Source organism: Pseudoduganella ginsengisoli, assembly GCF_009720865.1.
Lineage (GTDB): Bacteria > Pseudomonadota > Gammaproteobacteria > Burkholderiales > Burkholderiaceae_D > Rugamonas > Rugamonas ginsengisoli.
Window position 1 is genome coordinate 173014 of the sequence record NZ_WNLA01000003.1, and the last position, 115343, is coordinate 288356.

General features: G+C 60.4%; 107 protein-coding genes, 1 other RNA gene, 1 pseudogene and 1 riboswitch (1 of these 110 running past the window's edge). Of the genes and pseudogenes, 51 read left to right on the forward strand and 58 right to left on the reverse strand.

Annotation, left to right across the window (positions count from 1 at the left end):
- Positions 1-69: 69 nt before the first annotated feature.
- From GM668_RS07265 to rnpB, 4 genes are all read right to left on the reverse strand, one after another.
- Entirely contained in the window at positions 70-2364 is a 2295-nt protein-coding gene (locus tag GM668_RS07265; protein WP_155438283.1) for a M9 family metallopeptidase, read from the reverse strand.
- 317 nt (positions 2365-2681) lie between these two features.
- The gene (locus GM668_RS07270) at positions 2682-3470 is read right to left on the reverse strand and encodes an AraC family transcriptional regulator (protein WP_371868655.1); all 789 of its coding nucleotides are present in this window, start codon (positions 3468-3470) and stop codon (positions 2682-2684) included.
- 121 nt (positions 3471-3591) lie between these two features.
- The gene (gene glpK, locus GM668_RS07275; protein ID WP_155438284.1) at positions 3592-5097 is read right to left on the reverse strand and encodes a glycerol kinase GlpK; all 1506 of its coding nucleotides are present in this window, start codon (positions 5095-5097) and stop codon (positions 3592-3594) included.
- Between the two features lie 11 nt (positions 5098-5108).
- An RNA gene (gene rnpB / locus GM668_RS07280) (RNase P RNA component class A) lies at positions 5109-5448 on the reverse strand.
- Between the two features lie 139 nt (positions 5449-5587).
- On the opposite strand from rnpB, the gene GM668_RS07285 reads away from it, so the two are divergent.
- Complete coding sequence (locus tag GM668_RS07285; RefSeq protein WP_155438285.1) at positions 5588-7291, forward strand: thiamine pyrophosphate-binding protein; 1704 nt, start codon at positions 5588-5590, stop codon at positions 7289-7291.
- Between the two features lie 50 nt (positions 7292-7341).
- Here the strand turns inward: GM668_RS07285 and GM668_RS07290 are convergent, their stop codons facing one another.
- Both GM668_RS07290 and GM668_RS07295 read right to left on the reverse strand, forming a co-directional pair.
- On the reverse strand, positions 7342-7899 hold the full coding sequence (locus GM668_RS07290) for a hypothetical protein (protein WP_211923360.1): 558 nt from the start codon (positions 7897-7899) through the stop codon (positions 7342-7344).
- A gap of 120 nt (positions 7900-8019) precedes the next feature.
- A complete protein-coding gene (locus tag GM668_RS07295) occupies positions 8020-9084 on the reverse strand; it encodes a porin (protein WP_155438286.1) in 1065 nt (354 codons plus the stop codon).
- An 837-nt stretch (positions 9085-9921) separates the two neighbouring features.
- On the opposite strand from GM668_RS07295, the gene GM668_RS07300 reads away from it, so the two are divergent.
- The 7 genes from GM668_RS07300 to ggt all read left to right on the forward strand — a co-directional run bounded on the left by GM668_RS07300 (position 9922) and on the right by ggt (position 17373).
- Complete coding sequence (locus tag GM668_RS07300; RefSeq protein ID WP_155438287.1) at positions 9922-10872, forward strand: MerR family transcriptional regulator; 951 nt, start codon at positions 9922-9924, stop codon at positions 10870-10872.
- Positions 10873-10987: 115 nt separating this feature from the next.
- Positions 10988-12079 (forward strand): signal recognition particle-docking protein FtsY, encoded by a 1092-nt coding sequence (gene ftsY, locus GM668_RS07305; protein WP_155438288.1) that lies wholly within the window; start codon positions 10988-10990, stop codon positions 12077-12079.
- Positions 12080-12084: 5 nt separating this feature from the next.
- On the forward strand, positions 12085-12732 hold the full coding sequence (locus GM668_RS07310; protein WP_155438480.1) for a cell division ATP-binding protein FtsE: 648 nt from the start codon (positions 12085-12087) through the stop codon (positions 12730-12732).
- The gene (gene ftsX / locus GM668_RS07315; protein WP_155438289.1) at positions 12729-13643 is read left to right on the forward strand and encodes a permease-like cell division protein FtsX; all 915 of its coding nucleotides are present in this window, start codon (positions 12729-12731) and stop codon (positions 13641-13643) included. The genes GM668_RS07310 and ftsX overlap by 4 nt, the downstream gene beginning before the upstream one ends.
- Positions 13644-13972: 329 nt before the next feature.
- Positions 13973-14872 (forward strand): RNA polymerase sigma factor RpoH, encoded by a 900-nt coding sequence (gene rpoH / locus GM668_RS07320; RefSeq protein WP_155438290.1) that lies wholly within the window; start codon positions 13973-13975, stop codon positions 14870-14872.
- 168 nt (positions 14873-15040) lie between these two features.
- Positions 15041-15469, forward strand: coding sequence for a hypothetical protein (locus GM668_RS07325; protein WP_155438291.1), 429 nt, complete (start codon positions 15041-15043; stop codon positions 15467-15469).
- Positions 15470-15618: 149 nt separating this feature from the next.
- Positions 15619-17373, forward strand: coding sequence for a gamma-glutamyltransferase (ggt, locus tag GM668_RS07330; RefSeq protein WP_155438292.1), 1755 nt, complete (start codon positions 15619-15621; stop codon positions 17371-17373).
- 35 nt (positions 17374-17408) lie between these two features.
- Here ggt and GM668_RS07335 read toward each other — a convergent pair whose 3' ends face one another.
- The gene (locus GM668_RS07335; RefSeq protein WP_155438293.1) at positions 17409-17762 is read right to left on the reverse strand and encodes an antibiotic biosynthesis monooxygenase family protein; all 354 of its coding nucleotides are present in this window, start codon (positions 17760-17762) and stop codon (positions 17409-17411) included.
- Positions 17762-18877, reverse strand: coding sequence for a cytochrome P450 family protein (locus GM668_RS07340; protein ID WP_155438294.1), 1116 nt, complete (start codon positions 18875-18877; stop codon positions 17762-17764). Before GM668_RS07340 ends, GM668_RS07335 begins: the two co-directional genes overlap by 1 nt.
- Positions 18878-18953: 76 nt before the next feature.
- On the opposite strand from GM668_RS07340, the gene GM668_RS07345 reads away from it, so the two are divergent.
- From GM668_RS07345 to GM668_RS07360, 4 genes are all read left to right on the forward strand, one after another.
- Positions 18954-19643 carry an ArsR/SmtB family transcription factor gene (locus tag GM668_RS07345; protein ID WP_155438295.1) on the forward strand — a complete coding sequence of 230 codons (690 nt, stop codon included), beginning with the start codon at positions 18954-18956 and terminating at the stop codon, positions 19641-19643.
- Between the two features lie 82 nt (positions 19644-19725).
- Entirely contained in the window at positions 19726-20400 is a 675-nt protein-coding gene (lepB, locus tag GM668_RS07350; RefSeq protein WP_155438296.1) for a signal peptidase I, read from the forward strand.
- Positions 20401-20456: 56 nt separating this feature from the next.
- On the forward strand, positions 20457-21194 hold the full coding sequence (locus GM668_RS07355) for an ABC transporter ATP-binding protein (RefSeq protein ID WP_155438297.1): 738 nt from the start codon (positions 20457-20459) through the stop codon (positions 21192-21194).
- A complete protein-coding gene (locus GM668_RS07360; RefSeq protein WP_155438298.1) occupies positions 21191-23569 on the forward strand; it encodes a CPBP family intramembrane glutamic endopeptidase in 2379 nt (792 codons plus the stop codon). The genes GM668_RS07355 and GM668_RS07360 overlap by 4 nt, the downstream gene beginning before the upstream one ends.
- A 166-nt stretch (positions 23570-23735) precedes the next feature.
- Here GM668_RS07360 and GM668_RS07365 read toward each other — a convergent pair whose 3' ends face one another.
- From GM668_RS07365 to GM668_RS07375, 3 genes and pseudogenes are all read right to left on the reverse strand, one after another.
- Positions 23736-25313, reverse strand: a complete 1578-nt coding sequence (locus tag GM668_RS07365; RefSeq protein WP_155438299.1) for an aldehyde dehydrogenase (NADP(+)) — start codon at positions 25311-25313, stop codon at positions 23736-23738.
- A 37-nt stretch (positions 25314-25350) separates the two neighbouring features.
- Positions 25351-25605, reverse strand: a pseudogene (locus tag GM668_RS07370) (5-dehydro-4-deoxyglucarate dehydratase); the annotation flags it as partial.
- A 137-nt stretch (positions 25606-25742) separates the two neighbouring features.
- Positions 25743-26471, reverse strand: coding sequence for a FadR/GntR family transcriptional regulator (locus GM668_RS07375; protein WP_155438300.1), 729 nt, complete (start codon positions 26469-26471; stop codon positions 25743-25745).
- Between the two features lie 191 nt (positions 26472-26662).
- On the opposite strand from GM668_RS07375, the gene GM668_RS07380 reads away from it, so the two are divergent.
- Genes GM668_RS07380 through GM668_RS07390 form a run of 3 tightly spaced genes read left to right on the forward strand, consistent with a single transcriptional unit; the run spans position 26663 to position 33999 of the window.
- Positions 26663-29662 (forward strand): sensor histidine kinase, YfiR-like protein-associated, encoded by a 3000-nt coding sequence (locus tag GM668_RS07380; RefSeq protein ID WP_155438301.1) that lies wholly within the window; start codon positions 26663-26665, stop codon positions 29660-29662.
- Positions 29663-29665: 3 nt separating this feature from the next.
- Entirely contained in the window at positions 29666-32269 is a 2604-nt protein-coding gene (locus GM668_RS07385; protein ID WP_155438302.1) for an EAL domain-containing protein, read from the forward strand.
- A 56-nt stretch (positions 32270-32325) separates the two neighbouring features.
- The gene (locus tag GM668_RS07390; protein ID WP_155438303.1) at positions 32326-33999 is read left to right on the forward strand and encodes an alkaline phosphatase family protein; all 1674 of its coding nucleotides are present in this window, start codon (positions 32326-32328) and stop codon (positions 33997-33999) included.
- Between the two features lie 88 nt (positions 34000-34087).
- Here the strand turns inward: GM668_RS07390 and GM668_RS07395 are convergent, their stop codons facing one another.
- The 4 genes from GM668_RS07395 to GM668_RS07410 all read right to left on the reverse strand — a co-directional run bounded on the left by GM668_RS07395 (position 34088) and on the right by GM668_RS07410 (position 37164).
- Positions 34088-34672 (reverse strand): TerD family protein, encoded by a 585-nt coding sequence (locus GM668_RS07395; RefSeq protein WP_155438304.1) that lies wholly within the window; start codon positions 34670-34672, stop codon positions 34088-34090.
- An 11-nt stretch (positions 34673-34683) separates the two neighbouring features.
- Entirely contained in the window at positions 34684-35382 is a 699-nt protein-coding gene (locus GM668_RS07400; protein WP_155438305.1) for a TIGR00266 family protein, read from the reverse strand.
- 52 nt (positions 35383-35434) lie between these two features.
- Complete coding sequence (locus GM668_RS07405; protein WP_155438306.1) at positions 35435-36010, reverse strand: TerD family protein; 576 nt, start codon at positions 36008-36010, stop codon at positions 35435-35437.
- 113 nt (positions 36011-36123) lie between these two features.
- Positions 36124-37164, reverse strand: coding sequence for a DUF475 domain-containing protein (locus GM668_RS07410; RefSeq protein WP_170305537.1), 1041 nt, complete (start codon positions 37162-37164; stop codon positions 36124-36126).
- Positions 37165-37265: 101 nt separating this feature from the next.
- Here GM668_RS07410 and nhaR point away from each other — a divergent pair, with 101 nt between their 5' ends.
- The gene (gene nhaR, locus GM668_RS07415; protein ID WP_155438307.1) at positions 37266-38162 is read left to right on the forward strand and encodes a transcriptional activator NhaR; all 897 of its coding nucleotides are present in this window, start codon (positions 37266-37268) and stop codon (positions 38160-38162) included.
- Position 38163: 1 nt separating this feature from the next.
- On the opposite strand, the gene GM668_RS07420 is transcribed toward nhaR, so the two are convergent.
- On the reverse strand, positions 38164-38841 hold the full coding sequence (locus GM668_RS07420) for a TetR/AcrR family transcriptional regulator (RefSeq protein ID WP_155438308.1): 678 nt from the start codon (positions 38839-38841) through the stop codon (positions 38164-38166).
- A 100-nt stretch (positions 38842-38941) separates the two neighbouring features.
- Between GM668_RS07420 and GM668_RS07425 the strand changes: the two genes are divergently transcribed.
- From GM668_RS07425 to GM668_RS07485, 13 genes are all read left to right on the forward strand, one after another.
- On the forward strand, positions 38942-40030 hold the full coding sequence (locus GM668_RS07425; RefSeq protein WP_155438309.1) for an HlyD family secretion protein: 1089 nt from the start codon (positions 38942-38944) through the stop codon (positions 40028-40030).
- Positions 40031-40050: 20 nt separating this feature from the next.
- Positions 40051-42021, forward strand: coding sequence for an ATP-binding cassette domain-containing protein (locus GM668_RS07430; protein WP_155438310.1), 1971 nt, complete (start codon positions 40051-40053; stop codon positions 42019-42021).
- Positions 42018-43145 (forward strand): ABC transporter permease, encoded by a 1128-nt coding sequence (locus tag GM668_RS07435; RefSeq protein ID WP_229499023.1) that lies wholly within the window; start codon positions 42018-42020, stop codon positions 43143-43145. The genes GM668_RS07430 and GM668_RS07435 overlap by 4 nt, the downstream gene beginning before the upstream one ends.
- Positions 43146-43164: 19 nt before the next feature.
- On the forward strand, positions 43165-44289 hold the full coding sequence (locus GM668_RS07440) for an ABC transporter permease (protein ID WP_170305552.1): 1125 nt from the start codon (positions 43165-43167) through the stop codon (positions 44287-44289).
- Between the two features lie 102 nt (positions 44290-44391).
- Positions 44392-45735, forward strand: coding sequence for a hemolysin family protein (locus GM668_RS07445; RefSeq protein ID WP_155438312.1), 1344 nt, complete (start codon positions 44392-44394; stop codon positions 45733-45735).
- A gap of 12 nt (positions 45736-45747) precedes the next feature.
- Complete coding sequence (locus tag GM668_RS07450) at positions 45748-46125, forward strand: hypothetical protein (RefSeq protein WP_155438313.1); 378 nt, start codon at positions 45748-45750, stop codon at positions 46123-46125.
- Positions 46126-46127: 2 nt separating this feature from the next.
- Positions 46128-46610, forward strand: a complete 483-nt coding sequence (locus tag GM668_RS07455) for a GNAT family N-acetyltransferase (protein ID WP_155438314.1) — start codon at positions 46128-46130, stop codon at positions 46608-46610.
- Positions 46611-46627: 17 nt separating this feature from the next.
- Entirely contained in the window at positions 46628-46999 is a 372-nt protein-coding gene (locus GM668_RS07460) for a VOC family protein (RefSeq protein ID WP_155438315.1), read from the forward strand.
- A 14-nt stretch (positions 47000-47013) separates the two neighbouring features.
- Positions 47014-47403: a GFA family protein gene (locus GM668_RS07465; RefSeq protein ID WP_155438316.1), complete on the forward strand. Its 390-nt coding sequence runs from the start codon at positions 47014-47016 to the stop codon at positions 47401-47403.
- Positions 47404-47462: 59 nt separating this feature from the next.
- Positions 47463-48185, forward strand: a complete 723-nt coding sequence (locus GM668_RS07470; RefSeq protein WP_155438317.1) for a hypothetical protein — start codon at positions 47463-47465, stop codon at positions 48183-48185.
- 61 nt (positions 48186-48246) lie between these two features.
- Positions 48247-48567, forward strand: a complete 321-nt coding sequence (locus GM668_RS07475; RefSeq protein ID WP_155438318.1) for a DUF4256 domain-containing protein — start codon at positions 48247-48249, stop codon at positions 48565-48567.
- Positions 48470-48838: a DUF5329 family protein gene (locus GM668_RS07480; protein ID WP_155438319.1), complete on the forward strand. Its 369-nt coding sequence runs from the start codon at positions 48470-48472 to the stop codon at positions 48836-48838. Before GM668_RS07475 ends, GM668_RS07480 begins: the two co-directional genes overlap by 98 nt.
- Entirely contained in the window at positions 48828-49445 is a 618-nt protein-coding gene (locus tag GM668_RS07485) for a hypothetical protein (protein ID WP_155438320.1), read from the forward strand. Before GM668_RS07480 ends, GM668_RS07485 begins: the two co-directional genes overlap by 11 nt.
- Before the next feature lie 11 nt (positions 49446-49456).
- Here the strand turns inward: GM668_RS07485 and GM668_RS07490 are convergent, their stop codons facing one another.
- From GM668_RS07490 to GM668_RS07525, 8 genes are read right to left on the reverse strand one after another with little or no spacing between them, the layout of a single operon-like run.
- Positions 49457-51367: a putative bifunctional diguanylate cyclase/phosphodiesterase gene (locus tag GM668_RS07490; RefSeq protein WP_155438321.1), complete on the reverse strand. Its 1911-nt coding sequence runs from the start codon at positions 51365-51367 to the stop codon at positions 49457-49459.
- Positions 51364-51915 carry a heme NO-binding domain-containing protein gene (locus GM668_RS07495; protein ID WP_155438322.1) on the reverse strand — a complete coding sequence of 184 codons (552 nt, stop codon included), beginning with the start codon at positions 51913-51915 and terminating at the stop codon, positions 51364-51366. Before GM668_RS07495 ends, GM668_RS07490 begins: the two co-directional genes overlap by 4 nt.
- Before the next feature lie 55 nt (positions 51916-51970).
- Positions 51971-53029: an AI-2E family transporter gene (locus GM668_RS07500; protein ID WP_155438323.1), complete on the reverse strand. Its 1059-nt coding sequence runs from the start codon at positions 53027-53029 to the stop codon at positions 51971-51973.
- Between the two features lie 36 nt (positions 53030-53065).
- Complete coding sequence (locus GM668_RS07505; protein WP_155438324.1) at positions 53066-53659, reverse strand: SCO family protein; 594 nt, start codon at positions 53657-53659, stop codon at positions 53066-53068.
- Between the two features lie 3 nt (positions 53660-53662).
- Positions 53663-54565, reverse strand: coding sequence for a heme o synthase (gene cyoE, locus GM668_RS07510; protein ID WP_155438325.1), 903 nt, complete (start codon positions 54563-54565; stop codon positions 53663-53665).
- Positions 54562-55734, reverse strand: coding sequence for a COX15/CtaA family protein (locus GM668_RS07515; protein ID WP_170305538.1), 1173 nt, complete (start codon positions 55732-55734; stop codon positions 54562-54564). Before GM668_RS07515 ends, cyoE begins: the two co-directional genes overlap by 4 nt.
- Positions 55735-55754: 20 nt before the next feature.
- A complete protein-coding gene (locus GM668_RS07520) occupies positions 55755-56360 on the reverse strand; it encodes an SCO family protein (protein ID WP_371868656.1) in 606 nt (201 codons plus the stop codon).
- The gene (locus GM668_RS07525; protein WP_155438326.1) at positions 56341-57069 is read right to left on the reverse strand and encodes an SURF1 family protein; all 729 of its coding nucleotides are present in this window, start codon (positions 57067-57069) and stop codon (positions 56341-56343) included. The genes GM668_RS07520 and GM668_RS07525 overlap by 20 nt, the downstream gene beginning before the upstream one ends.
- Before the next feature lie 75 nt (positions 57070-57144).
- Between GM668_RS07525 and GM668_RS07530 the strand changes: the two genes are divergently transcribed.
- Complete coding sequence (locus tag GM668_RS07530) at positions 57145-57348, forward strand: twin transmembrane helix small protein (RefSeq protein ID WP_155438327.1); 204 nt, start codon at positions 57145-57147, stop codon at positions 57346-57348.
- 49 nt (positions 57349-57397) lie between these two features.
- Here the strand turns inward: GM668_RS07530 and GM668_RS07535 are convergent, their stop codons facing one another.
- The 7 genes from GM668_RS07535 to GM668_RS07560 form a co-directional block, all read right to left on the reverse strand.
- Positions 57398-58252: a cytochrome c oxidase subunit 3 gene (locus GM668_RS07535; RefSeq protein WP_155438328.1), complete on the reverse strand. Its 855-nt coding sequence runs from the start codon at positions 58250-58252 to the stop codon at positions 57398-57400.
- Between the two features lie 19 nt (positions 58253-58271).
- The gene (locus GM668_RS07540) at positions 58272-58475 is read right to left on the reverse strand and encodes a DUF2970 domain-containing protein (RefSeq protein ID WP_155438329.1); all 204 of its coding nucleotides are present in this window, start codon (positions 58473-58475) and stop codon (positions 58272-58274) included.
- Positions 58472-59011: a cytochrome c oxidase assembly protein gene (locus tag GM668_RS07545; protein WP_371868657.1), complete on the reverse strand. Its 540-nt coding sequence runs from the start codon at positions 59009-59011 to the stop codon at positions 58472-58474. Before GM668_RS07545 ends, GM668_RS07540 begins: the two co-directional genes overlap by 4 nt.
- A gap of 4 nt (positions 59012-59015) precedes the next feature.
- Positions 59016-59126, reverse strand: a complete 111-nt coding sequence (locus GM668_RS30890) for a cytochrome oxidase small assembly protein (protein WP_211923361.1) — start codon at positions 59124-59126, stop codon at positions 59016-59018.
- A 44-nt stretch (positions 59127-59170) separates the two neighbouring features.
- Complete coding sequence (gene ctaD, locus GM668_RS07550) at positions 59171-60769, reverse strand: cytochrome c oxidase subunit I (RefSeq protein WP_170305553.1); 1599 nt, start codon at positions 60767-60769, stop codon at positions 59171-59173.
- Positions 60770-60782: 13 nt separating this feature from the next.
- Complete coding sequence (gene coxB / locus GM668_RS07555; protein ID WP_155438331.1) at positions 60783-62006, reverse strand: cytochrome c oxidase subunit II; 1224 nt, start codon at positions 62004-62006, stop codon at positions 60783-60785.
- Positions 62007-62275: 269 nt separating this feature from the next.
- On the reverse strand, positions 62276-63196 hold the full coding sequence (locus GM668_RS07560; protein ID WP_155438332.1) for a methyltransferase domain-containing protein: 921 nt from the start codon (positions 63194-63196) through the stop codon (positions 62276-62278).
- Positions 63197-63255: 59 nt separating this feature from the next.
- Here GM668_RS07560 and GM668_RS07565 point away from each other — a divergent pair, with 59 nt between their 5' ends.
- From GM668_RS07565 to GM668_RS07575, 3 genes are all read left to right on the forward strand, one after another.
- A complete protein-coding gene (locus GM668_RS07565; RefSeq protein ID WP_155438333.1) occupies positions 63256-64068 on the forward strand; it encodes a ComF family protein in 813 nt (270 codons plus the stop codon).
- Between the two features lie 32 nt (positions 64069-64100).
- Complete coding sequence (gene trmL / locus GM668_RS07570; RefSeq protein WP_170305539.1) at positions 64101-64571, forward strand: tRNA (uridine(34)/cytosine(34)/5-carboxymethylaminomethyluridine(34)-2'-O)-methyltransferase TrmL; 471 nt, start codon at positions 64101-64103, stop codon at positions 64569-64571.
- A gap of 69 nt (positions 64572-64640) precedes the next feature.
- Positions 64641-65102 carry a DUF421 domain-containing protein gene (locus GM668_RS07575; protein ID WP_155438334.1) on the forward strand — a complete coding sequence of 154 codons (462 nt, stop codon included), beginning with the start codon at positions 64641-64643 and terminating at the stop codon, positions 65100-65102.
- Here GM668_RS07575 and GM668_RS07580 read toward each other — a convergent pair.
- Together GM668_RS07580 and GM668_RS07585 are read right to left on the reverse strand one after the other, a co-directional pair.
- Entirely contained in the window at positions 65099-65581 is a 483-nt protein-coding gene (locus tag GM668_RS07580) for an adenylyltransferase/cytidyltransferase family protein (RefSeq protein ID WP_155438335.1), read from the reverse strand. The two genes, GM668_RS07575 and GM668_RS07580, sit on opposite strands and share 4 nt — an antisense overlap.
- 5 nt (positions 65582-65586) lie before the next feature.
- Positions 65587-66786 (reverse strand): PilT/PilU family type 4a pilus ATPase, encoded by a 1200-nt coding sequence (locus GM668_RS07585; protein WP_155438336.1) that lies wholly within the window; start codon positions 66784-66786, stop codon positions 65587-65589.
- A 148-nt stretch (positions 66787-66934) separates the two neighbouring features.
- Here GM668_RS07585 and GM668_RS07590 point away from each other — a divergent pair, with 148 nt between their 5' ends.
- The 3 genes from GM668_RS07590 to GM668_RS07600 are packed head-to-tail and all read left to right on the forward strand — an operon-like array spanning position 66935 to position 69137.
- A complete protein-coding gene (locus GM668_RS07590) occupies positions 66935-67873 on the forward strand; it encodes a hydrogen peroxide-inducible genes activator (RefSeq protein WP_155438337.1) in 939 nt (312 codons plus the stop codon).
- A 55-nt stretch (positions 67874-67928) separates the two neighbouring features.
- Entirely contained in the window at positions 67929-68783 is an 855-nt protein-coding gene (gene ubiA / locus GM668_RS07595) for a 4-hydroxybenzoate octaprenyltransferase (protein ID WP_155438338.1), read from the forward strand.
- An 18-nt stretch (positions 68784-68801) separates the two neighbouring features.
- Positions 68802-69137 (forward strand): glycine zipper domain-containing protein, encoded by a 336-nt coding sequence (locus tag GM668_RS07600; RefSeq protein ID WP_155438339.1) that lies wholly within the window; start codon positions 68802-68804, stop codon positions 69135-69137.
- 9 nt (positions 69138-69146) lie between these two features.
- On the opposite strand, the gene GM668_RS07605 is transcribed toward GM668_RS07600, so the two are convergent.
- The gene (locus GM668_RS07605) at positions 69147-69914 is read right to left on the reverse strand and encodes a substrate-binding periplasmic protein (protein WP_170305540.1); all 768 of its coding nucleotides are present in this window, start codon (positions 69912-69914) and stop codon (positions 69147-69149) included.
- 160 nt (positions 69915-70074) lie between these two features.
- Here GM668_RS07605 and GM668_RS07610 point away from each other — a divergent pair, with 160 nt between their 5' ends.
- A complete protein-coding gene (locus GM668_RS07610; RefSeq protein WP_170305541.1) occupies positions 70075-71052 on the forward strand; it encodes a porin in 978 nt (325 codons plus the stop codon).
- An 11-nt stretch (positions 71053-71063) separates the two neighbouring features.
- Positions 71064-71810, forward strand: coding sequence for a substrate-binding periplasmic protein (locus GM668_RS07615; protein WP_211923362.1), 747 nt, complete (start codon positions 71064-71066; stop codon positions 71808-71810).
- A 27-nt stretch (positions 71811-71837) separates the two neighbouring features.
- On the opposite strand, the gene proC is transcribed toward GM668_RS07615, so the two are convergent.
- Together proC and GM668_RS07625 are read right to left on the reverse strand one after the other, a co-directional pair.
- Entirely contained in the window at positions 71838-72671 is an 834-nt protein-coding gene (proC, locus tag GM668_RS07620; RefSeq protein WP_155438342.1) for a pyrroline-5-carboxylate reductase, read from the reverse strand.
- Positions 72668-73390 (reverse strand): YggS family pyridoxal phosphate-dependent enzyme, encoded by a 723-nt coding sequence (locus tag GM668_RS07625; RefSeq protein WP_155438343.1) that lies wholly within the window; start codon positions 73388-73390, stop codon positions 72668-72670. The genes proC and GM668_RS07625 overlap by 4 nt, the downstream gene beginning before the upstream one ends.
- Positions 73391-73480: 90 nt before the next feature.
- Here GM668_RS07625 and GM668_RS07630 point away from each other — a divergent pair, with 90 nt between their 5' ends.
- The 5 genes from GM668_RS07630 (at position 73481) to GM668_RS07650 (ending at position 80751) form a co-directional block, all read left to right on the forward strand.
- Positions 73481-74524 carry a type IV pilus twitching motility protein PilT gene (locus tag GM668_RS07630; RefSeq protein WP_155438344.1) on the forward strand — a complete coding sequence of 348 codons (1044 nt, stop codon included), beginning with the start codon at positions 73481-73483 and terminating at the stop codon, positions 74522-74524.
- 90 nt (positions 74525-74614) lie between these two features.
- Positions 74615-75751, forward strand: coding sequence for a PilT/PilU family type 4a pilus ATPase (locus tag GM668_RS07635; protein ID WP_155438345.1), 1137 nt, complete (start codon positions 74615-74617; stop codon positions 75749-75751).
- Between the two features lie 55 nt (positions 75752-75806).
- Complete coding sequence (locus GM668_RS07640) at positions 75807-76292, forward strand: glutathione peroxidase (RefSeq protein ID WP_155438346.1); 486 nt, start codon at positions 75807-75809, stop codon at positions 76290-76292.
- A 50-nt stretch (positions 76293-76342) separates the two neighbouring features.
- Positions 76343-79768 (forward strand): MHYT domain-containing protein, encoded by a 3426-nt coding sequence (locus tag GM668_RS07645; RefSeq protein ID WP_155438347.1) that lies wholly within the window; start codon positions 76343-76345, stop codon positions 79766-79768.
- Positions 79765-80751, forward strand: a complete 987-nt coding sequence (locus GM668_RS07650; RefSeq protein WP_155438348.1) for a response regulator — start codon at positions 79765-79767, stop codon at positions 80749-80751. The genes GM668_RS07645 and GM668_RS07650 overlap by 4 nt, the downstream gene beginning before the upstream one ends.
- Position 80752: 1 nt before the next feature.
- On the opposite strand, the gene glcF is transcribed toward GM668_RS07650, so the two are convergent.
- Genes glcF through GM668_RS07665 form a run of 3 tightly spaced genes read right to left on the reverse strand, consistent with a single transcriptional unit; the run spans position 80753 to position 84554 of the window.
- Positions 80753-82000 (reverse strand): glycolate oxidase subunit GlcF, encoded by a 1248-nt coding sequence (glcF, locus tag GM668_RS07655; protein WP_155438349.1) that lies wholly within the window; start codon positions 81998-82000, stop codon positions 80753-80755.
- Positions 81990-83063, reverse strand: a complete 1074-nt coding sequence (glcE, locus tag GM668_RS07660; RefSeq protein WP_155438350.1) for a glycolate oxidase subunit GlcE — start codon at positions 83061-83063, stop codon at positions 81990-81992. Before glcE ends, glcF begins: the two co-directional genes overlap by 11 nt.
- 3 nt (positions 83064-83066) lie before the next feature.
- Positions 83067-84554 (reverse strand): FAD-linked oxidase C-terminal domain-containing protein, encoded by a 1488-nt coding sequence (locus tag GM668_RS07665; RefSeq protein ID WP_155438351.1) that lies wholly within the window; start codon positions 84552-84554, stop codon positions 83067-83069.
- 87 nt (positions 84555-84641) lie between these two features.
- Between GM668_RS07665 and GM668_RS07670 the strand changes: the two genes are divergently transcribed.
- Positions 84642-85253 (forward strand): cob(I)yrinic acid a,c-diamide adenosyltransferase, encoded by a 612-nt coding sequence (locus GM668_RS07670; RefSeq protein WP_155438352.1) that lies wholly within the window; start codon positions 84642-84644, stop codon positions 85251-85253.
- 6 nt (positions 85254-85259) lie between these two features.
- On the opposite strand, the gene GM668_RS07675 is transcribed toward GM668_RS07670, so the two are convergent.
- From GM668_RS07675 to GM668_RS07695, 5 genes are all read right to left on the reverse strand, one after another.
- Positions 85260-85820 carry a hypothetical protein gene (locus GM668_RS07675; protein WP_155438353.1) on the reverse strand — a complete coding sequence of 187 codons (561 nt, stop codon included), beginning with the start codon at positions 85818-85820 and terminating at the stop codon, positions 85260-85262.
- Positions 85820-88180, reverse strand: a complete 2361-nt coding sequence (locus GM668_RS07680) for a YHYH protein (RefSeq protein WP_155438354.1) — start codon at positions 88178-88180, stop codon at positions 85820-85822. Before GM668_RS07680 ends, GM668_RS07675 begins: the two co-directional genes overlap by 1 nt.
- A 105-nt stretch (positions 88181-88285) precedes the next feature.
- Positions 88286-90172 (reverse strand): 1-deoxy-D-xylulose-5-phosphate synthase, encoded by a 1887-nt coding sequence (dxs, locus tag GM668_RS07685; protein ID WP_155438355.1) that lies wholly within the window; start codon positions 90170-90172, stop codon positions 88286-88288.
- Positions 90173-91060 (reverse strand): polyprenyl synthetase family protein, encoded by an 888-nt coding sequence (locus GM668_RS07690; RefSeq protein ID WP_155438356.1) that lies wholly within the window; start codon positions 91058-91060, stop codon positions 90173-90175.
- A complete protein-coding gene (locus GM668_RS07695) occupies positions 91057-91317 on the reverse strand; it encodes an exodeoxyribonuclease VII small subunit (protein ID WP_155438357.1) in 261 nt (86 codons plus the stop codon). The genes GM668_RS07690 and GM668_RS07695 overlap by 4 nt, the downstream gene beginning before the upstream one ends.
- Before the next feature lie 339 nt (positions 91318-91656).
- Here GM668_RS07695 and GM668_RS07700 point away from each other — a divergent pair, with 339 nt between their 5' ends.
- From GM668_RS07700 to GM668_RS07710, 3 genes are all read left to right on the forward strand, one after another.
- The gene (locus GM668_RS07700; protein WP_155438358.1) at positions 91657-92757 is read left to right on the forward strand and encodes an aromatic ring-hydroxylating oxygenase subunit alpha; all 1101 of its coding nucleotides are present in this window, start codon (positions 91657-91659) and stop codon (positions 92755-92757) included.
- Between the two features lie 67 nt (positions 92758-92824).
- Positions 92825-93742, forward strand: a complete 918-nt coding sequence (locus GM668_RS07705) for a DMT family transporter (protein ID WP_155438359.1) — start codon at positions 92825-92827, stop codon at positions 93740-93742.
- Positions 93743-93753: 11 nt separating this feature from the next.
- Positions 93754-94608 (forward strand): sulfurtransferase, encoded by an 855-nt coding sequence (locus GM668_RS07710; RefSeq protein ID WP_155438360.1) that lies wholly within the window; start codon positions 93754-93756, stop codon positions 94606-94608.
- 29 nt (positions 94609-94637) lie between these two features.
- Here GM668_RS07710 and GM668_RS07715 read toward each other — a convergent pair whose 3' ends face one another.
- Together GM668_RS07715 and polA are read right to left on the reverse strand one after the other, a co-directional pair.
- Positions 94638-95390 (reverse strand): ZIP family metal transporter, encoded by a 753-nt coding sequence (locus tag GM668_RS07715; protein ID WP_155438361.1) that lies wholly within the window; start codon positions 95388-95390, stop codon positions 94638-94640.
- A gap of 123 nt (positions 95391-95513) precedes the next feature.
- Positions 95514-98285 (reverse strand): DNA polymerase I, encoded by a 2772-nt coding sequence (gene polA, locus GM668_RS07720; RefSeq protein ID WP_155438362.1) that lies wholly within the window; start codon positions 98283-98285, stop codon positions 95514-95516.
- A gap of 188 nt (positions 98286-98473) precedes the next feature.
- On the opposite strand from polA, the gene GM668_RS07725 reads away from it, so the two are divergent.
- Genes GM668_RS07725 through GM668_RS07735 form a run of 3 tightly spaced genes read left to right on the forward strand, consistent with a single transcriptional unit; the run spans position 98474 to position 100660 of the window.
- Positions 98474-98872, forward strand: a complete 399-nt coding sequence (locus GM668_RS07725) for a hypothetical protein (RefSeq protein WP_155438363.1) — start codon at positions 98474-98476, stop codon at positions 98870-98872.
- A 51-nt stretch (positions 98873-98923) separates the two neighbouring features.
- Positions 98924-99880: a homoserine kinase gene (locus GM668_RS07730; protein WP_155438364.1), complete on the forward strand. Its 957-nt coding sequence runs from the start codon at positions 98924-98926 to the stop codon at positions 99878-99880.
- 3 nt (positions 99881-99883) lie between these two features.
- Positions 99884-100660 carry a BPSS1780 family membrane protein gene (locus tag GM668_RS07735; protein ID WP_155438365.1) on the forward strand — a complete coding sequence of 259 codons (777 nt, stop codon included), beginning with the start codon at positions 99884-99886 and terminating at the stop codon, positions 100658-100660.
- A gap of 31 nt (positions 100661-100691) precedes the next feature.
- On the opposite strand, the gene GM668_RS07740 is transcribed toward GM668_RS07735, so the two are convergent.
- A complete protein-coding gene (locus tag GM668_RS07740) occupies positions 100692-102980 on the reverse strand; it encodes a UvrD-helicase domain-containing protein (protein WP_155438366.1) in 2289 nt (762 codons plus the stop codon).
- A gap of 172 nt (positions 102981-103152) precedes the next feature.
- On the opposite strand from GM668_RS07740, the gene GM668_RS07745 reads away from it, so the two are divergent.
- Positions 103153-103866: a PEP-CTERM sorting domain-containing protein gene (locus tag GM668_RS07745; RefSeq protein WP_229499029.1), complete on the forward strand. Its 714-nt coding sequence runs from the start codon at positions 103153-103155 to the stop codon at positions 103864-103866.
- Positions 103867-103965: 99 nt separating this feature from the next.
- Here the strand turns inward: GM668_RS07745 and GM668_RS07750 are convergent, their stop codons facing one another.
- The 11 genes from GM668_RS07750 to GM668_RS07800 all read right to left on the reverse strand — a co-directional run.
- Positions 103966-106167 (reverse strand): M56 family metallopeptidase, encoded by a 2202-nt coding sequence (locus GM668_RS07750; RefSeq protein ID WP_170305542.1) that lies wholly within the window; start codon positions 106165-106167, stop codon positions 103966-103968.
- 222 nt (positions 106168-106389) lie between these two features.
- Entirely contained in the window at positions 106390-107496 is a 1107-nt protein-coding gene (locus GM668_RS07755; RefSeq protein ID WP_155438367.1) for an S-(hydroxymethyl)glutathione dehydrogenase/class III alcohol dehydrogenase, read from the reverse strand.
- Between the two features lie 49 nt (positions 107497-107545).
- Entirely contained in the window at positions 107546-107983 is a 438-nt protein-coding gene (locus tag GM668_RS07760; protein ID WP_155438368.1) for a response regulator, read from the reverse strand.
- Positions 107980-108414 (reverse strand): response regulator, encoded by a 435-nt coding sequence (locus tag GM668_RS07765; RefSeq protein ID WP_229499031.1) that lies wholly within the window; start codon positions 108412-108414, stop codon positions 107980-107982. The genes GM668_RS07760 and GM668_RS07765 overlap by 4 nt, the downstream gene beginning before the upstream one ends.
- A 291-nt stretch (positions 108415-108705) precedes the next feature.
- Entirely contained in the window at positions 108706-109335 is a 630-nt protein-coding gene (locus tag GM668_RS07770; RefSeq protein ID WP_155438370.1) for an ANTAR domain-containing response regulator, read from the reverse strand.
- A 70-nt stretch (positions 109336-109405) separates the two neighbouring features.
- Positions 109406-110041: a thiamine phosphate synthase gene (thiE, locus tag GM668_RS07775; RefSeq protein WP_155438371.1), complete on the reverse strand. Its 636-nt coding sequence runs from the start codon at positions 110039-110041 to the stop codon at positions 109406-109408.
- Positions 110042-110053: 12 nt separating this feature from the next.
- Positions 110054-110854: a bifunctional hydroxymethylpyrimidine kinase/phosphomethylpyrimidine kinase gene (gene thiD, locus GM668_RS07780; protein ID WP_155438372.1), complete on the reverse strand. Its 801-nt coding sequence runs from the start codon at positions 110852-110854 to the stop codon at positions 110054-110056.
- On the reverse strand, positions 110851-111642 hold the full coding sequence (locus tag GM668_RS07785; protein ID WP_155438373.1) for a thiazole synthase: 792 nt from the start codon (positions 111640-111642) through the stop codon (positions 110851-110853). Before GM668_RS07785 ends, thiD begins: the two co-directional genes overlap by 4 nt.
- A gap of 51 nt (positions 111643-111693) precedes the next feature.
- Positions 111694-111897, reverse strand: a complete 204-nt coding sequence (gene thiS / locus GM668_RS07790; protein ID WP_155438374.1) for a sulfur carrier protein ThiS — start codon at positions 111895-111897, stop codon at positions 111694-111696.
- Between the two features lie 10 nt (positions 111898-111907).
- Positions 111908-113788, reverse strand: coding sequence for a phosphomethylpyrimidine synthase ThiC (gene thiC, locus GM668_RS07795; protein WP_155438375.1), 1881 nt, complete (start codon positions 113786-113788; stop codon positions 111908-111910).
- 76 nt (positions 113789-113864) lie between these two features.
- Positions 113865-113976: riboswitch (TPP riboswitch) on the reverse strand.
- 73 nt (positions 113977-114049) lie between these two features.
- Positions 114050-115343, reverse strand: the 3' portion of a protein-coding gene (locus tag GM668_RS07800; RefSeq protein ID WP_155438376.1) for a M20/M25/M40 family metallo-hydrolase. It continues 245 nt past the right edge of the window; the window shows 1294 of its 1539 coding nt (coding positions 246-1539); its start codon lies off the right edge, out of view; it ends in the stop codon at positions 114050-114052.

Here is a 115343-nt window from a genome sequence, read left to right on the forward strand (position 1 = left end):
TTCCGGACACGCTGCCGGAACAGGGGACATTTCTTAACTAATCGACATTATCGCAGGGCCAGACCGGCATTACTCGTAGGTAGCCGACAGCGACACGCCGCTATACGCTGCCTTGGCGTCGAGCGTTATGTAGTACCAGCGGTTTGCCACCGGCGCTGCGACCGACACATCTTCCGCATTACCTGCTTTGGCCGACGACACATCCGCATAGCCCGGCGCCGGCCAGTGGTCCACGGCCACATACATGTCGACGTCACCGGTACCGTTGCGGGTCGCCAGCTTCAGGTTTTTCGCGCCGGCCGGCAGCATCAAAGTGAAGTACGAACGGTAGCCATTGGCGTTGCCGATGTTGCGGATCACGCAGTTTTTACCCAATTGCGTGTTCGATGCGCAATTCGGCAAGTTCGCGCCCGGATCATCGTTAGGCAAGGTCGGCTCGCCGGCCGTCGTGGCGGCATCGGCCCAGGCGGCAAATTCCGCGTCATACGACGTGCCGATCTGGCCCATGAAGGTCTGGTAGCGGGAATAGTCGCCAATGCGGAATTTGCCCAGCACGTTGTCCACGTCCGCACGGTGTTTTTCCATCATGAAGCGGGTGGCCATGTAGCCCCAGCGGTACGCCCGGTTCACATAGTCATTCATGCTGTACGTGTTGTTGAAGATGTCCGACAGTTTATAAGTGCGGGTGCGGGCCATGTCGATGGCGGGCTGGTTATTGTTTTTCAGCGACAAGTATTCCGCAATGCCTTCGATCCACCACACGGTCGGCACCGACGTGCCCAGGGTAAAGTCGCCATACATGTCGAAGCGGCCATCCAGGTAGTGCACGTATTCATGCTCCAGGTTCCATACTTTGAACGTTGGACGCAGCCACGACGCTTCGTGCGCAATGAAGCGCGCCTGGTTGCCCGCAGCGGACGGGTCGCCTTCCAGGTACATGCCGCCATTGTCGGTGCTGATGCCATACAGGCGGCCCGCGTACTTGCTGTAGTTGGTGTAGTCATCGAACACCACCAGTTCCAGCGACGTATTGTTATCTTGCGCCACCGGCGTGCGGTTGGTCTTCAGCATCGTGTGCACATAGCCCTCTTCCGTGGCCAGCGACGAGCACACTTCCTGCATTTGTGCGTCCGTCATGTCTTGCGCGCGCAATTTCAACGTCGGGCTGCACTGTTTGCTGTATTTCAGGATGGTGTCGGCCAACGTCTTTTCATAGTTGCACGTGCCATATTCCGCGCAATTCGCATTGTCGTAATACTTGACGGCATCGGCAGCGGCCAGCCACAGGTCGCTGTCGGCGCCCGTCATGGTGCTGGTAGCCAGCGTGTTTTTCACTTGCACTTTCACGGACGGTTTCAGCGCCGTGTATTGCATGAAGCGGAAGTTTTCATTGGCGGCATCGTTCAACTGGTAGCCATAGCTGGTGCCCAGCAGCGCGGACTTGTTGTTGACGATGAACGCGTTCAGCGCGTTGGCGTAGCTGATATCGTTTTGCAGCAACTGGACTCCCGCTGCATCGCTGTGGGCGCGGAACAGGATGGTCAGCGCCCCCGTGAAGCCGCCGCTGGCGCTATAGTTTTTCAGCGCTTCCACGGCGCTTGGATAGCCGCTACGGTTGGTGAAGCGGGTCACCACGCCCTTGGCACTGGGCAGGAAGTACGCTTCATCATGCATATTCGTCACCAGGCGCAACACTTCGCCCGCCGTGGTGGAGGCCGCCGCGTTCGACTGGTACAGCGCACTGCCTTCGATCAATTGCTTGAGCGTCACGCGCAGCGCAGTCTTCGCGCTGGCGGCAGGTTCCGGAATGGTGCCGCTGGACGCGACATAGTAGGCGGCGCGCATGTACAGCACCACGTTGACCAGCGCCATATCAGTGGCGTTGTAGCGCGATGCCAACTGGTCCAGGCGGGCAACTACCGCGCTCACGTTCGCAGGGGAAAAGATCGTGGCGGCCTGGCTGCCGGTCACGGAAAACAGTGGATAGGTGCACTCGTAATCCGGCAGGCTGACCAGGTAATCGGCCAGCGCGGAGCCGCTGTACGTCGCCATCTTGTTCATGTCTTTGCAGTCCGGCGTCGCCGCCAGCGTCGATGCCTGTTTCGCATTTTGCTGGTTACGCGGCAACAGGTCGGTACGTGGCTTCTTGGTGGGCGACAGGTTATAGCGGACTTGCTCTTCCGACGGCGGCAGTGTCTGGCGCTCGTGCGGCGCTGGCGGCTGCGTCAAACGGCTAGTGTGTTCATGGGCGTCTTTCTGGGTGGGGACAGGCTGGCCACCGGCAAAAGCCGAACCGGCAGCAAAGGCGAAAGCGACAGCGAGGGCAATCGGGGAAACAGCGTGCAGCGAAGAACGTTGGTGCATGGGAAACCGCTCCTTCAGGCTATAGGTCTGGAATGGGTGCCGGGCCTTCAGGCCGGGCATCCACAGATCAGTTAGTAAGTGCCATCGGGTCGGCCGCCCCTGGCAAACGCATACTAGCGTGGCAAGCTTGCAGGAAAAGCATCCCGCCGCAGCGGGAAACGCGGTTCGTCTTATTTAGAGGGAGGGAGTGACAAGATCAGCACAGCGGCTGCGCCAAAAAAACCACATCGGTGCGGCAACGTCCGTTGCAAATCCCTTTGGTGCCTGGCACCAGCAGCGGCAGCAATGTTGCAAATTGCGTTGGTGCCTGGCACCGGCTACATCAACACAGACAGCAGTGATTCATTGTTTGCAGAGCGGATACCGCCGTTCTTGCACTGCGCCCGGTATTGCACCGGCGTCTGTCCCGTCAGCGCCTTGAACTGGCGGGAAAACGCACTGTGGTCCGTGTAGCCGCACTCGCCAGCGATCTCGGCAATGCTGCGTTCATGGTCCGATTCAATCATCGCCAGCGCACCATTGAGCCGAGACTGCAGCAACAGTTGGCGGGGACTGTAATGGAAGACCCTGCGGAACAGCCGCTCCACCCGCGCCAGCGGCAAACCTGCTTCATGCGCCAGCGCTTGCAGGCACAACGGTTCACGGTAATGTTCACGGATATGGGCGGCAATGCCCGCGATCTTGCGGTACACGGGATGGTGGTCATCGGCCAGCCCCAGGTCATGCGAAGTGCCGACCAGCCCGATGATCGCGCCCGACTCGTCACGCAGCGGTGTCTTGTGCGTCAGGCACCAGCCATGGCGCCGGTTCGGGTACAAATGCAATTCCAGGTGCTGCTTGATGGTGCAGCCCGCTTCGATGACTTGCCGGTCCTGCGCCAGGTAAGCCTGCGCCAGCGGGCGCGGATGCACTTCCAGCACCGTCTTGCCCGTCAAATCATGCTTATGGCGCAGACCGCAGCGCCGCACCAGCGTATGGTTGGCCGCAAGGTAGCGCCCTTCCCGGTCTTTGACGAAAAACGCCACGTCCGTCAGCGCGTCGAACAAGGTTTCGATGGCTGCCAGCTCGACATTGAATGGCCGTTGCGGCCCGATTGCTATCCCCACGTCTCCTCCGTGCCTGCACTACTTCTTTTTATAAGTTGAAAAGTATAGGCAGATTGGCAACGGCTCGGCAATCGTGCGCAAGGTCAGTGACTCAAAGTGTTGCAGACTGGCATCGGCGAATTCACAAAGGCGCATCCCAGTCGCGGGCCCGCTGCACGGCTTTGGCCCAGCGCGCCAGCAGCGCCTGACGCTGATCCGCCCCCATGGCCGGCTCGAAACGGCGCTCACATTGCCACTGGGCGGCAATTTCTTCGCGGCTTTCCCAAAAGCCCACAGCCAGGCCCGCCAGGTAAGCCGCCCCCAGCGCCGTGGTTTCCGTGACTTTCGGCCGCACGACGGGCACGCCCAGCAAATCCGACTGGAATTGCATCAGCATGTCGTTGCGGGCGGCGCCACCATCGGCGCGCACTTCAAGCACGGCAATTTTACGGTGCGGCAGCGCCACATCTTTTTGCATCGCCATCAGCAATTCCGCACTTTGGTAGGCAATCGATTCCACAGCCGCGCGGGCGATATGGGCGGCCGTGCTGCCGCGGGTCAGCCCCAGCAGCGAGCCGCGCGCATACGGGTCCCAGTGCGGCGCACCAAGGCCCGTAAACGCCGGCACCAGCATGACACCGCCACTGTCGGGCACGCTGGCCGCCAGCGCTTCCACGTCGGATGACTGCTTGATGATGCCCAGGCCGTCGCGCAGCCATTGCACGGTGGCGCCGCCCATGAACACGCTGCCCTCCAGCAGGTAGTCAACGTCGCCATCGACGCGCCAGCCCACTGTCGACAGCAGGCGGTTGTGCGACACAGGTGCATGGCGGCCCGCATGCATCAGCATGAAGCAGCCCGTGCCATATGTATTCTTGACCATGCCCGGCCGGTGGCACGCCTGGCCGAACGTGGCGGCCTGCTGGTCGCCGGCGATGCCGGCCACGGGTATTGCCGCGCCAAACAGTGCTTCCCTGGTATTGCCCACTTCTTCGCTGGACGACACCACTTGCGGCAGCATTTCTTCGGGAATGTCGAACAATTGCAGCAAATCCGCATCCCACCGCATCAAGTGGATATTGAACAGCATCGTGCGCGATGCATTTGACACGTCCGTCACATGCACGCCGCACAATTTCCACGCCAGCCACGTATCGATGGTGCCGAATGCCAGCGCGCCATGGCGGGCCCGCTCGCGGGCGCCGGGCACGTGATCGAGGATCCACTTGATCTTGGTGGCGGAAAAATAGGCATCGAGCTCCAGCCCGGTGCAGTCCAAGATCGCTTTGGCTTTGCCTTCGGCGCGCAATTGCTCGCACAAGGATGCCGTGCGGCGGTCTTGCCACACGATGGCGGGCGCTATCGGCTCGCCCGTCTTGCGGTCCCACACGATCGTGGTTTCCCGCTGGTTGGCAATACCGATCGCCACTACCTGGTGCGCATCAACGTGGTGGTCGTGCAAGACTTTGCGCGCCACGGTGATCTGGCTGTTCCAGATTTCATTGGGATCGTGCTCGACCCAGCCCGGCTGCGGATAATGCTGGGGAAATTCCTGCGCGGCGCTGCCGACCAGCGCTCCCTGGTGGTTGAACAGGATGGCACGCGAACTGGTGGTGCCCTGATCCAGGGCCAGGATGTATTTCTTCATCGGTAGTTATTCAGTGAAGCAAGCCGATAGGCCGGATTTTGTTACGGCACCTTCCTTACAGTCAGTGCTATGACAGCCATTCCTCTAGGCGACGGATTACTCCGCCGCTCAAGCTTTCTACCCGCACGCTCCGCGAGCAACATCATCGCGTGCCTATTTGAAATTGCACCAGGTGGAGGTTACCGCGTTTCACCGTAACTTAATACGCTCGTCTCTGTGGCCCTATTCCTCGCCTTATAGCCTTGCGGCCTTTCAGCGGACGGCCGTTAACCGTCACCCCGCTCTATGGAGTCCGGACCTTCCTCCCGCAGTGACATTGCTGCCCCTGCCAGCGACTGTCTGGCTTGCTTCCAGGCATATTGTACCAAACGTGCCGCCGTCCCGACGAAACACGTCCCATTTTGTGAAATTTGATGTCGCTCTTTCAAAAGCCGTGATGCATTACGAAGCATAGAATGCCGCATCGGATTTAGTTATAAGGAAAAAAACCATGACGCATCCTTCCCGCAGCGGCGGCCAGATCCTGGTCGATGCCCTGAAAATCCACGGCGTGGACACGGCTTTCGGCGTGCCCGGTGAAAGCTATCTGGACGTGCTGGACGCCCTGCACGATTCCGGCATCCGCTTCATCATCAACCGCCAGGAAGGCGGCGCTGCGTTCATGGCCGATGCGTACGGCAAAATGACGGGCAAACCCGGCATTTGTTTCGTTACCCGCGGCCCCGGCGCCACCAATGCATCGATCGGCGTGCACACGGCATTCCAGGACTCCACCCCGATGATTTTATTCATTGGCCAGGTGGGCAGCGATTTCATGGACCGCGAAGCATTCCAGGAAGTCGACTACCGCCGCATGTATGGCCAGATGGCGAAATGGGTCGCGCAAATCGACCGCGCCGACCGCATCCCTGAATATTTGGCGCGCGCCTTCCAGGTCGCCACCAGCGGCCGTCCAGGCCCCGTGGTGCTGGCGCTGCCGGAAGATATGCTGACCACGCAAGCTGCCGTGGCCGATACGGGCCGCTACCAGCCCGTACATGGCGCCCCTTCGGCGCAGCAAATCGCACAATTGCGCACGATGCTGGCCGAAGCCAAGCGCCCGCTTGTGATGCTGGGCGGCGGCGGCTGGACGGAACAGGCATGCGCCGACATGGCCCGCTTTGCGGAAGCCAATAAACTGCCGGTATCGTGCGCTTTCCGCTTCCAGGATTTGATGGACAATAACCACCCGCACTACGTGGGCGACGTCGGCATCGGCATCAACCCGAAACTGGCGGCCCGCGTGAAAAATGCGGACGTGCTGGTCGTAGTCGGTCCCCGCCTCGGCGAAATGACGACCAGCGGCTACGAGCTGCTGACGTCCCCTGTGCCGAAACAGCGCCTCGTGCACATCCACGCCAGCAATGAAGAATTGGGCAGCGTCTACCAAGCCGAACTGATGATCGGCAGCGGCATGCCGCAAGCAGCCGCCATGCTGGCCGCGATGGAACCCGTGGATGCGAGTGCGTGGGCTGGCCAGGTGGAAGAAGCGCGTGCGGAACTGGCAGCATGGCAGTCGCAGCCTACCATCTTCAAGGATAACTATGCGCCCCTGAACTTGTGGCAAGTCGTGCAGGAAATCGACCGCGTGACGCCGCCCGACACCATCATCACGAATGGCGCGGGCAATTACGCGACGTGGGCGCACCGCTACCACCGCTATGGTGCCATGCGCACGCAACTGGCGCCCACCAGCGGCGCCATGGGTTACAGCGTGCCGTCCGGCGTGGCCGCAAAAATCATCGACCCGGCCCGTACCGTGGTGACGTTTGCCGGTGACGGCGAATACCTGATGAATGGCCAGGAACTGGCCACGGCGGTGCAATACAAGGCTGGCGTCATCATCCTGGTATTCAATAATGGCATGTTCGGCACCATCCGCATGCACCAGGAGCGCCACTATCCAGGCCGTGTATCGGGCACGCAATTGCACAACCCGGACTTCGTGGCGCTGGCCAAGGCATTTGGCGGCCAGGGTGAGGCAGTCAATGCAACGGCGGAATTTGCACCAGCGCTGGAGCGCGCGCTGGAATATACGCGCAGCGAGAATTTGCCGTTCGTGATTGAGCTGCGTTATGACGGCAATTTGATTACGCCGGGCGCGACCCTGGAAACCATCCGCAAGCAGGCGGAAGCAGCAAAAGCCGCCAAATGACCGGCTGGGTGGATGACATTGCGCTCATCCACCTGTATTTCACCTGCCATTCACGCTGACCGGGACTCCGGGGCCGCCGGGCGCACCGGCGATTCATGGGGTACCGCAGGCTGCTCGGCGGGCTGTTCCGCAGGCGCAGCGTTTTTCGCCGGGCACGGCTTGCACGGCGGCGGATTGCGCCCGAAATCCGTGACTTTGCCTAAACGGGACGGGACGTCCGGCCGGCCGCAATGGCCGCCATCGAGCACGAACGTGCTGCCATTTTCTGCAAACGTCCCGCTCAGCGTCTTTTCTTCCCCTTCCACCTGCACGGTGAAAATCATCTTGTCGCCGTGCGGTGCGATTTGCACATCGTCGGCAATCAGCGGCCAGCTCAAGCCGCCCGCCGTATATTCATAAATCACGGTATCGACTTCGGCAAAGCGCTGCACGGTCACGCGCTGGCCGCCGAATTCGCCACTGTCCTTGTGGATGCACAAGTCGGAATACACGGCCATGCCATAGCGCGGCATGCCGGACCCAGCAGCAGGTGGCGTTTTTTTCGGCGCCGCGATGGCGACGCACGACGCCATCAAGACAATGGCGGCAAGGCGATGAAATGTTTTCATACTTTCATTGCATCAATAATGAGGATGCCCGGCCTGAAGGCCCTGCACACCTTGAATGCGAAAACGGCGGCTTGCAAAGCAAGCCGCCGTTCAAGTTCCTAAATCTCTACAGCGTAGATATTAGAAGGTGTGCTTGATGCCCAGGTTGAAGGCTTTGTCGCCGGTACCAACTTCGGAGTTGTTACCCACGGTGTAGCTGGCGCCACGCTTGTTCTTGATCTTGGCGTACGCAACGTAGGTGCTGGTGCGCTTCGACAGAGCGTAGGAGTAGCCCAGTGCCCACTGGTCAGCGTCACGGTTGGCGGCTTCGTTGTCATCCTTGTGGATGTACGAAGCAATCACGGTGCCGTTCGCGCCAACTGGTGCGGTCAGGCCAACCAGCGTGGTGTCGCTGTCTTTCGAAGAAGCAACAGCAGCGGCGGTGTACGCGGTTGGGTTAGGAATTGCCGACGACAGCGCGCCTTTGTCATCTTCGTAAGCGAAGAATGCCTTCACTTTGCCGAAGTCGTAGTTGGCAGCGAACAGGGTGTTGTGGCCGATGCCTACTGGAGCGGCGCCAACGGTGTTGTTGTTGCGGTTGTTGTAAGCCAGACGGGCTTTCAACGGGCCGTTTTCGTACGACAGGCCAGCGCCCAGCTGACGGCCAGCCTTGGCTTGCGATTGCTCGCCCAGGCCGTACTGCAGTTCAACTGCAAAGCCGTTCAGGGCTGGCGATTTGTAGTTAACAGCGTTGCTGTAACGTACGTTGCCGCCCGACGCTGCGAACAGGTTTTTAGCGGAACCAGCCAGGCCAGCGCCGAATGGGTCGGCAACTTGCGACAGGGCGTTGTACAGCGGGGAGTACTGACGGCCCAGGGTCAGGGCGCCGGCGTCTTTCGATACCAGGCCAACGAACGACTGGCGCTGGAACAGGCCAGCTGCGTCGCCCACGCCGGTGTCAGCAGCAAAGCCGCCTTCCAGCGTGAATACTGCGGACAGGCCACCGCCCAGGTCTTCCGTGCCACGGAAGCCGATGCGGGAGGCGCTACCAACACCAGAGGTTACCTTCGTTACGTTACCTGCCTTGCCGCCGCGCTCGCTTACCAGGCCCGCATCAACGATACCGTAGATGGTGACGCTGGATTGTGCGTGGGCTACACCGCTCACTGCACCCAGAACTGCGAGGGAGATCAGAGTTTTTTTCATTACGAGTTTCCTTCAGTTTGTGTTGCAAAAATGTTTAAAGCCGGCATTCACTGCTGGCCTGAATTCTGTCCTTGTCAGCGCAGATCAAGCTGCGCTACTTATGTGTGTCAGCATTCCCCGAATGCCGTGTGTTGTTGCGGATGTGCTACACAACACTCACTGTTTTTTGGCCATTTCCGCCGACTTTCCGAAGCGTCAACGCTTCGGAGGCGGCACTATACTGGCCGTTTGACATTCAATCAAGTGTCAGCCAGACAACCGTGCGCCTCGTCTGGACACGGATTCTGCTCGTTGTGCGCAGCAGCGGGAAAACGTGGCTAAAACTGCAAATTGAAATAAAACGCATCATTTATACATTAATTTTGCTAATTTTGCTTGGATTCATTTGTAATAAGTATTTACCGCAGTTGCAAAATCATGCTGCTTTGCGGCAGGCGCGGACTATGTGCAAACACGTATATGGAATACACGCCTTGACGCACCAGTGAACTGTTCTATGGTTAACTCAAGCCTCTGAAAACTCCCCTCCCGCTGCCCGGCCCGGATGAATACCAGTACTGTTGGAAACAACAATAGCGAGATTTTTTTCACATATTTTTGAAGTTTTTTGTCCAGCACAAAACTGGCACATTGTGGCGAATCTCGCCCATAGTTCAGTGTGGCAGTCCTGTGTCGTGGACAAGGGGATAACTAGCGGTTCTCAGAGGGAAAACCACATGTTTACACCCCCACTTTCTCTGGCGAAACGCGAGTAGAATGCACTCGCACGACGGGGGATGGCCCCGCAAAAAAATAACAAGCACACGGCTCCCCCAAACCCGTAGCCGATAGAGGAACATGAACACTGAGGCCCCTTTGACTGTCCCCAGTACGATCAGCGATGTAGAACGCGACACTGGCGTCGCCAAAGAAACATTGCGCGTCTGGGAACGCCGCTACGACTTCCCTCAACCCCTGAGGGATCCATTTGGCGAGCGCGTCTACCCGACTGACCAGGTAGTCAAGTTGCGCCTCGTTAAACGATTGATAGATTTAGGCTTCCGTCCCGGCAAGGTGATCGGCTACAGCCCTGAAGAATTGCAGGCGCTGGCGGAAAAAGCCGCCGACAACAGCAAATCGCGCACCCGCACGCCGCAGCATCCGGAATTGCAGGTCTACCTGGATTTATGCAAATCCCATCAAATGGATGCATTGCGCCGCAAATTGTCGCAGGCGCTGCTGGTGATGGGTTTGAAAAGCTTCGTGATCGACTTGGTGACGCCGCTGACCGTGATGGTGGGCGATGCCTGGGCTTCCGGCAGATTCGCGGTATTTGAAGAGCATTTGTTTGCAGAATCGCTGCAAATGGTAATGCGTAGCGCGATCTTTTCCGTACCGCAAGCCAATGCCAACCACAATGGCGCACCCCGCCCCCGCCTGCTGCTGACGACGTTGCCGCAAGAGCGCCACGGCCTGGGATTGCTGATGGCGGAAGCACTGTTTACTGCCGAAGGCGCCCATGCGATTTCCCTCGGGACACAAACACCGGTGCCGGATATTGCCGACGCCGCCCATGCACTGGGCGTCGACATCGTCGCGCTATCGCTGTCTGCATCGATGAATCCCCGCCAGGCGCTCGATGGTTTGAAAGAATTGCGTGCCCGCCTGCCTGCCGCCGTGGAAATCTGGGCCGGCGGCCACTGCGCCGTGCTGCGCAAGCGTCCGCCGCCCTTCCTGCGCGTGTTTGACTTGCCGGAAATTGCCGCCGGCATTAATGACTGGCGGCTGCGCGTGCGCAGCCAGGGCTGATTTTCCCAACCGGGCCCGCCGCGGCCCGGTTCGGCTCCTGGAAGCGCTCTGGTAGAATACCGGCTGATTTTCCGGCGCCCTGCCGGATCCGCTTGAAGCCCTCTACCGCACACCAATGTTCAGCTTCTTCAAGAAAAAGACCGCCCAACCCGATCCTGCAGTCACCAGCGCGCCCCAGGCGCCGGCTGCCGCTCCCTTTTTAACGCCGGCCGCTCCGGACGCAAGCACCACGCCGGCGCCGGTCATCACGGCTGCGCCGGATGCCCCGCCGCCAATCGATACCAGCGCCATGGCGATACCGGAACAGGACAAACCGTCGTGGATGGCGCGCCTGAAAGCCGGCTTGTCGAAAACTTCCGCCAACCTGTCGCTGCTGTTTGTCGGCGCGAAAATCAACGACGACTTGTACGATGAGCTGGAAGCAGCACTGCTGATGTCCGACGCGGGCATCGACGCGACGGAATTCCTGCTTGACGCGCTGAAGCGCAAAGTCAAGGAAGACAAGTTGCTCGATGCCGCCGCCGTCAAGCAAGCGCTGAAGACCCTGATGATCGACATGCTGCAGCCGCTGCAAAAGCCCTTCGAACTGGGCCGCCACCAGCCGCTCGTCATGATGATTTCCGGCGTCAATGGCGCCGGCAAAACCACCACCATCGGCAAGCTGGCGAAGCACATGCAGGTCCATGGCCAGTCGGTCTTGCTGGCTGCAGGCGATACATTCCGAGCCGCCGCCCGCGAACAATTGATGATCTGGGGCCAGCGCAACAATGTAACGGTGGTGTCGCAGGAATCCGGCGACCCGGCTGCCGTGTCGTATGATGCCGTGCAATCGGCCAAGGCCAAGAACATGGACGTGGTCATGATCGACACGGCCGGCCGCCTGCCGACGCAATTGCATTTGATGGAAGAATTGAAAAAGATTAAGCGCGTGATCGGCAAGGGCATGGAAGGCGCCCCGCACGAAACGCTGCTGGTCATTGATGGCAATACAGGGCAGAACGCCGTGGCGCAAGTCAAAGCGTTTGACGACGCGCTGCAATTGTCCGGCCTGATCATCACCAAGCTCGACGGTACGGCCAAAGGCGGCGTCATTGCCGCCATTGCCCGCGCCCGTCCTGTGCCCGTGTATTTCATCGGCATCGGCGAACGCATCGAAGACTTGCAGCCGTTTAACGCGACGGAATTCGTTGAAGCCCTGCTGGGTTGATGCCGATGATTGAATTCCAGAACGTAACCAAGCAATACGGGCCGGACGCGACTGCGCTGCGCGACGTCTCGCTGACCATTAACAAGGGCGAACTAGTGTTCCTGGCCGGCCCATCCGGCGCCGGCAAATCCACGTTGCTGAAAATGATAGCCGCCATGGAACGTCCCAGTTCCGGCAACGTCATCGTCAATGGCCAGGATATTGGCCGGCTGAAAGCTGCCGGCGTACCGTTCTTGCGCCGCAACCTGGGCTTGATTTTCCAGGAACAGCGCTTATTGAATGACCGTTCCATCCTGGCCAATGTCATGATGCCGCTAATGGTAACGGGCGCCCCGCGCGGCCAGGCAGAACAGCGGGCCCATGCCGCGCTGGATAAAGTCGGCCTGGCGGACCGCGCCCATTCGATGCCGCTGGCGCTGTCCGGCGGCGAACAGCAGCGCGTATCGATAGCCCGCGCCATCGTCAACCGCCCGCAAATCATTTTGGCGGACGAACCCACCGCCAACCTGGACCGCGCCAGCGCGGAACGGGTGTTTGATGCGCTGCGCGCCTTCCACTCGGTGGGCGTCACGTGCGTCATTTCCACCCACGATGAAGTGGTGCTGGATGCCGCCGCCCGCGTGATCCACTTGCGCCAGGGAGCTCTGGAATGACCAACTGGTTCCGCCAACATGGCTTTGCGCTCGCTGCCGCGCTGGTGCACGTGCGCCGCGCGCCGGGCAGTTTCCTGTTCAATATCCTCGTGGTGGCCATTGCACTGGCCCTGCCATTCATGGGCATGACCTTGCTGGACAATGTGCGCCCCCTGTCGGAGCAAATGTCGGTCGATCCGGAAATCAGCCTGTTCATCAAGCAAGATGTCCCCCGCGACCAGGCCGCCAGCCTGGCCACGCCGCTGCGTGAACTCGCACGCGACGCGAAAATCATTTTCGTGCCGCGCGAAAAAGCGCTGGATAACTTGAAAGACAAGAGCGGTTTGACGGATGTGCTGGCGACGTTGGGCGACAATCCATTGCCGGACAGTTATATCGTCAAGCTCGATGCATTCCGCACGGCCGCCACCGGGCTGGACGTCGATGTGCTGGCAGAGCAATTGCGCCTGCTGCCCGGCGTCGATACCGTGCAAATCGATTCCGCGTGGGTCAAGCGCCTTGCCGCGCTGATTAATATCTTGAAGCTGGCGCTGATGTTGCTGGCGGCTACCCTCGGCACGGTGGTTGTGGCTGTGGTATTCAACACGATCCGCCTGCAAGTGCTGACGCAGCGGGAAGAAATCCTCGTGTCGAAGCTGATCGGTGCGACTGACACGTTTATCCACCGCCCCTTCTATTACACGGGCGCCCTGCTGGGCCTGTGCGCGGGTGGCCTCGCGCTGGGTGGCGTAGCGCTGGCGCTGGGCCCGCTGAATACAGCCATTGCTGAATTTGCCCGGCTGTATGCGTCAGAATTCCGCCTGGCGCCCTTGTCGGCGCTGCCGGCTGCCGGCTTGCTGGCCTTGTCCGCCAGCCTGGGCTTGATTGGCGCGGTCTTGTCCGTGCAGCGCCATTTGGCCAAACTGAGTTGACCCGCCGCCGGCGCGTCCTGCGCCGGCTCCTCTCTTGGCTGCGTGCGTTCTCGCACAGTCTCCCCCCTTCCGCTACCCTATTCTTAACCTATTGATAAGCCTCAAACGTTGCAAAATAACTACGATTTAGCAAAGCTCATCACGTAGACTGCCTTGATAGGCTTAGTACTATTAACTTCATTGCCATAGCCGATTGGCACTCACCAAGGGAGAGTGCTAATATATGTCCAACTTATGTGTTTCTTGATGCTACGCAACTGTTAAGCAAGCTTTAAGAGACACGGCGCAAGATACTTCCAACAAGTTACACGCTTAGAGCGAGGAAAAGAATGACGACGATGACCGCAAATGCTGCCCTGGTTCCCGCCAGCAACAACGCACTCGGCCTCGGGTTCAGTGGCAACCTGGGGAACCTGGATGCCTATATTTCGGCAGTAAACCGCCTGCCTATGCTCAGCCACGATGATGAAGTGCGCCTCGGCCGTAATTTGAAGGAAAACAATGACCTGGGCGCTGCACAGGAGCTGGTGCTGTCGCACTTGCGCCTGGTGGTTTCCATTGCCCGCGGCTACCTTGGTTATGGCTTGCCGCACGCTGACTTGATTCAAGAAGGCAACATCGGCTTGATGAAAGCCGTCAAGCGTTTCGACCCGGACCAGGGTGTGCGCCTCGTGTCATACGCGATGCACTGGATCAAGGCGGAAATCCATGAATACATTTTGAAGAACTGGCGTCTGGTCAAAGTGGCCACCACCAAAGCCCAGCGCAAACTGTTCTTCAACCTGCGCAGCCATAAGCAAGGGCTCGATGCGATGACGCCGGCCCAGATCGATCAGCTGGCCCAGCAGCTGGACGTCAAGCGCGAAGAAGTCATTGAAATGGAAACGCGCCTGTCTGGCCGCGATATCGCGCTGGAATCGCCGACCGATGACGAAGATGACAAGTTTGCACCGATTGCTTACCTGTCGTCCGAGCAAAGCGAACCGACCCGCGTGCTGGAAGCGGAACAAGTGACGCGCTTGCATTCGGAAGGCTTGGAATCTGCGCTGGCCAAGCTGGATCCGCGTTCGCGCCGCATCGTCGAAGCCCGCTGGCTGGCCAATGACGACGGTTCGGGTGCAACCCTGCACACCTTGGCGGAAGAGTTCGGTGTATCGGCTGAGCGTATCCGCCAGATTGAAGCGGCCGCACTGAAAAAGATGAAGACTGCACTGTTGCCGTACGTTTAATCAGAAATTCTGCACTGCAGCACGCCCCTGGCGTAGAATTGCCGACTAAGCAATTCTCCCAGGGGTGTTGCTTTTATGGCGCTAGTTCTACTGTGCGCCTGTTTTGATGCAATTTGGTTAATATTTTCACCCGTCAGCCAACCCTGTTTTACGGCCAAGGAGATGAATATGCAGCCTCGTTTCATCAGTTCGCTATGTAGTGGCATTGTCTTTGCCGGCGTCATTGCCGCCTGCGGCATCAGCCCGGCAGAAAGCGGCGGCCCGGCCAAACCAGTCAGCCAGACTTATGTGTTCACACCGGGTCAAACCATCAATTTATCCCCCAACACCACGTTAAAACTCGACAAAGTCAATGACAGCCGCTGCCGTCCCGGCGCTGTTTGCGTGTGGAAGGGTTACATCAGTTTTACGTTCGTCCTCAACCATGGGGGACAGAGCAGCCAGTTTGTTTTGGCGGAAGATATGCCGAATGGCAGCAATACGGCGACGCAGCAAGGATTGAAGTTTACGCTGGGGCCGCTGGATCCGGCGGAACCCACACCGCTGCATACTGCGGCGCCAGCATATAAGGTAAGCTTACGGGTGGATATTTCCTAGCAGGTACTCCGCTAAACCTACTGCGCGTTGCACTGTCGGCTTGTCGCTGTTCGCAATATTATTCGCTGTACTCTCGTACAGCGAAGCGCTCGGCCAACATTGCCGCCGCTCGCTACGGTTTTTCGGCGTACCATTAAATTTGCGAGCCTATGACCCCGACCGCAGCCACCCGCACAGTCCTTCGTCCACTCACTCTTTCCATCCTGATCGCCGCGCTGCCGGCAGCCGCGTGGTCCAAGACGCCGGTTGCCACGGGCACCGGCGGCGCTGTCGCCACCATCAGCGAACCCGCGTCGCAAGCGGCATTGGCCATTCTGAACAAAGGGGGCAACGCCATCGATGCCGCCGTTGCAGCGGCTGCCACGTTGGGCGTGACCGATCCATTCAGTTGCGGCATTGGCGGCGGCGGTTTCATGATGATTTACCTGGCCAAGGATAAACGGGTCATTACCATCGACCACCGCGAAACAGCGCCAGCCAACTTCAAGCCGACGGTGTTCCAGAAAGATGGCAAGGAAATCCCGTTTGACGAAGCTGTGGCCAGCGGCATGTCGGTCGGCGTGCCAGGCGCGGTGCGGGGCTGGCATGAAGCGCTGGACCGCTACGGTTCCATGTCGCTGAAGCAAGTGCTGCAGCCAGCCATCGCCGTTGCGCAAAACGGCTTCAAGGTCAACGATAACTTCACGCATCTGGTGCAGGAAAACGAAGCGAAATTCGCGCTGTTCCCCGCCACGGCGCAACTATACCTGCGCAACGGCAAAGCACTGCCGAGCGGCACCTTGCTGCGCAACCCGGATTTGGCCAAGGCGTACCGCGAACTGGCGGCGGGCGGCATCAAGGTCTTCTATGAAGGCAAGATTGGCCGCGCCATTGTCGACACGGTCAACAACCCCGGCGGCAAAGTGCGTCCCGGCGCGATGACGATGGCGGATTTGGCCAACTATGAAGTACGCTTGCGCCAGCCGGTGCGCTATACCTACCGTGGCTATGAACTGGCCGGCATGCCGCTGCCATCGTCGGGCGGCGTGGCAATCGGCGAAGCGCTGAACATCCTCGAAGGCTACGACTTGAAATCCATGCCGCGCGATAAAGTCGAGCACTTGTACATGGAAGCCGCCCGCCTCGCGTTTGCCGACCGCAATGCGTATCTGGCCGATCCGGAATTCGTGGAAGCGCCGGTGGAAGGCTTGCTGAGCAAAGCGTATGCGGCGCGCCGCCGCGAATTGATCGACCCCACGCGCGCCGGCAAAGCCGCCGCGGCGGGCGACCCTTACCCCTTCCAGCAAGACCAGAGCGTGCCGCTGCGCCCGGCCACGGCCAAGCTGCTGGCCGAAGGCGCCCATACGACGCACCTGACGGTGTCCGACAAGGAAGGCAACATCGTCGCCTATACGTACACAATTGAATCCTGGGGCGGCAGCGGCATCACGGTGCCGGGCTATGGCTTCTTGCTCAACAATGAAATGACGGACTTTGATTTCACCGGTCCGCATCCGAACGTGCCGGAAGCCGGCAAGCGCCCCCGCTCAAGCATGTCGCCGACCATCGCATTCAAGGATGGCAAACCGGCGTTTTCCATCGGCAGCCCTGGCGGCGCCACCATCATTACCACGGTGCTGCAATCTATCGTCAATTACATCGACCTGGGCATGACGATGGACCAGGCCATTGATGCGCCGCGCCTGTCGGAGCGCAATGGCGAGGCCACGCATATTGAACCTGGTTATGCCGGTACGCCGGCCGCTGCGGCGCAGGAAAAATATGGCCGCCGCTGGGCGCAGGACGTGGAAGAAATCGGCGCAGCCAATGCGCTGGTGTTCAACCCCGATGGCACCGTGACGGCCGTCAGCGAAGGCAAGCGGCACGGCATCGGCAGCGCGCTGGTGCAAAAGAAAGGTCATTAGCGAGGATGCCCGGCCTGAAGGCCCGGCACCCTGGACTAAACGTTCTGCGCATGGCGCTCGCGGCTATCCGCGGGCGCCTGCTCCCGGTCCCGCAATCCATAATCACGGATCACCCCTGCAATCCGCAACCGGTACTCATCAAACACGCCGCCCCTGCCCGCTGCCTGCGCGCCGCGGTGCGCTTCAAGATTGCGCCACTGGTGGATGGCTTCTTCATCGCGGAAGAATGACAGCGACAGCATCTTCCCCGGGTCCGTCAAACTCTGGAACCGCTCCACGGAAATAAAACCGTCGATCTGTTCCAGCAATGGCCGCAGCTTCGCTGCCATATCGAGGTAATCCTGCTTGCGCCCTTCATGGGGCCACACTTCAAATATCACTGCGATCATCACGGCTCCTGGAAAAGGGGAATACGGGCATTGACGGATGGGCGGTAGCGCCACGCCAGCGGCGGCAATGGTCCCCGCGCCAGCAGCGCGCCCAGTGCCGCGCAGGCAATGCTTTGCGACAGCCCCTGCCCCGGACACACATGCGCCCCATGGCCATAAGCATACAGCGGCGCCCCGGCTCCTTGCGCTTCCGGCGCGGACACTGCAGCCGCCTTGCCCGCTGCCGCCAGCAGCACGAGTATCGCCTGCCCCGGCTGCACATCCGCGCCACCGATATGCGCCGCTTCCGCCACGAAGCGGCGCGTGTTGTGGATAGGCGGATCGTCGCGCAATACGTGCCGCACCAGCGCCGCCAGGTCGCCGTCATGCCGTGCGCCGCGCACCAGCGCAACGATGGCATTGCCGATCAAGCCCGCCGTGGCTTCATACGTTTGCGACAGCAAACCCGCCACGTTGGCAAGAATGGCGTCGGCCTTATTCCAGCCCGCCATTTCCGCTTCCGCCAGGACCAGCGCCAGCAAGCTGCCCGGGCGCGGCACAGACGTTTGCACCAGCATGCGCAAGCTGTCCAGCAACGCTTGCGCCGCGCCATGCGCGCGCTCCAGTTGCGCGGCGCTGCTGAGCGGCGACAGGCATGCGACGAATTCACTCATCCAATCCGCCACCCTGGCCGTATCGGCAAACCCCAGCAAGTGCGCCACCGTTTGCACCGGCACGGCAAATTGCCAGTCCGCCAGGCCCGCCGCCGTATGCACGGGATGGTGCTCCGCCAGCGCAACGGCTGTCTCCCATGCCGTGCGCTGCACCAGCGCGTGATCCAGCGCAGCCAGTGCGCGCTGCAGCGCCATTTTCGGCGCGGCGTGACGGACGCCGTCATTCATGCGTACCAGTTCGCCAAAAACAAAACCCGCCGCACCCGCGGCAATGGCAGCAGGCACCGGCTCCGCCACAGGCCGCACTCGGCACGCCGCATGCGTCATGACTTCCATCACGGTAGCGGGATCGGCTGCGAGCCACAGCCGCAATTGTTCGTCGTAATGCAGCCCTGGACGCGCTGCCAATTGGGCGTAATACGGATACGGTTGATCATGCGTGACTGCCGCGATGGCGTCCATTTTCTACTCCTTTGCTTGGGCGATGCATTGCAGTATGCTGCAGTTGAACCCGTGACAATTCGATGGAGACCGAAACATGGATGTAGAAGGACACGATGGCGCCGACGGCAGGCTGGCCCGCATTGCGGGCGCCATTGCAGAGCCGGCGCGGGCGCGCATGCTGTGCAGCCTGCTCGACGGCCACGCGCGCACGGCAACGGAATTGTCTGCCGTGGCCGACGTCAGTCCGTCGACTGCCAGCGCCCACCTGGCGCGCTTGAAAGACGAACACATGGTGCGCCAGCTGGCGCAAGGCCGCCACCGTTATTACCAGCTGGCCGATGCGCAAGTGGCGGCAGCGCTGGAAGCGTTGCTGGTGGTGGCCGGCTTGCCCCGCCCCCGCTTCCAGCCCTCGACGCCAGACCGCTTGCGCCGCGCCCGCACGTGCTATGACCACATGGCGGGCCAGGTCGCCGTGCAATTGCATGACCGCCTGGCGGAACAGGGATGGCTGCGCGATGAAGCGGATGGCTATGCATTGACGGCCAGTGGCGAGCAAGGCTGCGCGGCGCTAGGCATTGACGTGGCGGCACTGCGCCGCACGCGCCGCCGCTTTGCGTGCGCATGCCTGGACTGGAGCGAACGCAAGCCGCATATCGGCGGCGCGCTGGGCGCAGCGCTGCTGCAGTTGGCGTTGAAAAAGGGATGGGTGGAGCAGGATCTCGACAGCCGGGCGCTGGCCGTTGCGCCGCAGGGAGAAAAACGTATGCTGGCAGCGTTACAGTGAAGATGCACGGCCGGAGGCTAAGCACAGTTTAAGATTCGCCGACGATGATGTTTGCACCACACATCATTATTGAGGTAAATCAATGAAAACCTGGGTACGCGACAACAAAGGATTTATCGCCTTCATGTTGATGTTCGGCCTGTTCCGCACTGCCGTGGCCGATTGGAATCCCATTCCTTCCGCTTCCATGCATCCGAACTTGCTGGAAGGCGACGTGGTGTTCGTCAACCGCCTGGCCTTTGATTTGAAAGTGCCGCTGACAAATAAAGTCGTGACCCACCTGGGTGAACCACAGCGCGGCGACGTCGTCACGTTTTATTCGCCATCGGATGGCACGCGCCTGATCAAGCGCATCGTGGCTGTGCCGGGCGATACCGTGTCGATGGAAAACGACCGCCTCACCATCAATGGCCAACCCGCGTCGTACACGCTGCCATCAGGCGCCGTGGAAACGCTGGGCAATGTGGGCAAACTGCAAGCCGTGCAAATCACGGAAAAAGCCGGTGCGGCGGAACACCGCATCCAGCTGCTGCCGGAAATCATGTCGGACAAACGCAATTTCGCTCCCATGACCATTCCGCCCGGCCAGTACATGATGCTGGGCGATAACCGCAACAATAGCGCCGACTCCCGCTACATCGGCCTCGTGCCACGCGAACTGCTGATTGGCCGCGCGGAGCGTGTGCTGGTATCGGCCGACATCGAAGGCAACTGGCATCCCCGCACGGATCGTTTCTTAATGGCATTAAACCGCTAACCATCGTTGCGGTCCCGCCTTATAATTCATGCAAACTTTTGCATAGCGGGGCAGCAATGATTGAATTCCAGGGACTGACCAAATCCTACGGCGGCTTCGAAGCCGTCAAGCCGCTGACGATGCAAGTGCGGCGCGGCGAAGTATTCGGCTTCCTGGGGCCGAACGGCGCCGGCAAGACCACGACTATCCGCATGCTGATGGGCATACTCGTGCCCAGCGCGGGCCGCGTGCTCGTGGACGGCCTCGATTGCCAGCTCGATGCGGCGGAAGTCAAACGCCACGTCGGCTACCTGCCCGACATCCCCACGTATTACGATTACTTGCGCGGCCGGGAAATCCTGGAATTCGTGGCTGAGATGCATGGCTATTCCCGTTCCGAAGCACGCGGCCGCGCACACCGCTTGCTGAAGGAACTGGGGCTGGAAGAAGCCGCGGAAGAATTTGCCGTCAATTATTCGATGGGCATGAAAAAGAAACTGGGGCTGGCATGCGCACTGGTACACGACCCCAAGGTGCTGGTGCTCGATGAACCCATCAACGGCCTCGATCCGCGCGCGTCACGCGACGTGCAGGAACGCTTGCTGGCCGCCGCCGCGCAGGGCACGACAATTTTTGTGTCGACCCATTTGCTGGACATGGCGGAAAAGCTGTGCGACCGCGTGGGCATCATCCACCGCGGCGCATTGGTGGCGTGCGGGTCGCTCGATGAATTGCGGGGCGCGGCGTCCAGCGGCAGTTCGCTGGAACAAGTGTTCCTGAAGATTACCGACGAAGCAGGCGAGCAGGCGCAATGATGGCGCCCATGCCCAACAGTGCAGCCCGCTCCGTGTGGCTGCTGACGCGCGTGCGCGTACTGCGCCTGTTCAATATGCTGACGTCGATGCAGTTCGGCAAGAAGAAAGGCCAGCGCAACGCCACGCAGCGCGGCGGCACCCGGCGCAAACGCACCGTGTACTGGATCCTGTCGCCCATCATCGGCCTGCTGATGATGGTTGGCGTCATCAACATCATCAACGGTTCCATCGTCAACCTGCATTGCGCCATCGACCACTCGCGCGCGTGCATGCAGGCTGCGACGCTGAAAGACAATCCGGCCGTGCAGTCCGTCATCATGTACCAGTTGAAAGCGATGGCGTTCAGCACCAAACTGGCCGCCGCCGCCACGCTGCAAATGCTGATGCTATGGCTGGTCAGCGTCTTGATGCCGTTATCGAGCCGCGAACTGGCGCAGCCGGAATGGGATATGGAATGGCTGGTCACGTTGCCCGTCAAGCGCAACGCGCTGCTGTGGGGCCGGCTGCTGGAACGCACCTTTGCCAATCCCAGCGGCGCCGCGTCAGTGTGGCCAGCCTGCATCGTGCTGGCATGGTACGGCGGCCATGGCTGGCTCTCAGTCGTCAGCGGCCTGGCAATTGCCTCGGTGCTGCTGGTCCTGGCGGCGCTGGTGCGCACGCTGGCCGATACGGGCTTGCGCCTGTCGCTGGCGCCATCGCAATTACGCAACCTGCAGGCGGTGGCATCTGTCGCATGCCTGCCCATCATGTATATGGCGCTGTCGTATTCGATGATGGGCTATGGCTCCTTTACCTATGACTGGGCGCGCCATTTCCCGGCATGGACTTTATGGACCCCCATCGGCCTGGCCGTGCAGGCGCTGACGGCGCACACGCTGGCGCAAGCGGCAATAGCGGCGGCTATGCTGGTGGCGCAAGCCGCCATGCTGACCATGATGGGCATGGCCTTGCTCCAGTATCAGTTGCGGGCCGGTGTGGTGGGCGGCGGCTCCCGTGAAAGCATGGCGCGCAAGCCTGCCGCTGCGCTGGACGAAGATTCGCCGCGCGGCTGGCTGGCCCGCTGGGGCACGACATTGCAGCGGCGCGAATTGCGCCTGCTGAGCCGTGACCGCAACTTCCTCGTGCAAAGCTTGCTGGTGCCGGTCGTGATCGTGGGCAGCCAGCTGGTGTTCAACAACCAGCTGCAATCATTCGCGCAAATTGGCGAAAACCAGCAACTGATGGCGGCCGTGGCGTTTGGCATCGGCAGCTATGTGCTGATGCTGTCCGCGTTCCAGACCTTGAACACGGAAGGCAATGCACTGTGGATGCTGTACACCTTCCCCCGTTCGCTGGAAAGCATGTTGAAGGAAAAGGCGCGGCTGTGGGGCGTGCTGGCGCTGTCGTATCCCGTGCTGGTGTTCGCGGCAGGCTTGTATTTCAAGCCCGTGTTCAACTGGCAGCTGGCATGGCTGGTGGTGGTGGCGCTGGCGGGCGTCGTGATCTTTTCCGGCATTGCCGTGTCGCTGGGCGTGTTTGCGTGCGACCCGCTGGCGCAGGAAACCCACGCCCGCATCCGGCCCACCTATTCGTACCTGTACATGCTGCTGTGCAGCCTGTACGTGTATGGCATTTATGCGCAGGAATGGGTGCAGACCATTGCCATCATGGTGTTGACCAGCGGCTTGTCGCTGGCCTTGTGGCAAAAGGCGCGCGACGCCCTGCCCTATTTGCTGGACCCGGCCGCATCGCCGCTGCCCCGCGTGGCGCTGTCGGATGGCTTGATTGCCGCCATCACGTTCTTTGTCGCGCAATTGCTGATACTGATGCTGCTCACTTACGGCAAGCCGGCCAATGCGCGTGACCAGGCGCTGGCTTTTGCGCTGGCCGGTGCATTTGTTTATTGCGCGATGCGCGCCGTGTACTGGCGCTACAAGACAGCCGGCGTGCCCGCCGTGCTGGCGCTTGGCGTGCATGGCAGCGCGGCGGCAGCCATCCGCAATGCGCTGCAAACCGGCGCGGCCGGCGCCGTGATCGCCAGTGCATTCGGCTATGCCTACCTGCACATGCTGGATGGGACGATATGGGAAAAAAAAGCCATACCAGGGTCGCTGTGGTTTGCCGCCATGGCCGTGGCGGCAGCGCCCGTGTTTGAAGAATTTATTTTCCGCGGCTTGATTCACACAGGCTTGCAGCGCCTGGTTCCGGCACTGCCGGCAGCGCTGGGCAGCGCTGCCATTTTCGCCATCGTGCATCCGGGCGGCGCGATGCTGCCGGTATTCGTGCTGGGCCTGTGCGCAGCGTGGGCGCACGGGCGCAGCAAGTCCCTGCTGGCGCCGATGGTGGTACACGCCATCTATAACCTGACGATCGTGTACTTGCAGTTGCGCTGGTGACGCAACGACGCCAGGGCACACCGGACGTGCCGCACATCACCGTGTGGTCAACGCGCGGCGCCACCAGCGGGACGAACATGGCGCCTGCCCAGAAACGGCCCGGCCGGTCGCCGCGGCCGTCATTGAAGCGCAAACCCGGGCCCAGGCCATCCGTCCGTAAGGTCGCTTACCCGTTCCACACCAAGTCGCCATCTTCCACGCGCGGGATGGCCAGCGGGTTATTGTCCAGCAGCGCCGCAGGCAGCAGTTCTGCCGGCACTTCCTGGTAGCACACGGGACGCAGGAAGCGGTCGATGGCCGAGCCGCCGACCGACGTCGAACGCGGATCGGACGTCGATGGGAACGGACCGCCGTGCACCATGGCTTGCGCCACTTCCACGCCGGTCGGGAAGCCGTTGAACAGGATACGGCCAGCCTTGCGCTCCAAAGTTGGCAGCAGCTTGCCGGCAAAGCCGATGTCGGCGCCGGTGGCGTGCACGGTGGCGGTCAGCTGGCCTTCCAGGTGCTCTGCCACGCGCAGCACTTGCTCCTGGTCGCGGCAACGGACCAGCAGCGAGCATGGGCCAAAGATTTCGCTTTCCATTTCCGGGTTCGCCAGGAATGCATCCGCGTCCACTTCATACAGCGAAGCAATCGCGCCGCACGGCAAATCGCCGCCCAAGCCTTTGGCCAGCAGCTTGACGCCAGGGATGGACGACAGCTTGTCCACGCCGGACGTGTACGCCGAGTGGATGCCAGGGGTCAGCATGGTTTGCTGCGGCTTGCCGCCGAGGATTTCAACGGCGGCATCGACGAATTGCTGCAGCGCCGGGCTGTCGATACCGACCAGCATACCCGGGTTGGTGCAGAACTGGCCCGCGCCCAAGGTCAGCGAATCCGCGAAAGCCTGCGCGATTTTCGGTGCGTTTTCCAGCGCGCCCGGCAGCAGGAAGACCGGGTTGATCGACGCCATTTCAGCGTAGACAGGAATCGGTTCGTGACGGGCATTGGCCGTGCGCACCAGCGCCAGGCCGCCGTGGCGGGAACCCGTGAAGCCGACTGCCTTGATGGCGCGGTGCGCCACCAGGTTCTGGCCCATGGTGACGCCGGAACCAATCAGCATCGAGAACACGCCTTCCGGCATGTCGCATTCAATCGCGGCTTTCTGTACGGCTTTACCGACCAGCTCGGACGTGCCCAGGTGGGCGGAGTGCGCCTTCACGACAACCGGGCAGCCGGCCGCCAGGGCGGACGCGGTATCGCCACCGGCCACGGAAAACGCCAGCGGAAAGTTACTTGCACCGAATACGGCCACCGGCCCCACGGCGATCTTGCGCAGGCGCAGGTCTGGGCGTGGCGGAACACGCTCAGGCAGGCGGGAGTCCAGCGTGGCGGTCAGGAAACGGCCATCGCGTACGACTTTGGCGAAGTGGCGCAACTGGTTGCAGGTGCGGCCACGTTCGCCTTCCAGGCGGGCTTGCGGCAAGCCCGATTCGGCCATCGCACGCTCGATCAGCGCCGGACCCAGGTCCATGATGCGGTCGGCAATGGTTTCCAGGAAGCGCGCACGCTGTTCCAGCGAAGTTTCACGGTACTTGTCGAACGCCTGTTCCGCCAGCAGGCAAGCCTGTTGCAGCTCTTCTTCACCGCCCAGGCCGAACGCTGGTTCGATCTGTTCATTACGGGACGGATCGATGGCTTTCACAGTACCTTGCTGGCCGCGAACGGTGGTTCGGCCGATGATCATTTCACCAGAAATCTGCATGTGTGCTCCTAGAGTGTTGCGGGCTTATGGCCCTGAATTATTGCGCGCCTTGTGCGCGGATCAGTTTGTCCAGCATGTCGCATTCTGCCTCAGTCAAGTCCGTCAGTGGTGCGCGGACCGGGCCTGCGTCATGGCCTTCAGCGTGGTAAAAGTCCATGGCCAGTTTCAGCATGAAATTGAACACGGCGGAAGAATACACCGGAACGCCCATGGCTTTGTAGGCTGCAGCGTAAACTTCTGCAGTTGGCAGGCCGCCCGTGCGGCGCCGGATCTGCATCATGCGCCCGATATCCACCATGCGCATGTTGTACGACATCGCATGACTATCACTATGATGAGGCAAGCGATGACCGTGAATTATTTGAACCTTGGCTGGCGGCCTATGAATTCCCGCCAGGGCACCGAGCCCTGCGCGGAATAACAAGCCAATCACGCGGCGCTGGCGCGCTCCTGTGCCTTACGCAGCCGCTCGCGGCTGTTGGACAAGTGCGTCCGCATGGCGGCGCGGGCTGCCTCCGCGTCCTGGCGCTTGATCGCGTTGAAGATATCTTCGTGTTCGCGGTTCACGCGTTCCAGGTAGTGCGCGGGATCGTCTTGCGCCAGGTGGGCGGTATTGGCGCGGGCGCGGGGAATGATGTGGGTACCCAGGGCCGCCAGGATATCGACGAAATAGCGGTTGCCCGTCGCTTGCGCGATCAGCAGGTGGAATTGCACGTCCGCTTCCACGGAACCGCCTGCGAGGATTTTTGCCAGCGCCTCCCCCATTGCCGCCAGCTGGGTTTCGCTGCGGCGCGATGCCGCCAGCCACGCAGCTTCCGTTTCCAGGCTGATGCGCAATTCCAGGATGGCCAGCACGTCGCCGATGGTGCGCACGGTATCGGCGGAAATGCGCAGCGGCTGCGATGGCGGTTCCAGCACAAACGTGCCGATGCCGTGTTTGGTTTGCACCAGTCCGGCTGCCTGCAAATGGGAAATCGCCTCGCGCACGACGGTACGGGATACGCCATGCAAATCCATGATGACGGATTCGGTCGGCAATTTGTCGCCCGGCTTCAGTTCGCCGCCCTTGATGCTGGCCGTGATGGCTTCCACCAGCCCTTGCGCAAGGTTGCGGTGGCGCTTCTTGGGTGGCTGGAACGGAGCGGCAATGTCGTTCATGGCGAAGTTTTAACAGGAGCTTGTCATGATTATAGCAGTTGTACGACAACCGAAATCCACTAGCGGACGGCGGACGTGCCCCTGCAATTACTTTACATCGGCCAACATGCCGCGCGCCACGCCCCCGGCCTGTTCGATAGTATTTCTACACAGCCGGTGTTGACGATGGCGGAATCCGCTGGACGGTAATCATGAAACCCTTAATGCACATGCGCTCCATCAGCAAGAAATTGCTGCTGCTCGTGCTGGCGGCCAACCTCAGCACGCTGCTGCTGGCAGGCGCCGCCCTGCTCTATTACGATTTCCAGGAAGCCCGCGCGAAAACCGTTGCGGAACTCAATGCGCTGGCCAATTTGCTGGGCCAGGGCAGCATCGCGGCACTGGAATTTTCCGACGCCAAAGTCGCCGCTGAAAACCTGGCCAATTTGCGCGCTGCACAAAACGTGGCGGCCGCCGCCATCTATACCAGCAACGGTACGCTGTTTGCCAGCTACGTGCGCAACGCGGCGCAGGCCGAGCCGCTGCCGCCGCGCCCGGCCGCAGACGGCATCCACTTCAATGGCGCGGAACTGACGATATTCAAAACCATTGCCAATGCGCAGGAAACAGTGGGCGCCGTGTACGTCAGGGAACAGCATGACTTGGCCGGCTGGCTGCGCGATTACCTGTTCATCCTGGGCGCCGTGCTGCTGGCCAGCCTCGCGTTCGGCCTGGCAATTTCTTCCCGGCTGCAGCGGTGGATTTCCGGCCCTGTGCTGGCAGTCGCCGACGTTGCACATCAAGTCATGGAGCAGCGCAATTTCACCTTGCGCGCACCGAAAACCACGGAAGATGAAGTGGGCCAGCTGGCCGATGCGTTCAACGGCATGCTGCACACGCTGGAACATGAAATGGCCGAGCGCAACGCGGCCGAACTGGCCGTGCGCACGTTGAATGAAGACCTGGAACGGCGCGTGCACGAGCGCACGGCGGAACTGGAAGTGGTCAATCAAAACCTGCAGGTACGCACGGAAGAAGCGGAAAGCGCCAACCGCGCCAAGGCGGACTTCCTGGCCAATATGAGCCATGAAATCCGCACACCGATGAATGGCATCCTGGGCCTTGCCTATTTGCTGGACCGGCGCCATCTCGATAACGAATCGTCGGACATGGTGCGCAAGATCCGCAATGCGGGCCGTTCACTGCAAGCCATCATCAACGACATCCTCGACTTTTCCAAGATCGAGGCGGGCCGCCTGGAAATCGAACACACGCCGTTCCGCCTGTCCGACATTTGCGACAACCTGGCAGCCATCATGGCGGCCAATGCAGGCGACAAGGAAATCGAACTGGCCATTGCCCCCGCGCCTCATATCGGCGGGCACGTATTGGGCGATGCGCTGCGGCTGGAGCAAATCCTCATCAACCTGACCGGCAACGCGATCAAATTCACGGAACGGGGCGGCGTCAAAGTCGGCATGACCCTGCTGTCGCAAAATGAGCGCACCGTCACCGTGCGCTTTGCCGTCAGCGACACAGGCATCGGCATCCCGCTCGACAAGCAGGCGCAAATCTTTTCCGCATTTTCACAGGCCGATGCGTCGACCACGCGCCGCTTTGGCGGTACCGGCCTGGGGCTGACCATTTGCCGCCGCCTGGTGGAAAAGATGGGCGGCGAAATCGGTGTCACCAGCACGCCGGGCCAAGGCAGCGAATTCTGGTTCACTGTGCCATTCGAATGGGTGCAAGACGCGGAATTTGCGCCCCCCGAACTGGCGCAGCTCGACATTCTCGTGGCGGACGACAGCGGCATTGCACGGGAAAACCTGGTGCAGACAGCACGCTCCATCGGCTGGAACGCCACGATAGTCGACAGCGGCGAAGCGGCCCTGCAAAAAATCATGTCGCGCCATGCCCAGCATGCGCATTACGACGTGATGCTGGCGGACTGGAAAATGCCAGGCATGGATGGGCTGGAATTGGCTACGCGGCTGCGCGGCACGCTGCAAGACACCGTCACGCCCATCGTGCTGATGGTGACGGCATTTTCCCAGGAAGAGCTGCTGCGCCAGCCGAACATTGATTGCGTGGATGGCGTGTTAAGCAAGCCCGTGACCAGCTCCGCGCTATACAACAGCGTGGCCAACGCCATGCAGCGCCGCGGTGGCGCGATTCCCGCCACCGCGCCGGCAGCGGAAAACCAGCGCATCCAAGGCATGCGCGTGCTGGTAGTGGACGACAGCGACATCAACCGCGAAGTGGCGCTGCGGATTTTGCAGGCTGACGGCGCCCACGTGGAGCTGGCCAACGACGGCGCTTCCGCGCTGGGCTGGCTGTGCGCCAACCCCAGCGCGGTCGATATCGTACTGATGGACGTGCAAATGCCCGGCATGGATGGCTATGAAGCCACGCGGCGCCTGCGCGCCACGCCGGCCTGCCGCGCACTGCCCGTCATCGCCTTGACGGCAGGCGCCTTCAAGAACCAGCAAGATGCGGCGCGGGCGGCAGGCATGGATGCCTTCGTCGCGAAACCATTCAACGTCGATGAATTGATCGCCACCATCTTGCGGCTGACCAGGGGCCTGTCCGCCGCTGGGGCGCCGGGTCCCGCTGCCGCACCGCAAGCGGATGCAGACATCTGGCCAGGCATCGCGCTGCAGCAAGGGCTGGCAACATGGCGCGATGAAGCTGCGTACCGCAAATTCCTGCGCAAATTCGCGGCCGATTATGGCCGCGGCGGCGCACAGCTGGAAGCCTGGTACGCGCAGGGTGAATCCACGCATGCCCGCGCATTGGCCCACAAGCTGAAAGGCGGCGCCGCCAGCCTGTCGCTGACGGACGTGGCGCGCACGGCAGGCGAGCTGGAAGTGGCCGAACATGACGGCGGGGATATCGCGGGCGCGCTGCGGGCGCTGCAGGATGCACTGGCCGTGGCCTGCGCATCGATCGCAGCGTATGCCGGCACGGATCCGGTACCGGCAGCCGATACCGCTGCAGGCGGCGATACCGCCACCTTGCTGCGCGAACTGCTGCTGGCGCTGGACACGGATGCGCCAGACCGCGCCAACGGCATATTGACCCAGCTGGCGCCCATGATATCGCCCGCTTCCGCAGCGCAACTGCGCGGCCATATCGATGACTTTGACTTCCGGGCAGCGGAAGCGGCAGCCCTGGGCCTGATGACGGAACTGGGACTTGAACTGGAGGAATAGGCCATGTTACCGGGACCAATCTTGATTGTCGATGATGAACCGAGCAACCTTGCGGTGCTCAAGCAAATCCTGGGCGACACTTATACGCTGGTGTTTGCACGCAATGGCGCCGACGGCCTGGCTGCCGCACGCAAGCACCGTCCCACGCTGGTCCTGCTTGACGTGCAAATGCCGGGCATGGATGGCTATTCCGTTTGCCGGTCGCTGAAAAACGATCCGCTTACAGAAAACACGCCGGTGATCTTTGTGTCGTCGATGGGTGAAGTGGGCGACGAAGCAGCCGGCTTTGCCTGCGGCGCGGTCGACTACCTGACCAAGCCCGTTTCGCCCGCCATCGTGCATGCGCGGGTGCGCACCCACCTGTCGCTGGTGCGCGCCGCCGCGCTGGAACTGGAGCAGGCCAAGACGGCGCGCCTGAGCCGCATCCATGCTGTGCTGAGCGGCACCAACAGCGCCATCGTGCGCATCCGCCAGCCGCAGCCGCTGCTACAGGAAGCATGCCGCATTGCCGTCGCCCACGGCGGCTTCGGTCTTGCATGGATCGGCATGGCGGGGGCCGATGGCCAGATTTCCATCGCCGCCACGGAAGGCGCCGATGCCGGACAGGCGGACTTGCAGCAATCCGCAGCGGAAGTGATCCGCCATATCCTGAAAAGCGGCGCCACCGTCGTATGCAACGACGTGCGCAGCGGCGGCGCCTTTCCCCACAGCTGCGCAGATGCGCTGGCGCGGGGCTTCGAATCCATGGTGGGCTTGCCGCTGCATTCGCCGCGCGGCGTGATTGGCGCCATGCTGCTGTATGCGCAGGCTGCCGGCAGTTTCGACGAGGAAGAAATGAAATTGCTGGGCGAACTGGCCGGCGACATCGTGTTCGCGCAAGACGCCATTGCCAACGAACAGCGCGCCAATTACCTGTCGTACTACGATGCGCTGACGGGCTTGCCGAACATGGGACTGTTCCTGGACCGGCTGGAACAAATCGAGCAAAACGCTTTCCACAGCGGCGGCGGCGCGTTTGTCATCGTGCTGAACCTGGAACGTTTCAAGCAAGTCAATGACACGGTGGGGCGCCATGGCGGCGATGAAGTGCTGCGTGTGATTGCCGCGCGGCTGGGCGCGGACCTGGGCCGCCAGTGCACGGTGGCGCGCGTCGGCGCCGACAATTTCGCTGTCGCCGGCGAACGCGGCATCGATGAAAACGTCAATACGCTGTGCGCCACCTTGCTCAAGGTGGTGAATGAACCCATCACCGTGCATGGCACGACCGTGCAGCTGGCCGCGCGCCTTGGCGTGTCCGTCTATCCGGCCGACGCCAGCGATTCGGAATCGCTGTTTAAGAATGCCGAAGCGGCGCTCAAGCAGACCAAGGCGGTATTGGCCCGCTTCCAATACTATTCACAGGAATTGAATGAGCGGCTGGCGCAAAAGGCGGAGCTGGAACGCTTGTTGAAAGAAGCCGTCGACATGGGCCAGTTCACCATGTTTTACCAGCCCAAAGTGGATTTGCGCACCGGGCAGATCGGCGGCGCGGAAGCGCTGATCCGCTGGCAGCACCCAGTCATGGGTACCGTGTCGCCGGACCGCTTCATTCCACTGGCGGAAGAAACCGGCATGGTCGTTCCCATCGGCGACTGGGTTATTCAGGCCGTTTGCGCACAGCAGGCGCAATGGCAGCGCGAAGGCCAGCGCATTGTTCCCATCGCGGTGAATTTATCTGCCCTGCAATTCAGGGAAAGCAATGTCCTGCAAACCATTTCCGGTGCATTGGAGCAGCATGGCCTCGATCCCCGCTGGCTGGAAGTGGAATTGACGGAATCGCTGGTGATGCACGACCCCGAGGCGGCGCAGCAAACCATGCGCCAGTTCGGCGAACTGGGATTGCGCATTTCACTCGATGATTTCGGCACCGGCTATTCGTCGCTGGCTTACCTGAAGCGCTTCCCCTTCCATTACGTGAAAATCGACCGCGCGTTTGTGACGGAACTCACCAACAACCCGGACGATGCCGCCATCGCCACCGCGATTATCGCAATGGCGCACAGCCTGCGCATGAGCGTCATTGCGGAAGGCGTTGAAACGGAAGCGCAAATGCAATTTCTCCGTTCGCGCCATTGCGATTACCTGCAAGGGTTTTACTTCAGCCGCCCCGTACCGGCGGAAAAATTCAATAAAATGGTCCAGGATGGCAATCAGCTGGCCCTGTCCAGCGACTTGTCGCGGCCTCCACACACGCTGCTGGTCATCGATGACGATGAAACATTCCAGTCCGGCATGCAGCGCACCTTGCGTGGTGAAGGCTACCGTATCCTGTGCGCCACGTCCGCCGTGCAAGCCATGGAGCTGCTGGCGCTGCATCCGGTCCAGGTTATCGTATTCAACCAGTTAGGCAAAGGCTTTGACCGCAAGTCAGCCCTCAGCGCCGCCGCCCGCATGTATCCGGACACCATGCGGATTGTCCTCAGCGGCCAAGGCGAGCTGCATGCCGTGCTGGAAGCCGTCAACCGGGGCGAAATCTACCGCTTCCTGACCCAGCCCTGGGACGAAGACATCCTCAAACTCACCATCAGGGAAGCGTTCCAGCGCTACAAGCCAGTGGAAGCCAGCTGAATGTAGAATGGCCGCGTGCGCTACCGCGTGCATCCGACTAACCAACTTGCCACCGCATGCCTAACTTTATCCGCCTCGCACCCGTCGCCCTATCCGTGACCCTTGCCGCTGCTGCCCATGCAGCTGCACCACAACCACTGTCACCCCCGGCACAACCCAAGCTGGTTGTCGTGATGGTGGTCGATGGTTTACCGAATGAACAAGTCTTGCGCTACCGTAGCCAGTTCGGCGCGGGCGGTTTCCGCCGGCTGATGGAACAAGGCGCGTATTTCCAAAATGCGCACCAGGCCCATGGCGTAACGGTAACGGCAGTCGGCCACGCGACCGTGTTGACGGGCGCCTACCCGTACATGCATGGCATCGTCGGCAATAACTGGATCGCAGCGGGCACGAAGGAAAGCATGTATTGCACGGAAGACCGCGAACACACGTACCTGGGCGTGAAGACGCAGCCATCGGACGGCACATCGCCCCGCAACCTGCGCGTCAATACCATGGGCGATGAACTGCGCTACAGCAATGGCAACCAGTCGAAAGTCGTGACAGTCTCCGGCAAGGACCGTGGCGCCATCCTGCTGGCAGGCAAAACCGGCACGGCGTATATGTATGCGGACGACACGGGCCAGTTCATGACGTCGACGTATTACATGAAGTCGTATCCGCAGTGGGTCACCCGTTTCAATGAGGCGAAACCCGCCGACCAGTTTTACGGCAAGAGCTGGACGCCGCTGTTGCCGGCAGCGGCCTATGAGCACGATGCGGATGACGATCTGGTTGCGCCGCGCGCAACCGGTGAAGAACGCAACCGCTTCCCGTTCGCGATGGCCAGCGATTCCGGCCAGCTCGATTCCAAATACTACAACCGCCTGCGTTCGTCGCCCTTCCTCGACAAGCTGACCCTGGACTTTGCCCGCGCCGCGATAGCCGGTGAAAACCTGGGCAAGAATCCGGCCGGCGTGCCGGACGTGCTGGGCATCAGCCTGTCCAGCCACGATTACATCAACCACGCGTATGGCCCGGAAAGCCGCGCATCGCATGACCACTTGCAGCAGCTGGACCGCTTGCTGGCATCGTTCTTTACCGACCTGGATAAATCGGTTGGCCTGGACAATGCCATCGTCGTGCTGACAGCCGATCACGGCTTCCCGAACACGCCAGAGTTTTACCAGTCGCGCCAATTCGATGCGGGCCGCGTGGATGGCAAAAAACTGGTGGCCGATCTCAACGCGCACCTGGCCGCGACGTACAAGCTGGTCAAGCCTGTCACGGCTTACCTGCTGCCGAATATCCACCTCGACTATGAACAGATTGCGCAGGCCGGCTTGAAGCGCGAAGACGTGGAGCAGGCTGCCGTGCGCTGGCTGGCCAAGCAGCCCGGCATTGCCGACGCTTATGGCCGCACGCAACTGGAAAACGGGGCCGTGCCACGCACCCGCATCGGCACCCTGATGCAGCGCGCATGGAACCGCGACAATTCCGGCGACGTGATGCTGGTCATGAAGCCGTACTGGATCATCGGCGGCGGCAAGAGCGGCACCACGCATGGCGCGCCATATGCGTATGACACCAACGTGCCGCTGTTCATGATGGGCAAGCGCTGGATCAAGCCTGGTCCAAGCGGCGCTTACACGGAAGTGCAGGATATTGCGCCGACGCTGTCGTACCTGCTGGGCGTGCGTCCACCTGCCGGCGCGGAAGGCCGTGTATTGGCTGAATTCCTGCAGAAATAACACAGGCAAAAAAACGGCAGCCCCCTCTGACAAGGGCTGCCGCGAAAGAAGCGCGCCATGGGGAACGCGCCCCGGGAACGCTTTACAATTAATTCAGGTGCACCGCGATTTGCGGCAGCAAGTCATCGAACGTGCGGCCAGTGCCGTTTTCACCAATCGCATGCATCTTCCATTCGCCGTTATGGCGGTACAGCTTGGCCATGATTTGCGCCGAATGGTTGCCTTGCACGGAAAGGTTGAAACGGGCCACTTCCTTGCCATCGGCCGCGTTGATCAGGCGGCAGTAGGCGTTTTCCACTTGGGCGAAGCTCTGGCCCGTAAAACTGTTGACGGTGAAAACAATGCTCTTCACGTCGGCCGGCACTTGCGACAGCGCTACGCTGATTTGTTCATCATCGCCATCGCCGGCGCCGGTACGGTTGTCGCCCGAGTGATTGACGCTACCGTCGCGGCTTTTCAGCTGGCGGAACCATACGACGTCCAGCGGACGGTTATTGGTATCGAACAGCACGCACGACGCATCGAGGTCGATGTCCGCGCGGCTGCCGCCGAAGCCAAAGAAACCCTTGGACTTCACGGCATCCCAGCCCAGGCCCATCACCACGCGCGACAGCGCACTGCCCGCTTCCTTGTCCAGAGAAATCTTCTGGCCCTTTTGCAAATTGACTGACATAGCGTTACCTCTTACGAACGTTGGGGGCCGCGCACCCAGGCCAGGAAGCCATTGCGGTTGCGCGAGCACACCAGGATTTTTCCGTGGCCCGAAAAGCGCAGCACCATCCCTTCGCCACTGGTCACACTGTTGACCAGATTGCCGAAGAAACCGCTGCTGCGGTTGGTCGTCACCGACATTTCATAATGGAGGCTGCTGTCCCAGCACACCACGTGCGAATTGTCGATGATGACGTCCTTGCCCGGTTCTACTTCCAGTTGCGACATCGAACCAAAGCCCGACACCACCACCTGGCCGCTGCCCGACGTTTCCGTGATAAAGAAACCGCCGGACTGGGCGAACAGCGCGTTGCCCAGGCTCTGCGTGCGGACATTCAATTGCACGCTGGAGTTGGCTGCGACAAACGCGCCGTCGCTGATCATGTATTGACGCTGCCCCACGTCCACCACTTGCATCGCGCCGGGGAGGGTTGGCGACAGCAGGCAGTCGCCATCCCCCTTCACGGCTTCGATATGCTGCTGGAAGAACGATTCACCGTTGGCAAAGGTGCGCATCAACGCGCTGCCCAGCCCACCGCTCATGCGGCCTTTCAGCTCCAGGTTGGACTCCATCATCACCATGGCATCCGACTCGCAATAAATCTTTTCGCCGTGGCGCATCGATACGTGCAGGAAGGGATCGACATCCCCTGTAACGGTAAAGACTGGCATGATCTGTCCTCATCAGTGGATGCCCGGCCTGAAGGCCCGGCACCCAGGTTAATCAAACGTTCACGCCGAACGACGAAGCCAGGGGACCGAGGCCGCCTTTGTAGCCCTGGCCGACTGCGCGGAATTTCCAGTCGCTGCCATTGCGATACACTTCGCCAAAGACCAGCGACGTTTCCACGGAACCGTCTTCCGACAAGTCGAAGCGGGCGATTTCCTGGCCATTGGCCGCGTTCACGCAGCGTACGTAGGCTTTCTGTACCTGGCCGAAGTTCTGGCGGCGCGCTTCCGCTTCGTGGATCGTCACGCAGACGGAAATCTTGTCGATGTCAGCAGGGACTTTCGCCAGGTCCACAGTGACGGTTTCATCGTCGCCTTCGCCGGCGCCGGTGCGGTTGTCGCCCGAGTGGACGATGGAACCGTCAGCCGATTTCAAATTGTTGTAGAAGATGAAGTCATTGTCGCCGCGCACTTTGCCATCGGCTTTCAACAGGAAGGCCGAGCTGTCAATGTCAAACGCTGCGCCGTCGGTATTGCGGACATCCCAGCCCAGGCCCACGACCAGTTTCGACAGGCCGGGAGCTTCTTTGCTCAGGTTGACGTTACCGCCTTTTTGCAGACTGATTGCCATGATGTGTTACTCCTTAAGTTAAAACTCGTTAAGACTCAAATGTCTGAACACCTTGCTGCATACGCGGCGGGCCGGTGTTCAATGGGCACGCCGCGATTCTTTCTACCGGCTGCTTAAGCGGCAGCCAGCGCTTGTTTCTTGTACCGGATCGACGACCACAGCGATGCTCCGATAAAGGCCACGCCAATCAGGCCCGTGAAGATTTCCGGGATGTGGTACTTGATCGACAGCAGCATGATCACGGCCAGGATGCCGATGGCGTAGTGTGCGCCGTGCTCCAGGTACACAAACTCATCCAGCGTGCCTTTCTCCACCAGGAAGATCGTCAGCGAGCGGACAAACATTGCGCCTATCGCCAGGCCCAGCATGATGATCACGACATCGTTGGTGATGGCAAAGGCGCCAATCACACCGTCAAAACTGAACGACGCATCCAGCACTTCCAGGTACAGGAAACCACCGATACCGCCGCGCTTGACCATGTCGCCGACATTGGTGCCGCCTTCTTCTTCCGCTTCCAGCAAGCTGGACAAACCATCGACGGCCACGTAAATCAGCACGCCCCACAGGCCGGCAATCAGCACGATCAATTTCTGGCCTTCATCCACCATGCCCAGGCAAGCCAGCAGCGCGCCGATCGTGACCATGACGGAGACCGACGACATCTTGCCCAGCGAGCCCAGCTTCTTCTCGAAGTTGCCCAGCCAATGCGTTTCTTTTTCCTTATCCAGCAAGAAGTTCAAAAACACCAGCAGCAAGAACGCGCCGCCAAATGCCGCCACTTCCGCGTGGTGGTTCGTCAAGTGCATTGAATATGCTTTCGGGTCATTCAGCGCCAGGGTCCACACTTCGGCCAGGCTGATATCGGCCGCCACTGCAACGATCACCAGCGGGAATAGCAAGCGCATACCGAACACGGCGATGATGATGCCGACACCGAGGAATAACTTCTTCCAGAACGCATCCCACGTTTTCAACACGGATGCATTGACCACCGCGTTATCGAACGACAGCGACACTTCCATCACGGCGAGAATCACCGCGATACCCAGCGCAGTCAGCGCACCGCCCCAGCCTGTGTGCTGGTATCCCCACCAGCCTGCAACTGCAAGGCAGATGAAGGAGACAATGAATGAAACTCTAAAATGTTTCACCGTTCTTTCCTTTCGTGTTGATCAATGTCAGGCAGTGTAAAGAAAACCTTCAAATTGAAAAATGGAAGATAATCGAAGGATTACTTCGGAAAACCAGAACCATGAAAACAGCAGGCATCAACTTCCGGCATCTTTACTTCTTCTGGGCAGTCGCCAAGGAAGGCAGCGTGACGCGCGCTGCCGAGCGCCTGGGACTGGCTATCCAGACGGTCAGCACACAGCTGGCCCTGCTCGACCAGTCGCTGGGCAAGGCCCTGCTAACTCAGCAGGGACGCCGCCTGGTGCCGACGGAAGCAGGCCGCGTGGCGCTGGATTACGCGGACCAGATTTTCCAGCTGGAAGACCAGTTGCAGCAGGCGCTGTCGGACGTCGATGCGGGACGCATGCGCTTGACGGTGGGCATTTCCGATTCGCTGCCCAAGCTGGTGGCTTACCGCCTGCTGGCGTTAACGCAAGAGTTGGAAAAGCCCGTCAAGCTGATCTGCATGGAAGATGAATACGACGCGCTGCTGGCGGACCTGGCGCTGAATAAACTCGATGTCGTGCTGACGGACCGGGCCGTGCGCGCCACGCCCAGCTTGCGCGTGTTCAGCCATTTGTTGATGGAAAGCCAGATGCAACTGTATGGCGAAAGAAAGCTGGCAAAGCGCTACCGCCGCAACTTCCCGCACAGCTTGCATGGCGCGCCGTTGCTGATGCCAACCCGGAACAATGCTTTACGGGGGCGCATCGATGCGTGGTTCGTGCAGCATGGCGTGCGGCCGGACGTGGTGGGGGAATTTGAAGACAACGCGATGCTGAACACATTTGGCCGCAATGGCATGGGCCTGTTTTTCGCGCCTGCCGTGCTGGCGCACGACATGCATGAACAATTCCACGTGGACCTCGTGGGCCAGGCGCCGGAATTGCGCGAACAGTTTTACGCGATTTCAAATGAACGCAAGATCAAGCACCCGGCAGTGGAAGCGATCCTGGCGTCGCTGCAGGCGATGACGTGATTTATTGCTGGCGGTAGCGCCGGGCAATGGCTTCCATGCCCGCCAGTGCGTAGGCCAGCAAATCTTCCAGCAACACATCCGCATCCGACGCAATGGCCGGCAGCACACCAGTGCGCAATTCACGCGGCGCCACCAGCATGGCCAGGCACGGCGACATCATGAAAAACAGCGCCCGCTGCACACCCGGGTGCGTGGCCGGCAAGCCCAGGATGTCGCTGGCAATCCCCAGCAATATTTTTGCCTTCGGCGCAATCGCCTTGTGCACCAGCACAGGCGCATGTTCGGTCGGCGACAGCAATTCCCGCATGACGACCCTGCTGCCCCAGTGTGCGCGGGGGCCCGTCACATGGTCAACGATACGCGCCAGCACGGCCCGCAACTTGTCGCGCGGGTCGCCTGCCGCCTGGGCAATCGCCAGCATGGCTTCCGGCTGCAGCAAATGGTGGTGCGCTTCCACCAGCACTGCTTCATATAGCTCGCCTCGGCTGCCAAAGTGGTAATTTACGGAAGCCATGTTCACTTCCGCGCGGGCGCAAATTTCCTTGCTGGTGGCGTCGGCAAAACCGCGTTCGGCAAATACCTGGCCGGCAATATCGAGGATGTGCTGGCGCGTGGCGTCGCCGTCTGAACGGGCGGCACGGCGGGGAGCGGCGGTTGGCTTGGTGGGTACTGTCGTCATGGCGCCCATTGTAGGACACGGCACGGATTTCGAAGAAATTTAAATTCAAATTTAAATTTGATGTAGAATGGTTTCAGCTGCTGAACTTCGAAGGAGCATCATGAACAAGAAACCCGTCATTGCCGCGGCTGTCCTGCTGCTGGCTGCCGCCAACTGGGCCGCCTGGCACTTCACCCGTCCCGCGCCCGGCAGCGGGCCGCTGGTTTTATACGGCAATGTCGATGTGCGGCAGGTATCACTGGCCTTCAATGGCAGCGAACGCATCGCCAGCCTGGCGGTGCAGGAAGGCGACCATGTGCAGGCGGGCCAGGTGCTGGGGCAGCTCGACACGAAAACCTTGGAATTAAAACTGCAGCAAGCCCGCGCGCAATCGGAAGCCCGGTTGCAGGCGCTGCACCGCCTGCAGGCGGGCAGCCGCCCGGAAGAAATAGAGCAGGCACGGGCGCAGACAGCCGCCGTACTGGCGGAAGCGCAATTCGCGCAGCAGCAACTGAACCGCCTGACATCACTGCAACGGCAAATGGCGGGCGCCGTCAGCCAGCAGGATATCGACAATGCCGCAGCACGCCGCAAAGCCACGCTGGCGCAGGTGGAGGGTGCGCGCAAAGCGCAGGAACTGGTGCAAAGCGGCCCTCGCAAGGAAGACATCGCGCAGGCGCAGGCGCAAGTGGACGCCGCACGGGCCGACATCGCACTTTTGGAACACCAGCTGGCTGAAAGCACCTTGTTGTCGCCACAGGCAGGCGTGGTGCGGGCCCGCTTGATGGAAGCGGGCGATATGGCGTCGCCGCAGCGCCCAGTCTATACGCTGGCCATTACCGATCCCAAGTGGGTGCGCGCTTATGTCAGCGAACCGGATCTTGCGTGGGTCAAGCCCGGCGTGGCTGCCACCATTGCCATCGACAGCCAGCCAGGCAAAGCCATTGCGGGGCGGGTGGGCTATGTGTCGTCCGTGGCGGAATTCACGCCGAAGACCGTGCAAACGGAAGAATTGCGCACGTCGCTCGTGTATGAAGTGCGGGTGCTGGCGGAAGACAAGGAAGACTGGCTACGGCTGGGCATGCCCGCGACCGTGCGGCTGGCCCGCGGCGGCGCTGCCGCGCCAACGCCGCGTGTGCCTTCGGCCGTAACGCATGCCGATGCCGGCAGAAGCACGGCACAGCCATCCGCTGGCGCGGCAAGCCGCTAAACTGCGCCGCGCAACCTGCCATGGCTACCCTGCCCGCCCTGCAAGGCGACAATCTGCATAAGGCGTTCGATCCCCGGCACGGCGGTCCCATCGCGCACGCATTGCGCGGCGTCTCGCTGTCCGTTGCGCCAGGCGCGCTGACTGCCCTCGTCGGCCCGGATGGCGCGGGCAAGACCACGCTGCTGCGCATGGCGGCTGGCTTGCTGACGCCGGACCAGGGCACACTGGCCGTGCTGGGTATCGATGCCGCCAAAGACCCGCAACAGATCCAGGAACGCATCGGCTACATGCCGCAGCGTTTTGGCCTGTATGAAGATTTGAGCGTGCAGGAAAACCTGGACCTGTATGCCGACTTGCACGGCGTGCCACCCGATGCGCGGCGCGAACGCTATGCGCAATTGCTGCACATGACGGATTTGCAGCGCTTTACGGATCGTCCCGCCGGCAAGCTGTCGGGCGGCATGAAGCAAAAGCTGGGACTGGCCTGCACGCTGGTGCGGGCGCCGGAATTGCTGCTGCTCGACGAACCGACTGTCGGCGTCGATCCGCTGTCGCGGCGCGAACTGTGGGACATCGTGCAGCAATTGGTCGATACGCAGGGATTGACGGTGCTGGTCAGCACATCGTATATGGATGAAGCGGAACGCTGTGCACACGTGTGCGTGCTGCACGAAGGGCAAGTGCTGGCCAGCGGCGAACCCGGACAATTGCGCGCCAGGGCGGACGGCCTGTGCCACGTTGCCACGCCTGCAGAAGGCTGCCCTGCCCGCACGTTGCAGGCACGCCTGCTCGACGCGCGCAGTCTGGTAGCCGATGCCGTGCCGGAAGGCGGCAAGGTGCGCTACATGCTGCGGCCCGGCGTGGCGCAGGACGCGCTGGCGGCGCTGCTCGATGGCGCGCAGACAGCGCCCGTACCGGCGCGGCTGGAAGACGGGTTCATGCTGATTCTGCGGGGCATGGCGTCACATGGCGGCACGGCGGCTGCACCGCACGCTGATGGCGACCCGGCGGGATCCGTGCCTGAAACCATGCACGGGCAAGCGCAGAAGCCTGCCACGCAGCCGGCGCTGCCACCTGCCACGTTGAACGGGCCTGCCGATGCAGCTGCATCACAGCCAGCATCCGTGCCATTGACCGCACCTGCCGCCGCGCCGCACGCCAGCTGGCTTTCCCGCCTGGCGCGCCTGGCCGGGCTACGTTCCGGTTCCACGGCGACGGCAGACAGCCAGGCTCCCGCGGGCAGCAACGCCCCCATCATCGAAGTGCGCGACCTGGTCCGAAAATTCGGCAACTTCACCGCCGTTGCCAGCACCACCTTCGACGTGCGGCGAGGTGAAATCTTTGGACTGCTGGGCCCCAATGGCGCAGGCAAAACCACGACTTTCCGCATGCTGTGCGGCCTGCTGCCAGCGACCAGCGGCACATTGAAAGTCGCAGGCGTCAATTTGCGCCACGCCCGCGCCGAAGCGCGACGCAAGGTGGGCTACGTGTCGCAGAAATTTTCCCTGTATGGCAACCTGACCGTGGCGGAAAACTTGCGCTTCTTTGGCGGCGCGTATGGCTTGACAGGCAGCCAGCTGCGCGAACGCACGCAAACCATGCTGAACCATTTCCAGCTGACCGGCCACGAAGATGCACCGAGCGGCCAGCTGCCGGGCGGCTTCAAGCAGCGGCTGGCCATGGCAGTGGGCTTGCTGCATGCGCCAGACATCCTGTTCCTCGACGAACCCACCAGCGGCGCCGATCCGCTGGCGCGGCGCGATTTCTGGCGCCGCATCACGGCGCTGGCAGCCAGCGGCGTCACCATCATCATCACCACGCACTTCATGGAAGAAGCGGAGTATTGCGACCGCATCGTGATTCAGGACGCGGGCCGCCTGCTGGCACTGGGAACGCCCCGCGACGTGCGCGCACAGGCAGGCCATGCGGAAGGCATGGAACAGGCATTCATTGCCATCGTCGAGAAAAACCGGCAACGGAGCCAATCATGAGCGCCGCAGCGATGAACCGTTTAATTGCGCTGGTACGCAAAGAATTCCGCCAGTTGCTGCGTGATGCCAGCAACCTGGCCATCGGTATCGCACTGCCCATCGCGCTGATCCTGATTTTTGGTTATGGCTTGTCGCTGGACGTCAGGCATGCGCCCGTCGCCATCGTCATGGAAGACCCGTCCCCCACCGCGCACGACGCCATCGCCGGCCTGCTGCTATCCGACGCCTTCGATCCCATCGTGCTGGCATCCATGCATGATGCGGAAACCTTGATGCGCGGCCGCAAGGTCGACGCTGTCGTGCGCATCCCCGTGGACTTCTCGCGCCGCAAGGCAGCCGGCGACGCCCGCATCCAGTTGCTGCTGCATGGCGCGGACGCCAACCGCGCCGGCATCATTTCCCGCTACGTCAATGGCGCGCTGTCGCAACCCCGGCAGGCGGACCGGCTGGGCGCAAAAGTGCCGCCAAACGGCATTGGCATGGCCGTCATCGAACAGCGCATGTGGTTCAATGCGGCCAATACCAGCACGTGGTATCTGGTGCCTGGCTTGATTGTGCTGGTGATGACGCTGGTCGGCGCGTTCCTCACTGCCCTGGTGATGGCGCGCGAATGGGAACGGGGCACGCTGGAAGCGCTGTTCGTCACGCCCGTGCGGCCGGAGGAAATCCTGCTGGCGAAAATCATCCCGTATTTCATCGTGGGCATGCTGGGCCTGATCCTATGCCTGTGCGCCGCGCGCCTGCTGTTTGACGTGCCGCTGCAAGGCTCGCTGGCTATCCTGCTACTGAGCTCGATACTGTACCTGTTTGTCGCCGTGGGCATGGGCCTGGTGATTTCATCCGTCACGCGCAACCAGTTCCTGGCCAGCCAAGTGGCGCTGCTATCGAGTTTCATGCCATCGCTGATGCTGTCCGGCTTCCTGTTTGATTTGCGCAGCGTCCCCACGGTTATCCGCACAGTCGGCAACGTGCTGCCTGCCACGTATTTCATGGAGTTGATCAAAACACTGTTCCTGGCGGGGAACGTGTGGCCCGTGATTGCCCGTAATTGCGGGGTGCTGGCGTTATATGCCGTCGTGCTGCTGTGCGTTGCGCGTTTCGTCACGCGCAAGAAGCTTGATTGAAGGAGTCCATATGGGAACGTTGATTGCACTGCTGCGCCGCATCGCCAACATGTGTCACAAGGAATTCCTCGCCGTGATGAAAGACCCGGCGACCCGCGCGATTTTAATCGTGCCGGCGCTGGTGCAAAGCATGTTGTTCGGCTACGCGGCCACGTTTGATCTGGTGGATGCACCGTATGTGCTGGTCGACCAGGACCGCGGGGCTGCCGCCCGCGACTTCGTGGCCAGCCTGGAAGGGGGCGGCATGTTCCGCCGCGTGGCCACGCTGGCGGGGCCGCAAGATATCGCACGCCTGATTGAAACCCACGCAGCCATGGCCGCCATCGTCATTGCACCGGATTTTGAACGGCGGCTGCAGGCTGGCGCGGCGTCGCCTATCCAGCTGATACTGGACGGCCGCAATTCCAATACGGCCGGCGCCGCAGCGGGCCACGTGGCAGCCGTCACGGCGGCCTTCAACCGCCAGTGGCTGGAACAGCATGGCGGCCAGGCGCAGAATCTGCCGCCCGCCATCGAGACGCGTGCGTGGTACAACCCCAACCTGCAAACGCGGTGGAATATTTTGCCGGGCCTGATCGCAGGGCTGTCGATGCTGCAAACCCTGCTGCTGTCGGCGCTATCCGTGGCGCGTGAGCGGGAACAAGGCAGTTTTGACCAATTGCTGGTGACGCCGATGTCGCCGCTGGAAATCATGGCAGGCAAGGCGCTGGCGCCCGTGCTGATCGGCCTTGCGCAATCAACGATTATCTTGCTGGTGACGCTGCTGTGGTTCGGCGTACCGATGGCGGGATCCCCCCTCACACTGTATGCAGGACTGGCGCTGTTCACGGTGGCCAGCGTCGGCATCGGCCTGTCGATTTCTGCCGTGTCGCTGAACATGCAGCAGGCGATGCTGTACACCTTTGTGCTGATCATGCCCATGATGCTGCTGTCTGGCCTGACGACGCCGATCCGCAATATGCCGGAGTTGATGCAGACGCTGACCTTGGCCAATCCGCTGCGCTTTGCCATCGACCTGGTACAGCGCGTCTATCTGGAAGGCGTGGGATTACGCGTCGTGGCCGGTGATTTGCTGCCGCTGGCCATCATTGCCGCCATCACGCTGCCGCTGGCGGCATGGCTGTTCCGCAACCGGCTGGCGTGAAGAGTTGTTACGACATTTGCAACAATATTGCATTTTTGCGGCTGGATCATGGCGAGTCGGATAAGATAGCGTTTTCAACTCCGGTCGCGTAATGCGATTCATATGGTTAATCTATTGCTCGTTCTGCTCGCCCTGTTTCTGGTCGCGCTGAACGGTTTCTTTGTTGCAGCTGAATTCGGTATTGTTACTCTGCGCCGCACCCGCGTGCGCGCCATCGCAAAAACACAAGGCCTGCGCGGCCGCATCCTGGCCACGGTGCACGGCGAACTCGACGCCTACCTGTCGGCCTGCCAATTAGGTATTACGCTCGCATCGCTGGGCCTGGGCTGGGTCGGCGAACCTGCATTTGCTTCGCTGCTGGAGCCGCTGTTCCATGTACTGGGCGTGACGTCACCGCAAATTGTCCATGGCATTTCATTTGTCTTCGCCTTCGTGACCATTTCATTCCTGCACATCGTCGTGGGTGAACTGGCGCCTAAATCGCTGGCTATCCGCATGCCGGAAGCCATCGGCCTGTGGAGCGCGATTCCCCTGTACGGTTTTTACTGGGCCATGTATCCGGCCATCTGGCTATTGAACCAGAGCGCCAACATGGTGCTGAAAGTCGCGGGCCTGTCTGGCGCGGGCGGCCATGGCGACTCGCACTATTCGACCGACGAATTGAAAATGATCCTGCGCACCAGCCAGCCGGGTGAAAAATTCAACAAGGATGAACGCAATATCCTGGCGCACACGCTGGAGTTTTCTCAAATGTCCGTGTCGGACTTGATGCGCCCGATTCATGAAGTGATCGCGCTGCATGCGTCGAAGCCGCTGGAAGAAAACCTGCAAACCGTGGTGCGCAACCGTTTTTCACGCTACCCGTATTTCGACGAAGATGGCGAAACCGTGCTGGGCATGGTGCACTTGAAGGACCTGTTTTTTGCCGAGCAGTCGGGCAAGGACTTGACGTCGCTGACACCGTTCCTGCGGCCGGTGGAAACGTATTCTGCGCGCACGCCGGCGCTGGAACTGTTCCGCCGCTTGAAGGAAGGCGCGCCGCACTTTGCGCTGATTGGTGAAAAGGGCAAGCGCCCGGTGGGCTTCCTCACCTTGGATAACTTGCTGGGCGCGATGGTCGGTGAAATCCACGACGAATTCCGGCTCAATGAAAACGACTGGCTGAAGCAGGAAGACGGTGCACTGGTGGGGAAAGCCAGTTTGCCTATCGTGTCGCTGGAACGCGCACTGGGCCTCGACATTGAAAATGAAGAGATGGGCTTGCAGGACATCGAATCGGTGGGCGGCCTGGTCATGCTGAAGCTGGGCGATATCCCGAAACAGGGCCAGCGCGTGGAATTCAATGGCTTCGATATCGTCGTCAAGAAAATGAATGGCCCGCGCATCTTGCTGGTGAAAGTGATTCCCCGCCAGCCGCGGCACAGCGAGTCCGACGAACAAGATTAAACCGCGTGCGCGATGGAATTCCTCATTGAATTGCTGCTTGAATTCCTGATCCAATTCTTTGGCGAAGTGCTGTTCGAACTTGGCCTGCGTTCCATCGCCGCGCCATTCCGCAAGGATGCCAGCCCGTGGCTGGCCGCCATAGGCTATGCATTCTTTGGCCTGGTCGTGGGCGGCATCAGCCTGTGGCTGTTCCCGGACCACATGGTGGCCAACATCAAACTGCGCCTGGTTAATCTCGGCGTGACGCCCATCGCCAGCGGCTTGTGCATGTCGCTGCTGGGTTCCTGGCGCGCGAAACGGGGACAGGATTTGATCCGCATCGACCGTTTTTCTTATGGTTACCTGTTCGCACTGTGCCTGGGGCTGGTGCGGTTTTACTGGGCTGCATAACGATGCGTATCCGGCCAGCTGTTGAATCCGACCTGCCCGCAATGCGGGAGATTTTTAATGCCATTGCCGCGGCGGGTGATGCATTGCCGTTTTCTTCCGCGATGGCGCCAGAAACCTTTTACAGCCACTGGTTTGGCGCGCACCGCGCTTACGTCGCGGAGGATGGCGCGGGCATCATAGGCATGTACAAGGTGGGTGCGAATTATCCGGACCGGGGTTCCCATATCGGCAGCGCCACTTATCTGGTCGCCCCTGCGGCACAAGGCAAGGGCGTAGGCCGCGCATTAGTCACGCACAGCATTGCGCAAGCGCTTGAAGATGGTTTTCTGGCCATGCAATTCAATTACGTAGTCAGCACCAATGCTGCCGCTGTCACACTGTATGAAAAACTGGGCTTCACCATCGCCGGTACGTTGCCGCGCGCCTTCCTGCATGCTGCGTTAGGGCTGGTTGATGCTTACGTGATGTACAAACCATTGCGGTAATTCACCTGGAGGGCACCATGGAACTTGGCAATTTTTCAGTCAGTCTGGCTGTCAAAGACATCGCTGCATCACGTGCGTTTTACGAGAAGCTGGGCTTTACCGTATGGGGTGGCGACCAGTCCAAAAACTGGCTGATCCTTAAAAACGGCAGTACCGTTATTGGCTTGTTCCAGGGGATGTTTGAGCGGAATATCCTCACCTTCAATCCAGGCTGGGATGGCGATGCAAACAAACTGCCGCAGTTTTCCGATGTCCGCGTATTGCAGCACAGCCTGCGGGCACAAGGCGTGCCGTTGCTCAGTGAAGTGGACGAAACCACGTCGGGACCTGCCAGCTTTATGGTCGAAGATCCGGACGGGAATCAGATTTTGTTTGATCAGCATGTTTAATTGGGGCCCGCACGATGATTAAAGGATCTTGCCTGTGCGGTGCGGTGCACTGGACGTTTGACGGCCAGCCTGATGGCGCCACTGCCTGCAACTGCACGGCATGCCGGCGCTACGGCGTGCTGTGGGCGTACGATTACGAGAACGAAGGCATCAAGGTATCCGGCCCGACCAAGGCATACGTGCGAGGGACCGCACTGGAATTCCATTTTTGCCCCGAATGCGGCTGTGTTGCGTTCTGGCGTGGCTTGCGGCTGGAGGAACTGGGAAGGCGGCGTATTGCCGTCAATCTGAGGCTGGCGGAACCGGAAGCCGTTGCGGCCATTCCTATCGATCATTTCGACGGACTGGATACATTTGACGATTTGCCCCGGGATGGCCGGTGTGTCGCGGATTACTGGTTCTGATGGGCCCCCGGAGGCAATCGGCGAAGCTGAAGCCCCTCCATCAGCAGGCAGAAAAAAACATGCGCCATCAACTTCTCTACATCTTTCCCGTAGCGCTGACACTAGTCTTGCTGCCGATGTCCAGGCTCCATGCGCAACAAAGCCCCCCTTTGCCGGTTAAGACGCCACCTTCAATTGACGTACTGGGAAATGACGTCATGCTTCCACTTCCAGTCGCCGGGGGTTGGCTAGCCTTGCAAAGCCTGCACGGAAAATCCGCTTTGATACCTGCGGTTCCCGACGCGAATACTTTAAGCACCAACAGAACGGATACGCTCGAAATCTCACCAGGAATGTTTTACGGCAGGGGCGTCACCACTGATATAGAGAATCCTGTGATCGTGTTGCGCTCGGCGTTATTCAGTGCCGGTCCAGTGGTACAGGCCGCAATCAAAGGCGCATCGCCACGCCAGGTTCTCAAACTGCATCGGGAAACCTACGTATTCGAGAAGGCATGCAGCAGGCAACATCGAGCAGAATGCAAAGTTTTGCTCCGTCACCGCAGCCGCGTGCAATGTCTCGCGTATGCGACTCTGAGCAACGACGAATTCAGTGCCGATGTTTCATTGGTCTGGGCTGGGGATCTGGACCGGGATGGCAAGCTCGATGTGATTCTTTCCGTCGGCAGCGGGCGTGGTGAAGAGGATTTGGCAGTCTATTTGTCGTCGCTGACAAAGCCGGGCCAACTTGTATTACCGGCAGCCGGTTATTTGCCCAGTGACTGTGAACTGAATAACAGGTAACCCCATTCCCGGCCAAGCTGGACATGGAGCGGACAGGCGGGCAGCGCGATGGCAATGGCAGATGGGGATTGCTATCCTGGCCGAAGACCAATATTGCGCGTTACAACAATTGGGCCAGTTCGACCGTAAAACTTCACGCTGGATTCAAACTCCGTCAACCATCAGGAAACTCGGTGGCGCACTGTTTTGCGATCGCAGCTATGATCACGTCTTCACTTATCACAATGACGCGGAATTCTGCTATGCAGCACGGGGTTTCGCGCACAGCTCAAGGTTTGAAGCCAATGAAGACACATCGCCTGGCAATTGCAGTACTGGCCGCAGCATTCAGCGCTGCTGCCAACGCTACCCCAACCGCCGCCCCAGTGCGCGCGGAAATTGACGCACTGCTCAACAAACTGCAATCGTCCGGATGCCAATTCAACCGCAACGGTTCCTGGTACAGCGGCGCGGAAGCCAAATCGCATTTGCTGCGCAAGCTGGAATACTTTGAAGACAAAGGCTCGGTAAAAAATACTGAACAGTTCATTGAACTGGCCGCATCAAAGAGCAGTTCGTCCGGCAAGCCCTACCAAGTCAAATGCGGCAATGCCGCTGCCATGCCGAGCCAGCAATGGCTGAATGCGGAGCTTAGTGCGATCCGTGGCCGCTGACCGCTACAAGCCCATTCTCCTTATGCGCCCACTGCTTTTTGTCCTGTCGGTTCCGCTTACCTGCGCTGCCTCCTCTCAAGTATTACTATCAGCCGATACAGAATCAAAGCTCGAAGGCGGCATGACACCGCCCAATGAAGTAGTCCAGCTTATCCTTCGCGATGAGCCTGATGACGTGGCGCATGTACGCGAATGTATGGTCGAGAAGGGTTTGAGGAAGAAATATGCTGCGAAACTCTTCACCGCCACATCCCTGCACTTGAACGGCGATGGCATACCTGATTACTTTGTGCGGCCGTCCCTTGAGCCTTATTGCGCGGCATTTTATGGCGCACACTTATTCAGATACTGGTTCGTTGTTGGCCACCGTAACCACGGCAAAATTAGCTATCACATCATATTCAAGAGCGGCAGTGATGAAGCGCGTGTACTTGCCACTATGACGAACGGCTATCACGACCTGGAATTAATGGGTCATACCGCGAGTACCGCGCGCGTCAGCAGCTGGCGCTTCAATGGCAAGGAATACAAACCGTCTCGCTGCATCGACCAAGTCATGGGCGAAAATGGCTGGACCGGTAGCACGCCCTGCCCGGTCGACGAGTGATGACAACAGTGTTAGCGCAGCACACCCAAATCCATCACCACCCCACTCTTCAGCATCGCCACGATCCCCGCCTCAGGCAGCGGCCTGCTGAAGTAATAGCCCTGGATTTCATCGCAGCCCTGAGCGGCCAATAAACGCAGCTGCCCTTCCGCTTCCACGCCTTCCGCAATGGTGCGCAAGCCCAGGCTGTGTGCCAGGCGGATCACAGCGGTCACAATTGAGCGGTCTTCCGCATCATTGACGAGGCCACGCGTAAATGACTGGTCGATCTTCAGCTTATCGACCGGGAATCGCTTCAGGTAACTGAGGTTGGAATAACCGGTTCCGAAATCATCGATCGACATCGCAATACCGATGGCCTTCAAGCGGTGCATCAGGGCGATCGACGCTTCCGGATCTTCCATCGACAAGCTTTCCGTCAATTCGAATTCCACCAGCGACGGCTCCAGCTCGTATTTTGCCAGCACATCCCGCAGCATCGCTTCCAGCCCATGATGCGCAAATTGTGAAGCGGCCACGTTGACAGCGACCGGCACCACCGGTACACCTGTATCCATCCACTTGCGCAGGGTGGCGCACGCTTTTTCCAGCACCCACGTGCCGATCGCCGTGATCAAGTTGCTCTCTTCCGCCACTGGAATGAATTGCATCGGCGGCACCAGCCCAAGCTCCGGTGACTGCCAGCGCAACAGCGCCTCCAGGCCAATCACGCGGCCACTGGCCAGGTCGATTTGCGGCTGGTAGTGCAGCACGAATTCGTCGCGCTGCAATGCCCGCAGCAAGCCTTGCTCCAGCGTGACCCTGGCATCGAGCCGGTACTGCATTTCCTGCGTAAAGAACTGGAAGCCATTACGGCCCGCTTCCTTCGCGCGGTACATGGCAATGTCTGCCTGGCGCAGCAGGTTCTCCGCTTGCGAACCATCGTCCGGGAACAGTGACAAGCCCATACTGCCCGTGATCACATGCTCCTGGCCCGCCAGCATCACTGGCTTGGCCAGGCTGGTACCGATACGCTCGGCAATCATGCCTGGCGTCGTATCGCCCAACGGGTTGTCCAGCAAGATCACGAATTCGTCGCCCCCCAGACGCGCCACCGTATCGAATTCGCGCACGCAAGTGCGCAGGGTATCTGCCACCATGCGTAATAACTCGTCGCCGACCGCATGGCCCAGTGTATCGTTGACTTGCTTGAATTTATCGAGGTCGATGAAAATCACGGCCAGCCGGTCGCCACGCCGGTCGGCGCGTTTGATGGCATGCGCCAAGCGGTCCAGGAACAGTGCGCGGTTCGGCAATCCCGTCAACTGGTCATGCGTTGCCTGGTGCTCGATCGCCTTTTCATGCAGGCGCCGCTCCGTCACGTCGTGCGCCACGCTCATCACGGCATTGGCATTGTTGAACCAGATGTGGCTGGCAAAAAATTCCACTTCCACCTGTCCGCCATCGATGCGCATGACGCGCAGCGGCTTGCGGGGCACCAGCTGGGCCATCGCTATGTCGCTATACGTCCCCGCTTCGGCCTGCTCAAGACAATCGGCCGCGATGCGCTGCATGGCTTCCGTACCCAGCAACTGGTCAGGCACGTGTGCGCCGAACAAGTGCAGCGCCGCCGGGTTCATGAAGATGATTTTTCCATCCGCATGAATCCAGATCGCATCGGGTATCAGTTCCACCAGGGTGCGGTAGCGCGCTTCACTCTCCTCGATATGCGTGTTCAGCTGGCGCAGGTTCTGGTTAATGTCGTACAGTTCCCGGCTCTTTTTCTCAAGCAGGGTTTCCGCTTCCTTGCGCGCAGCCCGCTCGCGCAACAGGCTGCGCGACGCGACGGTCGGCGCCGCCGCTTGCGGCGCCATGGGAAAGCCGGGGGCCGCTCCCGCAAGCGGGGCGCCGGAGGGTGCACCGCCTGTGTCGTACTGGGTCATGCCGGCTCGATTTGCAAGTGGAAACGGGTACGGTGCAGATTGCCTTCTTTTGCAAGATCCGTGCGGGTGACCTGGATCGGTTCTTTGTAATGGGCAATGCAGCCGTCGATCAGCCCGGCAGCGAGATCGGCAAAGCCGCGCGGCGAACTGTACAGAAGTTCCAGTTCATTCGGCGATAGCCGCGAGCAAGGCAAGGACGGCAGCTCCGCATCCGGATACAGCTTGCGCACTTCAACGTGAATCACGTCATCAATGCGGCTGAGGAAGTCAAACACGCCATGCGCATCCTGGAACAGCATCGGATACGACTCGGAAAAGCGCTGGAACAAGTGCTGGCCAAACAAGTGGATCAAAGCGGGAATCGGCATGCCAGTGGCATTGGACAGCGCCATCACGAGGCGCACCAGTTCCGCATGGTCATACGTGCCGACTGACGTGTACGCGCCGTCATTCGGCAATTCCGCTTCGGTAATGATACGGTCCAACATGTCCAGGCCCATACGGGACTCGACCAATTCCATAAATTCGGTAAATACTACGCCCTTCATGGCAGCCTCTCCCCAGAGTTGGATAGTGCCAGTATAACGTTGCAGTGGACAAACGTCAGTTCGCCGCGCTAGCGTGCTCATCAGTACTGCTGGTCCAGTTGCGCAACAACCCCAACGCCACTGCCAGCAAAGTTGGCCCAATAAACAAGCCGACAAACCCGAACGCCAGCACCCCGCCCATCACACCAAGCAACACCAGCAAAAACGGCAAGCTGCTGCCCCGGCTGATCAGCATGGGTTTGACGACGTTATCCACGCCACTGATGAGGAACACGCCCCAGATCACCATGAATATTGCCCATCCCGTGCCGCCATGGTTAAACAGCCAGATCGCCGCGCCGCCCCAGATCAGCGGCGGGCCGATGGGGATCAGTGAAAACAGGAACGTGGCCACCGCCAGCAGCGCCACGCCGGGCACGCCCGCAATCATGAAGCCCACGGCAGCCACGGCCGCTTGCGCCAGCGCTGTTCCCAGCAAGCCATACATGACGCCGCGCACCGTGCGGCTGACGGTATCGGCCACGTCATCCGCATGTTCGCCCATGATCTTGACCATACCTGTACGCAACGCCGCCAACAAGGTCAAGCCATCGCGGTACAGGAAAAAACAGACAAATGCGGCCAGGCTGACTTGCGCCACGCCGCGGCCTAGCAGCATGCCGCCGCCCAGCAACACTTTGCGGGCCGGTTCGATATAACGCTTGGCCAGCGCCACCATTTCTTCGCGGCTGCCGATCAGCTTGCGCAGGTAAGCATCAGTCTGCTCGCCCACCATCGGGATTTCCTTCAGCCAGGCCGGCGGTTCCAGCGTGCCGTTAGCCAGCGCATCGCGCACGTGTTCGACCACTTCTGTCGCATGGTCCGCGATATTCCATGTCACCAGGGTCAGCGGCAGAATAATCACCAGTACCAGCGAGCATGTCATGATGGCGGCCGCTAACGTTTTACGCTGCCTGCACCGGTGCAGCAGCATCAAGAATAATGGCCAGGAAGAAATCGTGATGGCGGCGGCAAACAGGATGGCCGCCAAAAACGGGTACAGCACAGCCAGGCAGCCAATCACCAAAAAGATGACAGCAGCCAGGCGGGTGTAGGGTTGGAAACGCTTTTCCAAAGGATGGTCTCCCAGGTTATCTGAGAGACTAGCTTATCAGGAAAGCAGCAACTTCAAATCGTGCACGATGGCTGCGGGATCTTGCTTGTCGCGCACGTACAGGCGGATCTTGCCGTTTTTATCGAACACAAACGTGGCGGCCGTGTGTTCAATCGTGTAAGAGTCGGCAGTCTTGCCCGGCACTTTGTTATAGATAACCTTGAATTCCTTGGCTGCCGCTGCCGTTTGCTCCGGCGTGCCGCGCAGGCCGACAAAGCGTTTATCAAAACCCGGCACATATTGCGCCAGCAATTCCTGCGTATCGCGTTCCGGGTCCAGCGTCACGAACAGCACTTGCACCTGGTCCGCCTGCGGGCCCAGTTCTTTCATGACGTTGGCCATGTTGAACAACGTGGTCGGGCACACTTCCGGGCACTGGGTAAAGCCAAAGAACACGGCAATGACTTTGCCTTTATACGTGTCCAAGGTCACCGGCTTGCCTGTGTGATCGGTCAGCGACAGCTTTTCCGCATAGCTCAAGCCCGTCAAGTCCGTATTCTGGAATTGCAGTTTGCCCGGGCTCTTGTCACAGGCCGCCAGCGACAACGCCAGTGCAGCGGAAACACCCAGGGCGGCAAGCAGTTTTTTCATTGTTTAGAACTTGATGTAATGGTCCACCAGCAGCGCGGCGAACAGCAGGGACAAATAAATAATCGACCACGCGAAGGCTCTACGCGCCACGATATCGCTGTAATGGCGGTGGATGCGCCAGCCGTGCCACAGGAAGACGGCATTGAGCACCACGGCGCTGGCCAGGTAAATCAAGCCGCTCATCTTGACGGCAAAGGGCAGCAACGTGGTGGCGGCCAGCGCAATCGAATACAGCCAGACATTCAAGCCCGTGAATTGCATGCCGTGCGTGACCGGCAGCATCGGCAAGCCGGATTTCGCGTAATCGTCGCGGCGGTACATGGCCAGCGCCCAGAAATGCGGCGGCGTCCACACAAAGATAATCATCACCAGCAGCCACGCCTGCATCGGCACTTCATTGGCCACTGCCGCCCAGCCCAGTGCCGGCGGCATGGCGCCGGACAAGCCGCCAATGACGATATTTTGCGGCGTCGCCGGTTTCAAAATCATCGTGTAAATCACGGCATAGCCAACGAAAGTGACGAACGTCAGCCACATGGTCAGCGGATTGACCAGCGCATACAAAATCCACATGCCGGCGCCGCCAATCACGGCAGAGAACACCATGGTTTCCATCGGCGAAATTTCACCTTGCGCCATCGGACGGCGGGCGGTACGGGCCATGCGCGCATCGATTTCACGCTCGACCAGGCAATTGACGGCGAACGCCGCACCGGCCAGCAGCCAGATGCCGACCGTGGCGGCGATCACCACATACCAGTCCGGCAGCGATTCGCTGGCCAGGAACATGCCGATCACCGCGCAAAAGACCGCCAGTTGCGTGACGCGGGGTTTGGTTAGCGCCAGATACTGGGAAATGCGGGACATGCGTTGGCTCGGTTTTTGCAAAATAGTCTGGGTCGTCATTGCTGGTGCCTGGAAGGCGCCGCTGCGCGCAACGTGCTGCTTTCGCTGTGCAGGGCTGTATCGGATTGATGCTTAGCCCGGTAGTTTAACATGGTCAGCATTAACACCAGCAGCGCCGCCCCCAGGTTATGCAGTACAGCGATGGCCAGCGGGAAATTCAGATAGATGGTGGCAATGCCCGTTGCCGCCTGCGCACCCAGCACCATGGCGATGCCGCGCGCCAGTTTTGTCATGCCAACAATGTTCCATGCGCGATAAGCGGTATAACCGGCCAATGCCACGACGACCAGCGCGAAATTGCGGTGTACCCAGTGCACGGCGGTCAATGCTTCAAACGGCAAGTAGTGGCCGGCCGCCGTCTTGCCCAGCTCGCGCCACAGGTGGAAACCGTGTTCGAAATCCATTAAAGGCACCCACTGGCCGCCACATTTCGGAAATTCCGTACAGGCCAAGGTAGCGTAGTTAGTACTTACCCACGCACCCAGCGCCAACTGGACCGCGACGACCACACCGGACGCGACCGCCAACCAGCGGATCGCGCGCAGCACGGGCGGTGGCGCGGCGGGACGAATTTTCTTGCCCGTCAACGTGTCGTGCACAATATTTTGGCGGCTGCCAAACCACGTCAGCAACGCCAGCAAGGTCATCCCCAGCAACAGATGGGTGGAAACGATGACGGGCTGCAATTTCAACGTGACCGTCCAGGCGCCGAACGCACCCTGCAGCGCAAACGCAAAGAACAGCACGGTCGGCATGCCCGGCTCGAAACCTGGACGCTTATGTTTGCGCCACTGCACCCATGCAGTCGCCATCATGGCCATCACCAGCATGCCTATGCCCATGGCCAGGTAGCGGTGGATCATTTCCACCCACGCCTTGAAGACCGTTACCGGCCCCGTCGGCTGCAACGCTTCCGCTGCCGCGATTTCCGCATGGGCGAGGAATGGGTTCGCCAAGCCATAGCAGCCGGGCCAGTCCGGGCAACCCAGGCCGGAATCCGTCAACCGCGTAAATGCGCCAAACACGATCAAATCAAACGTCAAAAATACGCAAGTCCACGCCAGTTTGCGGTATTTGTTTTCGTCCGACGACATCCACACCATGGCGGCAGGCAGCAACGCCACCAGCAAACCTGTGATGAGCATTTCCGCAAAAGAAGTCACATGCATGGTAGTTCCTCAACCTGTCCTTAGCCGATGGCCGACGCTTTCAACACCTTGGCCAAGTCTTTTTTTACCTTGGACGGATCCGCGTCTTTCGGGAAACGCATCATCAAATTGCCCAGCGGGTCGATCAGGTAAATGTGGTCCGATGCCTGGCCGCCCTGCTCCACCGGCAGCCACTTTGCTACCGCGTCTTGCGGCGCACGCAGCATGCGGGTGCCGTCATTCACGCGCAGCAGCACGGTTTCCAGCGGATTGTTATCCGTGATCAGCCACACCCGTTCGATGCGGTCCGCTTCCTTGCCCTGCATGGTGCGCAACTGGCGCATGGCAAACAACTGGTCCTGGCACGCCTGCGGGCAATCGGACGGGCCGACTTTCAGCATAATCCACTTGCCTTTGTAATCTTCCAGCCTGGCGGCTTTGCCATCAAGCAAGGTACTGGCCATGGCAGGAATCGGGTAAGTGCGGGGATCGATCAGCGCGCCATAATTGGTGCGCCCTTCCGGCTTGATCACGTAATACGTGAAATACGATGCAATCATCGGGGCCGCACATACGGCCAGCACCGCCAGTAATTTCCAGCGGCCTGTTGAGCGCTGGACGTCGGTATTAACTTGTTGCTTTTCCACGTTTGAATCCTGTTACGACAAAAAAAAGTACCGCCATCAAAGCCAGGCCATACCACTGAAACGCATAGCCCTTGTGTTTATCCACGCCCATAGCCGGCGCTGGCCAGTCATGCACGATGCCCGAATCGTCCGGCCCGGCAGGCGCCGATTGCTCGACAATAAACGGTTGCATGCGCAAGCCGCTGGCTGCCGCCATTTCCTGCACGGTGGCATTTTGCACGATAGCCTGGCGCTGCAGCGGCGGTGGCGTACCCAGCTGCATGACCTGCCCCGGTCCCAGCCGCGCCACGCCTTCCACGGTCACCGTGCCGGATGGCGTACGGTAATCCGGCAACTGGTTGCGGTCCGCCGAGTTACGGGGCAGCCAGCCGCGCGCCACCAGCACGTGCATGTCCGTGCCTGCAATTTTAAACGGCATCAGCAAATAAAAACCTGCCCGGCCCTGATACGGGCGATTATCGAGATAAATCGGCCAGCCCGGGATAAATTCCCCCGTCATGCGCACGCGGCGGAATTCCACCAGCGATGCCGATATCGGTTGCGCGCCGATTTCCAGCGGCGCGCCCGTGCGGCCTGCCTGCAAGCGCAATTCCTGCGCCATTTTGTATTCGGCACGGCGGTCTTGCCACTGGCCCAGGGCAATACCCAGCGCCGCCACCAATACTGTGGCAATAAAGGGAACCAGCTTAAAGCGGAAGGCCAATCGCATTACAATGCAACCTTACTTTTTACTGATATGTGGATGCCCGGCCCAAAGGCCCTGCACCCATCTTTTCTGATCTTTATGAAAATCCTTGTCGCCATTGCGTTCATCCTGATCCTGGCCAGCCTGGGCTCCGCCTTTTATCACATGATGCGCCAGAAAAATAAAGCCGATCCGCGCATGGCCCGTTCGTTGGCAATGCGCGTGGGCTTTTCCATCCTGCTGTTCCTGTGCATCCTGGCCGCGAATTACCTCGGCTATATTCATCCAACCGGTATCCGCTAAAAAAACAAGGCCAGGTCATTGACCTGGCCTTGTTAATTAATCGGTACTGTTACAGCCAGTACACAACAACGTACAGGCCCAGCCACACAACGTCAACAAAGTGCCAGTACCAGGCAGCGCCTTCGAATGCGAAGTGGTGCTCTGGCGTGAAGTGGCCCTTCATCAAACGGAACAGCACCACAGCCAGCATGATCGCGCCCATGGTCACGTGGAAGCCGTGGAAGCCGGTCAGCATGAAGAACGTGGAACCATAGATACCGGACGTCAGCTTCAGGTTCAGTTCGTGGTAAGCGTGGATGTACTCATAAGCCTGGAAGCCCATGAACACGGCGCCCAGCAAGATGGTGGCAGCCAGCCATACGATGGTCTTGGCGCGCTGGCCGGCAACCAGTGCATGGTGGGCGATGGTCAGCGTCAGGCCCGACGTCAGCAGCAGCGCGGTATTGATGGTCGGGATCGGGAATGGGCCCATCGGCGTGTACGGCTCAATCGTGCCGGCCGGGCTGTTGCCCCAGTGCGCGATAAAGTCAGGCCAGATGAATTTGTGGTCCAGGTCGCCCAGCCATGGCAACGTGATGGTGCGCGCATAGAACAGTGCGCCGAAGAACGCGCCAAAGAACATTACTTCCGAGAAGATGAACCAGCCCATCGACCAGCGGTACGAGTGGTCAATCCGCTTGCTATATAAGCCGCCTTCGGATTCCTTGATGGCGTCGCCAAACCAGAAATACAGCACCAGCAGCGTGCACGCGATACCAATGAAGTTGACCGCCTGGCCCCACGAAGCGTCGTTGACCCACGCGGAAGCGCCGATCATCGTGATGAGCAGCGAAAGGCCGCCCAGCATTGGCCACCTGGAAGGACCAGGCACAAAGTAGTACGGTGCCGCGTTATGAGAACTCATCTCGTTATCTCCTCAATGTTTACTTAGCTACAGCAAATTTCACTATTGTTATCAGCAGCGCGATAAATCCGGCAACTCCCAGCAGTGCAGCGATCACCACATACGCCAGGTTCAGTTTCACTTCATCCTGGTCGAAATCGCTTTTCCTGCGCAGGCCGAAAAACGACCACAGCACCGCTTTCAGCGAATACAAAAACGATGCCTGCTTAGGTTTGTCCGTCATCGCGAAGCCGTCTTGTCTTTCAATCCGTCGATTTCAAAGAAGGTGTACGACAGCGTGATGGTTTTCACATCTTTCGGCAGTGCGGGGTCGATATAAAACACCACCGGCATTTGCCGCGCTTCATTCGCCTTCAAGGTCTGCTGTTTAAAGCAGAAGCAATCGACTTTCTTAAAATACGGCGCCACCTGGTTGGGCGCATAGCTAGGAATCGCTTGCGCATTGACCGTATGTGGCTGGACATTCACTACTTCATACACCACCGTCGCCAGCTCGCCCGGATGCACTTGCAGCGAGCGCTGCGTGGAGCGGAAGCGCCACGGGCCATGCGCATTGCTGTCCAGTTCCACCGTGATGGTGCGGCTGGTATCGACTTGCGTATTGCCCGGCAATGCAACGGTGCCGTCTTTTTGCGTGATGTTGTTAATGCCCAGTACTTCGCAAATATGCTTGTAGACCGGAATCAGCAGGTATCCAAAGCCGAACATCATCACAGCGATGACGACCAGCTTGCCCAGCATGCGGCGGTTATCGTTCACGGGCTTATCCCAGCCAGGTGCGCTTGACAAACACGGAGATGAAAAACACCAGGGCAATCGAACCCAGCGTCAATGCCAGTTTCAAATTGCTGTTTTGCTTCTTTGGATCGGACATGCTGCTTCTCCCTCTACGCCGGCGGGGTCTCCGCCGGCAACGTATTACTTAACGACTGGCGGTTCTTCGAAGGTGTGGAACGGCGCCGGCGATGGCACGGTCCACTCCAGCCCTTCAGCGCCTTCCCATGGCTTGTCAGCCGCAGGCTTGCCGCCACGGATGCTTGGCAGCACCACGAACAGCAGGAAGTACACCTGGCACAGGCCGAAACCGAAGGCGCCAATGGTGGCAATCGAGTTGAAGTCCGTGAACTGCGCTGGGTAGTCAGCGTAGCGGCGCGGCATACCCGCCAGGCCCAGGAAGTGCATCGGGAAGAAGGTCACGTTGAAGGTGATCAGCGAAGCCCAGAAGTGGAACTTGCCGCGGCCTTCGTTGTACATGAAGCCAGTCCACTTCGGACCCCAGTAGTAGAAGCCCGCGAACAGCGCGAACAGCGAACCTGCCACCAGCACGTAGTGGAAGTGCGCCACCACGTAGTACGTATCTTGCAGCTGGATGTCGATCGGAGTCACAGCCAGGATCAGGCCGGTGAAGCCGCCCATCGTGAACACGAAGATGAAGCCCACGGCGAACAGCATCGGGGTTTCAAAGGTCATCGAACCTTTCCACATCGTGGCGATCCAGTTGAACACTTTCACGCCGGTCGGGATAGCGATCAGCATGGTGGCGTACATGAAGAACAGCTGCGACGTCACTGGCATACCGGTGGTGAACATGTGGTGCGCCCACACGATGAACGACAGGATCGCGATCGACGCCGTTGCGTATACCATCGAAGCGTAGCCGAACAGTGGCTTGCGTGCGAAGGCTGGGATGATCTGCGACACGATACCGAATGCCGGCAGAATCATGATGTACACCTCTGGGTGGCCGAAGAACCAGAAGATGTGCTGGTACATCACCGGATCGCCGCCACCGGCAGCGTTAAAGAACGACGTGCCGAAGTGGCGGTCGGTCAGGGTCATGGTGATCGCGCCGGCCAGAACTGGCATCACGGCGATCAGCAGGTAAGCGGTAATCAGCCAGGTCCAGCAGAACATCGGCATCTTCATCAGGGTCATGCCAGGGGCGCGCATGTTCAGGATGGTGACGATGATGTTGATGGAACCCATGATCGACGATGCACCCATGATGTGCATGGCGAAAATACCCATGTCCATGCCAGGGCCCATCTGGGTCGACAGCGGTGCGTACAGCGTCCAGCCGGCCGCAGTCGCGCCGCCAGGAACGAAGAACGAACCGGCCAGCAGCAGCGCCGCAGGCGGCAGCAGCCAGAACGAGAAGTTGTTCATACGGGCAAACGCCATATCGGACGCGCCCACTTGCAGCGGGATCATCCAGTTAGCGAAGCCAACGAATGCTGGCATGATCGCGCCGAACACCATGACGAGGCCGTGCATGGTGGTCAGCTGGTTGAAGAATTCAGGCTGGAAGAATTGCAGGCCAGGCTGGAACAGTTCGGTACGGATCATCAGCGCCAGCACGCCGCCGGACAGCAGCATGATGAACGAGAACCACAGGTACAGGGTACCGATGTCCTTGTGGTTGGTGGCAAACAGCCAGCGCTGCAAGCCGTGTGGATGGTCGTGCGCATGGTCGTGGCCGTGCGCGTGATCGTGTGCGTGATCGACAGTGCTCATAATGTGCAACTCCTAATTACTTACGTGCAGCCAGGACTTCGGCTGGTTGAACGATGTTTTCAGCAGCCTTGTTCGACCAGCTGTTGCGGGTGTACGTAATGACCGCAGCGATATCGGTATCCGACAGGGCATTCCATGGTGGCATGGCGCTTGGGAACTTGCCGCTCTTCTGGCCATGCAGCAGCACGTTGATCTGGTCAGCTTTCGGGCCGTTCACGACTGGCGAGCCATCCAGCGATGCGAATGCGCCTGGTACGCCTTTACCGGTAGCCTGGTGGCAAGCCACGCAGTTGGTGGTGTAGACTTTTTCGCCTTTGGTTTTCAGTTCGTCCAGGGTCCAGACCTTGTTCGGATCATCAGCCAGCGCAGCCATTTCTTTTTTCTTCTTGTCGACCCACGCGGTGTACTCTTCCGCCGTCACGACGCGCACGACGATCGGCATGAATGCGTGCTCTTTACCGCACAGTTCCACGCAGTTGCCGCGATAGACGCCGGTATGTTCGGCCTTGAACCATGCATCGCGCACGAAGCCCGGGATCGCATCCTGTTTGACGGCAAAGGCCGGGATGGTCCACGAGTGGATCACATCGTTAGCGGTGGTCACGACACGGATCTTGCGGTTCACCGGCACGACCACTTCGTTATCCACTTCGATCAGGTAGGTATCGGAACGCTTTTCCGTTGGCGCAACGCCTGGCGAACCCACTTGCGAACGCGGCGTGGCGATATTCGAGATGAAGTTGATGCCTTCGCCTTCGCCCTTCAGGTAGTCGTAACCCCATTTCCACTGCATGCCGGTGGCTTTAATTGTGATGTCGGCATTCGACGTGTCTTTCATGGCGACCACGGTACGGGTTGCCGGCAGCGCCATGCCGATCACGATCAGGAATGGCACCACGGTCCAGGCGATCTCAACTGCGGTGGATTCGTGGAAGGTGGCTGGCTTGTGGCCCAGCGATTTACGGTGTTTGAAGATGGAGTAGAACATCACGCCGAACACAGCGATAAAGATCGCCAGGCAGATGTACATCATCAAGTTGTGCAGGTCGTAGACCTCATGCGCGATCTTCGTTGCCGGCGGCTGCAAGTTCAGCTGGTGAACGACCGGACCACCCGTACCACCGGTGGCTTTCGAGTATTCAGTTACTGCCGCCGCCGTGTCCGCCGCCCATGCAGGGACAGAAGCGGCCGCAACCGACAGCGCGAGCATCAACGATTGAAATCGCTTTGCATATATCATATTTTCCCCAACCACCCAAGAAATAAAAATATTTTTAAAGGCAGCCGTTCGATGTTCTGAATAGCCGCCGAGCGCTACAACACCTAAAACCTTTTTACCGTGCCCGAAAACGGGGCAAAAAGATGGCAAAATTAGTCAAGGATTATAGTCAACATCCTCTGAGCGCATCAAGAAGATTATCCATTACGCAAGAGCAAAGCCGACAGCTTTGGCGATATTTGCCACATATGGATAACCATATTCTGCGTATGTCTTGAGTGGTATCGGCGTTATTTGCTGGGTTTTCTCGGCAGATCGAAACGGACAATGGATTCGCCCGTGCTGGTGGTGCGCGGCGCCGGACGGAAAGCATGTCCATACAACACTTCAAACGTCAGGCCCAGCTTGCCATCGGCGCGGCGCTGGCGTTCCAGGGCTGCAAGCAAGCGCTGGTGCGCCGCGCGGCTCAATACGCCCTGGCGGCGCGTAGCCAACGGATTGCCGCCCCATGCGCGCACGTCAGCCAATAACGCTTGCGGCGTATCGTACGTGACCGTGATTTTTTCCATATCCAGCACCGGCGTGGAAAAGCCCGCCTCCACCAATTGGTCACCAAAATCATGCATGTCAACAAAAGGTAATGCATGTTGCGCTAAATCCACTTCAGCAAACGCATTGCGCACTTCCGAGAACGTATCCGGGCCAAAGCACGAAAACATTAATAAACCTTCAATCCGCAACACGCGGCGCCATTCAGCAAACACGCGGTCCGGTTGCGGGTGCCAGTGCAGCGCCAGGTTCGACCACACCAGGTCAATGCTGTGCAATGGCAGCGGCAATTCCGCGAAATCGCCGCACAGCAAGTCCACGCCGGTTTTGCCTGGCAACAGTTTGCTGAGCAACTGGTTCAAGCCTTTGGCTGCCGGGCCCTTGGCGGCGCGCGCCATGGCTTCGGCCGCGTCGATGCCGACAATATGCGCGGCGCCGTACATTTTTTGCAATATTGCCAAATCCGCGCCCGGGCCGCAGCCCGCGTCGAGCACGCGGCGGGGGATCATTTTCACCAGCGCCAGCCGGTCTTGCATGCGGGATGCGATTTCCCGGCGCAGGAAATCCGATGGCGCGATACGCTCAGGGTGGGCAAATAGCGTCCGGACGCGCTCGATATCGATGGGTGCGCTGAGTTTTGGCGGCTTGGAGGGTGCTTGCATGGTCTTGACTGCTTGGGATGAGATAATGGCGGCAGTTTACATGGTTGGCGGGGTTTGCGATGCAGACCGGTTCACCTGACGGTACCGGCCATGGCGCCGGATGGGGCTGGACAGGCAAACTGGGTCGGGCTGCGCTGCCGCTGCGCCGGGTGCTGGCGCGCGCTGGAACGTGGCTGTTGCCGGGCGAATGTGCGCTGTGTGGAGGCATCGCCGGCGGCGCCGTGGTCTGCGCGGCTTGCCACCACCACTATATAGAAGGGTGGCTGGCCCGGTGCCTGCGCTGCCGCCAATGCGCGAACCCGCTGCCGCCCGGCGCCACCGGGCTATGCGGCTATTGTTTGCGGACGATGCCCGCGTTTGATGCGACGGTCGCAGCGGCCGCTTATGCATTGCCGCTGGACCGGCTCGTGCTGCAACTGAAATTTGGCGGCAGGCTGGCGCTGGCGCGGCTGTTTGGCGATGCACTTGCCGGCGCGGCGCTGGATGCCCCCGGCTTTATCCAGCCCGACGTGTTGTGCCCCGTGCCGTTGGGCCCGCGCAGGCTGGTGGAACGCGGTTATAACCAGGCGCTGGAAATGGCCCGGCCGCTGGCGCGCCGCCTGGCGATACCGCTGCAAGCGCAACTGGTCATCCGCGTGAAGGAAACCGCGGCACTGAGCCGGACTGCCACGCCGGCGGAACGGCGCGCCTATATCAAAGGCGCATTTGCCGCGCCGCAGCGCGCCTGGATAGATGGCCGCCATATCGGACTGGTGGACGATGTGATGACCAGCGGCGCGACCATGAACGAATTGGCGGCGCTATTGAAGCGGTACGGGGCAACACGCGTTACTTGCCTCGTGTTTGCGCGGACACCGCCGCACGATGAATAAAGTTTTAAATAATCGGTTAAAGGAGAAGTAAAGTGTTTCATGTAGTCCTGGTCAAGCCGGAAATCCCTCCCAATACGGGCAACGTGATCCGCCTGTGCGCCAACACGGGGGCACAGCTGCATTTGATCGAGCCGCTGGGGTTCGAGCTCGATGACAGCAAATTAAAGCGCGCCGGCCTGGATTACCACGAATATGCAGCCATGAAGGTGCACAAGGACTGGGCGGCATTCATGGCCGCCGTGCAGCCCGATCCCGCCCGCCTGTTTGCCATGACGACGCACGGCTCATCGCCATTCGCCAACCAGCAGTTCCGTCCCGGCGACGTCTTTGTATTTGGATCGGAAACCAAAGGCCTGGATCCGGAATTCCGCAACAGCTTCCCCCCGTCGCAGCGCATCCGCCTGCCAATGCGCCCGGACAACCGCAGCCTGAACTTGTCCAATACGGTGGCGGTCGTGGTGTTTGAAGCGTGGCGCCAAAACGGCTATCAGGGCGGCGCCTGACGGTTTCCCAACCGTGTGGACGCGCTCCCGTTTGCTGTCGTATAACGGTGAAAACCGACGGGAGGCGCCATGTTTGATATGGAATTACCCTGGTGGGAATATATACTGCGGGCCGCCATCATTTATGGCGCGCTGCTGGTCATGGTGCGCGTGGCCGGCAAGCGGACGGTCGGCCAGTTTACGCCGTTTGATTTACTGGTGGTCATGCTGCTCAGCGAAGCCGTGTCCAATTCACTGTCCGGCGGCGATAAATCCGTGCCGGGCGGCTTGCTGTTGGCGGGCACGCTGATCGCACTGAATATCGCCATTGCGCACCTGACTGCTTATAACCGCAAGGCAGCCAGCCTGATCGAAGGCACCGCTGTGCTGATCGGACGAAACGGCACGGTTTTTACTGACATTGCCCGCAAAAACCGCGTATCGGACGCCGATGTCGAACAGGCGCTGCGGGAAGAAGATTGCGATTTACAGGAAATGCAATGCATGTTCCTGGAATCGGACGGCAAAATCACCGTCCTCAGAAAGTCTTAATTGCCGTACATGCGTACTTTTGCCAGCAGCTTCGTGGTGGAACGGTCATGTTCGAAATCGATGGCTACGGCCTTGCCGCCATAGGCCAGCACGGCCTGGCCTTCTGGAATCGCCGTCATATCGTAATCGCCGCCCTTCGCGTAAATCTCCGGCTGGCATTCCAGCACGGTTTCCAGCGCCGTATCTTCATCAAACGCCACCACCAGGCTGGCCGACTCCAGCGCGGCAATGACGGCCATGCGGTCTTCACAGTGATTCAGTGGCCGGTCGTCGCCCTTGCCGAGGCGTTTGACGGATGCATCCGTGTTGACAGCTACTACCAGCGACGCGCCCAGTGCGCGCGCCTGCGCCAGGTACGTCACGTGGCCGCGGTGCAGGATGTCGAATACGCCATTGGTCAAGACAACAGGCTTGGGCAACGCCGCGACCCGCTCCTTCAACGTGGCGCGGCTGCAGATTTTTTCTTCAAATTCAGGCATGGGTATTATGTTTTAGGGCCGGATGCATCATCTTCCTCCTCTTCTTCCTCCTCGATCTGCATGCTCAAGCCGCCGGCGGCGCTGGAACCGCCACTGTCGCCAGGTTCCTTGCGGTCGCCCCGCAGCTTGATTTGCAGACGCAGGCCGTTGGCGGAATCGGCATTGCGCAGCGCTTCTTCGTAAGAAATGAAGCCCTTATTATAGAGTTCGTACAACGCCTGGTCGAACGTGCACATGCCCAGTTCGCGGGACTTGTGCATGATTTCTTTAATTTGCTGGAAATTCCCCTTCAAGATCATTTCTGAAATCGTCGGCGAATTCAGCAGGATTTCAATGGCGGCCTTGCGCCCTTTGCCATCTTCCGTGCGGATCAGCCGCTGCGACACAATCGCTCGCAAATTCGACGATAAGTCCATCAACAGTTGATTACGCCGCTCTTCCGGGAAGAAGTTGATGATACGGTCCATAGTCTGGTTGGCGTTATTCGCATGCAAAGTCCCCAGGCACAGGTGGCCCGTCTCCGCAAACGCAATCGCGTGTTCCATGGTTTCCGTATCGCGGATTTCGCCGATCAGGATCACGTCCGGCGCCTGGCGCAGCGTGTTTTTCAGCGCGTTATGCCACGACAGCGTATCGACGCCCACTTCCCGGTGCGTAATCAGGCAGCCCTTATTCTTGTGCACATATTCGACGGGGTCTTCCACCGTGATGATGTGGCCCGCCGAATTCGCATTGCGGTAGTCAATCATGGCTGCCAACGTAGTCGACTTGCCGGAGCCTGTGCCGCCCACCACGAGCACCAGCCCGCGCTTGGTCATGATGACTTCCTTGAGCACTTCCGGCAAATCCAGTTTCTGGAAGTTCGGAATTTCCGACGCAATGGTGCGGATCACCATGGCCACGTTTTGTTGCTGAACGAAGACATTGACGCGGAACCGGCACACGTTCGGCAGCGATATCGCGAAGTTGCACTCAAGTTCCGTCTGGAATTCCGTCCGCTGCCGCTCATTCATGATGGCGTACGCCAGCGCCTTCGTGACTTCGCCCGTCAGCCGCTGCTGGCTCAGCGGTTTCATCGAACCCTGCGACTTCATGCTGGGCGGGAAATCCGCTGAAATGAACAGGTCGGACCCGCCGGTCTGATGCATAACCGTCAGCAATTTATGGATGTAAGCCTGGGCTTCTTCGTGACCGAAAGTCGACATGCGCATCACTCCTGTCTGGCTGCGGGTTGGCGAAATCATTATATGCCGCGACATATGCCGTGACTATTTCCTGACGTTACCAAATTTGCTTGCCCTTCAGACCACACCACCATTGCGTGCGCCGATTGCCTGTGTTCAAATAGGTTGCATGACACTGACCGAGCTGAAATACATTGTCGCTGTTGCGCGCGCCAAACACTTCGGACACGCCGCCGAAGCCTGTTATGTCGCCCAGCCAACGTTATCGGTCGCCATCAAAAAGCTCGAAGATGAACTGGGCGTGGTCTTGTTTGAACGGGGCGGCGCGGAAATCTCGGTTACTCCGCTGGGTGCGCAAATCGTGGCCCAGGCGGAACGCGTGCTGGAACAGACTGCCGCCATCAAAGAGCTGGCCAAACAAAACAAGGATCCACTGGCCGGCCCGCTGCGCCTCGGCGTGATTTACACCATCGGACCCTATCTGCTGCCGCCGCTGGTCAAAGCCATGGTCAGCCACGTGCCGCAAATGCCGCTGATCTTGCAGGAAAACTTCACGGTCCGCCTGCTGGAAATGCTGCGCCAGGGCGAACTGGACGCGGCCATCATGGCGCTGCCGCTGCCCGACCACGGCATGGCGCTGCAAGCGCTGTACGATGAACCCTTTGTGGTCGCCATGCCACAAAACCACGCGTGGGCAGCCCGCAAGACTATCCCGGCCGAGGATTTGAAGACAGAAACCATGCTGTTGCTGGGTAATGGCCACTGCTTCCGCGACCAGGTGCTGGAAGTGTGCCCGGAAATGGCCCGCTATGCGGCGCCCGGCAATGGCATGCAGCGCACGTTCGAAGGGTCGTCGCTGGAAACCATCCGCCACATGGTGGCCAGCGGTATCGGCCTGACCGTGCTGCCGCGCGCTTCCGTGCCGGACATGAATGCGCAAGACGGCATGCTGCAATTCCGCCCCTTCTCCGATCCGGAACCGACGCGCCGCGTCGTCATCGTGTGGCGCAAGAGCTTTACGCGCAAAGCCGCCATTGACGCCATTTGCACCGCGGTGGCCCAGTGCAAGCTGCCGGGCGTGACGCCGGTGGCCCATAACGACGCCTGAAACCACGGATCTGCGCCGTACTATAATCGCGGTTTTGCCCTTGACACTATCCGCGATGAACAAGCTGCAGCTGTATTTCCGCCTGATCCGCCTCGACAAACCCATCGGCACCGTGCTGCTGCTGTGGCCGACTTTGAGCGCGCTGTGGCTGGCCAGTCATGGCGTGCCGGACTGGCGCATCTTGCTAATTTTCTGCCTGGGTACTTTCCTCATGCGTTCCGCCGGCTGCGCCGTCAATGATTATGCGGACCAGGACTTCGACCGCCACGTCAAGCGCACAGCCGAGCGCCCGATCACCAGCGGCCGCATCAGCGGCAAGGAAGCGCTGGCCGTGGCCGGCGTGCTGGCCTTCGTGGCCTTCCTGCTGATCCAGCCATTGAATGCGCTGACCAAGCAATTGAGCGTGGCGGCCCTGCTGATTGCCGGCACCTATCCCTACTTCAAGCGCTTCTTCGCCATCCCGCAAGCGTATCTGGGCATTGCCTTTGGCTTCGGCATCCCCATGTCCTATGCGGCTGTACAGGGTACGGTACCGGCGGTCGCGTGGTGGCTGCTGGCCGCCAACGTGTTCTGGGCCGTGGCTTATGACACCGAGTATGCGATGGTGGACCGCGACGATGACTTGAAAATCGGCATCCGCACATCCGCCATCACGTTTGGCCAGTTTGACGTGGCCGCCATCATGCTGTGCTATGCCGTCAACCTCGGCATGCTGCTGGCAGCTGGTGTCCACTACAGCCTGGGCCTGTGGTTCTATGCGGGACTGGCGGTGGCGGCTGGCTGCGCGGGCTATCACTACACGCTGATCCGTGGCCGCGAACGTGCGCCCTGCTTTGCCGCGTTCCGTCACAATAACTGGCTGGGAGCAGCCGTATTTGCGGGCATCGCCCTGGATTTCGCGCTGCGTTAATCACATAGAGAGGGCACCATGGACCAGAACCAGACTGACAGCTTGCGCCACGAAGCCGGCGCAGACCGCGAACGCTTGCTGAGCCACTTGCGCGAAGCGGTCAGCGACGCAGAACAATGGCTCAATTCCGCTCCCAAAGATGCGCCGGCCGACATCGAACAGGCGAAAAAGCAGTTCCAGGACGCCATTGCCGGTGCGAAGACGGATTTGCTGAAGCTGGAAGATACGCTGCTGGCCCGTGGCAAGCTGGCATGCAAAGCCGCCGATGCCTATGTGCAGGAAAGTCCGTGGGTGGGCGTGGGCATTGCCGCCGCTGCCGGCCTCGCGCTTGGCTACCTGATCGGGCGCGACTAACCCTTCCGCTCAGCGCGGCGCGCTGCCGATGTGGTAGCGGCTGCGCAATTGATGCAGCCAGCCTTTTTCCTGTTGCAGGAACTGGGAAAATTGCTGCACAACTTCCGGATAGCGCACAGTCGATAAGCGGAAATCGCTGCGCGCATGGGGCAAGCCGGGATCAAACTGCAGCCCGCCCGGCGCTTTCAACTGTTCATCAAGCATGTGGTTGGCCACGTCCACGCTGACATACACGGCATCGATGTGGCCGGCCATGGCCAGCCGCAGCAAACCTTCAAAGCTGGGATTGGTGGTCACAGTCATGGCCTTGCTGTCAATCGCGTCTTGATAAGGCCACGGCGTAAAGCCCAGCGCAGTCCCCAATGTCTTGACTTCCGCCAGCGGGCGGCCGCGGCGGTTCGGCAACACCATCGCGCCCTCTTCCGTCGCCACCACGACGTCGCTGTAGCTCAGGGGGGCGGCAGTGCGCAACTCTTCGCGCCACTTCGGGTTGTCCGGATACTTGAAGTCAACCGTATGGTCTTTCAGCAGTGCGGAATACAGGCGGTTAATGGGCAGCGCCACGTAGCGGAACGTATAGCCGTGGCGGTGCGCAAAGGCATCGAGCACTTCACGCGCAAAGCCCGTGTATTCATTATTGCGGTCGACGGTGTGCAGCGGGTAGTACTGCAGGCTTTCCACACCCACCGTGAAAACGCGTACGCCAGGCTCGGCAGCGATGGCGCCAGTGGCGGTGGCCCACACCAGTAAAGCCAGCACAGCGCGCCGTAGCCGCATGACATCTCCCGTGGAAAAGTCCCAGCATACCGAACGTGTCTGTAGTGCGCCATACAGACCGTTGCCAATTTGCACAGCTACGCATGAGGCCATTGCAGGCGGACCGGGCCAGGAGTACAACATCAGTAAGCGCACCATGCGCATACCTGCGGAGTCCGTCATGCAAAACCAATTGGCAATGCTGTTATGCCTGGTTCCAGCGTGGGTCTGCGCACAGCAGCCGGTCACCTTATACGGCGTGGTGGACCTGGCCATCGCGTCCGACAGCAATTCCGGCAAGTCGTCCACCCGTGTCGACAGCGGCCAGCAGACGGCATCGCGGCTCGGCATCCGCGGCCAGGAAGACCTGGGCGGCGGATTGGCCGCCAGCTTCGTGCTGGAATCGCAAATCGAATCCGATACGGGTGCGCCCAGCTTTGCCGGGCGCGTGTTCGGCAGCCAGGCTTGGGTAGGCTTGTCCAGCCCCATCGGCACCATCCGCGCAGGTCGCATGTTCACGCCTTACTTCGGCGCCATCGCCACCAATGATCCGTTCGATGCCAAAGGCCCCGGTGAATCGACCCGCGTGTTTTACGATTCCGGCGTGCGCATGGATAACACGGTCAAATATTCACTGCCATCCGGCTTGAACGGTTTTTATGGCGACGTCGCGTGGGCGGCCGGCGAAAGCGCCATCAGCAGCGGCGCCAACCGCCAGATCAGCCTTGACGTCGGTTACAAGACGGGCATCTTCAATATCCAGCTGGCGCACCACGACGCCAATGACGCCACCGGCGCGACCTTGGCGCGCAGCACGATGATAGGCGGGAATGTCGACCTGGGCCCCATCCGGGGCTGGCTGGCGGCAGCCCGCAGCACCAACGACACGACGCTCGATACGCGCGATTTGCTGGTGGGGGTGTCGGTGCCGTTCGGCCTGAACTTGCTGTCAGCCGATTACGTGCGCAAGACTGACCGCAACAACCCGAATGCGGGCGCCAAACAACTGGCCGCAGGCTACTACCAGTGGCTGTCAAAACGTACTAACCTGTATCTGGTATCCTCCCGCCTGCGCAACGGCAGTGCAGCGAATTACCAGACCACGCTGCCGGGCGGCACGCGGCGTGTGATCGCTGTGGGCATACGGCATCAATTCTGACGATCTCTGACATGAACCTGCGCAGTACCTTCGCGTTGCTGGCCATCGGCTGGCAGTGCGCGACACCCGCCCCGGCGGCCGACGTCACGATGGCGTTCGGCGAGAAAATTCCGCCGTTTTGCTTTCCTGAAAGCAATTCCGGTATTGAACTGGAAGTACTGGGCGAAGCGCTGGCTTTCCGCGGCCATGTACTGAAACCCCGCTATTACTCGTTTGCCCGCATTCCGTTCGCCTTCAAGGGGCATGAAGTGGACGCCGCGATGACGGACCTGGGCCAGGATTTGCGGCCTGACGGCGCCTACTATGGCGACCCGGCCGTGTTTTACGATAATGTGTTCATCAGCCTCAAAGAGCGCAACCTGGTGATCCGCAAGCCGGAAGATTTAAAAGGATTGACCGTGATTTCGTTTGCCGGCGCAGCGCGCCGCTATCCGGAATGGCTAAGCGCGGTGCAGGCCGAGGGCCATTATTACGAGCAAAATGACCAGGCATTGCAAGTGCTGACGCTGGATAAAGGCCGCTATGACCTGGTGCTCAGCGACCGCAATATCTTCAAGTATTTCACGCTGCAGCTGCGGCAGACGGGCTATAAGCCGAAAGCCACGACGGAGCATGCGTTTGTCCGTTTCAACCCGCTCGATTACCGGCCCGTGTTCCGCGACCGCAAAATCCGCGATGACTTCAATGCGGGGTTGAAGCATTTGAAAGAAACGGGGCGGTTTCAGGCGATTTACCAGAAATACCTGGGCGAACCTTGATCCGCCCAGGCCGGGCCGGGCCGGCAATCAGGCCGCGCCCAGCTGCTCGCCCAATTCCTTGCCACGGGCCGCTGCTGCTTTCACGGCTGTCACAATGGCGGCTTTCACGCCTTGCGCTTCCATGCTGGTCAGCGCCGCATACGTGGTGCCGCCTTTCGACGTGACTTTTTCGCGCAGCACGCCGACCGGGTCCGCCGATTGCACGGCCAGCTGCGCCGCGCCTGTAAACGTCGCCATGGCCAGCTGCTTGCCCTGCTCCGCCGTCAGGCCCAGTTCTTCGGCCGCCTGCTGCATCGCTTCGATAAAGTAAAACACGTAGGCAGGACCGCTGCCGGAAACCGCCGTCACCGCATCGATCTTGCTTTCATCGTCGATCCACACGGTGTCGCCCACGGCGCGCAAGATGCGGTCGGCCGCGTCGCGCTGCTGTTCCGTCACGCCGCTGGACGCCACCATACCCGTCACGCCCATGCCGATCAGGGCAGGCGTATTAGGCATCGTGCGCACGATGGCCGCGTAGCCCCCGAGCCAGCGCGACAAGTCGGCCGCACGGATACCGGCGGCAATGGACAGCACCAGCGGTGTACGGCCCGCCTGCTGCGCCGCTTGCAGCAGCGGCAGCAATTGCTGCGTCACTTCATGCATGATTTGCGGTTTCACGGCCAGCACCAGCACGTCCGCAGCGCTGACCGGTGCGCCCGCCGCACCAGCCACGGTGACCCCGTAATCACGGGCCAGCTTTTCCAGCGACGCCGGATTCGGATCGACCACATGGATATTGGCGCCAGCCGTCAGCTTGCCGGCCAGGCCGGCGATCAGCGCGGCGGCCATGTTGCCGCCGCCGATAAATGCGATTTTCATTGAGATTCCTTGGAGGGGTAAGTACGCGCGCCAAAGATGGCGGAGCCGACACGCACGATGGTGGCGCCTTCAAGGATGGCGGCCCGCATGTCGCCGGACATGCCCATCGACAGCGTATCGAGCGCCAAACCTTGGGCGCGCAGCGTGTCATACAGTGTGCGTACGCGGGCAAAGGCCGCGCGCTGTTTGTCAAAATCGTCTTCCGGCTCGGGAATCGCCATCAGTCCGCGCAGGCGCAGCCTGGGCAGCCCCGCCACCGCATGGGCCAGCGCGCCGATTTCCTCCGGCGTGGCGCCGCTCTTGCTGGCTTCGCCGCTGATGTTCACTTGCAGGCAAATGTTCAGCGGCGGCAGGCCGTCCGGGCGCTGGTCCGACAGGCGCTGGGCGATTTTTTCACGTTCGACCGTATGCACCCAGTCGAAGTTTTCCGCGATGGGACGGGTCTTGTTACTTTGGATAGGACCGATAAAGTGCCATTCCAGCGCCTGGTCCGGCGTGGGCGTGGCGCTGGACAGGGCGCGGATTTTGTCCAACCCTTCCTGCAAATAGTTTTCACCAAACGCCAGCTGGCCGCCCTGCACGGCTTCCAGCACACATTCGGCGCCAAAAGTCTTGGAAACAGCCAGCAATTGCACGGAACCGGCAGCCCTGCCCGCCTCGTGCTCCGAGGCAACAATGTTGTCTATGACTGCTTGCAAGTTCCGGGCTATTCTGGACATAATCGTTGAGCGGGAGAGTTGACGATCGCCCGCGCGCACGCGCCTTCCCACTCGGGAGCGGCGCCCGAATCGCAGGCACAGGGATTATAAATGGACATTTCCGAATTACTCGCATTCTCCGTGAAGAACAAGGCGTCCGACTTGCATTTGTCGGCCGGTTTGCCGCCCATGATCCGTGTGCATGGCGACGTGCGCCGCATTAACTTGCCGCCGATGGAGCACAAGGACGTGCACGGCATGATCTATGACATCATGAATGACGGCCAGCGCAAAGCGTACGAGGAAATGCTGGAATGCGACTTTTCCTTCGCGATTCCCGGCCTGGCGCGCTTCCGCGTCAATGCGTATAACCAGGAACGGGGCGCCGCCGCCGTGCTGCGCACCATTCCATCGAAGATCATGAGCCTGGAAGAGTTGAATTGCCCGAAAATCTTCGCGGACTTCGCCATGAAGCCGCGCGGACTGGTGCTGGTGACGGGGCCCACGGGTTCCGGCAAGTCCACCACGCTGGCGGCCATGATCAACCACCTCAATGAAAACGAATACGGCCACATCCTGACGATCGAAGACCCGATCGAATTCGTGCACGAATCGAAGAAATGCCTGATCAACCAGCGCGAAGTGGGCCCGCATACACTGTCGTTCAACAACGCGCTGCGCTCGGCGCTGCGGGAAGACCCGGACGCCATCCTCGTGGGTGAGCTGCGCGACCTGGAAACCATCCGCCTGGCCTTGTCCGCGGCGGAAACGGGCCACCTGGTGTTCGGCACCTTGCACACGTCATCGGCGGCAAAGACCATCGACCGTATCATCGACGTGTTCCCGGCCGAAGAAAAAGAAATGGTGCGCGCAATGCTGTCGGAATCGCTGCAAGCAGTGATATCGCAGACGCTGTTGAAGACCAAAGATGGCGGCGGCCGCGTGGCGGCGCATGAAATCATGGTCGGCACGCCGGCTATCCGCAACCTGATCCGGGAAGCGAAGATCGCGCAAATGTATTCGGCGATCCAGACCGGCAGCAACGTCGGCATGCAGACGCTGGACCAGAACTTGACGGACCTGGTCCGGCGCAATGTGATTTCGTCGGCCGCCGCGCGCTTTGCCGCGAAGATTCCGGAAAACTTCCCGGGGTAACGGTTCAATCAAGGCCGCTATCGAATTTCTGCCCTGGCTTCGGGCAGCCAGTATGAGTCCCGGCTTTCGCCTGGATGACGAAAGGTTTTTATGGAACGCGATCAAGCCTCCAAATTCATGTTCGACTTGCTGCGCCTGATGCTCAGCAAAAAAGGCTCGGACTTGTTCATCACGGCCGGCTTCCCGCCCGCCATGAAAATCGACGGCAAGATGACGCCCGTGTCGGCCCAGCCGCTGACGCCGGCCCACACGGCGGACCTGGCCCGTTCCATCATGAACGACAAGCAGGCCGCCGGTTTTGAAATGACGAAGGAAGCCAACTTCGCCATCAGCCCAGGCGACCTGGGACGCTTCCGCGTATCCGCCTTTGTGCAAATGGGTGCGGTCGGCATGGTGCTGCGGACCATTAATTCCACCATTCCGAAACTGGAAGACCTGGGCCTGCCGGAAGTGCTGAAGGAAGTCATCATGGCCAAGCGCGGCCTGGTGATCATGGTGGGCGCCACCGGTTCCGGCAAATCCACGACGCTGGCGGCCATGCTGGGCTACCGCAACCAGAACAGCTATGGCCACATCATCACGATTGAAGACCCGGTCGAATTCGTACACCCGCACGGCAATTGCGTGGTCACGCAGCGCGAAGTGGGCGTCGATACGGACGACTGGGAAATCGCGCTGAAAAACACGCTGCGCCAGGCTCCGGACGTGATCCAGATCGGCGAAATCCGCGACCGGCAAACCATGGATCACGCGATTGCGTTTGCCGAGACGGGCCACCTGTGCCTGGCCACCTTGCACGCCAACAGCGCCAACCAGGCGCTGGACCGCATCATCAACTTCTTCCCGGAAGAGCGCCGCCAGCAATTGCTGATGGATTTGTCGCTGAATTTAAAAGGCATGATTTCGCAGCGCCTGATTCCCCGCAAGGAAGCCAAGGGCCGCGCAGTGGCAATTGAAATCATGCTCAATTCCCCGCTGATTTCCGACTTGATCTTCAAGGGCGAAGTGCATGAGATCAAGGAATTGATGAAGAAGTCGCGCGAACTGGGCATGCAGACATTCGACCAGTCGCTGTTCGATTTGTATGAAGCGGACCAGATCACGTATGAAGATGCACTGCGCAACGCGGACTCCGTCAATGACTTGCGCCTGAAAATCAAGCTGGAGAGCAAAGCCGCGCAAAACCGCGACATGTCGGCCGGCACGGAACACCTCAACATCGTCTAATTTAGCAACATGGGTGCCGGGCCTTCAGGCCGGGCACCCACACATTAGGAAACTTATGACCACCGTCTTCGATTTCAAGGCCGATTCGCTGGCCGGCAAAGCTATCGACCTGTCGCAATACAAAGGCAAAGTGCTGCTGATCGTGAACACAGCCAGCAAGTGCGGCTTCACCCCCCAGTATGAAGGACTGGAATCCGTCTACCAGCAATTCAAGGACAAGGGCGTGGAAGTGCTGGGCTTCCCGTGCAACCAGTTCGGCTCGCAGGAACCGGGCGGTGAAGCGGAAATCGGCGCGTTTTGCCAGAAAAACTATGGCGTCAGCTTTCCCATGTTTGCCAAGATCGACGTCAATGGCGACGGCGCGCACCCGCTGTACAAGCACTTGAAAAAAGAATCGCCAGGCTTGCTGGGCACGGAAGGCATCAAATGGAACTTCACCAAGTTCCTGGTCCGCAAAGACGGCACGGTCTATAAGCGCTATGCGCCCACCACCAAACCCGAAGAAATGACGGGCGACATAGAAAAGCTGCTGGCGGAATAAACGCATCCCAGCCCGGCCCCGCGCCGGGTTTTGTCTTTTATGGTGCCGACATGAGTACTGTGACAACGTACCTCGCACAACTGTTCTCCCCTCCTGACGACCCATCGATGCTGACCTACGGCAACTATGATCCGTGGCTGGTCCTGCTGTCCGTGGTGGTGGCCAGCTTTTCCTCGTGGATGGGCTTGCAGATGGCGGGCCAGGCCGCGTCGGCATCGACACCCAACCTGCGCCGCGCCGCCCTGCTGACCGGCAGCCTGGCGCTGGGCAGCGGCGTATGGGCGATGCACTTCATCGGCATGCTGGCCTTTAATTTGTGCACCGGCGTCGAATATGACCGCGCCCTGACCATCTGGTCGATGTTGCCCAGTATTGCCGCGTCCAGCGTGGCGCTGTCGCTGATCGGCCGCAAACGTATCAATGGCTGGCAATTGCTGATCGGCGGCGTGCTGGTAGGCGCCGGCATCGGCGCCATGCATTACACGGGCATGGCGGCGCTGCGCAGCACGCTGGAATTGCGCTATGACCCATGGATGTTCGGCCTGTCGATCCTGGTGGCCGTGGCGCTGGCCAGCCTGGCCTTGTGGGTGCGTTTCGGCTTGTCGATGCTGCGCACGTGGATGTCGGAAAACACGCGGCTGGGCGTGGCCGGCGTCACGATGGGTTTTGCCATCGCCGGCATGCATTACACGGGCATGGCGGCAGCACGCTTCGTTGGCCGCGTGGAACCGGACGCCGCCAGTGAAATTCTCAATGCTCCCTTCCTCGCGCTGGCCGTCTCGCTGACCACTGCTGTCTTCACGCTGCTGGTGACATCCGCCAATGGCTTGCTGCGCTACCGCGCCCTGTTTTACCAGTTGCGCGAAAGCGAATCATGGATGCGCGCGCTGCTGGAAACCGCCGTCGATGGCGTCATTACCGTGGAATCAGATGGCACCGTCCGCGAATTCAACAAGTCGGCCGAACGTATCTTTGGCTGGAAGAAGGAAGAAATCGTCGGCAGGAATGTGCGCACCTTGATTGCCGACCCGACCCGCTCCGCGCGCGACGGTTTGCTCAGCCATTTGAAAGATGGCCGCGAAGGCATGATCGGGGAAAGCCAGGATATCCTCGGCTTGCACAAGAGCGGCGCGAAGGTCCCCGTGCGCAATGCCTATGGCCACGCGCGGCTGGCGAACCAGGATTTGTATGTGTGCTTCGTCACCGACATCAGCGAACGCAAGGCCATGGAGCAGGCGCTGCGCGACAGTGAACAGCAACTGCGCTCGCTGATCGGCAATATTCCCGGCATGTCGTACCGCGCACTGCATGCCCCCGGCTGGCCCATGGTGTTTGTCAGCCCCGCCGTGGAAACGCTGACAGGCTATCCCCAGGAAGACTTCGTGGGATCGCCGCCGCGCCGCATGTTCAGCGAATTGATCCATCACGACGACCACGAACGGCTCGCACATGAGCTGGAACTGGCGATTGAACTCAAAGAGCCTTTTACGCTGGAATACCGCATCCACCACCGCGACGGCAGCCTGCGCTGGGTATGGGAAAACGGCAGCGCCATCTTTGACGACAAGGGCAAAGTCACGTGGCTCGATGGCGTCATCCTCGATATTTCCGGGCGGCGCCAGATGGAAGAAGACTTGCGCGCTGCAAAAGAGCGCGCCGAACAGGCGGCCGCCGCCCGCGCGGCCTTCCTGGCCAACATGAGCCATGAAATCCGCACGCCGATGAATTCCATCCTGGGCTTTACCGACGTGCTGCTGCAGGGCGAGCTGGCGGCGGACCAGCGCCGCCACCTCGATACGGTACGCAATTCCGCCCGCTCGCTGCTGCGGCTGTTGAATGAAATCCTCGATACGGCCAAGCTGGATAAAGGCGCGGTGGAACTGGAAGAAAGCGATTACAACTTGCTGGCCCTGGTCGATGAATTGTCGTCGACCATGGGCGCCAATGCGGCAGCCAAAGGGCTGGTGCTGAGCGTGCATTACAGCGATGCGCTGCCGCACCGGCTGCGCGGCGATGAATTGCGGGTGCGCCAGGTGTTGACGAATTTGCTGGGCAACGCCATCAAGTTTACCGGTGAGGGCAGCGTGACCTTGACCTTGGCGCTGGAAGAACAGGACGGCCTGGAACAGCTGCACATCACCGTGGCCGACACAGGGATCGGCATCCCGCACAACCGGCTGGCTGCTATCTTTGAACCGTTTACCCAGGCCGATGCGTCGATGAACCGGCGCTACGGCGGCACGGGGCTGGGCACCACCATATGCAAGCAATTGACGGAATTAATGGGCGGCAGTATCTGGGCCACCAGCGTTGAAGGCCAGGGCAGCGAATTCCATGTGCAGCTGCCGCTGATTTACGCGTCCCAGCCCAATGCGCAGACGGACAGCCATCAGGCTATCCAATTGCCGCCGCTGCGCATCCTGGCGGCGGATGACGTCCCGCAAAACCTGGAATTGCTGACCTTACTGATGGAAAAACGGGGCCATTCAGTCGTCACCGCCAGCGATGGCGCGGCTGCCGTGCGGCTGGCAGCCGAGGGGCGGTTCGACGTGATCTTGATGGACGTGCAAATGCCCTTCATGGATGGGCTGGAAGCCACACGCCGCATCCGCGCGGCGGAGCGCGAGCAAGGCCGCGCCCGCACCCCCATCATTGCCATGACGGCCAGCGTGCTGGAAAAAGACCGGGAAGCGACCAGCAGCGCCGGCATGGATGGCTTCTCGCCCAAGCCCGTCGACATGCCCGTGCTGGCAAGGGAGCTGGCGCGTGTGCTGGGCCTGGATGCGGCCGGCGCTGCGCCAGCCGAACAACGTGGCGCGTTGGCCGTGCTGAATCTGGGCCTGGGCTTGCGCCGCTGGGGAGAACAGGAACAGCCGTATTACCGGGCGCTGCACGCATTCGTGCAAGAGCGCATGGACCTCGGCCATCAGCTTGCCGGCATTGCGTCCAATGAGCGCTATCAGGATGGTGCGGCACTGACGCACCAGGCCAAGGGCGCCGCAGCCAACCTGGGTCTGGAACAGTTGGCCGCCATCCTGGACCGGGTCGAACATGCATGGCAACAGGCCGGCGCCAGCGCCGATGCCGCCATCGATAACGCCGACGCGCGCAACGCACTGGGCACGCTGCTGGCGCAGGCCAGTGAACAGTTGGCGATCGCATGCGCCGCCATCACCACTGTGCTGGCGGCGCAGGGCGCCCAGGCAACTGGCGCGGATGACAGTGCCGGTAACGGAACACTCGATACAACGCACGTGCAGCAACTGGCGGAACAGCTGCACCGTTCAATTGACAGTGGCGCATTCGATGACGCCCTGCTGCAAACCTTTGCGCAGGTACTGGCCGGGCACGCTGCGCCGGGCCGGCTCGATGAATTGCGCGATGCGATGCATAATTTTGATTTCAGTGCGGCGCACGCGCGGCTGGAGGCGCTGCTGGCGTCTTGCGTGCCGCCGTCCGCCGGGAGTACGCCATGAACCGCCAACCTGTGATACTTGCCGTCGATGACGAGCCTATTAACCTGCAATTGCTGCGGCAAATCCTGCAAGACCGCTACCGGCTGCTGTTTGCCAAGGATGGGCCCCGTGCGCTGGAACTGGCGGCGCGCGAACAGCCGGATTTGATCTTGCTGGACGTGATGATGCCGGACATGACGGGCTATGACGTCTGCAAGCATTTGAAAGCCGATCCTGCCACGGCCGGCATTCCCGTGATCTTTGTCACGGCGCTGACGGACGCTGTCGATGAAGTGGCGGGCTTCGATGCGGGCGGTGTCGATTACATCACGAAGCCCGTCAGTCCGCCTGTCGTGAAAGCCCGCGTGCAATTGCATTTATCGCTGGTGCGCATGGATGAATTGAAAGCCAGCCGCCTGGAAATCGTTCAGCGGCTGGGACTGGCGGCGGAATACAAGGACAATGAAACAGGCTTGCATGTGATCCGCATGAGCCATTACGCGCGCTTGCTGGGCATGGCAGCGGGATTGAATGAAGATGACGTGGATGATTTATTCAACGCGGCGCCCATGCACGATATCGGAAAGATCGGCATCCCCGACCGTATCCTGCAAAAGCCGGCAAAGCTGGATCCCGATGAGTGGGAAGTGATGCAAACGCACCCCACCATCGGCGCCAGCATCATAGGCGAGCATGCGACCGGCATGCTGGGCGTCGCATACGAGGTGGCGCGCACCCACCACGAAAAATGGGATGGCAGCGGTTATCCGGCCGGGCTGAAAGGCGAAGATATCCCATTGGCGGGAAGGATTGTGGCCATTGCCGACGTGTTTGACGCGCTGACTTCCGTGCGCCCGTATAAAAAGGCGTGGACCGTGGAACAGGCGTGCGACCACTTGCGGGCGCAGCGGGGGCTGCACTTCGATCCGGCACTGGTGGACTTGTTCCTCGGCTTGATTCCGCAGGCTGAAGTCATCATGAACAAGTGGGCGGAGCGGGAATAAATCAGGACAGTTTCAGCGCCTGCTCCAAGATTTCAATCCAGTGCAGCACCGGCTTGTCCGTCGCAGCCTGCAAATGCGTAAGGCAGCCTATATTGGCCGATGCATACGTGGCCGCTCCCGTATCGTCCAGCGCGGCCAGCTTGCGTTCACGCAGCTGGTTCGCCAGCTCTGGCTGCAGCATCGAATAGGTTCCCGCGGAACCGCAGCACAAATGGCTGTCCGCGCACAGCGCGACGTCGACACCGGCCGCGCGCAGCACCTGTTCCGCCTTGCCACGGATTTGCTGGCCATGCTGCAAGGTGCACGGCGGGTGGTAGGCAACGCGTTCGCCATACGCAGCCTTGCCGGCCAGCGCGCGCACTTGCGGCTCCAGCCCGGCCAGCACTTCGCTTAAATCCTGCGTCATGGCGGCGATGCGCTGCGCCTTGGCTGCGTAGACAGGATCATGCGCCAGCAAGTGGCCATACTCTTTCACGCTGGCGCCGCAGCCGGATGCCGTCATGACGATGGCTTCCGCATGGGGCGCCCCATGTTCGCCCGACACATGCGGCCACCATGCATCGATATTGCGGCGCATGTCATCGAGGCCGCCATCGTGGTCATTCAAGTGGTAGCGCAGTGCGCCGCAGCAGCCCGCTTCCGGCGCCGCATACAACGTGATGCCCAGTGCATCGAGCACGCGCGCCGCCGATGCATTGATCGATGGCGCCAGTCCCGGCTGCACGCAGCCTTGCAGCACCAGCATGCGGCGCGCGTGCACGCGCTGCGGCCACGCTCCGGCCGGGCGCGCGGCAACCAGCTTGTCCTGCAACTGCTTTGACAACAGGGGCTTGGCCAGCCGTCCCAGCTTCACAGCCGGCGTGAACAGCCAGCGGCGCGGCAGCGCTTCTTTCAGCACGGCGCGCTTGATACGTTCCGGTAAAGGACGCGGCACTTTCTGTTCCACCACCTTGCGCCCGATATCGGCCAGCCGGCCATAGCGCACGCCGGACGGGCACGTGCTTTCACAGCTGCGGCAAGTCAGGCAGCGGTCCAGATGCGTCTGGGTTTTCGCCGTGACAGGCGCGCCTTCCAGCACTTGCTTGATCAGGTAAATGCGGCCACGTGGGCCATCGAGTTCATCGCCCAGCAATTGGTACGTGGGACAGGTGGCCGTGCAAAAGCCGCAATGCACGCACGCGCGCAAAATCGCTTCCGCTTCGTCGCCGTCGCGCGTGTGCTTGATAAAGTCCGCCAGCTTAGTTTGCATGCGGCTCTCCCAGGCGGCCTGGATTGAAGATGCCCGCCGGATCAAATGCCTGTTTCACGCGCCGGTTCAGCAGCGCCAGCGCGGGCGCCTTAGGGTGGAAGGCCGGCACGCTTTTATCCGCAGTGCGGAACAGCGTCGCATGGCCGCCACTGGCTGCCACCGTGCGGCGGATATCGCCGGCCCGCACCGCATCAGCCCGCAGCCAGCGCTGGCCGCCGCCCCATTCGATCAGCGATTCCCCTTTCAAAATAATCGCGCTGGCATGGGGCGGCACGGCCAAACGCCACAAGTGCGGCGTATCGAAAAATGCATGCGTATGGTCGCGCAGGCTGCTCCACAGCGCTTGTGCATCGCGCTCCGGCATCACGGCAGCTTGTACCCCCAGCGTGCCGATCGCAGCCGCCACGGCGCTTTCCGCACCGGACAGGCGCACCGACAATACGCCGCCATGCCAGCAACTGGCCGACAGCGGCAGCGGCTGGCCGCCCCACTCATTCAGCGCACGCAGCGCGGCAATTTCATCGAGCGGCATGTGCAGCGTTGCTTCCCGCACGGGCAGCGGCAACACCTTCAGCGATACTTCCGCAATCAGGCCCAGGGTTCCCATCGAACCGGCCAGCAGCCGCGACACGTCATAGCCCGCCACGTTTTTCATGACCTGGCCGCCGAAGTTCAGCACGTCGCCTGCGCCGTTGACCAGCTTTGCACCCAGCACGAAATCGCGCACGCTGCCTGCCGCCATGCGGCGCGGCCCCGACAAGCCTGCCGCCACCACGCCGCCTATGGTCGAGGCGGCGCCAAACCGTGGCGGCTCAAACGCCAGCATTTGCCCATGCTGCGCCAGCAGCGCTTCGATGTCGGCCAGCCGCGTGCCGCAGCGGGCCGTGATCACGAGTTCCGATGGCTCATAATCCACCACGCCCGCATAGCCTGCCGTTTGCAGCACATCGCCCGTCAGTGGACCGCCATACCAGTCCTTGGTGCCGCCACCCCGGAAGCGCAGCGGCTGTTGATTGGCGGTGGCCTCTCGCAGCCGTTCGCGGAATTCTTCGAGCATCGCCATCCTTTAAAAACGGGGCAAGTCCGGATGCGGCAACACGCCGCCCGTCACGCGCATCTTGCCGAATTCCGCGCAGCGGTTCAGCGTGGGAATCGCCTTGTCCGGGTTCAGCAGCGACAGCGGGTCAAACGCCCGCTTCAGTGCAAAGAATGCATTCAATTCCGCCGCTGTGAATTGCACGCACATGGAATCGATTTTCTCGATGCCGACGCCATGTTCGCCCGTGATGGTGCCGCCCACTTCCACGCACAGCGCGAGGATATCGGCGCCAAACGCTTCGGCGCGGCGCAATTCGTCCGGCTGGTTGGCATCGAACAGGATCAGCGGGTGCAAATTGCCGTCGCCCGCATGGAACACATTCGCGCAGCGCAGCCCGTGCTTGTGCTCCATTGCCGCGATGCCTTGCAGCACACGCGCCAAATGCTTGCGGGGAATGGTGCCATCCATGCAGTAGTAATCCGGCGAAATGCGGCCTGCTGCTGGGAAGGCATTCTTGCGGCCCGACCAGAATTTCAAGCGCTCCGCCTCCGAGGTGGAAACAGCAATCGCGCCGGCTCCGGCCGCGCGCAGCACGGCCGCCATGCGGGTGATTTCCTCTTCCACTTCGGCTGCCGTGCCATCCGCTTCGCACAGCAAGATAGCGGCGGCTTCCGTGTCATAGCCAGCCCTGACGAACGGCTCCACCATGCGCGACGACGTGCGGTCCATCATTTCCAGCCCGGCCGGAATAATGCCGGCGGCAATCACGTCCGCCACGGCATTGCCGCCTGCCGTCACGTCGTCAAACGATGCCATAATCACTCTGGCTGCAGCGGGTTTCGGCACCAGCTTGACGGTGACTTCCAGCACAATGCCCAGCATGCCTTCGGAGCCGATAAACGCGGCCAATAAGTCCAGTCCCGGCGCATCCGGCGCTTCGCTGCCCAGTTCCACGATGTCGCCTTCGATCGTGGCCATGCGTACGCGCAATACGTTATGCACGGTCAAGCCATACTTGAGGCAATGCACGCCGCCTGAGTTTTCCGCCACGTTGCCGCCGATGGTGCAGGCAATTTGCGACGAAGGATCGGGCGCGTAATACAGCCCGTACGGCGCGGCTGCTTCGGAAATCGCCAGGTTGCGCACGCCCGGCTGCACAACGGCCATGCGCGAATACGCGTCGAGCCGGACGATTTTATTCAGGCGCGCAGTCGACAGTACGACACCATCGGCAATCGGCATGGCGCCGCCCGACAATCCCGTTCCGGCGCCACGGGGCACGATGGGCACATGCAGGCGCCGGCACACGTCCAGCACGGCCAGCACCTGCTCTTCACTGGCGGGCAGCACGACGATCATCGGCAACTGGCGGTAGGCGGACAGGCCGTCGCATTCATACGGCCGCGTATCTTCCGGTGCGCTCAGCACGCAAGTGGGCGGCAGCACGGCGTGCAACGCGGCGGCAACTTGCTGCCGGCGCTCTGGGGAAACTGCGGGCGTGGACTGGGTGGTCATTTACTTATTTTATGTGCAAACCGGCGATTTGTCGTATGCTGCCGGGATTCGTCATCCACGACTAACGAACCACGCGGAGAACTTACCATGGGCAACCGCCTCTCTAAAATCGCAACCCGTACCGGTGACAACGGCACCACGGGCCTGGGCGATGGCAGCCGTACCGACAAAGACAGCGTGCGCATTTGCGCCATCGGCGACGTTGATGAATTGAATTCCCATATCGGCCTGCTGCTGGCTGAAGACATGCCGGACGACATGCGCGATGAACTGGTGGGCGTGCAGCACGACTTGTTCGACCTGGGCGGAGAACTGTGCATTCCAGGCTACCAGATGATCAAGGAAGAGCACGTGGAAAAGCTCGACGCGCTGCTGGCCAAGCACAACGCCACCTTGCCTGCGCTGACGGAATTCATTTTGCCGGCCGGCTCGCGCGCCGCATCGCTGGCCCACGTATGCCGCACCATTTGCCGCCGTGCCGAACGCAGCATCGTCACCCTGGGCAAGGCGGAAACCATCCATGACCACCCGCGCCAGTATGTGAACCGCCTGTCGGACTTGATGTTCGTATTGGCCCGCGTATTGAACCGCTTTGCCGGCGGCGGCGACGTGCTGTGGCAGCACGAGCGCAAATCGCGCAAGGAAACCAAAGCAGAGTATGCGGCCAAAGCCGCTGCCGGCGCGGCGGACGAAGAGTAAGACGCTTCAGAACACGACAGCGGGAGACGGCTGGTCTGGTTTCACCCACACCTGGGCAGGCCGGTAAGACACCACCAGCACGTCGCGGAACTCGGCAGGAAACTGCATTTTCAGCGAATGGAAATCCTCGCCGGCCGCCAATTCCGCCCGCACTTCCAGCGGCGCTTCATGGCTGTGCGCACCCTGCATGCGCACCAGCGTCATAGCCCGCTCCCGCAATTTTTGCTGCACTTGCGCAGCGGCCGGCCATTGCCAGCCACGGAATGCCAGCGGCTGCCCTGCTTTGACTGCCGCGCGCGTGGCCTGCTCAAACTTGCGGTGCGCGCCATCGAGCGCCTGCTGGAATTGCGCTGCAGGCATGGTGGCGTGCGTCAGCATGAATTCTTCAAACGGGCGGCTTGGGGCCAGCGCCTGGTGCAGCGCTTGCGCATAGTCGAGGTATAAAGTCAGCGACAAGTGCCCACCTTCGCGCAGCACCAAGGTCGCGCGGTTCGACTCCATTTCGTGCGCATGGCCAGCCGTCAGGCCGGCCATGCACAGTACCACTGCTGCAATCGACTGCTTCATTAAAACTTCCTGCAATCCGTTTCCGTGGCGGTTTGCACGCCATTGGTTTTAAATACAAAGTTCCAGCACACGCTGCTGGTGCGGGAATACAGGATTTGATACTTGTTGCTGCCCTGCTCCCATTCCAGCGTCGTCGTGCCGCCGATCGCCAGGCTGGCTGCCGACGCATTCAGCGTCATGTTGGAGACGCCGGAACCGCCGCCCGGGCCTTGCGGGCTATGCAGGACGGCGAACTTGCCGCCCTGCCCTGCCAGATCCGGACTTGGCGTGCCACGGAAGCACGACAGGATGTACGGGCTGGCATCCGTCACATGGTACGCATAGCCCGACGGTGCGTTCGGGTGCGACAGCGTATTGCCGCCGCACACGGCATCGCGCGTGGCCGTGGTGCCATCAGGATTGTTGTAGCCAAAGATCGCAAAGCCATCCAGCGCCCAGCCAATCGGATGGGTATCCCAGTAGCTGGAACTCTGGTCCGCCATCATGCAGACCGGCGCCGCATGGTAGTGGTAATCGTCCGCGCGGCCGGCATGGCCGTTACAGATATCCAGTTCACCCTGCACCTTGGTATCGCCGCCACCGGTCGAGGTATCGCAGCCGCCCTGCTTGCACGGATTGAAGATCGGGATGCCGTTGATGGCCAGGCCGATCGGGCCATCGACTGCTGTCGTCGTGTTGGCCGCAATGGCCGGGTTCAGCGGGATCTTCCACGCATTCGAGCCCGTGAAGTTCTGCGGCGTCGGCACTTGCAGGATGGTTTGCGTAATCCCTTTCATCATCGGGTGCGCAGTCTGGATGCCGTACGTGCTGAAGTAGGCATACGTGTCATCGCATGTAATACCAAGGCTGTTGGCCTTTTCATAGGGACCGATGGCGCGCTGCATGGACAGGCAATTCAACGTGGCCTGCGTGGGGGTATTCAGCAAGTTCAATGCCGCGGTTTTCAGGGTCACCGGCGCCAGCGCCTGCGTCAGCACGCTGCCTGTGACCTGGCTGGCTGTGTACGCCGACAGGTTGGGCGCTGCCGACAGCGCATACACGGTGTACGTGTACGTCTTGGTGCCTGCGCCGGACGAGCAAGGCGCCGCATAGCCAAGGCCCGCGCCATCATCGGCAAAGCCCAGCGTGCCCACGCCAGTGCTGTTCACGGCCAGGCTGGTGACGGACGCGGGGATGTTATACAGCAGCCAGTTGTATTTGACGCTGCCGGGGCCGGGGATGGTGCTCATCACGACCGCGTAGCTTTGCGTATTGGCCGGAGCGCCGCTCCAGGCCAGCGGCGGCGACTTGCTGCTGCCATCGCACGTATACGTATTGGGCATCGTGGCGCCTTCCACACCCGCTGCCGACGTGACGGTAAAGCCCGATGAACTGGTCCCGGCCGCCGGCGTCACGCTCACCGTGCCGGATGCCGCACTGTTGCCGGCTGCATTCGTGGCAATCACCGAGCAGGTGTACATCGTGCCGTTGGCCAGGCCCATGACGGCCAGCGGGCTGGCGGTGCCTTGGGCCGTGACCGTGGCAGTTCCCGCCACGCAGGACGCGGTATAGCCGGTGACCGGCGAACTGCCAGCTTGCGACGGCGCAGTAAAGGCGATACTGGCGCTGCCATTGCCTGCCGTGGCGGCGCCGATCTGCGGCGCGTCCGGTACGGTGCCAGCGGGCTTCCCGAACGGCTTATAGGCAATGCCATTGCGGATGGCCGGCAAGACGCGCTGGGTATTCTCCTCGCCTTCGCTGAAATACTGCAGCACGTCCGGCACGTCCGTGGCTTTGGTATCCAGGATATTGTTCCAGTACGCTTCGCCTCCGGCGTCCGGCTCGCGGCCCAGCACATTGCGGTAAAACGCCTTCACCAGCGCAGCATTGGTTGGCGACTTGCCATACAGCGCAATGGATTCCTCGGAAGACAGGAAATAGCCGGCAACCGTACGCAAATTCAGGCCGTTACGGTCCATCGCATCGATCCAGTAACCCAGCCCGGCCGTGTCCGGAACCCGGCCGAATGCCGCCTGGTACAAGCGATAAGCTTTGCCGGCCGTACCTGTAACATCAAACGATACGTTCAAATCGGAAAAGGCCAGCAACTGCTTGCTGGTCACGGTGACTGAGGCGCCGCCGTTGACCGGGGTCACGATGAAACCGGAACCTTCCGCGGTAATCGTGTATTCGCTGCGTTTGCCGGTGAATGTCTGCGTCGCGCCTGCGGCAGTGGGGTCGGCTTTGACCGGTTCGGTAGACGGGGCTGCGCCCATTTGCAGGCGCTGGCTGGATGGCTGGTCGCTGCCGCCACATCCCGTTAAGCCTGCCAGTCCCGCCAGACTGGCGGCTATCAGAACGGAAGCATGAATCGCACGCATAAGTTGCCCCTCCGCATTAGTCGAACGGCCATTATCGCGTGCAATTGTGGAGAAAGCAGGGAGTTGCGCGGATAAATTGGCATCCGCGCAACAGTTGGGTACCGCTTAGCCGTTGTTGACGACCAGGCGGGGTTCGTCCGAACCGGCTGGGAGTGTGCCAAAGCGGGCCTTGATGGAGGCGGCAATGCCATTGGCATCCAGGCCGGCCAGCGACAGCAGCTTGGCCGGATCGCCATGGTCAATGAACTTGTCCGGCAAGCCCAGCATCAGCACTGGCTTGACGATGGCTTCATTCGCCAGCGCTTCCGCCACGGCGGCGCCCGCGCCGCCCATGATGCAGCCTTCTTCGACGGTCACCAGTACATCGTGCGTGGCGGCCAGCAGCTTGACCAGTTCCACGTCCAGCGGTTTCACGAAGCGCATGTTGGCCACAGTCGCATCGAGCTGTTCCGCCGCGCCCAGGCTTGGCGCCACCATCGAGCCAAATGCCAGGATGGCAATCTTCTTGCCCTGGCGCTTGACTTCACCTTTGCCGATTTCAATCGTGGTCAGCGCAGGAGCGATGGCCGCGCCGATGCCGGCGCCGCGCGGATAGCGGACCGCAGCCGGGCCTTCGTAATGGTAGCCGGTGGTCAGCATCTGGCGGCATTCGTTTTCATCGGATGGCGCCATCACCACCATGTTCGGGATGCAGCGCAGGTACGCCAGGTCATAGTTGCCCGCATGGGTTGCGCCATCGGCGCCCACCAGTCCGGCGCGGTCCAGCGCAAACGTGACGTCCAGGTTTTGCAGCGCCACGTCGTGGATCAGCTGGTCGTAAGCGCGCTGCAGGAAAGTCGAATAAATCGCCACCACCGGTTTCAAGCCTTCGCAAGCCAGGCCCGCGCCAAACGTGACGGCATGCTGTTCAGCGATGCCCACGTCGAAGTAGCGGTCCGGGTTTTCCTTTTCAAAACGCACCATGCCGGAACCTTCGCGCATGGCAGGCGTGATGCCGACCAGGCGCTTGTCCTGTTTCGCCATGTCGCACAGCCAGTTGCCGAAGACTTCCGTGTACGTGATTTTCGCCGGCGTGGCCGACGGCTTGATGCCTTCGGCCGGATTGAATTTAGGCGTGCCGTGGTACAGGATCGGTTCCGCCTCGGCCAGCTTGTAGCCCTGGCCTTTTTTCGTCACCACGTGCAGGAATTGCGGGCCTTTCAGCTTCTTGATGTTTTCCAGCGTAGGGATCAAGGATTCCAGGTCGTGGCCATCGATCGGACCGATGTAGTTGAAACCGAATTCCTCGAACATCGTGGCCGGCACCACCATGCCTTTTGCGTGTTCTTCGAAACGCTTGGCCAGTTCCAGCACTGGCGCGGGCAGCACGGACTTGCCGACGTTTTTCGCGGCCGCGTAAAACTGGCCCGACATCAAACGCGCCAGGTAGCGGTTCAATGCCCCCACCGGCGGCGAAATCGACATGTCGTTGTCGTTCAAGATCACCAGCAAGTTCAAGTCTTCCTGCACGCCAGCATTATTCAGCGCTTCAAACGCCATGCCGGCCGTCATCGAGCCATCGCCAATGACGGCAATCGCGTGGCGGTGTTCGCCCTTGATCTTGGCTGCCTGCGCCATGCCCAGCGCAGCGGAAATCGACGTCGACGAGTGGGCCGTGCCAAATGTGTCGTATTCGCTTTCCACGCGGCGCGGGAAGCCGGAAATGCCATCCATCTGGCGCAGCGTGTGCATCTGCTTGCGGCGGCCCGTCAAGATCTTGTGCGAGTAGGTCTGGTGGCCCACGTCCCACACGATACGGTCATAGGGCGTGTTGAACACGTAGTGCAGCGCAACCGTCAATTCCACCGTGCCCAGGTTGGAAGACAGGTGGCCGCCGGTTTTCGACACGCTGTCGAGCAGGTAATGGCGCAATTCATGCGCCAGCGGCGTCAATTGGTGGCGCGCCAGTTTGCGCACGTCCGCCGGATCATCGATATTGTCTAGCAAGTTCATTTAAGCCTTCCGCTGCACGATCAGGTCCGCCAGTTCGCGTAACCGCAGTGCTTTGTCTCCAAATGGCGCCAGCGCCGCATGCGCTTCCTGCCGCAGTTTTTCCGCCAGTGCGCGCGACGGTTCCAGGCCCAGGATCGATACATACGTGGGCTTGTTGTCGGCGGCATCTTTGCCTGCCGTCTTGCCCAGCGTGGCCGAATCCGCCGTGGCGTCCAGCACGTCGTCCACCACCTGGAACGCCAGGCCGATGGCGCGCGCATACACGTTCAGCGCCGTCATTTCTTCAATCGACAAGTCCTTGCCGGCCAGCGCACCCAATACCACCGACGCGCGCAGCAAGGCGCCTGTTTTCAGCTGGTGCATGCGCTCCAGCTGTTCCAGCGACAAACTGATGCCAACGCTGTCCAGGTCGATGGCCTGGCCGCCGCACATCCCGGCCGAACCAGCCGCGTGGGCCAGCAGGCGCAACATCTGTACCTGGCGCGCCGAAGGCAAGCTCGCGTCAGCCAAGACCAAAAACGCTTGCGCCTGCAACGCATCGCCCACCAGCAGCGCGGTGGCTTCGTCATAGGCAACGTGCACCGTGGGTTTGCCACGGCGCAGTTCATCATCATCCATGCACGGCATATCGTCGTGCACCAGCGAATAGGCGTGAATCATTTCCACGGCGGCCGCAGCGCGCGACAGCACGGCGCTATCGGCGCCGGACAATTCGCCGGCCGCATACACCAGCAGCGGGCGCACGCGTTTGCCGCCGCCCAGCAATGCATAACGCATCGCGTCATGCAATTTCGCTGGTTCCGTACCAGCGGCAGGCAGGTAGCCGTCCATGTCGGTTTCCATGCCGGCCTGGATGGTTTTCATCCAATCCTGGAACGTGGCGCTCATGCCTGCACCTCATCAGCAAACGGTTTCAGCATATCGCCTTCCAATACTTTCACTTGCGACTCGACCTTATCGAGCTGACCTGCACAATATTTCACCAGTTCCGAACCGCGCGCATACGCAGCGACCGACGCTTCCAGCGGCAATTGACCCGATTCCATTTGCGTCACCAGCGCGGCCAATTCAGCCATCGCTTCCTCAAAGGAAACCGGCGCAGCGGGGACGGGGCTGGCCGGTTCGGAATTCAGTTTTTTAGACATAAGCATTTAATAGGATATCTGCGCAATATGGCCAGACAGTCAGCCTGCCGGCGCAGTGTAGCCCGTTATTTTAGAACAAACCAACGAATGAGGTTGAAAAATGGCACGTCTGCCACTCCCGATGAGTTGCATTAATGATTATTAATTTGCAACAACGCCACAGCCGGCATGCGATTTTTCACTGCTATTAATGGAATGATTGTGCCATTTCATCCTGCTTGACGCCTTTTCACGGTATAATCTCCGGTTCTGTCCGAAATACCGTTTCCTTAACTGACAACAGGTCTTTACGGATTCTGTCTCTTCTTGGTTGCTGTACATTAATTAAGGGGGGTTGGGATGTCCGATCTGGCTACCCACGCCATGCTGGCGCGCTCGAGCGCGCAACTTCCAGTAAACGTCTACTTTGACAAAACGCTGCTGCAGCGTGAAATGCAGTCTCTGTTTAAAGCCGGCCCGCGCTATGTCGGGCATGAATTGATGGTGCCGAACGCGGGCGACTTTATGACGCTGGCGGCGGAAAATGAAGGGCGCATGCTGGTGCGGAACGCCAATGGCCTGGAAGTCTTGTCCAATGTGTGCCGTCACCGCCAGGCAGTGATGTTCAATGGCCGCGGCAATGCCAATACCATTGTGTGTCCGCTGCACCGCTGGACCTATGACCTCAAGGGCGAATTGATCGGTGCGCCGCATTTTGCGGAAACGCCGTGCCTGAACTTGCCGAAGGCGAAGCTGCAAAGCTGGAATGGCTTGCTGTTCGAGCAAAACGGCTACAACGTCATGGACAAGCTGAAGGATCTGTCGGTCACGAAAGACCTGGACTTTTCCGGCTACATGTTCGACCACGTGGAAGTGCACGACTGCGATTACAACTGGAAGACGTTTATTGAAGTCTACCTGGAGGATTACCACGTCGAGCCTTTCCACCCGGGCCTGGGCGCGTTCGTCAGCTGCGATGACTTGCGCTGGGAATTCGGCGCCGATTACAGCGTTCAAACCGTCGGCGTCAACCGCGGCTTGCGCAAATCCGGCTCGCCCATCTACCAGAAGTGGCACGAGCAAGTACTCAAGTTCCGCAATGGCGAACCGCCGCCCTATGGCGCGATCTGGCTGACGCTGTACCCGAACATCATGGTCGAGTGGTATCCGCACGTGCTGGTGGTATCGACCTTGTGGCCGCTGGGACCGCAGAAGACCCGCAACGTGGTGGAGTTCTACTATCCGGAAGAAATCGTGCTGTTCGAGCGCGAATTCGTCGATGCGGAACGCGCGGCTTATATGGAGACGTGCGTGGAAGACGATGAAATCGCGCTGCGCATGGATGCGGGACGCAAGATCCTGATGGAACGGGGCGAAAACGATGCCGGCCCATACCAGTCGCCGATGGAAGACGGCATGCAGCACTTCCATGAGTGGTACCGAAGTAAGCTCGATGTTTAAGTAATTCGCGGGCGCGGCGGTGGATCGGAAGATCCGCCCCGCGCCCTTAGTGTTTTAAAGGCCACCAATGCACTCCCTCTGGATGCTACTGGCCAGTTTCCTGTTCGCCGCCATGGGCGTGTGCGTGAAGCTGGCTTCTGAAACCTATACCACGTCTGAACTGGTCATGTACCGCGGCATCATCGGCATGACGATCCTGTACACGATGATGCGCCTGCAAGGCGAAACCCTGAAGACCCGCTTTGCATGGGCCCATGCGTGGCGCGGCGTGGTGGGTGTGATGTCGCTGTGGCTGTGGTTCCACTCGATCGGCCAATTGCCGCTGGCCACTGCCATGACGCTCAATTACATGGCGCCGATCTGGATGGCCGTGTGGCTGTTCACGCACGGCTGGTGGCACCGCACGGGCCATATCGAATGGCCGCTGATCGGCGCCGTGTTCATGAGCTTTGTCGGCGTCGTGCTGCTGTTGCAGCCCGCGTTCGAGAAAAACCTGCTGCAGCCGGCCCTGATGGCGCTGGGCTCGTCCGTGCTGACGGCCATGGCGTACCTGCAAGTGCGCAAGCTGGGACAGCTGGGCGAGCCGGAACACCGCGTCGTGTTTTATTTCTGCGTGTCGAATTTGCTGGCCGGCGTCGGCGGCCACATGCTGGAAGGCGGCGGCTTGATGTCGTGGCATGCCATCGGCAGCTGGCGCAATGCCGCGCTGCTGCTGGGGATCGGCTTGCTGGCCACGTCGGCCCAGGTCGCCATGACGCGCGCTTACCGCCTCGGCAAGACGCTGGTGGTGGCGAACTTGCAGTACACGGGCATCGTGTTTTCCAGTATCTGGGGCGTGCTGGTGTTTGCGGATTCCTTTGACTGGCATTCGTGGCTGGGCATCGCCATCATTCTCGCGTCAGGCAGCGCTGCAACGTTTTACAATACGCGCAGTACGGAACGCGGCAAGGCCATTGCCGATACCGATCCCATCGCCAGCGAATAAGGACAACAAATATGCATACCACCCTGATCAGCGCGGAGACTTTGGCGCAGCATTTGACGGACCCGAAGTGGGTCATCCTCGATTGCCGCCACGACTTGCTGATGCCCAATGCCGGCCGCGAAGGCTTCGCCATCGGCCACATCCAGAATGCACAGTTTGCCAGTATTGACGACGACTTGTCGGGCCCGAAAGCTGCGCTGGACGGCATTTTCAAAGGCCGCCACCCGCTGCCGGACCGCCATGCCTTCATTGAAACGCTGCGCAACTGGGGCATCAATGATGATACCCAGGTGGTGGGATATGACGCGCACGGCGGCATGTATGCGGCGCGCCTGTGGTGGATGCTGCGCTGGATCGGCCACGAGGCCGTGGCCGTGCTCGACGGCGGCCTGGCTGCATGGCAGGCCGAAGGCTTGCCGCTGGTGACGCCAACCGTGGGCCGCCCGCGCGGCCACATCACGGAACGCCCTACCCTGACGTCGACCGTGACGGTGGCGGAAGTGCTGGAAAACGTCAGCCACGGCCGCCGCCAGGTCATCGATGCGCGCGCCCATGACCGCTTCCGCGGCGAGAATGAAACCATCGATCCGGTCGGCGGCCACATCCCAGGCGCGAAAAACCGCTTCTTCAAGGATAACTTGCAGCCGGATGGGCGCTTCAAGCCGGGTGCGCAGCTGAAGCAGGAGTTCAGCCATTTGTTCAGCAATCCGTCCCAGGCCATTATGCAGTGCGGCTCCGGCGTGACGGCGTGCCATAACTTGCTGGCGATGGAACTGGCGGGGCTGCATGGCGCCGCACTATATCCGGGGTCGTGGAGCGAGTGGTGCTCGGATAAATCCCGCCCGGTAGCAACGGGCGCCGCATAAAGCAAAGGCCGCGAAAGCGGCCTTTATTCTTAGTGGCGGTGGGCAGTCAGGAACAGCACGATACACACGCCCAAGGTAATCAGCAGTACCTGCGGTATGGTTTCCTTCAGCGTCGCCCGCCGCTGCATTTGCGGCATCAAATCACTGACGGCAATATAAATAAACCCGGACGAAGCAAACACCAGCACGTAGGGAATCATGCCGCTGGCTTTTTCCAGCGTAAAGTAGCCCAGCAAGCCGCCACCGACAGCCAGCAGGCTGCACAGCAGGTTGTACACATACGCACGGGTGCGCGAAAAGCCCGCATTCAACAGCACGATAAAGTCGCCGATTTCCTGCGGGATTTCATGGGCAATGATGGCCACGCCCGTCACCAGGCCCAGGCCCGGATCGGCCAGGAACGCCGCCGCGATCAAGATGCCGTCCGTGAAATTGTGCATGCCGTCGCCGACCAGGATCATCCAGCCAGCCTTGCCTGCTTCGCGCTTGTCATGGCCATGCGAATGGTGGTGGCCATCGCCCTCGTGATGGTGCGAATGGCGCAGGATCGCCAGCTTTTCCAGCATAAAGAACGCCAGCAAGCCACCCAATAACGTCGCAAACAAGGTGCGCGGGTCGGCCCCGGATTCAAACGCTTCCGGCAGCGCGTGCAGCAGCGACGTCGACAGCATGATACCGACAGACAGGCTGACCATGCGTTCCACCACCTTGGCCAGCAAGGTAAAAGAAAACACCGCAGCCGCCGTCAGGCTGATGACGCCGCCGATCGTGGTTGCCAGCAGGATGGAAATGAGAGTGGAATCGATTTTGAAACCTCGTGCGCACGGGGTGCATCACATGAAACCGGACATTGTAACGTCCGCGGCGGATTTTTGCCCGCCGGTGTTATGCGCGGAAGCTCATACTCAATGAGCTTCCTCCCAGTTCTTGCCCACGCCAACTTCCGCCAGCAGCGGCACCTTCAACTGCGCCACGCCTGCCATCAGTTCCGGCACCTTGACCTTGACCAGTTCAAGCTCGTCGTCCGGCACTTCCAGCACCAGTTCATCATGCACCTGCATGATCATCTTGGTTTTCAGGTTTTCCCGCTCCAGCCAGTCCTGCACCGCCACCATGGCCAGCTTGATCAAGTCCGCCGCCGTGCCTTGCATCGGCGCGTTAATCGCTGCGCGTTCCGCTGCCTGGCGGCGCGGGCCGTTCGGCGAATTGATTTCAGGCAGCCACAAGCGGCGGCCAAACACGGTTTCCACATAGCCGCGCGCTTTCGCCTGCACGCGGGTGTCTTCCATATAGTGCTTGACGCCGGAGAAGCGCGCAAAATAGCGGTCGATGTAATTCTGTGCAGCGGCACGCTCGATGCCCAGGTTCGACGCCAAACCAAATGCACTCATGCCATAGATCAGGCCGAAGTTAATCACTTTCGCGTAGCGGCGCTGCTCGCTGGTGACGTCAGCAGGGGCGACGCCAAAGATTTCCGCCGCCGTCGCGCGGTGGATGTCTTCCCCTTCCGCGAACGCCTTCAGCATGTTTTCATCGCCCGAGATGTGCGCCATGATGCGCAGCTCGATTTGCGAATAGTCGGCCGACACAATGTGGTGGCCAGGCGCCGCCACGAACGCTTCGCGGATGCGGCGGCCTTCCGCCGTGCGCACCGGGATATTCTGCAAGTTCGGGTCATTCGACGCCAGCCGGCCCGTCACCGCCACGGCCTGCGCATAGTTGGTATGCACGCGGTTGGTGGCCGGGTTGATCATGGCAGGCAGCTTGTCCGTGTACGTCGACTTCAACTTGGCCATGCCGCGGTATTCCAGCAGCACTTTCGGCAGCGGGTAATCTTCCGCCAGCTTTTGCAGCACTTCTTCATCCGTGGATGGCGCGCCGCTCGGGGTTTTCTTCACGACCGGCAGTTTCAGCTTGTCGAAGAAGATTTCACCGATCTGCTTCGGCGAGCCCAAATTAAACGGCTGCTCGGCCAGTTCATGGGCTTTCTTTTCCAGTTCCAGGATGCGCGCACCCAGTTCATTCGACTGCGTGCGCAGCAAGTCTGGATCGATGCGTACACCGTTACGCTCGATCTTTTGCAGCACGATGGCCGTCGGCAGTTCGATGGTTTCGTAAATGCGCTTCAAGTTTTCATCATTGGCCACGTGGCCGTGCATGGCCAGGTGCAGGCGCAGCGTGATGTCCGCATCTTCCGCCGCGTATTCCGTGGCGCGGCCCAGTTCCACCTGGTCGAACGTGATCTGGTTGACGCCCTTGCCGCACACGTCGGTGAACGGAATCGTCGTGTGGTTCAAATGGCGCAGCGCCAGGCTGTCCATATCGTGCTTGTGGTGCGATTCAAAGACGTACGACTGCAGCAGCGTGTCGTGCACGATACCGCGCAGGCTTACGCCATGGTTGGCGAAAATGTGGCTGTCGTATTTCAGGTTTTGGCCGACCTTGTGCTTGTTCGCGTCTTCCAGCCATGGCTTCAGGCGCTCCAGTACATAGTCGCGTTCCAGCTGCTGCGGTACGCCCTGGTAGCTGTGCGCGACCGGGATGTAGCACGCAAGGCCCGGTTCCGTGGCCAGTGAAATACCCACCATTTGCGCCGTCATCGGTTCCAGCGACGTGGTTTCCGTATCGATGGCAGTCAGCTCTGCTTTATCGATGCGGGCAATCCACTCATTGAGCTGCGCTTCCGTCAGCACGGTTTCATAGTGCACGGAGGCCGGCGCCGCCACCGCGCCAAACAAGTCGCCCGTGGCCGGCCCCAGTGGCGCGGCAGATGGCGCCGCCGCTGCCGCCTTGGCCGTGGCGGTGGACGATGGCGCCAGGCCACCCAGTTCGCGCAGCAAAGTCTTGAAGCCGTACGTGGTAAAGAACGTAATCAGCGCTTCCTTGTCTTCATCCCTGGCCATCAGCGATTCGGAAATCGACATCATGTGCGCGGACAAGTCGCAATCCGTCTTGATGGTGATGAGTTCGCGGCCGCGCGGCAGCCATGGCAGCGCGGTGCGCAAGTTTTCACCGACGGCGCCCGTGACTTTATCGGCGCTGGCGATGATGCCATCCAGCGTGCCATATTGCGTCAGCCATTTGACGGCGGTTTTCGGGCCGCACTTGGTCACGCCCGGCACGTTATCGACTGTATCGCCGATCAGGGTCAGGTAATCGATGATCAGGTTGGGCGGTACGCCGAATTTCGCCAGCACGCCCGCTTCATCGAGTTTTTCATTGGTCATCGTGTTGATCAAGGTGACACGGCCATTGACCAGCTGCGCCATATCCTTGTCACCGGTGGAAATGATGACATCCATGTCGGCTTTCACTGCATCGACCGCCAAGGTGCCGATCACGTCATCCGCTTCCACGCCGTCCACCATCAGCAGAGGCCAGCCCATGGCGCGCACGGCTTCGTGGATCGGCTCGATTTGCTGGCGCAAATCGTCCGGCATTGGCGGACGATGGGCCTTATATTCCGGATACAGGTCGTCGCGGAACGTCTTGCCCTTGGCATCGAACACGCAGGCAATGTAAGCGGCTGGGAAGTCGGCGCGCAGGCGGCGCAGCATGTTGACCATGCCGTGCATGGCGCCCGTCGGGTAGCCATTCGGACCGCGCAAGTCAGGCAGCGCGTGGTACGCACGATAGAGATAACTGGAACCGTCAACCAGCAGCAAGGTCTTTTGCATAAATGCCAACACAGTGAAGATGAATTGCCCATTATCGCAGAACTGCCGGGGGGCTTGGGAGGCCACGCATGCATTCCGTGCATGCAATCGGCCTGGGGAAAAGCGGGTTTTAGAACAGAGATGGTAGTGGTTTGTTACAATGGAAAGGCAAGCAACCGCCTGCACAACCGACTGAGGCGAATATCACCATGCGACTTTCCACAATCTGGCCAGTTCTCATCCTCGCTCTGAGCAATGCGGCATTCGCTCAGTCCAAGGCGCCATCCGATGCGCCGCCCAAGCTCGACAAAATCGACGAAATTGACACCCCGATCACGGTCACCAACAAGCCGAAAGAAAAAGCCGTCACGGAAAAACGCGACAACAGCGGCCGCGTGACGGAAGTGAAAGTCAAAAGCGGTCCTTCGACTTACACCGTGAAACCGAAAAACACCGCCACCAGCACGGCGCTGCCTGGCGACGCCGCCGGCATGGCCAACCGTGGTCCCCAGTGGACGGTGATGGAATTTGACCTTGGCAAGAAGAAAACCAAGCAAAAGGATGATGATGCGGCGGCTGACGATGCGCCGCCTCCGCCAAAGAAATAACTTCTTGCCTTCCTATTAATTTTTTATCAGCTATCACAGCTCCGCTTTCTCATGGCAGTTTTTACCCCGGTCAGCCTGGATGATGTCAGCCAGTGGATCACGCAATTCCCCCTCGGCAAACCGGTCGCGATTAAAGGCATCGCGTCCGGTATTGAAAACAGTAACTTCTTCCTGACGACCGAGAGCGGCGAATACGTCCTCACGATTTTCGAGAACCTGTCCTTCGAACAGTTGCCGTTTTATTTGAACTTGATGCGCCACCTGGCCGACCGCGGCGTGGCGGTTCCTGCGCCGATCCCGAACGACAAAGGCGAGCTGGTGGTGGCCTTGCATGGCAAACCGGCCTCCATCGTTACGAAACTGGTGGGCAGTTCGCAACTGTCGCCGCAGCCTGTGCATTGCGCGGAAGTGGGCGCCATGCTGGCAAAAATGCACGTTGCCGGCCTCGACTACCCTGCTTACCAGCCTAACTTGCGTGGCCTGGACTGGTGGCACTGGGCGGCGCCGCAAGTATTGCCATTCATGCCGGCCGAAACCGCGACCTTGCTGCGTGATGAAATTCAGTTCCAGGACAGCTACGCCAAGTCCGATCTCTACAAGAAACTGCAGCAAGGCCCGGTGCACGCCGACCTGTTCCGCAACAACGTGATGTTTGACGGTGAAAAACTGACGGGCTTCTTCGACTTTTATTTCGCCGGCTGCGATACGTGGCTGTTCGACGTGGCCGTCACCGTCAACGACTGGTGCATCGACCTCGACACGGGCATCCTTGATACGGCCCGCGTACGCGCCATGCTGGACGCCTACCACACAGTGCGTCCATTCACGGCGGCAGAACAGCAATCGTGGCAAACCATGCTGCGCGCCGGTGCGCTGCGCTTCTGGCTGTCGCGCCTGTATGATTTCCATTTGCCGCGCGAAGCTGAAATGCTGACGCCGCATGATCCGACGCACTTTGAACGCATCTTGCGCGAGCGTATCAACGTGGCAGCACCTGCACTGTACTAAGCAATGAACAAAATTCCCGCAAGCACCGGCTGGCTGTGGATCAAACAAGGCTTTGCCTTGTTCATGAAGCAGCCGGGCGGCCTGACCATGCTGGTCATCGCGTATTCGTTCCTGATGCAAGTGCTCAGCATCGTGCCGTGGGTCGGCCCGGTGGCGGCCATGATTTTGACGCCGGTGTTTTGCATAGGCTTTATGCGCGCTTACCAGGGCGTGGAAAAGCAGCAGCGTGTCACGTTGCACGTGCTGTTCGAAGGTTTCCGTTCACCGGCACTGCCGCGCCTGATTACGCTGGGCGCGCTGTACCTGGCGGCCATGGCCATCATGATGGGCATCTTCGCGCTGAACATGGGCGACGTGGCGCTGCAAGTGCAGCAGCAGAAAATCACGCCGGATGCGGCACTGAAACAAGTCAACTTTGGCGCCCTGTTCTTTTGGCTGCTGGTGATCGGCGTGCCTGCGGGGATGGCGTACTTGCTGTCGCCGATGCTGATTTACTGGCAGCAGATGAAAGTGGGGAAAGCGCTGTTCTACAGCTTCTTCACGATCTGGCGCAGCTTCCGCGCTTACCTGGTGTTCCAGCTGTGCTGGGTCATGATTTTCATGATTACGGTGCAAGTGCTGGCTTATGTATTCGGGCAAAACGCGACGCAGTTGCTGGTGCGGGCGCTGTTGTTCCCCGTCGCGCTGGTGCTGTACCAGTGCGCTTCGTATGCGTGCTACAAGCACTTCTTTGGTGCGCCATCGGATCAGCCGGTGGCGCCTGAGCAAACCATTGAATGATGCGGCAGGGCGGCGTCGCCGCCCTGCTCAATCACCGTCCCAGCTTTTCCAGCTTCGCTACCGACAAGTCCAGCACTTTCATGCCGTGGCTGCCGAAGTTGATTTGCGCGCGGCAATTGTCACCGCTGCCTTCCAGGTTGACGATCACCCCTTCGCCGAAACGGCTGTGCGACACGGCTTCGCCGATGCGCCAGCCGGACGATTTTTGCGCCACGCGCTGCGTCAGCGCCTTGTCCGCGCCAAACGTCAGCGGCGCGTCATCCCACGCGGATTTACGGTTGCCGAACCACTGCGCCTGCACGCGTGGCGACAGCCATTTCAGCGATTCTTCCGGCAATTCATCAAAGAAGCGCGAACGCACGTTGTAGCGGGTCTGGCCGTGCAGCATGCGGGTCTGTGAAAACACCATGTACAAACGCTTGCGGGCGCGGGTAATCGCCACGTACATCAGGCGGCGTTCTTCTTCCACGCCATCGTCTTCCTTGGCGCTGCTTTCGTGCGGGAACAAGCCTTCCTCCAGGCCGGCGATAAACACGTTATCGAATTCCAGGCCCTTGGCCGAATGCACCGTCATCAATTGCATCGCATCCTGGCCAGCCTGCGCCTGGTTGTCGCCGGCTTCCAGCGATGCATGCGACAGGAATGCGGACAGCGGCGACATGACCGTGGACAGCGGCGCGTCGGCATCGAGGATTTCCAGGCCATCGGCATTGACAATCGCTTGCCCCGCCTGCGCGTCGGCACGCGGGCCCATGTGCGCCGGCGCATCCTGGCCATAGCCTTCTTCCGACACGAATTGTTTGGCCGCGTTGACCATCTGCTCCAAGTTTTCGATCCGGTCGGCGCCTTCTTTCTCGGTCGCGTAATGGGCCAGCAAGCCGCTGGCGTCCAAGACGACGCGCACCAGTTCCGGCAGTGCGAATTGCTGCGTCTCGAAGCGTGCGCCTTCAATCAATTTCACAAACGAGCCCAGCGACGTGCCCGCCTTGCCTGTCATGTAAGGCACGGCCGCATACAGTGAAATGCCATATTGCGTGGCCGCGTTTTGCAGCAATTCGATGGTGCGCACGCCGATGCCGCGCGCCGGGAAATTCACGACGCGCAGGAAAGCGGAGTCGTTGTGCGGGTTATCCATCAATTGCAGGTAAGCGATAGCATGCTTGACCTCGGCGCGCTGGAAGTAGCGCAAGCCGCCGTACACGGTGTACGGTATCCCGGCCGAGAACAGCGCGTGTTCGATCACGCGCGATTGCGCATTCGAGCGGTACAGCACGGCGATTTCACTGCGGCGCACGCCTTCATTGATGAGGTTTTTCGACTCTTCAATGATCCACTGGGCTTCCTGCAAATCCGACGTGGCTTCATACACGCGCACCGGCTCGCCCTGCCCCGCATCCGTGCGCAGATTCTTGCCAAGACGGCGGCTGTTATTGGAAATCAGGATATTGGCCGCATCCAGGATGTGGCCGTGCGAGCGGTAATTCTGCTCCAGCTTGATCAAGTTCTGGACGCGGAAATCCTTTTCAAACGCGCGCATGTTGCCCACGTTGGCGCCACGGAATGCATAAATACTCTGGTCATCATCCCCCACGGCAAACACGGCGCTGGCGCCCTCGCCCGACATCAGCTTCAGCCATTTGTATTGCAAGTCGTTGGTGTCCTGGAACTCGTCAACGAGGATATGGCGGAAGCGCTGCTGGTAATGTTCGCGCAGCGGCTGGTTGCGCGACAACAGTTCATACGTGCGCAACAGCAGTTCGGCAAAATCCACCACGCCTTCGCGCTGGCACTGTTCGTCGTACAGCTCGTACAACTCAATCATCTTGCGCTCGTTCGCGTCAAACGCTTCCATCTGCGCAGCGCGTACCCCGGCATCCTTCGCGTTATTGATGAAGTACATCACATTCTTCGCGGGGAATTTGTCGTCATCGATATTGAACGCTTTCAGCAAGCGCTTGATGGCAGACAGCTGGTCTTGCGTGTCGAGAATCTGGAACGTTTGCGGCAGCGCGGCGTCCTTGTAATGCGTGCGCAGCAAGCGGTTGCACAAACCGTGGAACGTGCCGATCCACATCCCTCGTGTATTAATCGGCAACATCGCAGACAGGCGCGCCAGCATTTCCTTGGCGGCCTTGTTGGTAAAGGTCACGGCCAGGACGCCGGACGGCGAAATCTGTCCGGTCTGGATCAGCCATGCGATACGGGTGGTCAATACGCGGGTTTTACCGGAACCGGCGCCAGCCAGGATCAGCGCGCTTTGCGCAGGCAACGTGACGGCGGCAAGTTGTTCGTTGTTGAGGTTGTGGAGGAGATTTTGCATCCCGTGATTATACCGGGGGCCAGCAGCCGGATGCTGGTGGAACAGGGCAGGCGCGTTAGTTCAACGATGGCAGCGCACGATACCTTGTGGAAAAAGCACAGCTTGCACTTTCAGTAGATAATTTATTAGCAATGTTATTTAATTGCTAATAAATAGTTAATTCGGAGCCTCTATGAACGTAAAAAAACTGATCGCCAGCGTGCTGCTGTCTGTCGTCTTGCCCGGCGCAGCCATGGCGGCGCAAGCATCTTTCGCCGTATCCGGCGTAACCGTCAATTTGATTGACCTGGACACCACGGATGGCGTCACGCCATCCATCACCTTCAACACCGAGTATGGCTATGCGGGATATACGATCCGGCACCTGCCGGGATACAACGATTACATTTCGGGGGGTACTAACTTTGGCGCGGTGCACAACTCAAGCCAGTGGGCCATTGCCGACGCCAGCGTAGGAACCCGAAGCCTGAGCCTCGGTGTCCAAACGCTGCAAGCGAATGTGACGGCAGAACTCAGCGCACGTTCGGACACGTTATTTACGCTGTCAAAAAATACGCTGGCAATATTCAGCGTCCCTTACACCGTATCCTTGACGAAAAGCAGCAAGGAATTTCTCGACACCAGTTTCAAATTCAGCGCAGGCGTTCCCGGCTCTTACTTCGATTCGGACTATACGTTTAGAAGAGGTCAAGTGAGCAGCACCCTGTTTGGCGAAATTTACACGGGCAGCAGTGCGGGCGAGGGTTCCCTCAATTTGCTGGCAACCATCTATACCAGTACTTCGGGCACGCCGCCCATTCCGGAACCCGGTACTTATGCGATGCTGCTGGCGGGCCTGGGCGTCATAGGCTGGCGCCTGCGGCAGCGCAACGCCACGTCCGTCTGACCAGCGTGTCACCTCCGCTAGAAAGTTGCAAAACCGTTCGGTGCCTGGCACCAAACGGTTAAAAAACTTGCAAATCCGCTTAGTGCCTGGCACCAAACGTTACAGCATCGGTTTCGCCTGGCCGTTGCGGATTGCTTCATCGATCAGGCCGCGCACCGTCTTGTCTGCTTCACGGCTGATGCGCGCCTGTTCACGGCCCAGCTCGCCCATTTTGCGGCCCAGTTCGCGCATGGGCTTGCTGGCTTCCGCCATTTGACGGCCCAGTTCTTTCATCGGTCCCGCCTGCAGCGCCAGTTGCGCATGGCTTTTCGCCAATTCCTGCGAAGCTTGCGCCATTTGCTGCGCCAGCGGTTCCATTTTCGCTTGCAATGCCTCCATCAGCTGGCGGTCCGCATCGCGGCGGCCATCCGTCAACTCCCGCTCCAGTTTGCGGGCTGCGGCCTCGATCTGGCGGCCGATGGCTTCCTGCTGGCGCGCCAGTTGTTCGACTTTACGTTCGGCAGCACGGCGTGCGTCACGCTCGGCCTGGCCGCCTTCCCGCTGCGCATTGAGCGCGTCCATCCTGGCGGACAAGCCATCCATGACTTTGCTGTGCTGGTCCATCACCTTGCCGTGCGCATCCATTTCTTCGCCCAGCTTTTCCGTGGGCGCCCACGCCGCGCCGGCCTTGGCCAGCAGTGCCGGATCCTGGATCAGGTAAGACTTGCCGCCGCTGCGGTACCAGATGAAATCGCCTTTAACCGTACCTTTCAGGCGCTTCAATTCATCGATGTCCGCTTCCGTACCGGACAGCGAAATATTGCGGTTGCCCTGCACCACGGCATACGTGTCCTTGCTGGTGTCGCTGATGTGCAGGTGGCGGAAGTTTTCACCGTGCAGAGCGGCGCGGGGCGCCTTCGGCGGTTTCGGCGGATGCGGAATATGGGCCGGCAGATCCGGCGCTTCCACTGTGGGTGGCGCAGGTGGCGCAGGTGGCGCTGGCGGAGCTGCCGGCACAGGCGGTACGCCAGGGACTGGCGGCAACGCGTGCAACGCTGGTGCGGCAGGCGCGGCCGGAGCCGCTGGTGCAGCCAAGGCTGGCGGTGCAGGCGGAACCGGCGGAACGTGCTCTTCCTCTACCAATTCCTCACCGCCGGACAATGATTCCTCCGCCGCCACGCGCTTGTTGGCATCGTTGGCCCGGTTCGCATCATTGGCGCGATTGGCGTCATTAGCCTTGTTCGCGTCATTGGCGCTGTTGTCTTCCGTCGTCACGGTGATCTTGCTGCGCGCAGCCTCCGCCGTCGGCGCCGCATGGGCATACAGCATGGCGCAGGCCGTGCACAGCCCCAGCAGGGGCGCCGCGATTTTCCAGCTGAGGGGTTCGGAACCTGGACGGACCAGGCGTTTGATACGGGACATGAGGTTTCCTCCGTGAGCCGCATGGGCTAGTTGGGGTGTGGAGAACTGGAAGCGGTCCAGTTCCGACAGTGCAAGGGCCAGGCGCCGCGGTTCGCCAAGCGTGCTTGCGGCAATATCGTCTGCAATTTGTTCCCGTTCCACGCGGATGCGGTTGGACAGCATCCACACGGCAGGATGGTAGAACAGCAAAATCTCAATAGCGCTTTGCGCCAGGTTGACCAGGTAATCGTGGCGGCGGATGTGCGCCAGCTCGTGCGCCAGCAGCGCTTCCAGCAATTCAGCGGGCAAGCCCGTCACCAGCGAGGCCGGCACCAGTACGACAGGCTTCCAGCAACCGGCCGTCATCGGCCCTTCCAAATGTTCGGCAATGGCCAGGCGCACGCCGCGCTTGAGTCCCATGCGCAGCGCCAGCCGGTCCAGGCGCTGCTGCCATCCGGCATCCGGAAAATCCGCAGCGTGCAACGTGCGTTCACGCACCCACAGCAAGCCCATCGACAACCGCAAGGTCATCACGGCCGCACCGCTGGCCCACAGCAGTACCAGCCATGGCAATTGCCGCTGCAACAGGTAGCGCCACGACGTCCACTGATCCGCATCCATCAATTCCGGCACGGCCGGTGCACCGGCTGCGGCCAGCCAGCTGCTGTCGGCCGAGGCCAGCGCAGCAACAGGCAACGTCACGGCTTCGGCCATGCGCATGGCAATGCCTGCCAGCGGCAACAGCACACACAGCAGCAAAGCCCCGCACGCCACCGCATAACGCGCTTGCGGCCGCGCATTGCGCAGCAAATGCAGCGCCAGCGATGCGCCACAACCGATCAACAGCCCCTGCCACACGAAATGCAGCAGCGACCAGCCGATAGCAGGCAACAAGGCTGAGAAAAAGGCGTCAGGGGACATGCGTTACTCCTGTTTGGTTGCAAAGTAGATTAAATGATCTAGACATTCGTGTCTAGAACTTTTTTTCTACTTACTGGCGTGCGTGGGTCAGGAGTAAAGGTAATGCAAGGACGGGAAAAATCGGCGGGAAATGCGACAGGCTGCAAACCGGGCGGTGCAGCCTGCTGATTTGAGCAATGGATGCAGGGCTTTTAGGCCGGGCATCCTCATCTTAATGTCATTTCAATACATCACGACAGAGCGGATTGATTCCCCGCTCTTCATCAAGTCAAAGCCCTTGTTGATGTCTTCCAGCGCCAGCTTGTGCGTGATGAGGTCATCAATGTTGAGCTTGCCTTCCATGTACCAGTCGACAATCTTCGGTACATCGGTACGTCCGCGCGCGCCGCCGAAAGCGGAACCTTTCCACACGCGGCCCGTCACCAGCTGGAATGGACGGGTCGAAATTTCCTGGCCCGCTGCCGCCACGCCGATGATGATGGACTGGCCCCAGCCCTTATGGCAGCACTCCAGCGCCTGGCGCATGGTAGTGGTGTTGCCGATGCATTCAAAACTGTAATCCGCGCCGCCATCCGTCAGCTGGATAACGGCGTCAACGACGTTTTCCACCTGGGTCGGGTTGATAAAGTGCGTCATGCCGAACTTGCGGGCGATGGCTTCGCGCTCGGGGTTCAAGTCGATACCGATGATCTTGTCGGCGCCCACCATTTTCGCGGCCTGGATCACGTTCAAGCCGATGCCGCCCAAACCAAACACGACGACATTGGCGCCCGCTTCCACTTTCGCCGTAAACAGCACGGCGCCCACGCCGGTCGTCACGCCGCAACCGATGTAGCAAACTTTATCGAATGGCGCGTCGGAACGGATTTTCGCCAGCGCGATTTCCGGCACCACGACGTAATTCGAAAACGTCGACGTGCCCATGTAATGGAAAATCGGTTTGCCATCGATGGAAAAGCGGCTGCTGCCGTCCGGCATCAATCCCTTGCCCTGGGTGGCGCGGATCGACTGGCACAGATTGGTTTTCTGCGACAGGCAGAATTTGCACTGGCGGCATTCCGGCGTGTACAGCGGGATGACGTGATCATCCTTTTTCAGGGTTTTCACGCCAGGACCCACATCCACCACGACGCCCGCTCCTTCGTGTCCAAGGATGGCGGGGAAGATACCCTCAGGATCGGCGCCGGACAGCGTGTAATAGTCCGTGTGGCAAATGCCGGTCGCCTTGATCTCGACCAGCACTTCCCCTTCACGCGGCCCGCTCAGCTCCACCTCTTCGATAGTGAGCGGGGCTCCTGCTTTCCACGCTACGGCGGCTTTGGTTTTCATAACAGTTCCTGATGTGGTTTTGGAAGGCCCACATCTTATCAAGGAACTATTACTCGTGACACGCCATCGACGCCGTAAAGCCAAAACCCCCGGGCAGCTTTTGGCGGCTGGCCCACAACTGGCGCACCTGCGATGCCAGGCGCAATGGTTCCAGCGGTTTTGCAATGATGCCGATCGCACCGGCCGCCACATATTGCGCCACGTCGGCCGCCGCTGCCAGCCCGGTGACGAACATGGCCGGCGTATCGCGCAAGTGCGGGATGCGCCGCAAGTGTTCCAACGTCACCAGGCTGTCATGGTTGCACGACGCCACGTCCAGCAAGATCAAGTCAGGGAAGAAATCCGCCGCATCCAGGATGCCGCTGCGGCTGGAATCGCAATCGCACACGTGGAAGCGGCCAATGACTTCCAGCGCCATCTTGGTCACGCAACGCAATTGCGGGTTGTCTTCCACGTACAGGATGTTGTTCAAGTCAGCTAATTTCATATTGGCAACTCCTGCAGCGATGCGGCCGTCAGTCCCAGCATGTGGGAAACCGTGCGCCACAACTGGCGTGGCGACGTCCACGGTTTAGGCAGGAATGCATGCGCCGGCGTGCGCAAGCCCGGGTGGCGTGCCGAATACAGCAAGACTGGCGGCGCTGCCGTGCGGCGGGCCAGCTTGTGCAGCAAATCCACGCCATCGCCATCCGGCAAATCCGGGTCCAGCACCACCAAAGAAAATTCTGTTTCATTAATGGCGCGCACAGCTTCGGCCAGGCTGGCGGCATGGTGAACCTGGGTTTCCGGCACCAGCAGGGTAGCCAGCACCAGTGCAGCGTCGCCATCGCCGTCGACATGCAGCACGCGCGGCACCTCGCGGCACGCTGCCGTGACTTCGTGGTACGCCTCGCAGTGAATTACAGGTGTATCTTTCATCGTCATCTCCGCCCGCAGCCCGCTGGCTGCGGCATAGGCTGGGTTGAAGCATGCCTGACAGACGCGCAGAAACACTGGCGGTAAATAGTCAGGGATGCAGGATCGGCGGAGTTGGGCCGGGGAAGAACAGATGCGGCCGCAGGGGACAGGCAGCCACAATGGGATGCGGGGACGGGTCGAGGCCCCCGCTGAATGACTTACAGTTTAGCGCAAATCAATGCAATGTTGCGCGAAATTATTTCCTATCGTACTGATTGTCTTTTTCTAACGACTCAACGCGGCTTTGTCCGGCTACTTTTTCAACCGCGCATTGAACGAAGAATGCAGGCTGTTCAGCATTTCCTCTGCGGACAACAGTTGATCGGCAATTTCATTGATCTTGCGGCGGCTGGAACGGGCATGGTCGCGCAACACTTCAAATGCCGTATTGCGGTCCGTTTGGAACTTGCACATCAACAGCCCCACGGCCAAACTGGTTTCCCGGCCCGCTGCCAGCGCGGCATTCAAATTCATTTCCGTACGGCGCAGCTGGCGGATTTCATCGGCACGCGCAAGGCTGGCGCGGAAGGCCGGCATCAAGTGCTGTTCATCGACCGGTTTGACGACAAAGCCGACTGCGCCATGGGCTGCCGCTTCCTTGGCCGCGTCATTGTCGCCGCGGCCGGACAGGAACATGAAAGGAACGGATGTATTGCGGTTCAACTGCTTGGCCAGCTCCAGGCCGGACATGCCTGGCATATGAATATCGAGCAGCGCCAGGTCAGGCTCGCGCTCGGCAATGAGCTTCAGCGCTTCATCGGCGCCATACGCCTGCATCGTGTCATAGCCTGCATGGCGCAGGATTTCACTGATGAATTCAGCGAGCAATTTATCGTCATCAACAACGAGGATCAGGCGCTTGGCCGGGGCTTGTGCAGTCATGGTCGGCAACCTTTATCTAGAAGAGCGCAGGCGCCTGTGGCGCCTGTCAGGATGCCCCATTATAGAGAAATCAAGCTGCCTGTGCGTGAATTCCTTGCTTCTCAAACAAGAGATTGAACGCCCGTACTGCCGCCGCCGGATCTGGCGCCTGGTAGACGCTGGTAATGGCGGCCACCATGTGCGCGCCGCGCGCCACCAGCGGCGCGGCATTTTCCGGCGTCATGCCGCCAATCACGCAGTTTGGCAAACGCACTTGCGCCAGCGCGTCATCGATAATCGAGGGCTGCGTGGTCACGGCATATTTCTTCACCAGCGAAGGATAGAATCCGCCGAACGCCACGTAGCTGGCGCCTGCCGCTTGCGCATGCAGCGCCAGCTGCAAGTCGCCATAGCACGAGGCGCCGATAATCTTGTCCGGCCCCAGCAACGCGCGCACTTGCGCCACGTGGGTATCGGTGCCGCCCACGTGCACGCCATCGGCGTCGAGCTGCAGCGCCAGGTCAACGTGGTCATTGATAATGAATGGCACGCGGTAGCGGCGGCACAGCTCTTGCAGCGCCGTGGCCTGCTCGATGCGCAAATCCACGCCCGCGTCTTTATGGCGGTATTGCAGCACACCGGCGCCCGCCGACAATGCTTTTTCCGTCACGGACAGCAGCTTGACGGTGTCATCCCAGTTCGGGGTGACCAAATAGAGTCCTTGCATCGTGACTTCCTTTCAACGTTGAGGAATGAGCTGGCCCGGCGCAATGGCATACGCGGCAGCCAGCGTGCGGTGCGTGTACCCTTGTGCACGTACCAGCGCCTGCGCCACTGGATAGCCATACGCCAGCAAGCCGGCAATGGTGGACGCCAAGGTGCAGCCGCTGCCATGGAATTCTCCGGGCAAGCGCTGCCAGCTCCAGCTCTGGCCTTGCACATGGTTGAACCAGCGGTTGATGATGGTGTCGCCCAGGCCATGGCCGCCCGTGATCAGCACGTGCTTGCAGCCCTTGTCCAGCAATAGCTGCGCGTGCTCACGCGCGCCGGCATGGTCGGGCGCCAGTTCAGCCGCGCCCACCAGTGCAGCCGCTTCTACGCCGTTGGGCGTGATCATCGTTGCCAGCGGCAGCAGCGGCGCCAGCGCTTCCACGGCATCGTCTCGCGACAGCAGATCGCCATGCCCGCTGGCCAGGACCGGATCCAGCACCACAGGCAAATCCGGGTACGTGGTGCGCAATTCGGAAATCACCTGGGCAATCGCCAGCGCATTGGCGGCGCTGCCCGTGATGCCGATCTTGACGGCGCGGATGGCGACTTTCGCCGCCAGCGCCCTCGCCTGTTTCAATACCATGTCCGGCTCCACCGGCTGCACGGCGTACACGCGGTTATTGTCTTGCACGGTCAACGCCGTAATGACAGGCAGCGCGTGCGCGCTTTGCGCATGGATGGCCAAAATATCGGCAGCAATGCCGGCGCCGCCCGATGGGTCGGCGCCGGCAAATACCAGCACGCAGGGTTGGCGGGCTTCGGATGTCATACCATTCGTCCTGCCATCGGCGACGATGGCGACGCGGCGAATTTGCGGGCAATACGGCCTGCCAGGAACGCTTCGCGGCCGGCCTGCACGCCCAGCTTCATGGCGCGCGCCATGCGGACCGGGTCCTGTGCGCCGGCAATCGCCGTGTTCATCAAGACACCGTCGCAGCCCAGTTCCATTGCAATCGCGGCATCGGACGCGGTACCGACACCGGCATCGACCAGCACCGGCACTTTTGATTGCTCGATGATCAGCGACAGGTTCCACGGGTTCAAGATACCCATGCCGGAACCAATCAGCGATGCCAGCGGCATCACGGCGGCCACGCCGATATCTTCCAGCATGCGCGCCTGGATCGGGTCGTCGCTGCAATACACCATGACGTCGAAACCGTCTTTCACCAGTTCTTTGGCTGCGATCAGGGTTTCCGGCATGTTGGGGAACAGCGTCTTTTCATCGCCCAGCACTTCCAGCTTCACCAGTTGATGGCCATTCAACAGTTCGCGGGCCATTTGCAGCGTGTAGACGGCATCTTTCGCGTTGTAGCAGCCGGCCGTATTGGGCAGGATCGTGAATTCCGATGGCGGTACGACGTCCAGCAGGCTGGGGGCGTTCGGGTCCTGGCCAATGTTCACGCGGCGGATGGCAACCGTGATGATGTCGGCTTCCGCCGCCAGCGTGGCCTCGCGGGTTTGCTGCAAGTCTTTGTATTTGCCGCTGCCGACCAGCAGGCGGGATTTGTAGGTTTTGCCTGCGATGGTGAGCAGGTCTTCGTTTTGGTCACGCATTTAGAAATTCTCCAAGTCTCGTAGGGCGGGTTCGACGAACCCGCCCTACGTTTAGCCGCCGCCTATTGCGCGCACGATGTCCACTTTGTCTTGCGCCTGCAGCGTACGCCCAGGCCAGCCCTGGCGCGGCACCACGGTGCGGTTGACAGCCAGCGCCAGCGCCTGGTGCGCGATGCCCAGTTCTTCCACCAGCGCCTGCAACGTCTGCGCCGGCGGCACGGTACGGGCTTCGCCGTTGAGTTCAATCTGAATCATCGCTGCACCATCAAGCCTTGCTGTACAGCTGCGAGCCGCCTTTGACGAATTCAATCGCCTTTTCCTGCATGCCCGACGCCGCGTATTCGCGCACGTCTTGCGTGATCTTCATCGAGCAGAAATGCGGGCCGCACATCGAGCAGAAGTGCGCAACTTTGGCGGAATCTTTCGGCAACGTCTCGTCGTGGAACGAGCGGGCCTTGTCCGGGTCCAGGCCCAGGTTGAACTGGTCTTCCCAGCGGAATTCAAAGCGTGCTTTCGACAGCGCGTTGTCGCGGATTTGCGCGCCCGGATGGCCTTTGGCCAGGTCGGCAGCGTGGGCTGCGATCTTGTACGTGATGATGCCTTCCTTGACGTCATCCTTGTTCGGCAAGCCCAGGTGCTCTTTCGGCGTCACGTAGCACAGCATCGCGCAGCCATACCAGCCGATTTGCGCCGCGCCGATACCGGACGTGATGTGGTCATAGCCAGGTGCAATGTCGGTGGTCAGCGGGCCCAGCGTGTAGAACGGCGCTTCGCTGCACTGTTCCAGCTGCAGGTCCATGTTTTCCTTGATCATCTGCATCGGCACGTGGCCCGGGCCTTCGATCATCACTTGCACGTCGTGCTTCCACGCGATTTGCGTCAGTTCGCCCAAGGTTTTCAATTCACCCAGTTGCGCTTCATCGTTGGCGTCGTAGACGGAACCCGGACGCAAGCCATCGCCCAGCGAGAACGACACGTCGTACTGCTTCATGATCTGGCAAATGTCTTCGAAGTGCGTGTACAGGAAGTTTTCCTTGTGGTGCGCCAGGCACCATTTCGCCATGATGGAGCCGCCGCGCGACACGATACCCGTCATGCGCTTGGCCGTCATCGGCACGTAGCGCAGCAGCACGCCGGCGTGGATGGTGAAGTAATCGACGCCCTGCTCCGCCTGTTCGATCAAGGTGTCGCGGAAGATTTCCCACGTCAGGTCTTCCGCCTTGCCGTTGACCTTTTCCAGCGCCTGGTAAATCGGCACGGTACCGATCGGCACCGGGCTGTTACGGATGATCCATTCGCGGGTTTCGTGTATGTGCTTGCCGGTCGACAGGTCCATCACCGTGTCGCCGCCCCAGCGGATCGCCCACGTCATTTTCTCGACTTCTTCGCTGATCGACGACGTGACGGCGGAATTGCCGATATTGCCGTTGATCTTCACGAGGAAGTTGCGGCCAATGATCATCGGCTCAATTTCCGGGTGGTTGATGTTGGCCGGAATGATCGCGCGGCCACGGGCGATTTCATCGCGCACGAATTCCGGCGTGATCTCCGCCTGGATATTGGCGCCATAATTGAAGCCAGGATGCTGGCGGCCCATCATGTCGGCCATGCGCTCGCCCAGCGGACCGGCAGCCCGCAGCTCGGCCAGGTATTCCTTGCGGCGCATGTTTTCGCGGATCGCCACGAATTCCATTTCCGGCGTCACGATGCCTTTGCGGGCATAGTGCATTTGCGACACGTTGGCGCCCGGCTTGGCGCGGCGCGGCTTGCGGGTCAGGTTGAAACGCAGTTCCGCCAGCTTTTCATCTTCCAGCCGTTCCTTGCCATAGTCCGACGTCGGGCCGTCCAGTTCTTCCGTGTCGTCGCGTTCCAGGATCCACGGCGCACGCGGGGTCGGCAGGCCGGAACGGATATCGATTTTTGCATGCGGGTCGGTGTACACGCCGGACGTGTCATATACATAGATCGGCGGGTTTTTTTCGTGGCCAAACGACGCGGACGTGTCGGATTGCGAAATTTCGCGCATCGGCACCTGAATGTCCGGGCGGCTGCCCTGGACATAAATCTTGCGGGAATTCGGCAGTGGTGCGACGGCGGCGCTGTCCACTTCAGCGGTGGCGGACAGGAATTTGGCGTTGGCGTTCATTTGGCTCCTTCGTTAGCTCTACAGGAGCCAGCAAAGGAGATTGGGCGGAATTCACCGTCCGCATGAATGGACTGGTGGAGTGAGCCTAAAGCTTCCCTTCGCTGGCATTATCCAGATCAGGTTCGGAGGGTATTTCTCACCCGCTGCCGCGCACAAATGTGCACGGCGCAGGACCCCTAGCGTTTGCCGCGCAAAGTGCGCGAGCGGGCCGATTATACATGGCCCGCCCGTGCGCGGCACATATTAATTACAAGCTAACGATTATGGCGTTTGCGGCTTATAGGTGACGTTCAGCGTATAGGTCGATGCGGTGTACCCGTTCAACAACACATACATGTCGCCATTGGCCGTCACGTTGATCGAGCACGATTCCGTCGCGGTGGAGCCGTCGGATTTGCAGTCATACGTGGTGGTGGTCGGCGCCGTGGTCTTGCGCGCATACAGGTCGACGTCGCCGGTACCGGTGGTCGATGCCTTGAACGTGCCCAGCGTGGCCTTGAACGGGCCGAAGGTTTTCTTCTGGCCCGACGTCAGCGAACCCGAGAAGGTTTCCACCTTGTCAGGAATCGCCGTGCCGGGGCCGTCGCTGCCCAGCTCCATGGCAAAGGTCAGGCCCAGGCGCGCGAATTTCAGTGCGTGGTCAGCCTGGCTGCCCATGTTGGCGTACGTATCGTTGGCCGTATGGATGTATGGGTTATCTTGCGTGAACGACGTTTCAAACGGCATCGACGACCAGTAGCCCTGCCCCGTCCACGACGCGTGGTCTGAGCAGCCATAGCCGCACTTGTCGTAGCCGATGGTCAAGGTTGGCTGGTACGTCTGGATCAGTTTCACGACGAAGTCGTTTTGCGCACTGTCCGTATAGTCGGTGTACATGTAGATGTCATTGGCCGACCCTTTGTAGTTGGTCATGTCCAGCTGCATGACACCCACCACATTGACGCTGTTATTCTTGTGCCACGTGGCGATGTCCTGCGAGCCGCGCAAGCCCACTTCTTCCGCCGCATAGCCCATGAACTTGATGGTGCGGCGCGGCTTGTAGTTGGCAGCCAGCATCACGCGTAGTGCTTCCGTCAGGCTGGCGACACCGGACGCATCGTCATCGGCGCCTGGCGCACGCGTGGTTTCCGTGGTGCCGTTGGTGTTGATGGAATCCAGGTGGGCGCCCAGCACCACGACTTCGGAAGCGTTGTCCGTGCCATTGATGGTGAGGATCACGGATTTTTGCGGATAGCCGGTGTGGGTGAATTGCGTGACCGTGATGTCGCTGCGGCCCGCCGCCATCGTCGTCCACTTATTCTTCAGCCAGTCCGACGCATTCACGCCAGCCGTCGTCGTGTAATAGCGGTTGGTGAACGCCGACATGTCGGTGATGGTCTGTGCGATATTCGATGCCTGCAACTGCGGCACCAGCGGCGTGATGGCGCTCTGGTTGTCGAGCGCATACGATGGCCGGACCAGTACCGGCGCCAGCGTGGCGTTTTGCGTCTTTGGCGACAAGGTGGCCAAGCCTTCCGCTTCGCTCCGGTGCATCATGAAGCCGCCGCAGCGCTTC

Bases quoted from the DNA above. Each gene is read 5' to 3' on its own strand.
- GM668_RS07635 (WP_155438345.1), top strand. From the start codon at position 74,615: ATGGAACGCGATCAAGCCTCCAAATTCATGTTCGACTTGCTGCGCCTG.
- GM668_RS07700 (WP_155438358.1), top strand. From the start codon at position 91,657: ATGTCCGATCTGGCTACCCACGCCATGCTGGCGCGCTCGAGCGCGCAA.
- GM668_RS07760 (WP_155438368.1), bottom strand. From the start codon at position 107,983: ATGAAATTAGCTGACTTGAACAACATCCTGTACGTGGAAGACAACCCG.
- coxB (WP_155438331.1), bottom strand. From the start codon at position 62,006: ATGATATATGCAAAGCGATTTCAATCGTTGATGCTCGCGCTGTCGGTT.
- GM668_RS07630 (WP_155438344.1), top strand. From the start codon at position 73,481: ATGGACATTTCCGAATTACTCGCATTCTCCGTGAAGAACAAGGCGTCC.
- rpoH (WP_155438290.1), top strand. From the start codon at position 13,973: ATGACGACGATGACCGCAAATGCTGCCCTGGTTCCCGCCAGCAACAAC.
- GM668_RS07430 (WP_155438310.1), top strand. From the start codon at position 40,051: ATGGCTACCCTGCCCGCCCTGCAAGGCGACAATCTGCATAAGGCGTTC.
- GM668_RS30890 (WP_211923361.1), bottom strand. From the start codon at position 59,126: ATGTCCGATCCAAAGAAGCAAAACAGCAATTTGAAACTGGCATTGACG.
- GM668_RS07345 (WP_155438295.1), top strand. From the start codon at position 18,954: ATGGATGTAGAAGGACACGATGGCGCCGACGGCAGGCTGGCCCGCATT.
- GM668_RS07400 (WP_155438305.1), bottom strand. From the start codon at position 35,382: ATGCCAGTCTTTACCGTTACAGGGGATGTCGATCCCTTCCTGCACGTA.
- GM668_RS07740 (WP_155438366.1), bottom strand. From the start codon at position 102,980: ATGCAAAATCTCCTCCACAACCTCAACAACGAACAACTTGCCGCCGTC.
- ubiA (WP_155438338.1), top strand. From the start codon at position 67,929: ATGAACAAGCTGCAGCTGTATTTCCGCCTGATCCGCCTCGACAAACCC.
- GM668_RS07335 (WP_155438293.1), bottom strand. From the start codon at position 17,762: ATGATCGCAGTGATATTTGAAGTGTGGCCCCATGAAGGGCGCAAGCAG.
- GM668_RS07395 (WP_155438304.1), bottom strand. From the start codon at position 34,672: ATGTCAGTCAATTTGCAAAAGGGCCAGAAGATTTCTCTGGACAAGGAA.
- GM668_RS07285 (WP_155438285.1), top strand. From the start codon at position 5,588: ATGACGCATCCTTCCCGCAGCGGCGGCCAGATCCTGGTCGATGCCCTG.
- GM668_RS07490 (WP_155438321.1), bottom strand. From the start codon at position 51,367: ATGACCCAGTACGACACAGGCGGTGCACCCTCCGGCGCCCCGCTTGCG.
- GM668_RS07525 (WP_155438326.1), bottom strand. From the start codon at position 57,069: ATGCGATTGGCCTTCCGCTTTAAGCTGGTTCCCTTTATTGCCACAGTA.
- GM668_RS07575 (WP_155438334.1), top strand. From the start codon at position 64,641: ATGTTTGATATGGAATTACCCTGGTGGGAATATATACTGCGGGCCGCC.
- glpK (WP_155438284.1), bottom strand. From the start codon at position 5,097: ATGAAGAAATACATCCTGGCCCTGGATCAGGGCACCACCAGTTCGCGT.
- GM668_RS07380 (WP_155438301.1), top strand. From the start codon at position 26,663: ATGAAACCCTTAATGCACATGCGCTCCATCAGCAAGAAATTGCTGCTG.
- polA (WP_155438362.1), bottom strand. From the start codon at position 98,285: ATGCAAAAGACCTTGCTGCTGGTTGACGGTTCCAGTTATCTCTATCGT.
- GM668_RS07765 (WP_229499031.1), bottom strand. From the start codon at position 108,414: ATGAAAGATACACCTGTAATTCACTGCGAGGCGTACCACGAAGTCACG.
- GM668_RS07325 (WP_155438291.1), top strand. From the start codon at position 15,041: ATGCAGCCTCGTTTCATCAGTTCGCTATGTAGTGGCATTGTCTTTGCC.
- GM668_RS07580 (WP_155438335.1), bottom strand. From the start codon at position 65,581: ATGCCTGAATTTGAAGAAAAAATCTGCAGCCGCGCCACGTTGAAGGAG.
- GM668_RS07515 (WP_170305538.1), bottom strand. From the start codon at position 55,734: ATGCATGTGACTTCTTTTGCGGAAATGCTCATCACAGGTTTGCTGGTG.
- thiD (WP_155438372.1), bottom strand. From the start codon at position 110,854: ATGACATCCGAAGCCCGCCAACCCTGCGTGCTGGTATTTGCCGGCGCC.
- GM668_RS07750 (WP_170305542.1), bottom strand. From the start codon at position 106,167: ATGTCCCCTGACGCCTTTTTCTCAGCCTTGTTGCCTGCTATCGGCTGG.
- GM668_RS07385 (WP_155438302.1), top strand. From the start codon at position 29,666: ATGTTACCGGGACCAATCTTGATTGTCGATGATGAACCGAGCAACCTT.
- GM668_RS07585 (WP_155438336.1), bottom strand. From the start codon at position 66,786: ATGTCGACTTTCGGTCACGAAGAAGCCCAGGCTTACATCCATAAATTG.
- GM668_RS07735 (WP_155438365.1), top strand. From the start codon at position 99,884: ATGAACAAAATTCCCGCAAGCACCGGCTGGCTGTGGATCAAACAAGGC.
- GM668_RS07770 (WP_155438370.1), bottom strand. From the start codon at position 109,335: ATGACTGCACAAGCCCCGGCCAAGCGCCTGATCCTCGTTGTTGATGAC.
- GM668_RS07495 (WP_155438322.1), bottom strand. From the start codon at position 51,915: ATGAAGGGCGTAGTATTTACCGAATTTATGGAATTGGTCGAGTCCCGT.
- GM668_RS07615 (WP_211923362.1), top strand. From the start codon at position 71,064: ATGAACCTGCGCAGTACCTTCGCGTTGCTGGCCATCGGCTGGCAGTGC.
- ftsX (WP_155438289.1), top strand. From the start codon at position 12,729: ATGACCAACTGGTTCCGCCAACATGGCTTTGCGCTCGCTGCCGCGCTG.
- GM668_RS07460 (WP_155438315.1), top strand. From the start codon at position 46,628: ATGGAACTTGGCAATTTTTCAGTCAGTCTGGCTGTCAAAGACATCGCT.
- GM668_RS07375 (WP_155438300.1), bottom strand. From the start codon at position 26,471: ATGAACGACATTGCCGCTCCGTTCCAGCCACCCAAGAAGCGCCACCGC.
- GM668_RS07785 (WP_155438373.1), bottom strand. From the start codon at position 111,642: ATGCGTGACCAAAACGAAGACCTGCTCACCATCGCAGGCAAAACCTAC.
- lepB (WP_155438296.1), top strand. From the start codon at position 19,726: ATGAAAACCTGGGTACGCGACAACAAAGGATTTATCGCCTTCATGTTG.
- thiC (WP_155438375.1), bottom strand. From the start codon at position 113,788: ATGAACGCCAACGCCAAATTCCTGTCCGCCACCGCTGAAGTGGACAGC.
- GM668_RS07690 (WP_155438356.1), bottom strand. From the start codon at position 91,060: ATGAGCGCCACGTTCCAGGATTGGATGAAAACCATCCAGGCCGGCATG.
- GM668_RS07300 (WP_155438287.1), top strand. From the start codon at position 9,922: ATGAACACTGAGGCCCCTTTGACTGTCCCCAGTACGATCAGCGATGTA.
- GM668_RS07365 (WP_155438299.1), bottom strand. From the start codon at position 25,313: ATGCAGATTTCTGGTGAAATGATCATCGGCCGAACCACCGTTCGCGGC.
- GM668_RS07560 (WP_155438332.1), bottom strand. From the start codon at position 63,196: ATGCAAGCACCCTCCAAGCCGCCAAAACTCAGCGCACCCATCGATATC.
- GM668_RS07675 (WP_155438353.1), bottom strand. From the start codon at position 85,820: ATGAAGCAGTCGATTGCAGCAGTGGTACTGTGCATGGCCGGCCTGACG.
- GM668_RS07670 (WP_155438352.1), top strand. From the start codon at position 84,642: ATGGGCAACCGCCTCTCTAAAATCGCAACCCGTACCGGTGACAACGGC.
- GM668_RS07470 (WP_155438317.1), top strand. From the start codon at position 47,463: ATGCGCCATCAACTTCTCTACATCTTTCCCGTAGCGCTGACACTAGTC.
- GM668_RS07610 (WP_170305541.1), top strand. From the start codon at position 70,075: ATGCAAAACCAATTGGCAATGCTGTTATGCCTGGTTCCAGCGTGGGTC.
- GM668_RS07565 (WP_155438333.1), top strand. From the start codon at position 63,256: ATGCAGACCGGTTCACCTGACGGTACCGGCCATGGCGCCGGATGGGGC.
- GM668_RS07265 (WP_155438283.1), bottom strand. From the start codon at position 2,364: ATGCACCAACGTTCTTCGCTGCACGCTGTTTCCCCGATTGCCCTCGCT.
- GM668_RS07480 (WP_155438319.1), top strand. From the start codon at position 48,470: ATGAAGACACATCGCCTGGCAATTGCAGTACTGGCCGCAGCATTCAGC.
- GM668_RS07295 (WP_155438286.1), bottom strand. From the start codon at position 9,084: ATGAAAAAAACTCTGATCTCCCTCGCAGTTCTGGGTGCAGTGAGCGGT.
- GM668_RS07645 (WP_155438347.1), top strand. From the start codon at position 76,343: ATGAGTACTGTGACAACGTACCTCGCACAACTGTTCTCCCCTCCTGAC.
- GM668_RS07435 (WP_229499023.1), top strand. From the start codon at position 42,018: ATGAGCGCCGCAGCGATGAACCGTTTAATTGCGCTGGTACGCAAAGAA.
- GM668_RS07290 (WP_211923360.1), bottom strand. From the start codon at position 7,899: ATGAAAACATTTCATCGCCTTGCCGCCATTGTCTTGATGGCGTCGTGC.
- GM668_RS07475 (WP_155438318.1), top strand. From the start codon at position 48,247: ATGGGGATTGCTATCCTGGCCGAAGACCAATATTGCGCGTTACAACAA.
- GM668_RS07745 (WP_229499029.1), top strand. From the start codon at position 103,153: ATGAACGTAAAAAAACTGATCGCCAGCGTGCTGCTGTCTGTCGTCTTG.
- GM668_RS07505 (WP_155438324.1), bottom strand. From the start codon at position 53,659: ATGAAAAAACTGCTTGCCGCCCTGGGTGTTTCCGCTGCACTGGCGTTG.
- GM668_RS07390 (WP_155438303.1), top strand. From the start codon at position 32,326: ATGCCTAACTTTATCCGCCTCGCACCCGTCGCCCTATCCGTGACCCTT.
- GM668_RS07405 (WP_155438306.1), bottom strand. From the start codon at position 36,010: ATGGCAATCAGTCTGCAAAAAGGCGGTAACGTCAACCTGAGCAAAGAA.
- GM668_RS07445 (WP_155438312.1), top strand. From the start codon at position 44,392: ATGGTTAATCTATTGCTCGTTCTGCTCGCCCTGTTTCTGGTCGCGCTG.
- GM668_RS07530 (WP_155438327.1), top strand. From the start codon at position 57,145: ATGAAAATCCTTGTCGCCATTGCGTTCATCCTGATCCTGGCCAGCCTG.
- GM668_RS07600 (WP_155438339.1), top strand. From the start codon at position 68,802: ATGGACCAGAACCAGACTGACAGCTTGCGCCACGAAGCCGGCGCAGAC.
- cyoE (WP_155438325.1), bottom strand. From the start codon at position 54,565: ATGACGACCCAGACTATTTTGCAAAAACCGAGCCAACGCATGTCCCGC.
- GM668_RS07625 (WP_155438343.1), bottom strand. From the start codon at position 73,390: ATGTCCAGAATAGCCCGGAACTTGCAAGCAGTCATAGACAACATTGTT.
- GM668_RS07420 (WP_155438308.1), bottom strand. From the start codon at position 38,841: ATGACGACAGTACCCACCAAGCCAACCGCCGCTCCCCGCCGTGCCGCC.
- GM668_RS07605 (WP_170305540.1), bottom strand. From the start codon at position 69,914: ATGCGGCTACGGCGCGCTGTGCTGGCTTTACTGGTGTGGGCCACCGCC.
- GM668_RS07425 (WP_155438309.1), top strand. From the start codon at position 38,942: ATGAACAAGAAACCCGTCATTGCCGCGGCTGTCCTGCTGCTGGCTGCC.
- GM668_RS07705 (WP_155438359.1), top strand. From the start codon at position 92,825: ATGCACTCCCTCTGGATGCTACTGGCCAGTTTCCTGTTCGCCGCCATG.
- GM668_RS07455 (WP_155438314.1), top strand. From the start codon at position 46,128: ATGCGTATCCGGCCAGCTGTTGAATCCGACCTGCCCGCAATGCGGGAG.
- GM668_RS07540 (WP_155438329.1), bottom strand. From the start codon at position 58,475: ATGACGGACAAACCTAAGCAGGCATCGTTTTTGTATTCGCTGAAAGCG.
- GM668_RS07650 (WP_155438348.1), top strand. From the start codon at position 79,765: ATGAACCGCCAACCTGTGATACTTGCCGTCGATGACGAGCCTATTAAC.
- GM668_RS07640 (WP_155438346.1), top strand. From the start codon at position 75,807: ATGACCACCGTCTTCGATTTCAAGGCCGATTCGCTGGCCGGCAAAGCT.
- nhaR (WP_155438307.1), top strand. From the start codon at position 37,266: ATGAAAACAGCAGGCATCAACTTCCGGCATCTTTACTTCTTCTGGGCA.
- GM668_RS07450 (WP_155438313.1), top strand. From the start codon at position 45,748: ATGGAATTCCTCATTGAATTGCTGCTTGAATTCCTGATCCAATTCTTT.
- GM668_RS07755 (WP_155438367.1), bottom strand. From the start codon at position 107,496: ATGAAAACCAAAGCCGCCGTAGCGTGGAAAGCAGGAGCCCCGCTCACT.
- GM668_RS07360 (WP_155438298.1), top strand. From the start codon at position 21,191: ATGATGGCGCCCATGCCCAACAGTGCAGCCCGCTCCGTGTGGCTGCTG.
- GM668_RS07590 (WP_155438337.1), top strand. From the start codon at position 66,935: ATGACACTGACCGAGCTGAAATACATTGTCGCTGTTGCGCGCGCCAAA.
- GM668_RS07710 (WP_155438360.1), top strand. From the start codon at position 93,754: ATGCATACCACCCTGATCAGCGCGGAGACTTTGGCGCAGCATTTGACG.
- thiE (WP_155438371.1), bottom strand. From the start codon at position 110,041: ATGCAAGGACTCTATTTGGTCACCCCGAACTGGGATGACACCGTCAAG.
- GM668_RS07535 (WP_155438328.1), bottom strand. From the start codon at position 58,252: ATGAGTTCTCATAACGCGGCACCGTACTACTTTGTGCCTGGTCCTTCC.
- GM668_RS07695 (WP_155438357.1), bottom strand. From the start codon at position 91,317: ATGTCTAAAAAACTGAATTCCGAACCGGCCAGCCCCGTCCCCGCTGCG.
- glcE (WP_155438350.1), bottom strand. From the start codon at position 83,063: ATGGCGATGCTCGAAGAATTCCGCGAACGGCTGCGAGAGGCCACCGCC.
- glcF (WP_155438349.1), bottom strand. From the start codon at position 82,000: ATGCAAACTAAGCTGGCGGACTTTATCAAGCACACGCGCGACGGCGAC.
- GM668_RS07310 (WP_155438480.1), top strand. From the start codon at position 12,085: ATGATTGAATTCCAGAACGTAACCAAGCAATACGGGCCGGACGCGACT.
- ftsY (WP_155438288.1), top strand. From the start codon at position 10,988: ATGTTCAGCTTCTTCAAGAAAAAGACCGCCCAACCCGATCCTGCAGTC.
- proC (WP_155438342.1), bottom strand. From the start codon at position 72,671: ATGAAAATCGCATTTATCGGCGGCGGCAACATGGCCGCCGCGCTGATC.
- GM668_RS07465 (WP_155438316.1), top strand. From the start codon at position 47,014: ATGATTAAAGGATCTTGCCTGTGCGGTGCGGTGCACTGGACGTTTGAC.
- GM668_RS07340 (WP_155438294.1), bottom strand. From the start codon at position 18,877: ATGGACGCCATCGCGGCAGTCACGCATGATCAACCGTATCCGTATTAC.
- thiS (WP_155438374.1), bottom strand. From the start codon at position 111,897: ATGATTCAGATTGAACTCAACGGCGAAGCCCGTACCGTGCCGCCGGCG.
- GM668_RS07680 (WP_155438354.1), bottom strand. From the start codon at position 88,180: ATGCGTGCGATTCATGCTTCCGTTCTGATAGCCGCCAGTCTGGCGGGA.
- GM668_RS07730 (WP_155438364.1), top strand. From the start codon at position 98,924: ATGGCAGTTTTTACCCCGGTCAGCCTGGATGATGTCAGCCAGTGGATC.
- GM668_RS07665 (WP_155438351.1), bottom strand. From the start codon at position 84,554: ATGACCACCCAGTCCACGCCCGCAGTTTCCCCAGAGCGCCGGCAGCAA.
- GM668_RS07725 (WP_155438363.1), top strand. From the start codon at position 98,474: ATGCGACTTTCCACAATCTGGCCAGTTCTCATCCTCGCTCTGAGCAAT.
- ggt (WP_155438292.1), top strand. From the start codon at position 15,619: ATGACCCCGACCGCAGCCACCCGCACAGTCCTTCGTCCACTCACTCTT.
- GM668_RS07355 (WP_155438297.1), top strand. From the start codon at position 20,457: ATGATTGAATTCCAGGGACTGACCAAATCCTACGGCGGCTTCGAAGCC.
- dxs (WP_155438355.1), bottom strand. From the start codon at position 90,172: ATGAACTTGCTAGACAATATCGATGATCCGGCGGACGTGCGCAAACTG.